This window comes from Polaribacter sejongensis (assembly GCF_038024065.1).
Lineage (GTDB): Bacteria > Bacteroidota > Bacteroidia > Flavobacteriales > Flavobacteriaceae > Polaribacter > Polaribacter sejongensis.
This window is the reverse complement of sequence record NZ_CP150667.1, coordinates 3922031-4037373: the sequence shown is the minus strand read 5'-3', so window position 1 is coordinate 4037373 and position 115343 is coordinate 3922031. Positions and strand designations below refer to the sequence as shown.

Sequence of the window (115343 nt, the reverse complement as noted above, 5' to 3'; positions counted from 1 at the left end):
TAAAAATATCGATAGTATAAAAAGTACTTTAATCTTCATTTTGTGTTTTTAAAATTATGTTTCAACAAATTTATAAAATTATTCTTCACCAAATTTGTAATTCTCAAAAATAATACTATATCTTTACGATATCATTTTAATATCACTTTAAATAAATCTATATGAAAGCAGAAAAAATTATTAAACCAGCAAACGGTTATTTAATGTTATTAATCGTACTACTATTATTTATTGGCGGAATTGTATTATCTGCATTGGAAGAAACAATTGTATATATGATTGTTAGTTTAATTGGCTTTATTGGTTTCTTCGGATTTATTCTTGTAAACCCAAATACTTCTAAAGTAATTTTATTGTTTGGTAAATATGTTGGTACTATTAAGGCGAATGGAATGTATTGGGCAAATCCGCTTTATAAGAAAAAAACAATTTCTTTAAGAGCTAGTAATTTTGATTCTGAACGTTTAAAAGTAAATGACAAATTAGGGAATCCAATTATGATTTCTACCATTTTGGTTTGGAGGGTTACAGATACGTATAAAGCTGCTTTTGATGTTGATAATTACGAAAACTTTGTACGTGTGCAAACAGATGCGGCCGTTAGAAAATTAGCAAGTATGTATCCGTATGATAATTTTGCAGATGAAGGTCATGATGAAGATATTACTTTACGTTCTAGTGTTAACGAGGTTTCTGAAGCTTTAGAAAAAGAAATTGATGAGCGTTTAACAATTGCAGGTATTGAAGTTTTAGAAGCAAGAATTGGGTATTTAGCCTATGCTAATGAAATTGCCTCAGCCATGTTAAAAAGACAACAAGCAACTGCAATTGTAGCAGCAAGACATAAAATTGTACAAGGTGCTGTAGAAATGGTAGAAATGGCTTTAAACGAATTAAGTAGAAAACAAATTGTTGAGTTAGATGATGAACGCAAAGCTGCAATGGTAAGTAATTTATTGGTTATTTTATGCGGAGATAAAGAAGCGTCTCCGGTTGTAAATGCAGGTACTTTGAGTCATTAAAATATCATATATCTAAATAGAATCTTAAAAAACTAAAATATGAAAGAGTACAAATTTTTAAAACAAAAAATAAGTTGGTCTAACAGCCAGAAAAATTTTGAAGATGAAATAAATGAACACGCTAAACAAGGTTGGCGCGTAATTAATGTATATGCAAATACCAATGGTGGCGTTTATGCCGTTTTAGAAAAAGATAAAAATCTTTAAATGAAAATTTTTAAAGAAGAACAAAATTTTAGACAAACCTGGTTAATTGTACTTTTACTTATAGCTTCCATTGTACCTGTTACAATGATGATTAAAAAATACTTAAAAGAAGATTCAACTTTATCTACACAAGAATTTGCAATCACAATTGGTGTTATTCTATTATCGATTTCATTAATTTTCTTCTTTAAACTAACAACCAAAATTGATGAAGTAGGAATTCATTACCAGTTTTTTCCTTTACATTTTAAAGTAAAAACAATTCCTTGGAATACAATTTCTAAAGCTTATGTAAGAAAGTATCAACCTATAAGTGAGTTTGGTGGTTGGGGATTAAGAGGTGGCTTCTTTTTTAATAAAGGAAAAGAAAAAGCCGTGAATGTTTCTGGTGATATTGGCATTCAATTAATACTTAAAAATGGAGAAAAGTTATTAATAGGAACTCTATTAAAAGAAGAAGCAAAAAGAGTGTTAGAAACTTATAATTCAAAAATAAATTAATATGATTCGTTTTATTACTTATATCATCATCACAATCTTTGGGACACTCGTTTCTTTAGCACAAGTAAAATCCGAAGAAATTTTAATAAAAAATGGAACAATAGAACTTCCAGGAACCTTAACTTTTACGGAAGAAAATTCGCCTTTAATTATTTGGGTTCATGGCTCTGGACCTGTAGACAGAGACGGAAATCAGCCTACACAAAATGTAAAAGCAAACTATATTAAACAATTTAGAGATTCCATCAACAAAGAAAATATTGCATTTTTTAGTTACGATAAAAGAACCGCTAACAAGAATAACAGCAAGTTACTAGCAAATACAAAAATATCCGATTTTACATTGGATGCAGAAAAAGTAATTGCACATTTTAAAAAGGACAACCGTTTTTCTAAAATTATTTTAGTCGGCCATAGTCAAGGTTCATTAATTGCAATGATGGCTTCTAAAGAGGTCGATAAATACATTTCTATTGCTGGTACAGGAGAACAAATTGATGAAACAATTATAAAACAAATCACAAAAAACAACGCTCCAATGGGTGTTGCAGCCAGAAAACAATTTGATACTTTAAGAGTAAAGGGGAAGATTGAAACTGTACATCCGTTTTTAATGAGCATATTTGGGAAACCTAATCAGGATTTTTTATACGATTGGATGCAGTTGAACCCTAAAACCGAAATTAAAAAATTAAAGATTCCTGTTTTAATTATTAATGGAGATAAAGATTTACAAGTAACCATTGAAGATGCTAAAATGTTGCATGCTGCAAATACAGATTCTAAATTGGTAATTATAGAAAACATGAATCATGTTTTAAAGGACATTCAAAAAGAAGAAGACAATATAAAATCTTACTATTCTTCGGAATATCAAATCTCAGATAAACTAATAGAAACCATTAGTTTATTTATAAAAAAATAACATGGCAAAGAAAAAAGCATTCGCGTTGCGAGTAAATGAAGACATGATAAAAGCTATTGAAAAATGGGCTGCAGATGAATTTCGTTCTACAAACGGACAGATAGAATGGATGCTTATGCAAGCACTTAAGGAAGCTAAAAGAGAACCTAAAAAGAAGGAAGAATAAATTAAGCTTATCCAAGCAATTAAAAACAACATAAATTTTAAAAATAAACGCTCAATTTTTATTGAGCGTTTAGTATTTTGTATATTGCCTACTTGATAAAAATCAATTAAAATCTATTTTCTTAGATCTAATTAATTTATGAAAAACAAAATACTAATTATCTGTTTAATACTTTACTGTTTTCAAGTAAATGCACAATCTTCCGCTGAAAGCAAATTAGGTACTTGGTATATGTACAATGGTTCTTATAAACTTTCTAAAAACATCAAACTTACCACCAATGCCCATTTTAGGTATTATGAACTAGCATCAGAATATCAACAAGAAATTTATAGGTTGGGAGTCAATTATGCTTTTAATAATAAAATGAACGTTACAGCTGGTAGTGTATATTCCATAACTGACACTTCTTACAAAAAAGATGCTGCAGATTTATATGAATATCGTTTTTATCAAGATTTAAACTATAAAGATAATTGGAATAAAATTAGAGTAAAACATCGTGTACGATTAGCACAAAGATTTAAAAGAAAAAACGCAACAAATGAGGTTGCCCACAGAATACGATATGGCTTATTTTTAAACTATCCAATTTCTAAAAATTGGGAAACTTACACTTTTAGCGAGCTTTTTATAAAATTTGCAACCAAAGCTTATAGTCAAAATAGAACGGGTGCAGGTATTCTTAAAAAAATCGATGATAATCTAAAACTAAAATTAGGTTACTTTTACACAAAATTTTCAAATAGTGATCTTCATAGGTTACAAGTAGGAATAATTTTAAAAACAGACTTTACAAAAAAAACAATTTAAATATGACAACACCCACTTTTACAAATGACGCAATCGTTTTTGGAATCTTAATGTTATCACTCGGTTTCGTTTTCTATACGGAAAATATAAAAAGTGGTTTCTGGCATAAATTCTACAAGATTGTACCAGGTTTATTTATGGCATATTTCATTCCTGCTATTTTTACTACTGCCGGCATCATATCCCCAGAATGGGAAACATTAAGTACGGCAGGAGAAGTTGTAAAAGGAAAATCGCAATTGTATTATATTTCTAGTCGATTTTTATTGCCTGCTGCCTTAGTTTTAATGACACTAAGTATCGATTTAAAAGCTATTTTCAACCTAGGTTCTAAAGCATTAATTATGTTTTTTACGGGAACTGTAGGTATTATTATTGGAGGACCAATAGCTATTTTATTAATTTCAATTTTCTCTCCAGAAACGGTTGGTGGCTCTGACTTTGATGCTGTTTGGCGTGGTTTATCTACACTTGCAGGAAGTTGGATTGGTGGTGGTGCAAACCAAACTGCCATGTTAGAAATTTACAAATACAACCCTGCAAAATATGGAGGAATGGTGTTTGTAGATATTGTAGTTGCTAATGTTTGGATGGCTATTCTATTAATAGGAATTGGTAAAAAAGACAAAATAGACAAATGGTTGGGTGCAGATACTTCTGCCATAGAAGATTTAAAAGATAAAGTTTCTTTATTTGCTAAGAAAGTAAAAAGGAATCCTTCTGTAACAGACTTTATGATAATTCTTGCCATTGCGTTCGGTACTGTTGGTTTAGGTCATTTTACTGCAGCATATTTAAGTTCTTTTTTTAGTGATTTAGTTGCAGGTATAGAGTCTGAAACATGGAGAAACATCTTTACTTTCTTAGGTTCTAGTTTCTTTTGGTTGATTAGCATTTCTACCGTTATTGCAGTAATCTTATCTTTTACAAAAGCAAAAAATTACGAAGGGGCGGGTGCAAGTAAAATTGGAAGTGTATTTATTTACATTTTGGTTGCTACCATTGGTATGAAAATGGATTTAGCAATGATTTTTGACAATGTAGGGTTAATTGCTATTGGTCTTGTTTGGATGTCTATTCATGCTGGATTATTAGTGTTCGTTGCCAAATTAATAAAAGCTCCTTATTTCTTTTTAGCACTTGGTAGTCAAGCAAATGTTGGTGGTGCTGCTTCTGCCCCAATTGTAGCGCAAGCATTTCATCCTTCTTTAGCTACTGTTGGTGTTTTATTAGCTGTTTTTGGGTATGCTATAGGAACAATTGGTGCTATTTTATGTACCATTTTAATGGAATTATCAGCAACACTTTAAATAAAAATGAGCATATTTGCAGACGAAAAATATAGATTTATGAAGAAAATTATTACGCTTTTAGTCCTTTCAATTTTAATTACAGCATGTTCTTCTAAAAAAGAAGGAAATATGACTGTGCAAGGACAAATTAAAGGTCTTAAGAAAGGGACTCTATACCTTCAAAAAATGAAAGATACATTATTAGTATCTGTAGATTCTGTAAAATTGTTAGGTAGCGATAAATTTACTTTAAAGGATAATGTAGAATCTCCTGTACTTTATTATTTAACGTTTGACGGAAATACAAGTGATAAAAGAATTCTCTTTTTTGGTGAAAAAGGAATTATTACCATTAATGATAATGTAGAAAAGTTTGGCTATACTCCAGAAATAACAGGATCTAAAAATCAAGAAATTTTAGATAAGTATAACAAAATCAAACATAAATTTCAGGACCAGCGATTAGAATTCATTAAGAAAGATTTTGATGCTAAAAAAGCAGACAATCAAGAATTAATTACGCAATTAGAAAAAGACTATCAAAATCTTTCTAGAAGAAGAGTTTTATTTACAACCAATTTTGCACTTACAAATGCAGACTATGAAGTTGCACCTTATATTGGCTTAACAGAAATGTATGATGCTAGTTTAAAAATGTTGGATACGGTGAATAATTCTTTATCAGATAATGTAAAAAACTCAGATTACGGAAAACGTTTTCAAGAATACTTAAATTCTATCAAAGAAAAATAGAGAAAATATTTTTCTCCTATAAACAATAAAAACGAGCAATTTGCTCGTTTTTTTGTTTTAATAAAGGCAAGAACACTAATTAAATTATTGTAGAAAAATTCCAGATCTGTTTTAACTATAAATAATTACATTTTAAGACACTATTATAAACAGCTGAAACATCTATATTTAATCTCTTATTAAAGGCAACGTAGAACATCTAAGCAACCCTTCTTGTTTTGCTATTTCTGAATATGCTACTTCCTCTACGGTAAAACCATTTTCTCTAAGCCAAGTGTTTAATCTTGTAAAGTTTTTTTCAGAAATAATAACTTCTTCAGAAATTGAAAAAACATTACTATTCATACTATACATTTCATCTTTAGTTATCTCAAAAATGTTTTCCTTTCCAAAGAAATTTACCAACCATTCATATTCTCTTTCAACTAAAAAACCGTTTTTATGAAGAATAGCCTTGTCTTTTCCTATTGGTTGAAAACAGCAGTCTAAATGCAACGCATTATCTTTAGCGTTGGTATTCGATTTTCTTAACTCAAAAGATTTTACTATTTTTTCAGGAAATAATTCTTGAAGCGCAATTATAGCATCCATATTTGTACGTGCTGTAATATAATCGGCATAATCACTTCCAGAATAGGTACCAACAAAAATATATTCATTCCACGGCATTACATCACCACCTTCTACATGACATTCTTTGGGTAAAACAACCACTTTAGAAGGATCTATTTGTGAGATAACTTTATCTATCGCTTTATATTCTTTTTCTCTGTCTGGTAGAATATTAGCTTCTATAAAAGTGTCTTCTATTACAAAAGCAATATCTCTAGCAAATATTTGATTGTAATTTTCAATTATATCTGGTCTAAATACTTCTACATCATACTTTTTTAAAACTTCCGCAACAGCTTCCATCTCTAAGTTCATTGCAGATTCTTTAGGATATGTACCCGCTAAAACGTGTTCTATACTCTTAGGATCATAACAGTCTTCAACTTTTGGTACTCCTCCATTACTTTTGGCAGTACCTAAAATTACAGCTCTTAATCTAGCTGTTTCGTTTTTTATATTTAGTTCTAACATAGATAATATGGATAAAAAAAAGCTCCATAAAATTATGAAGCTTTGATTTTGTAAATGTAATAAAATTTATCTTTTTTCTAAACCTACAAAAGGTCTTAAATTTTCTCCTGTATAAATTTGACGTGGTCTACCTATTGGTTCTTTTTTAAGACGCATTTCTTTCCATTGAGCAATCCAACCTGGTAAACGTCCTAAAGCAAACATTACCGTAAACATTTCTGTTGGAATTCCCATAGCTCTGTAAATAATACCTGAATAAAAATCTACATTCGGGTATAATTTTCTTTCTACAAAATAAGGATCATTTAAAGCTTCTTGCTCTAAACTTCTTGCGATATCTAAAATAGGATCTTCAACTCCTAAATCATTTAAAACATCATCTGCTGCAGCTTTAATAATTTTAGCTCTAGGATCGAAGTTTTTATAAACTCTATGTCCAAATCCCATTAAACGGAAAGGATCATTTTTATCTTTTGCTTTGGCCATGTACTTTTTAGTATCACCACCATCAGCTCTAATTCCTTCTAACATTTCTAATACCGCCTGGTTTGCTCCACCATGTAATGGCCCCCAAAGTGCAGAAATTCCTGCAGAAAGAGAAGCAAATAAACCAGCGTGAGAAGAACCTACAATTCTTACTGTAGAAGTAGAACAGTTTTGTTCATGATCTGCATGTAAAATCAATAATTTATCTAATGCATCTTTAACAATTGGGTTTATTACAAAATCTTCATTAGGTTGTTTAAACATCATAAACATAAGATTCTCTACATATCCTAAAGATTTTTGTCCATAATTTAAGTGCATTCCTTTTTGCTTACGCATAGTCCAAGCTACTAGAACTGGAAATTTAGCCATAATACGTACAATAGCATTATACATATCTTCACTAGACTCAATGTTTACAGAAGAAGGGTTAAATGCCGTTAATGCGCTTGTTAAAGAAGACAAAACTCCCATTGGGTGAGCTGTCTTTGGAAAAGCTTCTAAAATCTTTCTAACATCATCATCAACTAAAGAATGGTCTCTAATATCATTATGAAATTTATCTAATTCTGATTTTGTAGGTAAGTTACCAAATATTAAAGCATAAGAAACTTCTAAAAAGTCTGCTTTTTCAGCTAACTCTTCAATTGAATAACCTCTATAGCGTAAAATTCCTTTTTCTCCATCTAAAAAAGTAATTGCACTTTCACAAGAGCCTGTATTCTTATAACCAGGATCTATAGTTATAACTCCATTAGTTGCACCTCTTAAGGTTTTTATATCTATGGCTAGTTCATTCTCTGTTCCTTTTACGATCGGAAACTCATAAGATTTATCCCCAATTTGTAATTTAGCTGTATCTGACATTCAATGATGATTTTTAAGTATTGTTAAGTTTGACGAAGATACCAAATTTTAGAGAATTTTAAAAGGAGGTACTGATAGTTTTTAGATATTTTAAAATAAAGGTAATTTATATAAGAATTAAACAAAAAAAACCTCATAATTTCTTATGAGGTTGTATTATATATAAGAAAGTAATCCTTATAAGTTAAAAGCTTTTTCTCCTGGGAAATAAGCAGTTGCTCCTAATTCTTCTTCAATACGTAATAATTGGTTGTATTTTGCCATTCTATCTGAACGAGAAGCAGAACCCGTTTTAATTTGTCCACAGTTTAATGCTACTGCTAAATCTGCAATAGTATTATCTTCTGTTTCACCAGATCTATGAGACATTACTGAAGTATAACCTGCATTTTTAGCCATATTTACAGCTGCAATAGTTTCAGTTAAACTACCAATTTGGTTTACTTTAATTAAAATAGAATTTGCAATACCGTTTTCAATTCCTTTAGCCAAACGCTCTACATTTGTTACAAATAAATCATCACCTACTAATTGAACTTTATCACCAATTAATTCAGTAAGGTATTTTGTACCATCCCAGTCATTTTCATCCATTCCATCTTCAATAGAAATAATAGGATATTTAGCAGCTAATTCAGCTAAATAATCTGCTTGTTCTTTACTTGTTCTAATTTTTCCAGTTTCACCTTCAAATTTAGTATAGTCGTATTTTCCATCAACGTAAAACTCTGCAGAAGCACAGTCTAATGCAATTTTAATTTCTTCTCCAAAAACATAACCTGCATTTTTAACTGCTAAAGCAATAGTTTCTAAAGCATCTTCAGTACCACCTGCCAAATTAGGAGCAAATCCTCCTTCATCACCAACAGCTGTAGATAAACCTCTATCGTGTAAAACTTTCTTTAAGTTATGAAAAATTTCAGAACCCATTTTTAAAGCTTCAGTAAAAGTTTTAGCTTTAACTGGCATAATCATAAATTCTTGAAATGCAATCGGAGCATCTGAATGAGAACCACCATTAATGATATTCATCATTGGTAATGGTAAAGTATTAGCAGAAACACCACCTACATATCTGTATAAAGGCATCCCTAACTCATTAGCAGCAGCTTTAGCAGCAGCTAAAGAAACTCCTAAAATTGCATTTGCTCCTAATTTAGATTTATTTGGTGTACCATCTAAATCAATCATTAATTGATCAATTGCATTTTGTTCAAATACAGATGTACCTAATAATTCTGCAGCAATAATGTTATTTACATTAGATACTGCTTTTAAAACACCTTTACCCATGTAATCTTTACCACCATCACGTAATTCTACTGCTTCGTGCTCCCCGGTAGAAGCTCCAGAAGGAACTGCTGCTCTACCTAAAATTCCGTTTTCTGTAGTTACATCTACTTCTACTGTTGGATTACCTCTTGAATCAAAAATTTGACGTGCGTGAACGCTAATTATTATACTCATTATATTTATTATTTAATTAATTTATGTCTTTTATTTATACTGCTAATTTACAAAAAACCACTCATAAATGAGTGGTTTTAAATAGTTACTTACGAAAACGTTTTCAGATGAAATAAATTAACAAATGTTAACTTATCACTGCTTTTGCCTTCATAATATTTTCTATAAATTGATCAAATAAATACTCAGAATCATGAGGTCCTGGGCTTGCTTCTGGGTGATATTGTACAGAAAAAACATTCTTATCTTTCATACGAATTCCTGCAACTGTATGATCATTTAAATGAACATGTGTAATTTCTACATTCTCATTAGCTTCTGTTTCTTCTCTATTGATAGCAAAACCATGATTTTGTGAAGTAATTTCTCCTTTACCTGTCAATAAGTTTTTTACAGGATGATTAATTCCTCTATGACCATTGTGCATTTTATAAGTAGAAATTCCGTTAGCCAAAGCAATTACTTGATGTCCTAAACAAATACCAAATAAAGGTAAATTTCTTTCTATAATTTGTTTAGCAACTTCTTGTGCTTCAATTAATGGTTCTGGATCTCCAGGTCCATTAGAAATAAAATAACCATCAGGATTAAAAGCTGCTAAATCTTCAAATTTAGCATTATAAGGGAAAACTTTTATATAAGCTCCTCTTTTTACTAAATTTCTTAAAATATTCTTTTTAATTCCGATGTCTAAGGCAGATATTTTAAACTCAGCATTTTCATCACCCACAAAATATGGTTCTTTTGTAGATACTTTAGAGGCTAATTCTAAACCTTCCATGGTAGGCACAGCTGCAAGTTGCTTTTTTAAATCTTCAATATTATCTACATCTGTAGAAATAATAGCGTTCATAGCTCCATTATCTCTAATATATGCCACTAAAGCTCTAGTATCAACATCAGAAATAGCCACAAGATTGTGTTTTGTAAACCAGTCTTTTAAATTACCATTAGAATCTACTCTAGAATGTGTAAAACTAAAATTTCTACAAATTAAACCTGATATCTTTATTCCATCAGATTCAACTTCATTATCATTTACCCCATAATTACCAATATGTGCATTTGTTGCAACCATTAATTGACCAAAATAAGAGGGATCTGTAAAAATTTCTTGATACCCTGTCATACCTGTATTAAAACAGATTTCTCCAGTAGACGTTCCTTCTATTCCTACGGATTTACCATAAAAAATTGTTCCATCTGCTAATAAAACAAGCGCTTTTTTTCGTGTTTGATATTTCATTGATAGTTATTGATAGTTGTTGTGTTTCTTAATGCAAAAATATAAAAAAAAGGGATAAACGTAAACGCTTATCCCTTTTATATAAATTAAAAAATTTTCATTTTCTATTCTTCAGATTTTTCTTCTGTTGCTGTTCCTTCTACTTGTGGAGCATCTGCTTTTTTGCTTCTTCCTCTACGTGTAGTTTTCTTAGCTTTTTTACCATTAGGATTGTAAATTTCGTTGTAATCAACTAATTCTACCATTGCCATAGGAGCATTATCCCCTTGACGATTTCCTAACTTAATAATACGAAGATAACCTCCTGGTCTATCTGCTACTTTTACAGAGATTTCTTTAAATAATTCTGTAACTGCATATTTATCACGTAAGTGAGAAAATACAACACGTCTGTTGTGAGTAGTATCACTTTTAGACTTTGTTATTAATGGTTCTGCAAAAACTCTTAATGCTTTTGCTTTAGCCACTGTAGTGTTAATACGTTTATGTTCTATTAAAGAACATGTCATATTAGCTAACATTGCCTTTCTGTGTGAAGTAGTTCTTCCTAAATGATTATGCTTTTTTCCGTGTCTCATGACCTTTGTTTTATAATTTCATCTTGCATCAACTCACTATGAGGAGCAAATTATGAAAAATTAATCTCTATCTAATTTGTATTTTGTTAAATCCATACCGAAACTTAAACCTTTAACAATAACCAATTCTTCTAGTTCTGTTAATGATTTTTTACCAAAGTTTCTAAACTTCATTAAATCACTTTTGTTAAAAGAAACTAAATCTCCTAATGTATCTACTTCTGCAGCCTTTAAACAATTTAAAGCTCTAACAGATAAATCCATATCGATTAATCTAGTTTTTAATAACTGACGCATATGTAATGATTCCTCATCATATGTTTCTGTTTGTGCAATTTCATCTGCCTCTAAAGTGATACGCTCATCAGAGAATAACATAAAGTGGTGGATTAATATTTTTGCAGCTTCAGTTAATGCATCTTTAGGATTGATTGATCCATCAGTATCGATATCGAAAACTAATTTTTCATAATCCGTTTTTTGCTCTACACGAAAATTTTCGATTGCATACTTTACATTCTTAATTGGTGTGTAGATAGAATCAGTAAAGATTGTTCCTATTGGTGCTGAAGCTTTTTTATTCTCTTCTGCAGGTACAAATCCTCTACCTTTTTCTATAGTAATTTCTGCATTTAACTTTACAGATTTATCCATGTTACAGATTACTAAATCTGGATTCAATACTTGAAAACCAGAAATAAATTTCTGTAAGTCTCCTGCAGTAAACTGCTCTTGACCAGATAATGAAATAGATACAGTTTCTCTATCTGTTTCTTCTATTTGTTTCTTAAAACGAACTTGTTTTAAGTTTAAAATAATTTCTGTAACGTCTTCTACAACTCCAGATACAGTAGAAAATTCATGCTCTACACCATCAATTCTTAATGATGTAATTGCAAATCCTTCTAAAGAAGATAAAAGAACTCTTCTTAAAGCGTTTCCTATTGTTAAACCAAAACCTGGTTCTAAAGGTCTAAACTCAAATCTACCTGTAAAATCAGTAGATTCAATCATAATAACCTTATCTGGTTTTTGAAAATTTAAAATTGCCATTTTTCTTCGTTTTAATTGTTACTCGGTTGCGCGGTTTATAAACGTGAAGAGATGTTTATAAACCCTTTGGCCGAATTTCAATGTGTTTAATTTATTACTTAGAATATAATTCTACGATTAATTGTTCTTTGATGTTTTCTGGAATTTGTAATCTTTCTGGTGCTTTTACAAAAGTTCCAGATTTAGTATCAGTATTCCAAGTTAACCATTCAAAAACATTGCTGTTAGAAGCTAATGCATTTTCAATAGCACTTAAAGATTTAGACTTCTCTCTTACAGCTACAACATCTCCATCTTTTAAACTATAAGAAGGAATGTTAACTATTTCTCCATTAACAGTAATATGTCTGTGAGAAACTAATTGACGAGCTCCACTTCTAGAGTTAGAAACACCCATTCTGTAAACAACGTTATCTAAACGAGATTCACATAATTGTAATAAGATTTCACCTGTAATCCCAGAAGCAGCTTGTGCTTGTTTAAACAAGTTACTGAATTGACGCTCTAAAATACCATAAGTATATTTCGCTTTTTGCTTCTCCATTAATTGAGTAGCATATTCAGATTTTTTTCCTCTTCTTCTTGCATTACCATGCTGTCCTGGAGGGAAATTTCTTTTTTCGAAGTTTTTATCTTCTCCAAAAATTGCTTCACCAAACTTACGAGCAATTTTAGTTTTTGGTCCTGTATATCTTGCCATTTCTTTTTGTTGTTATAGATAGGGATTATGAATTAAGGCTTACTCCTTCGATAATCTAGATCCTATCAAATTAAAAAATTAAATTATACTCTTCTTCTCTTCGGTGGACGACATCCATTATGAGGAATAGGTGTAACATCAATAATTTCTGTTACTTCGATACCTGCATTATGAATAGATCTAATAGCAGATTCTCTACCATTACCCGGTCCTTTTACATACACTTTTACTTTACGTAAACCTGCTTCTTTTGCAACGTTTGCACAATCTTCTGCTGCTAATTGAGCTGCATATGGAGTATTCTTTTTAGAACCTCTAAAACCCATTTTACCCGCAGATGACCAAGAAATAACGTCACCTTTTTTATTTGTTAAAGAAATAATGATGTTGTTAAAAGATGCAGTTACGTGCGCCTCTCCAATAGCATCAATTATTACTTTACGCTTTTTTGAACTTGCTTTTGCCATAATTTTTCAGTTTTAGTAATTTAGTTTTCTAACTTTATAGTTTACACTATTATTAGATCTTTATTACTTTATCTAACTTATTTTTTCTTGTTAGCTACAGTTTTTCTCTTACCTTTTCTTGTACGAGAGTTATTCTTAGTTCTTTGTCCTCTTAAAGGAAGACCAAGTCTGTGACGAATACCTCTTTGACAACCGATATCCATCAAACGTTTGATGTTAATCTGTACCTCAGAACGTAGTTCACCTTCAATTGTGAAAGATCCTACTTGTTCTCTAATTGCTGCGATTTGATCATCTGTCCAGTCTTGAACTTTAATGCTCTCATCTACTTTTGCTTCTGCTAGAACTTTTTGAGCTCTGCTGCTTCCTATACCAAAGATGTAAGTTAATGCGATAACACCTCTTTTATTCTTTGGAATATCAATACCTGCTATTCTTGCCATTACCCTTGTCTTTGTTTAAATCTAGGATTTTGTTTATTAATCACGTATAATCTACCTTTCCTGCGAACTATTTTGCAGTCGGCACTTCTTTTTTTAACTGATGCTCTAACTTTCATCTGTTTTGTTTTTTTAGTATCTGTAAGTAATTCTTGCCTTTGATAAATCGTACGGACTCATTTCTAATTTCACCTTATCTCCAGGTAATAATTTGATATAATGCATACGCATTTTACCAGAAATGTGTGCCGTAACAATATGTCCATTTTCTAATTCTACACGAAACATTGCATTAGATAATGCTTCTGTAATTGTTCCGTCCTGTTGAATTGCTGATTGTTTAGCCATATTATTTATTCGATTTTCTGTTGCTATTCCCCGCTTTCATTAAACCATCATAATGACGATTTAATAAGTACGAATTAATTTGTTGCAACGTATCAATTGCAACTCCAACCATAATTATTAATGATGTACCACCATAAAACATGGCCCAACTCTGTTGTACTCCAAACTGAACTACAATTGCTGGTAAAATAGATAATGCTGCTAAAAATAACGATCCTGGGAACGTAATTCTAGATAATACAGAATCTAATCTATCTGCTGTGTCTTTTCCTGGTCTAATACCTGGTATAAAACCACCACTTCTTTTTAAATCATCTGCCATTTTATTCGTAGGAATAGTAATCGCAGTATAGAAATAACTAAAGATGACAATTAACAATGCAAAAATAACATTGTACCATAAACCATTCATATCTTGTAAGCTAGCAATTGCTGGAAATCTCTGAGCTAAAGCAACTGGTAAAAACATAATTGCTTGAGCAAAGATAATTGGCATAACACCTGCTGCATTCAACTTCAAAGGGATATAATCTCTTGAACCTGCAACATTTTGTACATTTCCTACAACCGTTCTTCTAGCATACTGCACTGCAATCTTTCGAACAGCAGTAACTAATAGCACAGTTAATAAAATTACTACAAACCAAACAATGATTTCTATTAAAACCATCATAATTCCACCTGCTCCAGCATTTGTTGTTTTAGCAACAAACTCTTGTAAAAAAGCAGCAGGGAAGTTAGCGATAATACCAACAGTAATTAATAATGATATACCATTACCAACACCTTTATCTGTAATACGCTCTCCTAACCACATTGCAAAAATTGTTCCTGCAGTTAAAATGATGATTGATGATATCCAAAAAGTAGCACCACTTACTAAAAACGCTTCTGGTCCTAAACCAAATTGTGTTTTAATAGCAGTAATATACGTAGGTGCTTGCACTAACGTAATACCAATTGTTAACCATCTTGTTATTTGTGTAATTTTTTTTCTTCCACTTTCTCCATCTTTTTGTAGTTTCTGTAAATAAGGAACCGCAATTCCCATTAACTGAACTACAATAGATGCAGAAATATAAGGCATAATACCAAGAGCCATTACTGACGCCCTAGCAAATGCTCCTCCTGTAAATGCATTCAATAAACCTAAAAGACCTCCAGAAGTACTCTCTTTTAAAGCTGAAAGTTGTAATGGATCTATTCCAGGTAATGGAACAGAAGCCATAAAACGATACACAGCAATTAAACCGATTGTAAGAAGAATTTTATTCTTCAACTCTTCAATACTGAAAATCTCTTTTAATCTATTAATAAAATTCATCATTTACGGGATGTTATAAAGTAACAGCTTCTCCTCCAGCTGCTTCGATAGCTGCTTTTGCTGTTGCTGTAAATTTATGTACAGTTATGTTTAATTTAGCCTTTAACTCTCCACTACCTAATATTTTAATTAAGTCGTTTTTTCTTGCCAATCTATTAGCAATTAAAGTCTCTAAAGTAACTGTATCTGTTATCTTTCCACTATCAACTAAAGATTGTAATTTATCGATATTGATACCTTGATATTCAACACGATTAATATTTGTGAAACCAAATTTTGGTACACGTCTCTGAAGTGGCATTTGCCCTCCTTCGAAACCAATCTTTTTAGAATAACCAGAACGAGATTTCTGTCCGTTGTGACCTCTTGTAGCGGTACCACCTTTTCCAGATCCTTCACCCCTTGCAATTCTTTTTCCTTTTTTAATGGAACCTACTGCTGGTGTTAAATTATGTAAACTCATTTTTTCTAAATATCTTATTTAATTTCTTCGAAAGAAACTAAGTGTTTAACTGTATTTACCATACCAACTATAGATGGAGTTGCCTCATGCTCTACAGTTTGGTTCATTTTACGTAAACCTAATGCCTCTAAAGTTCTTTTTTGACTTTGAAGACGTCCGATTTGACTTTTTACTTGTGTAACTTTTATTCTTGCCATCGTTCTTAGGTTTATCCGTTAAATACTTTCTCTAAAGAAATCCCTCTTTGCTTAGCAATACCTGCTGCACTACGTAATTGTAATAAAGCATTAAAAGTTGCTTTAACTACGTTATGAGGATTTGATGATCCTTGAGATTTTGATAATACATCATGAATACCAACTGACTCTAGTACGTGCCTTACAGCACCACCAGCAATAACTCCAGTACCATGAGATGCAGGCTTAAGAAAAACTTTCGCTCCACCAAATTTACCTTTTTGCTCATGAGGTAAAGTTGCATCTAAAATAGGAATTCTAACTAAATTTTTCTTTGCGTCTTCAATTGCTTTTGCAATTGCAGATGCAACATCTTTAGATTTACCTAAACCATGTCCAACAACACCATTACTATCTCCAACAACTACGATTGCAGAGAAACCAAATGCTCTACCACCTTTTGTTACTTTAGTAACACGTTGTACTCCTACTAATCTATCTACAAGATCTAACCCACTAGGTTTTACTCTTTCTACGTTTTTATATCCTTGCATAATTTCTTAAAATTTTAAACCCGCTTCTCTTGCAGCGTCTGCTAATACTTTAACTCTACCGTGATATAAATACCCGTTTCTATCGAAAGCAATAGTTTCAACTCCTGCTTTAGTAGCTTTTTCAGCGATTAATTTACCAACTGCTGTTGCTGCTTCGATTTTAGTACTTGCGTTTATTTCTTTATTTCTAGATGAAACTGAAGCTAATGTTACTCCATTTACATCGTCTACTAATTGAGCGTAGATTTCCTTGTTACTTCTATAAACCGATAATCTTGGTTTAGTAGCAGTACCAGAAACGATTTTTCTAATTCTACGCTTAATTCTAGCTCTTCTTTGTAGCTTTGATAATGCCATAATGCTATATATTATGCAGATTTACCTGCTTTTCTTCTTAATATTTCACCAACAAACTTCACACCTTTTCCTTTATAAGGCTCTGGAGCTCTGAAAGAACGAATCTTTGCAGCAATTTGACCAACTAATTGTTTGTCAAATGAAGATAATTTAATGATCGGGTTTTTCCCTTTCTCAGATATTGTCTCAATTTTAACCTCTGGAGCTAACTCTAAAACGATATTATGAGAGAAACCTAAAGCTAAATCTAGTTTTTGTCCTTGATTAGATGCTCTATAACCAACACCAACCAATTCTAAATCTTTTGTCCAACCTTTACTTACACCTTCAATCATATTATTGATTAAAGCTCTCATTAAACCATGTTGTGCTTTATGGTTTTTACTTTCTGATGTTCTATCTAAAGTGATAATACCATCTTCAATTTCTACTGTAATACCTTCAGAAATAGTTTGAGTTAACTCACCTAATTTTCCTTTTACGGTTACTACATTGTCTTTTACATTAACATCTACACCTTGTGAAATGCTAATAGGATTTTTTCCAATTCTACTCATTTCTATAGATTAATAAACGTAACATAAAACTTCTCCTCCAACATTCTCTTGACGTGCTTTTTTGTTTGTCATTACACCCTTAGATGTAGAAACAATAGCAATTCCAAGTCCGTTTAACACTCTTGGCATCTCTGTAGAGCCAACGTATTTACGTAAACCTGGTGTACTGATTCGTTGAATCTTTCTAATTACTGATTCTTTTGTTTCTCTTTCGTACTTTAAAGCTATCTTAATTGTTCCCTGAACTTTATCGTCATTGAACTGGTAGCTTAAAATATACCCTTGATCAAACAAAATTTTAGTCATTTCCTTCTTCAAGTTTGAAGCCGGAATTTCCACTACTCTGTGTCCTGCTGCGATTGCATTTCTTACTCTTGTAAGAAAATCCGCGATTGGATCTGTATACATATTTATTTAAAATTGCGATTACGGTTTTCAAATACCTCTATTTATGCTACAGATTTCTCTGTGATAAATGAACCTATAATCAGTTAAAATTCTTATACTCAAAAAAAATAGAGCGTGCAAATGTACACATTCTATTTTTATATTTGAGCTTTATTTAAAATTTTCTACCAAGATGCTTTTTTCACACCTGGTATCAACCCTTGATTGGCCATTTCTCTAAAAGTAACACGAGATAAACCAAATTGTCTCATATATCCTTTTGGACGACCAGTTAACTTACATCTGTTATGCATTCTAACTGGTGAAGCATTCTTAGGTAATTTTTGTAATGCATCATAGTCTCCAGCTTCTTTTAAAGCTTTTCTCTTTTCAGCATATTTAGCAACAGTTGCTGCTCTCTTACGCTCACGCGCTTTCATTGATTCTTTAGCCATTTCTTAATTTTTTTTGAATGGTAAACCTAATTCTCCTAATAATGATTTAGCTTCTTTATCAGTATCTGCAGATGTTACAAAAGTAATATCCATTCCACTAATTTTTTTAACTTGATCAATATTAATCTCTGGGTAGATGATTTGTTCAGTAATTCCTAAATTGTAATTACCTCTTCCATCAAAACCATTAGCTTTTATACCGTTAAAGTCTCTAACACGAGGTAGAGAAGCGGTAACTAATCTATCTAAGAACTCATACATTTTATCACCACGTAAAGTAACTTTAACACCAATTGGCATCCCTTTACGCAATTTAAAAGCTGCGATATCTTTCTTAGACAATGTAGAAACTGCTTTTTGACCTGTAATTTTAGTCAACTCTTCTAAAGCATAATCTATTAATTTCTTATCTGCAATTGCAGCACCAACACCTTTAGAAACAACTATTTTTTCTAATTTTGGTACTTGCATTACATTCTTATAACTGAATTCTTCAGTAAGAGCACTTATAACTCTTTCCTTGTATTCTGCTTTTAATCTTGGTACGTAACTCATGATTATTTTTATTTTTTAGTTTTTTTAGAGACTCTAGTCTTAGTATCTCCATCAACCTTATAACCTACTCTCACAGCTACACCATCTTCTACTAACATTAAGTTAGAGATGTGAAGTGAAGCTTCTTTCTTTACAATACCACCTTGAGGGTTTTGAGCGCTAGGTTTAGTGTGCTTAGAAACTAAGTTTACACCTTCTACTAAAACTCTATCCTTCTCTTTAATGATTTGTAAAACCTTTCCTTCAGATCCTTTATGATCTCCTGCAATTACTTTTACAGTATCTCCTGATTTTAATTTGAACTTCTTCATCTTGTATAATGATTTAAAGCACTTCAGGTGCTAATGATACTATTTTCATGAATTGTTTCTCACGAAGCTCACGTGCAACTGGTCCAAAAACACGAGTTCCTCTCATTTCCTCTGTAGGATTTAAAAGTACACAAGCGTTATCATCAAATCTAATGTATGATCCGTCTTTACGTCTTACTTCTTTTTTCGTTCTCACAACAACTGCTCTAGATACTTGACCTTTTTTTACAGTTCCGTTTGGAGTTGCAGATTTAACAGCTACTACAATCTTGTCTCCAATACTTGCGTAACGTTTTCTTGTTCCTCCTAAAACTCTAATCACTAAAACTTCTTTTGCTCCAGTGTTATCTGCGACTTTTAATCTTGATTCTGTCTGTAACATATTATTTAGCTCTTTCTAGGATTTCTACTAATCTCCAACGCTTAGATTTACTCATAGGTCTTGTTTCCATGATCCTAACAGTATCTCCTTCGTTGCAATCATTCTGTTCGTCGTGTGCAACATACTTCTTCGTCTTTAATACGAATTTACCGTACATTGGGTGCTTTACTCTCTTAGTTTCTGCAACAACAATAGATTTTTCCATTTTGTTACTAGAAACAACACCAATTCTCTCTTTTCTAAGATTTCTTTTTTCCATCTTTAAAACTGACTATAGAATTATTGTAATTCTCTTTTTGTTAATTCTGTTGCAATTCTTGCTACAGTTCTTCTTAAACCTCTCAACTGCAATGGGTTCTCCAATGGAGTTATTGCGTGAGCCATTTTAAGATCAGTATAATTCTTTTGCAACGCTCCAAGCTTTTCATTAAGATCAGCTATAGATAATTCTTTTACTTCAGATTGTTTCATTTTATTTAGAATTATGCGTTAATATCAAAATCTCTTGCTACTACAAACTTCGTTTTTACTGGAAGTTTCTGAGCTGCTAAACGTAAAGCTTCTTTTGCTACTTCAATCGATACTCCACCGATTTCAAACAAAATTCTACCTGGTTTAATAACTGCAACAAAATGATCTGGTGCTCCTTTACCCTTACCCATACGTACCTCTAAAGGTTTCTTAGTGATAGGCTTGTCTGGAAATACTTTAATCCATAACTGACCTTCTCTTTTCATATGACGAGTTGCCGCGATACGAGCTGCTTCTATTTGACGAGAAGTTAATAAATTCTGGTCTAGTGATTTGATACCAAACATCCCATTAGAAAGTTGATTTCCTCTACCAGAAATACCAGTCATATTTCCTTTCGACTTCTGTACCTTACGGTATTTTACTCTTTTTGGCTGTAACATTTTTAATTTCTAATTTTAAAAATTATTTTCTTCTACGAGGTTGTTGACGTTTAGATCTATCACCACCACCTTTATTACCACCTTGTTTTTTAGACAAGCCAACTAATGGAGATAATTCTCTTTTACCATAAACCTCACCCTTCATAATCCATACTTTAACACCTAGTCTTCCGTATTGAGTATGAGCTTCTACAAGTGCATAGTCAATATCAGCTCTAAAAGTAGAAAGTGGAATTCTTCCTTCTTTATAATGTTCAGAACGTGCCATTTCAGCTCCGTTTAAACGACCTGAAATTTGAATTTTAATTCCTTCAGCGTTCATACGCATAGTAGCCTGAATAGCCATTTTAGTAGCTCTCTTGTATGAAATTCTATTTTCAATTTGACGAGCAACACTAACTGCAACTAATTTTGCATCTAATTCTGGACGTTTAATTTCAAAAATATTAATTTGAACTTCTTTACCTGTAATTTTTTTAAGCTCCTCTTTTAACTTGTCTACCTCTTGACCTCCTTTACCAATAATGATACCTGGACGTGCCGTAGTGATAGTAACGGTTACAAGTTTTAAAGTACGCTCTATAATTACTCTAGAAACACTTGCTTTAAATAATCTAGCATTTACATACTGTCTTATTTTAAAATCTTCAGCTAATTTATCTCCGTAGTCATTACCACCGTACCAGTTAGATTCCCAACCTCTGATGATTCCTAAACGATTTCCTATTGGATTAGTTTTTTGTCCCATTTCTACTTTAATTAATTGCTTAAATTTTTACTACCTAACTCTAAAGTAACGTGATTAGAACGCTTACGAATTCTATGTGCACGACCTTGTGGAGCTGGTCTTAATCTCTTTAACATTCCTGCGCTATCAACACAAATTGTTTTTACAAATAACTTAGCGTCTTCTATAGATGCTTCTTCATTTTTAGCTTGCCAGTTTGCAATTGCAGACAACAACAATTTCTCTAAATTAATTGAAGCTTCTTTTGGGCTAAATTTTAAGATTTGTAAAGCTTTTTCAACTTCAACTCCTCTTATCTGATCTGCGACTAAACGCATTTTTCTCGGTGATGTAGGACAGTTAGTAAGCTTCGCGAAAGCACGTTGCTTTCTATCTGCTTTTAACTGATCTGCCATGTTTTTTTTACGAACTCCCATATCCTACTATTTTTTTCCTTTATTTTTTGCACCAGCATGTCCTCTAAAAGAACGAGTTGGTGAAAATTCGCCTAATTTATGCCCTACCATGTTTTCTGTAACAAAAACTGGTACAAACTGACGTCCATTATGAACAGCAATAGTTTGTCCTACAAAATCTGGAGTAATCATACTTGCTCTAGACCAAGTTTTAATTACAGTTTTGCTACCAGCCTCTACATTAGCTAACACTTTTTTCTCTAATTTATAGTGAACGTAAGGTCCTTTCTTTAATGATCTTGCCATAACTTATTATTTCTTTCTACGTTCTAAAATGTACTTATTACTAGCTTTAGTCTTAGATCTAGTTTTAAATCCTTTAGCAGGAATACCATTTCTAGATCTTGGATGACCTCCAGAAGCACGACCTTCACCACCACCCATTGGGTGATCGACAGGATTCATTCTTACTGCGTTAACTCTTGGTCTTCTACCTAACCATCTTCTTCTACCTGCTTTACCAGATACTAATAATTGATGATCTGAATTAGATACAACTCCAATAGTTGCCATACATGTTAACAAGATTAATCTTGTTTCACCAGAAGGTAACTTAACTGTTGCATACTTACCATCTCTTGCCATTAATTGAGCAAAAGAACCAGCAGAACGAGCCATAACAGCACCTTGACCAGGACGTAATTCTATACAAGAAATTGCAGTTCCTAAAGGAATTTCACTTAATGCCATTGCGTTTCCAATTTCTGGTGCAATAGCAGAACCTGCTACAATTGTTTGACCTACTGTTAAACCGTTTTGTGCAATCACATAACGCTTTTCTCCATCAGCATAACTAAGTAAAGCAATAAATGCAGTACGATTTGGATCGTACTCTATAGTTTTTACTGTTGCGGGAATACCTGCTTTATCTCTTTTAAAATCGATAATACGATATCTTTGTTTATGACCACCACCTATATTACGTGTTGTCATTCTACCCTGACTGTTTCGACCTCCAGATCGTTTTTTCGGAGCAAGTAAACTTTTCTCCGGCTTATCAGTTGTTATGGTGTCGAACCCATTTACAACTCTAAAACGCTGACCTGGTGTTATTGGTTTTAATTTTCTAACTGACATTTTTGTCTTTTCTTAAAGATTGTTATAAAAATCAATGCTTTCTCCTTCTGCTACTTGAACGATAGCCTTTTTGTATCCACTTTTAATACCAGTAACTAAACCTTTTTTAGTAAACTTAGTATTTCTTTGTATTGGATAGTTTAAAGTCTTAACGCTTAAAATAGAAACTCCGTAAGTTGCTTCTACAGCTCCTTTAATTTCTAATTTGTTAGCTTTTTTATCTACAATAAATGTAAAGCGATTATATACTTCGCTATCATTTGTTGCTTTTTCCGTGATAATAGGTTTTATTAAAATACTCATTATGAATCCCTATTTGGTTAAATTTGTATTAATTCCTTCTAAAGAACCTTCAGTAATAATAATCTTACTTGCGTTTAAAATACCATAAGTATTTAAATCTGCAGCGTTTATTACTGTAGTACCTTTTAAGTTTCTAGAAGATAAATACACATTAGTATTTAATCCGTTCAAAACAAATAAAGATCTTCTAGCATCTAAAGCTAATGCACCTAATAAGTTTGTGAAGTTTTTTGTTTTTGGACTATCAAATTCAAAATCTTCAATAACTACTAAGTTATTATCCGTTGCTTGAATACTTAAAGCAGACTTACGTGCTAAACGCTTTAAGTTTTTATTCAATTTAAAAGAATAACTTCTTGGTCTTGGACCGAACATACGACCTCCACCTCTAAAAACACCAGACTTGATAGAACCTGCTCTTGCAGTACCAGTTCCTTTTTGTTTTTTAATCTTTCTTGTAGAACCAGTAATTTCTGCTCTTTCTTTAGACTTGTGCGTTCCTTGACGTTGATTAGCCAAATATTGCTTTACATCTAAGTAAATTGCATGATCATTAGGTTCTATTCCAAATACATCTTTAGAAAGCTCAACCTTTCTACCTGTATCTTTTCCTGTAATATCTAAAACTGCTACTTCCATTATTTCTGAATAGTTACAAAAGCATTTTTGTGTCCAGGAATTGCTCCTTTAACAACAAGTAAGTTCTTTTCAGCAACTACTTTTAATACTCTTAAGTTTTGTACTTTCACTTTATCTCCACCCATACGGCCTCCCATTCGCATTCCTTTGAATACTCTTGCAGGATATGACGCAGCACCAATAGAACCTGGAGCTCTTAAACGGTTATGTTGTCCGTGAGTAGCTTGACCTACACCACCGAATCCATGACGCTTAACAACACCTTGAAAACCTTTACCTTTAGATACACCAGATACATCAACGAATTCGCCTTCTTCAAAGTGACCTACAGTAATAGAATCTCCTAATTTAAAACTCTCTTCAAATCCTTGAAATTCAACGACTTTTCTCTTAGCAGTGGTACCAGCTTTTTTAAAGTGGCCATCTAACGCTTTGTTAGAACTTTTTGCTTTTTTGTCATCGAAACCAAGTTGTAACGCACTATAGCCGTCAACCTCTTCGGTTCTGACCTGAGTGACAACGCAAGGACCTGCTTCGATTACAGTACAAGGAATATTCTTCCCGTTCTCATCGAATAAGCTGGTCATCCCAATCTTTCTTCCTATTAACCCAGACATTTAGTTAAAATTTTAGACGATAGATCTATTTATCCAGCGCGTCTATATTAATAATTTATTTTTCGAAACAATTGTTTCATTTTCGTCCTTTAAATTTCGACCAAAAAAAACAGCGCAAACAAATTCAACGCTGATTTTGTTTTTTCCGTTTTTCCTTCGCGAAACGCTCTGGACATGTTACTATTTCTTAATTTTACTCAAAAAATAGCGTCACCCTACTCTATTTCGGGTTGCAAAAGTATAAAAAACTTTCGGTTTAACAAAATTAAACCGAAAGTTAATATAAAATTACTTTTTTTTTAGAGATTCTTACTTTCGTAAGAACTACAATTAAAGTTTAATTAAACTTTAATTTCTACTTCAACACCACTTGGTAACTCAAGTTTCATTAAAGCATCAATAGTTTTCGAAGAAGAACTATAGATGTCTAATAATCTTTTGTAAGAAGCTAATTGAAATTGCTCTCTAGATTTTTTGTTTACGTGTGGAGAACGTAATACAGTAAAAATCTTTTTATGTGTTGGTAATGGTATTGGTCCGTTTACAACAGCTCCAGTACTCTTTACCGTCTTTACAATCTTTTCAGCAGATTTATCTACTAAATTGTAATCGTAAGACTTTAATTTAATTCTAATTTTTTGACTCATCTTATATTATTTAGAGATTAACCTTTAGATTTAGCGATAACTTCTTCAGATACATTAGAAGGAGTTTCTGCATAATGTGAAAATTCCATAGTAGAAGTTGCTCTACCAGAAGACATTGTTCTTAAAGTAGTAACGTAACCAAACATTTCTGATAACGGTACTAAAGCTTTAACAACTTTAGACCCATTACGATCGCTCATGTCATTTACTTGACCTCTTCTTCTATTTAAATCACCAACGATATCTCCCATGTTCTCCTCTGGAGTTAACACTTCTAATTTCATTAATGGTTCCATTATTTTTGCTTTTGCAGATTTTGCTGAAGCTTTATAACCCATTCTTGCAGCTAACTCAAAAGATAAAGCATCAGAATCCACAGCGTGGAAAGAACCATCTCTTAAAGTAACTTTCATTGAATCCATTTCGTATCCTGCTAATGGTCCGTTTTTCATAGCTTCTTTGAATCCTTTCTCTACAGAAGGAACAAATTCTCTAGGTACGTTTCCACCTTTAATTACAGACTCAAATTGTAAACCTTGAACACCTTCATCTGCAGGTCCAATAGTAAATACAATATCAGCAAATTTACCACGTCCACCAGATTGTTTCTTATAAATCTCTCTATGTTCTGCTTCTGCAGTAATAGCCTCTTTATATTCAACTTGAGGTTGACCTTGGTTAACTTCTACTTTAAACTCACGTTTTAAACGGTCTACAAGTACATCTAAATGCAACTCACCCATTCCAGAAATAATAGTCTGTCCTGAAGCTTCGTCTGAACGTACTGTAAAAGTAGGATCTTCTTCTGCTAACTTAGCAAGTCCAACACCTAATTTATCTACATCCGCTTTTGTTTTAGGCTCAATTGCGATACCAATTACTGGGTCTGGAAAATCCATAGACTCTAATACAAGAGGGAATTTTTCAGCAGTTAAAGTATCTCCTGTTTTAATAGATTTAAAACCTACAGCAGCACCAATATCTCCAGCTTCAATATAATCAATTGCATTTTGCTTATTCGCATGCATTTGATAGATACGAGAAATACGTTCTTTTTTACCTGAACGGTTATTTAAAACATAAGAACCTGCGTCTAAACGACCAGAGTATGCTCTAAAAAATGCTAAACGACCAACAAAAGGGTCTGTAGCAATTTTAAATGCTAAAGCAGCAAAAGGTTCCTTTACACTAGGCTTACGTAATTCTTTTTCTTCTGTATCTGGATTTACACCTACAATACCTTCCTTATCCATTGGAGAAGGTAAGTAACGACATACAGCATCTAAAAGAAACTGAACACCTTTATTTTTAAATGAAGAACCACAAACCATTGGAATGATTGCCATATCCATAACAGCAGCTCTTAATGCATTGTGCACTTCATCTTCTGTAATAGAATCTTCATCTTCCATGAATTTTTCTAGTAAGTTCTCATCATAACTAGCTACTTCTTCGATTAATAAAGCACGATACTTACGTACTTCATCTTTCATATCTTCTGGAATAGCAACAACATCGAATGTAGCTCCGAAGTTATCATCATGCCATACAATAGCTCTGTTCTTTACTAAATCTACAATACCTTTAAACTCATCCTCATCACCAATATTTAAAACAATTGGCACTGCGTTAGACTTTAACATATCTTTTACCTGTTGACAAACCTTTAAGAAGTCAGATCCTTGACGGTCCATCTTATTAACGAATCCAATTCTAGGCACTTTATAGTTATCAGCTAATCTCCAGTTAGTTTCAGATTGTGGCTCTACACCATCAACTGCTGAAAATAAGAATACTAATCCATCTAATACACGTAAAGATCTATTTACTTCAACAGTAAAATCTACGTGACCAGGAGTATCAATAATATTAAAATGGTATGCTTGAGTTTCTGGAGTAGGCTGAGCATTTTCTTTTGGAAAATCCCATTCACAAGTAGTTGCAGCAGAAGTAATTGTAATACCTCTTTCCTGCTCTTGCTCCATCCAGTCCATCGTAGCTGCCCCATCATGTACTTCTCCAATCTTGTGAGAAACACCTGTATAGAACAAGATACGTTCTGTTGTTGTGGTTTTACCAGCATCAATGTGAGCTGCAATACCAATATTTCTTGTTAATCTTAAATCTCTAGCCATTTCTATTAAAATCTGAAGTGAGAGAAAGCTTTATTAGCCTCTGCCATTTTGTGAGTATCAGTACGTTTTTTTACTGCTGCACCTTCTTCTTTAGCTGCTGCTAAAATCTCTGCTGCTAAACGCTGCGCCATGGTTTTCTCATTTCTCTTACGAGTATATAAAATCATCCATTTAATAGCCATAGAAACCTTACGGTCTGGTCTAATTTGCATTGGTATTTGGAATGTTGCACCACCAACACGACGAGATCTTACTTCTACGTGAGGCATAACATTAGATAAACCATCTTTCCAAATCTCTAAAGCCGATTTCTCTTCGTCTTCTCCTTTTCTTTCTTCTACTAGCTCTAAAGCGTCATAAAACACTTTAAACGCTACAGACTTCTTACCGCTCCACATTAAGTTATTCACAAAACGTGTTACTAACTGATCGTTAAATTTAGGATCCGGTAATAAGACTCTTTTTTTTGCTGCTCTTTTTCTCATGTCTTTTACATTAAAAAAGTTAATTAATTTGTTATTAGCTCTTCGCCATAAAACATTAAAAACAATAGTTAACACTCAAGAGAACTCTCAAACAACAACTACTACCCTAAAAATCTTACAACCCTTTACTGATAACTCTTACTTCTTTGGGCGTTTTGCACCATACTTCGAACGTCTCTGGGTTCTACCCTCAACTCCCGCTGTATCTAATGCACCACGTACTACGTGATATTTAACACCTGGTAAATCTTTTACCCTTCCACCTCTAACTAATACTATCGAGTGCTCTTGTAAGTTATGTCCTTCACCTGGGATGTATGCGTTTATCTCATTACCATTTGTCAATCTAACTCTGGCAACTTTACGCATTGCTGAATTAGGTTTCTTTGGTGTTGTAGTATAAACACGAGTACACACTCCACGTCTTTGAGGACAAGACGACAAAGCAGCCGATTTACTCTTCTTAGTTATTTTGGTTCTTCCTTTACGAACTAATTGTTGAATAGTTGGCATACTAAATTATTACTGTTTTTCGTTTATAATTAAACCTTTACTCTTTTTTAAGAGTCCGCAAATGTACAATTATTTTCTAATTATTCAAGTATCAGCAAGTTATTTTTTCTTAATGTTCATTTTTTTGTTAGTTATTGGGATTTTCTTTTACTTTTGATTCTTATATTTTATCCACTTTGAATAAAAAAACTACACCTTATATATATATCCTACTTGCACTGCTTTCTTATACAGAAACCTTTGCACAAGCATTTTCTTTAAAACTTACTTCCTTAAATAAAACAGAAGCAAACATTTTAAATAAAATTAATTATCAAAAAAAACACAAAGACACTATTCTTCTAAACTTGGAAATTAATATACTTTCTGAACACTTAAAAAATTTAGGTTATTTTACAAACTCTATAGATAGCATTAGAAATAAAGACAACGAATACGTTGCTTTTTTTAACCTAGGAAATAAAATAGACAATGCAATTATTAGAACAAGTAAGGAATCTGAAATTTATCTTGAAAAATTTAACACAACAGAAAACACATTTTCTATTCCAATTGAAAAATTACAAACTACACTATTAAAAATATCTACAAATTTAGATTCGGAAGGAAAGTCTTTTTCTAAAGTAAAACTAAAAAATGTTACAATTAAAAACAAAACTCTTTTTGCTGATTTAGTAATTAATCCTTCTAAAAAAAGAACTATAAATAAAGTAATTATTAAAGGATATGACAATTTCCCTAAATCATATCTAAAAAATTACTTCAACATAAAACCTACAGACATATTTAATCAAGAAAAAATTTTAGAAATATCAGATGCATCTAAAAATTTAGATTTTATTAAGGAAATTAAATCTCCTGAAATTTTATTTACTAAAGACTCTACATTATTATATATGTATTTAAAAAAACATAAGAATAATAGTTTTGACGGAATTATAGGTTTTGCTTCAAAAGAAAATGGAGACATACTGTTTAACGGAAATCTAGAAATACAATTAAATAATATTTTGAATACTGGTGAAAAATTTGGTTTATTCTGGAACAGTATAGGTGAAGAAAAGCAAGAATTAAAATTAACCACAACAATACCATACATCTTCAACTCGAGATTTAGCCCAGAATTAACTTTCTCTATCTACAAACAAGACTCTACTTTTCTAAACTCAAAGTTTGATTCTAGGATTGGATACCACATTAATTCTAAAATTAAACTAGCCCTCACCTACAATTCTGAAAAATCCGAAAATCTAAAAGAAAATTTATCCAACAATATTGAAACCTATAGTAATTATTTCTTAGGAGTTCAATTAAAATACAGTATTCCTAAAAATGATTTTTTTTTAGATAATAAATTCCACTTAGACATAAACCCAAGTTTTGGTAACAGAGAAACAACTAACGAAACAACAAACCAACTTAAACTAGAAGCATCAATTTCATATTTATGGGATTTAAATTTACGAAGTAGCATTTTTATCAAAAACAAAACAGGATACTTAAACTCTGACTCTTACATTAATAATGAACTCTTTAGAGTCGGAGGAACCAACTCAATAAGAGGTTTTAACGAACAAAGCATATTTACCAATAAGTACATGTTTTTAAATTTAGAATACAGATACCTGACTTCAGAAAAATCTTATCTATACACCATAACTGATTTAGGACAAATAGACTTGAACTCTAAAAATGAAAACCTAATCGGATTAGGCTTCGGTTATTTATTTAACACCAACAACTCACAAATAAATATGAGTCTTTCTACAGGAAAAACAAACCAACAAGAAACAGACCTTAAGAGCGTGAAACTAACGATAAACTGGAAAAACTACTTTTAAAAATCTAATTACTGGTAGTGCTAAAACGTATTACAATGCAGCTATTTCCGCTTCTATTATATATTGGGGAGGAACACAAGCAGAAGCTGATACATATTTAGCACAAACTACTGTTGCTTACACAACTTCTGGCTCTAGTTGGAAAGAAGTTATTGGTAATCAAAAATACATAGCTCTTTACGGTAGAGGATTTGAAGCTTGGACTTCTTGGAGATTATTAGACTATCCTAATACTCTTACCCGTCCTTCAATTTCTAACGAAGCTGTACCAAGAAGGTACTTGTACGGATACAACGATAAAGATCTTAACCCAGATAATTATGCTGCTGCAAGTAGTGCAATGGGAGGTGATGATAAATCTTCTCGCGTATTTTGGTATATTACAGGCGTAGGAAACTAAACAAAAAAAACATATTAAGAGAAAAAGGCTATCTGATAAGATAGTCTTTTTTTTTATATTATAACTATCCAGAATAAACTCTATAAAAAAACACTTTACCTCAAAGCAACATACATTTTCTTAGCAATAATAAAAAACTTAAAATTCTTATATTAAATTACCCCCTACCAACAGATATAAATTATTTAATAACAGTATCTCCCAAATTCATAAAGTTAAAGTATTTTTAATCTTATAAAACCATATTAAATAAGGTAGTTTTCTTTTGAAATCATATTAAAAAAAATACAATATTCAACATCACTTGACAACGAAAAAAACAAACCCGATTAATGTTAATATAACAATAAAAAACGTATCGTAAATATTACAGAAACAGACAAACCATGCAACAATCATCAAAACAAAATCATATTAAACAAAAAAAACAAATTACTTTAAAATGTTATATTTTAAACAAACTACAGCTATGAAGAATGCTTAATTGATTTTAAAAAAACAGAAACACCTAGCTTAGAAGTCATTAATTAAATAATATTTTAACAAAAGAAAGTAAAATGACCAAAAATCAGCTAAAATAGCTGCTGTTCCTACAATAAACAAAAAAACTATTTGTGTTAAAAAATTGTTTTATTAAGTTTAAATTAAGATTTTTGGGGTTAATTAATTCAAATAATTACACAATGAAGACAAAGTTTAATGGAATTTTAACGCTATTTTTAGCGTTAATCGTGCAAATTTCTTTTGCACAAGACAAAACTGTTTCTGGTACAGTTACAGAAAGTTCGGGACCTTTACCTGGAGTTAGTATATCAGTAAAAGGAACCAATAAAGGTACAGAAACTGATTTTGATGGAAAGTATTCTATTCTAGCAAAAAACGGAGATGTTTTAGTTTTTAGATACTTAGGTTTTACACCAATTGAAAAAACAATAGGCGCATCTAATACTGTTAATGCTAGTATGGTAGTTGATGAGAACAATGTTTTAGATGAGGTTATAGTTGTTGGTTACGGTACAAGTACAAAACAAGCCTTTACTGGTACTGCAACAGTAGTGAGTTCAGAAAACTTACAATCTAAATCAGTTTCTAATATTTCACAAGCATTAGCTGGTGAGGTTGCAGGTGTAACAGTAGTAAATTCATCTGGGCAACCTGGTAGTGCTGCACAAATTAGAATTAGAGGTTTTGGTACCATTAATGGTAACAGTAGCCCTCTATATATTGTAGACGGAGTACCTTATGGAGGTATTGTAGATGTAAACAATGCTGATGACTCTGATTTATCAATTTTAAGTAACATTAACCCAGCAGATATTGAATCTACTACTATATTAAAAGATGCTACTGCAACTTCTATTTACGGTTCAAGAGGTGCAAATGGTGTGATTGTAATTACAACTAAAAGAGGTAAAAAGGGTGCATCTAGCATAAATGTAGAGGTTAAGACTGGTGTAAACATGAGACTTTTACCTACTTACGATTTAATAAGCTCTCCGGATGAGTACATGGGCCTTTCATGGCAAGCATTAAGAAATACTGGAGAAAAATTAGGTGTTGCAGACGCAACTGCATATGCAAACAATGTATTATTCGATGATTCACAAGGTGGTATAAACCAAGATTATAATATGTATAATGCCACTAACGGTGCAGACATTATTGACCCTACAACGGGTACAGTTATACCAGGAATATCTAGAAGATATACTCCTGAAAACTGGTCTGATTTTGGGTTTCAATCATCTACTAGAACAGAAGCTAACGTGAGTATGAGTGGAGGTAACGATACAACAACATACTTTTCTTCTTTTGGTTATTTAAATGACAAAGGATATGTTATAAACTCTGATTACAAGCGTTATTCTACAAGATTAAATATTACTCATAAGCCTACCGAATGGTTAGAAGCAAATGCTAATATTGATTATTCTTTTGCAGAAACAACTTCTAACGGTCAATCAGAAGATTCTGGGTCTATTTTTTGGTTTACAGATAACATCCCTTCTATTTACCCTTTATTTTTACGTGATGCTACTGGAGCAGTAGTTGCTGATCCTTATTATGGAGGTAACCAATATGATTATGGAACCAATAGAGGTTTTGGAGGTTTAACAAATGCTATTGCAGATGCAAAATATGATTTAAATCAAGATATGCGTCATTCTATAAATGGTAACTTTTCTTTTAAAGTTAATTTTTCTGATGCTTTATCTTTTACTACCAAGTATGGTGCAAACTTCTATAGCTTAGTAGATAACAGTATAAACAACCCATTCTACGGATCTGCTGTAGGACAAGGTGGTAGTTTATTTAAGGAACAAAGACAAGCAATAACACAGAACTTTTTACAGATGTTTAACTACAATAAAAGCTTTGGAGATCATAATGTTTCTGCTTTAGTAGCACATGAAACAAATGAATGGCAAAGAGACCGTACTTTTATTAGTAAAAATAAAGTAGTGAATTTAGTTAACGGTTTAGACACCCCATCAAACTACGTTAATTTAGGAAGTAACCCTTCTGGCTATACTGAAGAATCAGCTATAGAGAGTTATTTTGCCCAAGTAAACTACAATTATTTAAGCAAATATTTTCTTTCTGGTACAGTAAGAAGAGATGGAAGCTCTAGATTCGCAACAGATAAATGGGGAACTTTTTGGTCTGCTGGTGCATCTTGGATTGTTAGTAAAGAAGACTTTTTTAGCAACGTAGATTTCGTAAACAACTTAAAAGTAAAAGCTAGTTATGGTATTCAAGGAGATCAAGGTGGTGTAGATTTTTATTCTGGTCAAAACGGATATGATATAGATAATTTAAATGGAGATACTTCATTAATTTTAAGAGCAAGAGAAAATGCAGGTTTAACTTGGGAGACAAGTAAAATGTATCAAGTAGGTACAGAATTTAGATTGTTTAACAATGTAATAGATGGTTCTGTAGATTATTATGTAAAAGATACAGATGGCCTTATTTTTAGTGTACGTTTACCAATTTCTACGGGTGATGCTCTTGACACTAAAAACGATGGTGAACTTGTAAATAAAGGTTTAGAATTTGACTTAACAGGGCATATTATTAATAAAGAAAAATTCAAATTAGACTTATCTATAAATGGAGAAATTTTAGACAATGAAATCACTAAGATGCCATTTGACGCTCCCGAAGGTAGAGATAAGATCATTGATATTCTTGGTAACTTTGGTAGAGCTGAAGGGCACAGTAGGTATGATTATTACATGCCTGTATGGGTAGGTGTTAATGCTGATAATGGAGACCCAGTTTGGGAAACCAATTATGTAGATACAAATGCAAGTGGTACTTTTGATTCTGGAGAACAAATTATAGATGTATATGAATATGCAATTAAAAACCCTAATACAGAAATTAAGCAATCAGTAACTAGTAATTATACAGAAGCTACAAACCAATTTGTAGGAAAATCTGCAATACCTAAAATTAGAGGGGCTTTTAGATTATCTGCTCAAATACACAATTTTGATATAAGCACACAATTTGCTTACAGCTTAGGAGGATATGGATATGATGGAAATTACGCAAATGTTTTAGGTAATGGTCAAGTTGGTTCTAATAACTATCATGTAGATATTAAAGATGCATGGCAAGCTCCAGGAGATATCACAGATATCCCTAGATTATACAGTAACCAAAATGTAAATGTAAACAGACAATCTACACGATTCTTAACAAAATCTGATTATTTAGCATTAAATAACGTAAGGTTAGGCTATAGTGTACCATCTAAATCTTTAGAAAACACAGGTATGTCTGGTTTAAGTTTCTGGGTAGCAGGAGACAATATGTTCTTATTAAGTGCTAGAAAAGGATTTAATCCAGCTTCATCTTTAGTAGGTGAATCTGAAAGATACCAATACAGCCCACTATCTACATTCACACTTGGTGTTAGAGTACAATTATAATTAATTTAAAAGCAAAAAATAATGAAATATAATATTTTAAAAACGGTATTTGCTCTTGCAGTAATTACAACATTTTTAAGTTGTGGTGAAGACTTTCTAGAGAAAAGCCCAACAGAATTTATAAGTGCAGAGGATGTTATAACTACAGGAGAGTTAGACCCTTCTATATCAGACGCAAACCTAAGAGGAATATACTCCATGATGATTAACACTGGAACAGGTGGATTTTCAACAGATCATGAAGATTTTGGACAGAAAGGATATGATATTTTTACAGACTTTCTTTCTGGTGATTTAGCACTAACAGCTAATAACTATAACAGATATGGAAATTTTGTAAACTTATTATCTACTGTAGATTATGCTGACAATGACAACTACATGCCTTGGAGATACTATTATAGAGTAATAAGATCTGCTAACCAAGTAATTAGCACATTAGGAGGTAATGAAGCCATTCCTGAATCGGATGCATCAAAACATGCATTAGGTCAAGCTAAAACCTTAAGAGCGTACGCTTACTTTTATTTATCTCAATTATTTCAAAAAGAGTATAATGCAACAGAAGCAATTTTGCCTTTATACACTACCCCTACTGATCCAGTATTTGCACAATCTCCAATGAGCGATGTGTATGATTTTATGATTGAAGATTTAACTTCTGCAGATTCACTTTTAATTGGTTTTGATAGAGCTAACAAAACAGGTGCAAACCAGGATGTTGCTAGGGCATTATTAGCGTATGTTTATGCAGCTAAAGGAGACAGTGCTTCAAATTTATTAGCAAAAGGACTAGCAGACCAAGTTATTGATGCTGGATACCCTTTAATGACAAGCACTGAAGTAGTAGGCGGATTTAACGACCTTAATACACCTGCTTGGATTTGGGGATTTGATATTACACTAGCTAATGGATTAGATTTAGCTTCGTGGTGGGGGCAAATAGATGTATTTACATACAGTTACCAATGGGCAGGAGATAGAAAAGGTATCGATAATGTTTTGTTTTCTAAAATAAAAGATAATGATATCAGAAAAACACAATTCGATACTATTAATTCATTACAACCTCGTAATAAATTTTATAATGCTGCTAGGGTAATTGGTGGTCAGAGAAACATTGAAGATGATTACATTTATATGAGAGTTGCAGAAATGTATTTATTATCTGCAGAAATGGCGGCTAAAGAAGGTCAAGATGCTGCAGCAAGAACAAGATTGAATGAATTATTATCTGAAAGATTTACGGAAGCTACAGATTACGCATACGTAAATGGATTATCTGGTGATGATCTATTAGATGAGGTAATTCTACAAACTAGAATAGAATTATGGGGAGAAGGTAAAAGTTATTTATCTATGAAGAGAAATAAACAAACCATGACAAGAGGTACAAACCACGTATTCCACTCTGGTTTATCTATTCCTTATACAGATGAAAGATTAACTTTTGAAATCCCTCAAGCAGAGATTCAAAATAATCCATTTATTAATTAAGTAATAGATCGGATTAAATATACTAATGCAACATTGATGATAAAACATCAATGTTGCATTTTTTTTGTTTACTATAAATTCAAAAAACATAATTTTATAAAAACGAACTTATTGATTTACCCATTCTTTGAGCAACAACCAATATTTCGGGTATTAGAGCAATAATTGAAGCCATAAAATGTGATTCTACAATTAATAAAATATACTTACAGAAAGGACTAAGAGGAGAATTGTTTTATGAACTAAATAAGTTAGTTAAAACATGGTACTGTAGTAAATTAGATAAAATATTAAAACCCAGGAATAATAGACAAAAAAAATACACTATAATTTCTGATTATTCCGCGAATAAGAAAAATGACAATCTAAAGCATTAATTGAATTTGGTATATTTACTTATATATTATTACAAAGTAATATTCAAAAGTTGACAATTATACAAGCACTCATAAGCACTTCTTAATCGTTTTCCGAAGTTTACAGTTCTTTCATTTAAGAAAATTTAGTACTTAATGAAACGTTGATTTAATTTATCTACAATAGACTCCTTCCCTGTTCTTTTCTTTATAGAAACAAGTTATTTTTAATTCAGTATATTCTAAAATCTTGGGTTCTTTTTGATATATCTATTAACAATAGCAACCTGGTGAAATAAACACTCTACTTCAATATGACTTACAAATTGGATTTGTTTACCACAATTGATTCATTTATACTTTTGCTTGCCATTTCAGAAATCAATCTTTTGAGAAATAGAGCTATTACAATTTAAATCTTTTTATTTCTCAAAAGATTTAATTTACTTAAAAGAAAATCAGAATAAATAAAACAAAGACTTTGCCACTCCTTTTGCCTATTATTACTTTTTTCATTAGAATAATGTATAGAATAATCAACATATCTGAAACACAAAAACAGAAGAAATCATTAGAGATAATTTAACGATAAACAGATATCAATAAAATTACATTACAAAAACATTAAAATCACTAAATTATCCTCAATTCTAAGGTGTTTTAGATAAAAAAATATTCTAATTTAAAATATTTTTTTTCATAAAAAAAATAAGGTTAAGTAGAGAGTGTAATTGCATTAAAAAATATAGAAACACCTAGAAAAGAACCCGTTAAAGAAATCATATGATAATAAAAAAACTTTAAACAAGCAAAAAATTAGCTAAAAAATGTGTTTTTTACTCTATATAAAAAAACTATTTATGTTAAAAAATTGTTTTATTAAGATTAATTTAAGACTTTTGAAACTAATTAATTCAAATAATTATACAATGAAGACAAAGTTTAATGGATTTTTAACGCTACTCTTAGCGTTAATCGTGCAAATATCGTTTGCACAAGAAAAAACTGTTTCCGGTACAGTATCTGACAGTTCAGGTAGTTTACCAGGGGTTAGTGTTTTAATAAAAGGAACCTCTAAGGGGGTTGAGACTGATTTTGATGGAAAATATACATTGAAAGCAAAATCTGGAGCAGTGTTAGTTTACAGATATCTTGGTTATAAGACTTCTGAGAAAACTATTGGAGCTTCAAGCATCATAAACGTTACCTTGGTAGAAGGTGGTGAAGTTTTAGATGAGATAGTTGTTACTTCTTTAGGTATAAAAAGAAATGCCAAAGAATTAACATATGCTGCTACAACTTTAAAAAGTGATGAAGTAACACAAACTAAATCATTTAATGTTGCAACTGCTATGGTTGGTAAAGTTGCAGGTTTGCAAATTAACACGACTAATAATGGTGTAAACCCTAGTACTAGGGTAGTATTAAGAGGTAACAGATCTTTATTAGGTAATAATGAAGCATTAATAGTAATTGATGGTTTTCCTTCTAGTAGAGATGCTCTAGATCGCATAAGCCCTAATGACATAACTAACATTAGTGTTTTAAAAGGTGCTGGAGCTGCAGCTCTATATGGTTCTGAAGCGACAAATGGGGTAGTATTAATTACCACGAAAGTAGGATCAGGAAAATTAAGTGTAGAATATGCAGGGTCTATAACTATTGAAAATGCAGCTTACCTTCCTGAAGTTCAAAATGAATTTGGTGTAGGTGGTTTTCCTGATGGAACTTTATATCCTTTAGAAAATGTTGCTTGGGGTCCACGTTATGATGGTAGACTAGTTGATGCAAGTGAAACTTTAGATGATGGATCAGTTTGGCAAGTGCCTTTTTCTCCTATTGAAGATAACCACAAGAACTTCTTTGAAACAGGTATAACTACAAGACATGGTGTTACAGTAAGTGGAGGTGATGACGCAGGTAGTATTCTTCTTTCGTTAGACCAAACAAATACGACAGGTATTGTACCAAAAGATAAATATAATAGAACAAACTTCAGATTAAAAGCAACAAGAAAATATGACAAATTAACTGTTGGTGGAAATCTATCTATGTTTAGATCTCATTCTAATGTTGTAGGTGAAGGTGGTCGTCAAGGTAGACCGTTATACTGGAATATTATAAATACTCCATTACATTTACCTATGGAAGAATTGAAAAATTGGCAAACAGGTGAGTTTACTAGAAATGAAACTTCTTATTTTGCTTTTTATGAAAACCCTTACTTTATTGTTGATACACAAAGAGAGAAATTAGATATTACTGAATTTAATATTCTTACAAATGTAGATTATAAATTTAATGACTGGTTAAAAGCATCATTAAATGTAGGTTTTACTTCTTCTGGACAAACGAATAAAAGAGAATTTGGAGCACTAGATTATAGTTTTGAATTAGCTAATACATATGCTAGAATGGATCCTTATGGAGCTAGTACTGCAGATGGTTCTTTTAATTCATCAAGATTTAATTCTGATTTTTTATTACAATTTGAAAAGCAAGTATCTCAAGACTTTAACCTTAAAGCTATTTTAGGACAAAACACAAGAATCACCAGCTCTAAAGGAATATCAATTTCAGGGGGTGATTTAATTATACCAGATTTCTATAATGTTTCTACGAGAACAGGTGATTTAGCAGGATCTGAAGCAACTACTAATTATAGAAGAGTAAGTTTTTATACAGAATTAACTTTAGGGTATAAAGATTATTTATTTTTAAATGCAACTGGTAGAAATGATCAATCTTCTACATTACCAAAAGATGATAATTCTTTCTTTTACTATGGTGCAGGGATGTCTTTTGTAGCATCAAGTGCTTTTCCTAGCATTGTTTCAGACAAAGGACTTAGCTTCTTAAAAGGAACCTTAAGTTATACCGAAACTGGTAATGATCCAGGACTATACCAAACACAAGGTATTTTCTTTGCGCCAGATAATTTTCCTTATGGTAGTACTGCTGGTTTGTCACAATCAAGTCAAGTACCTGCTCCAGGATTAAGACCTGAGATTACTAAATCTATTGATGCAGGTATAGAGTTTAGAATGTTTAACAACCGTTTTTCAGGAGAACTTGCTGGTTATAAAACAAATTCTATTGACCAAATAATCCCTGTAAATATTTCTAGTGCATCTGGTGCTACTAGTGCTAGAGTTAACGTTGGTGAAGTTGAAAACTTAGGTATAGAACTTAACTTAATGGGAACAATACTAAGAAGTGAAAATTTCTCTTGGGATATGGGAGTAAATTGGAGTGCTATGAAATCTGAAGTAATATCTTTAGATGATGGAGTTGATGAATTAGATCTTGGAGGTTTTGCTGATGCTCAAATTATTGCAAAAGTAGGAGAATCTTATCCACAAATAAGAACAACATCTTATTTAAAAGACGATCAAGGACGTATTGTAGTTGGTGCTGATGGAGATCCTATTCAAGATTCTCAAAATCAAATACAAGGAAAAACAACTCCAGATTATACTATTGGATTAAATACCACTATTAAGTATAAAAACTTTAGCTTATACGCAGTAGCAGATTACAGAACAGGTCATGTCTTTTACAACGGATTAGTAGATGCTCTAGAATTTACTGGATTATCTAAACATAGTGCTACTGCAGGAAGACAGCCTTTTGTATTCCCTAATTCTTCTTACGCTGATGGGTCTGGTGGCTATATAGCAAATACAGATAGATTAACATCAGGTGGTGGAAATGCTTTCTGGACTGCTTATAATGAAGTAAAAGAAAACTATGTTACAGACGCAACTACCTTAAAACTTAGAGAGGTTTCATTATCATATACCTTTGGAAAAGATGTTCTAGAGAAAGTTGGAGTAAGTAATTTAGTATTAAATTTTTATGGAAGAAATTTAATTACCTTAAGACCAAAAGACAACGTATACACTGATCCTGAATTTAACTTTACTACTGGTAATGCTGTAGGAGTTGGAACTCAAAGTCAGACTGCTCCTACAAGACAATTTGGAATGGGTATAAATGTAACATTCTAAAAAATAAAATATAAAAACATATAAAATGAAAAAATCAATATTAATAATGTTCGCTTTTGCTTTGGTTAGTGTAAGCTGTAGCGATTTTCTGGATGTCAACGACAACCCCAACAATCCACCTATTTCAACGCCACGTTTAACATTACCTGTTGCTCAACAAAGTTTTTCAACATTGAATGCAAGAACAATGACGTATTTAGGAAACTTTTTAGTAGTAAACTGGGCAACACCATCAAACTGGTCTTCAAATGAAATCTACTCTCGTTATAATTTTACTGCAACAGATTTTAGTAATATTTTTGAAACTTCTTATGCAGATATTTTTAAAAATTTAACGTATATTGAAACATATGAAGATCCAACAGGAGCAGTAGATTACACATATTATCAAGCAATTTCTAAAATTATAAAAGGATTTCAGTATCAAATGCTTGTAGATTTATATGGTGATGTACCTTATACTGAAGCAAACTTAAGAGGAGATAATACAACTCCAAAATATGATGATGCAGAAACAGTGTACAAAGCAGTTATAGAAGAATTAACAGCTGTAGTAGATTTAATAAATAATGCACCTACCAATGCTCAAAACCCAGAAACACAAGATATCATTTTTGGAGGAAACATGTCTCACTGGGTTGAATTTGCAAACACTATTAAATTAAGAATGCTAGTTAGATTAAGTAATACTGGTCAAGATTCTTACATTGCTAGTCAAATTGCAACAATTAATGCTAATGGAGCAGGCTACATAACTACAGATGTTACCTCTAATCCAGGTTATACAACTGCAGAATTTAAACAAAACCCTTTCTATGATTACTTTAGACAACCTGTAACTGGAGATGAACAAAATAGAGGTGATTATACAGTTGCTTCAGAACATGCCATTACATATTTAACAAATACAAGCGATCCAAGATTAGAGCGATTATATGCTCCTTCAGAAAATGCTGATGAGTTTAAAGGAACTGAACAAAAAACGATACTTCCAGGTACCGGTTTTACTTCTAAGGATTTAGCAAAAGTTGGTCCGGGACTAATAAAAAGTGCAGAAGGAGATCAAATAATTATGTCAATGGCTGAAGCTCTTTTTATTCAATCAGAAGCTACAACTAGAGGTTATATATCTGGTGGAGACGCTGCAGCTCAGGCTAATTATGAAGCAGCAATTGAGGCTTCATTTACTCAGTTAGAGGTTGCAGATCCTATAGCAAGTGCACAAACTTACTATGCACAAACTACACCAAATGTTAACTGGTCTAATTCATCTAATAAAATACAAGCAATTATAACTCAAAAATGGGTTGCGCTTAATGGAACTTCTTCTATAGAATCTTGGATAGATTTAACAAGAACAGGATATCCTGTAGGATTACCGATCCCAGAAGAGTCTAATGGTTCAAGACCTGTAAGATTACTATACCCTTCAACAGAGGTATCTAGAAACAGCGACAATGTACCTACACTAACAAGTGATGATGTATTTACAAAAAATCCATTTTGGAAATAAAAGCAATAATTTAAAACAAATAAAATGAAAAATATAAAAATATTAGTACTACTTTTCGTTAGTACTTTTGCATTTACATCTTGTGATGCATTATTGGATGATTATGAAACTGATTTTGGAAAAGGTCCAATAGTCACTCAATTTTCAAATAAAGAAGTTACGAACAACTTTTTACAAGATGGTACAGGTATCGTTTATGAATACGAAGTACCTATTGAGTATAGAGGTGGAAATGGTACTGCACTTAACGAAGATGTTACTGTAACTATTTCTGTAGATGCTGCTTCTTCTACTGCAACAGAAGGAAAAGAATTCTCTTTAGGAGAAACTAGTTTTACAATACCTGCAGGATCACAAGAAGCAACGGCTTCAATTATGGTTAATTCAGCTGAATTAGATTCTTCCAATCCATTAACTGCCGTTATTCAAATTGAAACATCTACACAAACAGTTTCAGATAGTAACAAAACAGTTATTACTTTGCAAGCAATTTGTCCTTCAAGTTTAGAAGGCGAATATGTTAATCAAGCGTATGGTGATCCAACAACAATTACATCTACTGGACCTGGAACTTATACAGTAAGCAGAGGTAATTATTTCACTACCGCATACTCTTTTAATATTTCAGATGTTTGTGATAACTTAACAATTACAGGAGGATATTTAGCAGATAATTTTGGAATTGCACAATCTGGTTCTGGTAGTGTAGATCCTGCTACAGGAACTATTACATTAACATACACCGCTGATGGCTATTTTGATGCAAGAACTTTAGTTTTAATAAAACAATAAACTTACCTATTTTTTTATTTTAAAAACCACCTCTTAACGAGGTGGTTTTCTATTTTTAAGTACATTTGCAAAATGGAGAATAACATTACAACACCAACTACCAATATTTTTGGTATTAGAGCTATTATAGAAGCTATAGAAAGTGGTTCATCAATAAACAAAATATACTTACAAAAAGGATTAAGAGGAGAATTGTTTTATGACCTAAACAAGTTAATTAAAACAAACAACCTTACTACTAGCATGGTGCCTGTAGAGAAGTTAGATAGGTTATCTAAAAACAGTAATCATCAAGGTGCTGTTGCTCAAATATCTCCAGTAGAGTTTTACGATTTAGAAGAATTGATAGAAAAAACAGTAGAGAGTGATAAAATACCTTTATTCTTATTGTTAGATCAAGTTTCTGATGTACGTAATTTTGGTGCTATCATTAGAACAGCAGAATGTTCTGGAGTTAACGGAATTATCATTCAGAAAAATGGAAGTGCTCCCGTTAATGCTGAAACTATAAAAACATCTGCGGGTGCAGCTTTTAAAATTCCTATCTGTAAAGTAGATCACATTAAAGATGCCTTATTTTTATTACAAGCATCAGACATTAAAACGGTAGCAGCTACAGAAAAGACAGAAGATTCTGTATATGATATCGATTTTAAGCAACCAATTGCTATAATTATGGGTTCTGAGCATAGAGGTGTAAACCCTTCTATATTAAAAATGGTAGATTACAAAGCCAAATTACCTTTGTTAGGTGAAATAGCTTCTTTAAACGTATCTGTTGCATGTGGTGTTTTACTATATGAAGCAGTAAGACAAAGAATTGTAGTAAGCAGCTAAAGAGATTAAAAAAATATATTTAAACAAAGCTGTATGTAAGAAATTATGTACAGCTTTTTCTATTACTACTTTATTTAGAAAAAGGTAAGTAGGACTAAAACTTCTCTTCTAGTTTTTCATCATCGAACTCCTCCTCTACTTTTGGCGGGGCAAAATTACCATGTTCATCAAACAAAGCATCAAACTCTGTTTCTATAAATTGATGTTCTTCTCTTACAATTCCTCTATTTCTAAAAATAACTGCAAAAATAAGACCTACTACAAAACCAGATAAATGACCTTCCCAAGAAATACCATCTTTTATAGGTAACACATACCATATCATACCTCCGTATAAAAAGATGATAATTAAAGACAATGCGACCAACCGAAAGTGTCTTTTTATAATTCCACTAAAAAAAACAAAACTAAAAAGCAAGTACACAATTCCGCTTGCACCTATGTGATAAGATTCTCTTGCAATACACCAAGTTATTAAACCTGTAAAAAAACCACCAAGAAGCAAAACTTTATAAGCAACATCTCTATAAAAATAAAAAAGACTGCTTAAAAGCACAAATAAAGGGATAGAATTATTAAAAAGGTGACTTACATTACTATGTATAAAATGAGTCAAGAAAACACCTCTAAAACCAACAAAAGTTCTTGGAAAAACACCATATTTATTAAAATTGAGATCAAATTGTATTTCAACCCAATAAATAAACCATATTGCAACAATGTATACAATTGGAATTAAGAAAATAGATTTTGATATTTGTAAGTGATTCTCCTCTTTCATCATTATAAAAATAACAAAAATAGAACCAATCCCGATTTTTACAATTTCTGTCAGAAATCTTTATTATTTTTACAGAATGAATGAACCTTTGGCAGAAAGAATTAGACCTAAAACTTTAGAAGACTATATCAGTCAGCAACATTTAGTGGGTAAAACGGGTGTTTTAACCAATTTAATCAAAAAAGGAATCATTCCTTCATTAATTTTATGGGGACCTCCAGGAATTGGAAAAACAACGCTTGCCAATATTATTGCAACAGAATCTAAACGTCCTTTCTACACATTGAGCGCTATTAGTTCTGGGGTAAAAGATGTACGAGAGGTTATAGAAAAAGCTAAAAAAAGTGGTGGGTTATTTACGGTTAAAAATCCTATTTTATTTATTGATGAAATTCATAGATTTAGTAAATCTCAGCAAGATTCACTTTTAGGAGCCGTAGAAAAAGGATGGGTAACATTAATTGGTGCAACTACAGAAAACCCTAGTTTCGAAGTTATTCCTGCCCTACTCTCTCGTTGCCAAGTCTATATTTTAAATTCTTTTGATAAAACTGATCTCGTGGCACTTTTACATAGAGCTATGGAGAAAGACGAACTTTTATCAACCAAAAAAATCACTTTAAAAGAAACCGATGCATTGTTACAAGTATCTGGAGGAGATGCTAGAAAGCTTTTAAATATTTTTGAATTATTAGTATCTGAAGAAGATGAAATTGAAATTACCAACGATTTAGTACTCGCTAAAATTCAGAAAAACACTGTTAGATATGATAAAACAGGGGAACAACATTATGACATTATATCTGCTTTTATAAAATCGATTAGAGGTAGTGATCCAAATGGAGCAGTTTATTGGTTGGCTAGAATGATTGAAGGAGGTGAAGACGTAAAGTTTATTGCCCGAAGGCTACTTATTTCTGCTTCCGAAGATATTGGAAACGCAAACCCTACAGCATTAATATTGGCCAACAACACGTTTCAAGCTGTTTCTGTTGTAGGGTACCCAGAATCTAGAATTATATTAAGTCAATGTGCTATTTATTTGGCTAACTCCGCCAAAAGTAATGCTTCATATATGGCTATTAATGATGCTCAGAATTTAGTACAGAAAACGGGAGACTTATCTATACCTATTCATTTAAGAAATGCACCAACTAAATTAATGAAAGATTTAGACTATGGTAAAAACTATAAATACTCGCACAATTACCCGAATAATTTTGTAGAACAAGAATTTTTACCTGATGAAATATCTGGAACAAAACTGTATGAACCAGGTAATAATGCAAGAGAAAATCAGTTTAGAGAAACCTTAAAAAATAGATGGAAAAACAACTATGATTATTAATTTATATCAATAACTTTTATCAAAAAAAAATGTCACTCAGAAATTATTTCCAAGTGACATTTTTTATTCAAAATAAAACTAAGAATACTAAGTTTTAATTTTTGACGGAAAATTAATTAAAATTTTATTTGATATTCTTCTTTTACTAATTGGTCATTTTTATAGTATTCTGCAATCCAACTTTCTCCATGTTTATAGAGCGTTCCGTCTTTTCCTTTAATTACATAAACATCTTTCTTGTTTGTATTTAAAATTATAAAAACAACTTCTGGTTTTAAATTTACCAATTGAAATCCATTATTTTTTTTCTGTGCATATAAAACATTAGTAGCATTAGATTCAGTGTTAATTTCATTTACACTTGTTTTAACGGTAACAGCAGGTTCTTTTACCTTTACTATTTCTGGTTTCACCTTTTCTTTAACAGCTATAGAAGTATTATAATTATACTCTAAATCTTCCATTGTTTCGTAAGCTCTTCTTATAGCCTCTTGATACCCTTTTTTATATTCCTTAAGTTTGCTCTTACCAACTTCTGAAGTGTATAAAACATTATTATTACAGTCTTGTAATTTAATTACACTTTTAATGGTAAACATACTAGAATCATCTACAACTACTGCTGTTAATGCTTTACACCTATTTAGCATTAAATCTTCTGGTAATTTTTCATTGCTTAGAAAAACTTCAAATCCTTTTTTTTCTAAAAGAAACTTAGTTAAAGAACTCGTTTGGTATTGATCTGAACTCTTTAAAAAATCGAATCGATCTGGTACAATTACATATTTGTAGTTATTAATATCTAGTTCTTGACTAAATGCTGATATTGTTATTAAAAACAAAAAACTAAATGCTATTTTTTTTATCATTTTAATTGAATATTTAATGAATTTCTAATTTTACAGTACTATTATTTTCTGATGCAATATCGCAAAATTGTGCGATACCATCTAAAATTCTAGATAAATTAACTTTTATTTATTTAAATATAAAACGCTCAATCAGTTATAAATATTGCTTTATTTCTAATAGAGAACTTACAGATACTAAATTACTTTTATGATGTGAAACATTGTCAAAATTACAATGAATAGCTTGCATACCAACGCTCAATGCTCCTTCTATATCTGCCTCAATATTATCACCAATCATAATAGAATTGTCTTTATTTGCTTTTGCGATATCTAAAGCGTACGTAAATACTTTAGGATTTGGCTTTTTAACACCAACAGATTCTGAGGTAATAATTTTATCAAAATAATGATAAATATTAGAACTCACCATTTTCTTGTTCTGTACTTCTTCAAAACCATTGGTAATAATGTGCAATTGATACCTCTCTTTTAAGTAATCTAAAATTTCAAAAGTACCATCAAACAGATAATTAAAATCTGGTAAAAATGTTAAATAATCTATAGACATTTTATCTATAACCTCATCTGAAACAGTATAATTTAAAGCGTCGAAACTATTTTTTAATCTACCGTATCTTAAAGCTTCTTTAGTTACCTTTTCTTCTCTAAACAATTTCCAAAACTCAAAATTTATAGGCTTATAAACTTCTAAGAAAGCGTTTAAATCAACTTTTAAATTATTCGCACTAAAAACCTTTTCGAAAGTTAAATCAGAATTTTTATCGAAATCCCATAAAGTGTGGTCTAAATCAAAAAAGACGTGTTGTATATTCATGTGTTAAAAGTATAAATAATTAATAATATAAAAGGCTGTAGTAGGTTATATTTGTAAATAGCAAAATATCTTTCTTGAGCAATAAACTAAAAGTTTAATTTTTATATGGCTAGTATCTTTCCAAGGTTTTTACCAACCAATCGAGATTTTACTCAAAGACCTGTAAAAGCTGTTTCTTTGAATTATAATGTAACCGTTATTCATATAATTTCTGATTAAAAAGATAAAAAAAACAGACACTAAACAAGTAAAGTTATTAATGCTGTATAGACACGTACATAGCATATCTTAAATACTCTAAAAAGCAAATTAAAAAACCATTTTTTTGTATAAAATCTATTAAAATTATATCAAAAAAACAAGATATAATTTCAGAACGTTTTATAGAATACAATTTCCCATAATATTAAAACCTTTCATGTTTACAAAAACAATCATCTACCATAACAAGAAATTAAAGTTTTGCATGTCCTGTTTTAAATGATTTAACAAACTCTCTATAAAATTAGCATTAAATAATCTTATTTTTATAGAGCGTTTGTTTTAAAATAATTAAACACAAAATAATTTCTAGTACTACACAAATAATAGTATAATAATATACGGTATCAATTTCATTTTTTTGAAGTACTAGATACCACAAAACAATACTTTTTATAAAAAAAGATATAAAAATAAACCAAAACAATTTTTTTAAAGTTTTCATAATATAAAATATATAAGCCATTGGAGAACTTACAAAGAGCAACAAGAACCAAAATGCTATCACCTCACTGAATTCTCCAGATAACTTCCATTTATCTCCCAAAACAAAAGTAAATAACTCTTTACCAAAAAAAATAAAAGGCAAATAAGAAATAAAACCTATTAAAAATAAAGTGCAAAATGTCTGAATAGTAATTTTTGAAAAACTTTCTTTTGATTTATGATAAAAAACAGATGCTTTTTGATAATACAATTCTCCAATATTTAGACTAATAATATTTTTAGGAATGTTTAAGACCTTTAGAGTCATATCATACACACCAACAATTCCAGTACCATAATATGCATTTAAAATAAAATTAGGTATATATTTACTCACTGTATTAAAAAATTCAAGACCAAGAGAACTTTTAATATACTTTTTATTATCTATAAAAACCCCTCTGATTTCTTTAAAAGAAGCATACCCAAAATTAAACTTTTTAATGCTCTTTTTATAATTAAAATTGAATAATAAAAAAGATGAAAACAAACCAATAATATATGCAATTATTAGCCCATAATCTTTCAAAAAAAAACCAAATAAAACTCCTACAACACCTACAAAAACAGCTTGAAAAACCTTATAAGTAGAAATCAGTTTATAATTTTTTATCTTATTATTCCAAGATAAAAAAATAGTAATATGTGATAAACTAAAAATAGAAATTGGAATTAACAACCATATAAAAGGAGGTTGACTAAAAAAAGGTATGGCAAAAAAATAAAGGATTAAGGTTAATAAAAAAGAAAGAAAAGAAAAAATTTTAATAATTTTTTTACATATTTCACTTAAATAGGCCGCTTCTATAATTGTTTTTTCAAGCACTATTAAATGTTCTATTCTAAATGTTGCCATTATTGACATTAAACTAACTACAGAAATAAAGATTGCATAGTCACCAAAATGTTCTTTATTATATATCCTTGAAAAAGACAAAAGGATTAAAACATTAATAAAAAGTGATATTAAACTACCAAAAGATAGTGTAAAAAAATGCTTAAAAGTTTTAAAATTTATTCTCATAACTAGGGAATAAAAGTACTACTTTTATTACTCTTATCTTTTTAATATTATTCAATTATGAAATCTTTAAAAAAAACATACCAGCAGACTATTCCTCAAAACATTAGAGCTAAAATGCATGTGTTTTTTTTTAAAATTAGAGCTGTATTTGTTATTGGAAATAAAGTTGAATGTAATTGTTGTAATAGCAACTTCTCTAGGTTTTTAGATTTTGGTGATTATAAAAAAAGGAAAAATGCTATTTGTCCTAATTGTTTATCTCTTGAAAGAACCAGAATGCTATGGCTATTTTTAAAAGATTCTAAATACCTTAAAGAAAAAACAATATTACAATTTGCTCCTTTTAAAGTAATTGAAAAAAAAATAAAACAGATTTCTTCGGTAAAATATATCAGTGGGGATATAGACCCAACATTAGCTATGAAAAAAATTGATATTACTGAGATAGATTATAATAAAAACTCTTTTGATGTCATTTTATGTAGCCATGTACTTTCTGTTGTAAAAAATGATAAGAAAGCAATAAAAGAACTTTATAGAGTATTAAAACCTAATGGAACTTTAATTTTGCAAACTTATATTTTTAAAAAATATGAAAAGACTTTTGAAGATTTTAATATAAAAACTAATGATGAAAGGTATAAGGCTTATGGTAAACACTATTTGCAACGTTGTTATGGTAAAGATTTTACAGAAAGGTTTTTAAAAGAAGGCTTTAGTGTTGATATTTATGATCCAAAAAAGTTTTTTACAGTCAATGAAATAAAAAAATATGGCATACAAAATAGTGGTGTAATATATTTATTTACAAAATAAATATTAATCTCTTTGAATTTTATGTTTATTTAATATTTTTTTTATAATATAAAAAATTAATTCACCCTTTATTATTGTTTCTGCTGAATATATTGAATTGTATTCCATAGGAATTCTTTGAAAATGGGAACTAATATCCTCATCCTTAAGACCTGCACTACCAAATGTTGTTATTTTTTTAGACTTAATTTTATTAAAAAAATCATTTTTTACACCATCATCTGAAAAAGGGAAAGAAAAAAATGAATCGTCTAAATTAAACTGTGTCTTTATTACTTCAACACTCTCTACGGTTTCAAGAAGTTGATCTTTTACACTTATTTGAGAATATCTTGGGTGATTCTTACTGTGAGCTCCAAAATCGAACCCTTTTTCTTTTAACTTTAAAACCTGAAGTCCAGACAAATAAGGCTTTTTATTTATTAAGAACTCTAAAAAAGAAATTTTTAATATTTTAGATAGTTTATCTAAAATATTACTTTCATTTATTGATACTTTTCTTAGAAGGGTACAAATATCTTCTTTATTAAAGAAATCTAAATCAAACAAGTCATTTATAGCTTCAATTTGATCTATCGATAAAGTATTTTCTCGAATATAATTAATAGATAAATTTACTTTATACCTATAAAATAATTGTTTATTATCAATAAAATTTGAATTTAAAAAATTGATACAAAATATTTTTTCTTTTAACAAAATAGGTGCAACAATCTTATAAAAGTTTGCCAAACCATCATCAAAAGAAAGAAAAAAACCAAAATTATCTAAATTGCTTTTTTCTTGTTTTAAATCTTTAACAGATAAAGAAGTGAAGTGTTTTTTTAAATATTGGATATCTTTTATAAATTGCTCTTTCGTTTTTGGTTTGTATAAATTATTAACTAAACTATTTTCACCATCATTAACAAAATGATAAAAAGGAAAAATGATGTTCTTTTTAGATAGTTTTAAAAGTAATTTTAAAGGAATAATATTATATATAATACTAAATTTAAATAAATCTTCTTTGAAATGCATTTGTTTTAAATTGATAATAATTTTCATTTACTGCTCCAAAACTTTTAAAAAAATTAGCAATTCCAATATTCATTGAACCTTCAAAATCAAGAATATAGTTTTTACCTTCAAAATCTTTTATTAATTCTGAAATTAAAAAAGTTATAGCATTTAATTTCTTTCCTTCTTTATTCATAACAGAAAATAAATAAGTAATTCTATAATTGTCTTTTAAAAAAAACACACCTCCTAATAATTTTTCATCTTTAAAAACCCCCAAAACAAATCCATGTTTATTATTTTTTAGTTTTTTTGATAATAGGTCTATTCTTTTATAATCTGAATCTTTATATGGCAAATAACTATAATTTTCTTTTGCTATTTTTAATAAACTATTAATCCCTGTTTCTTTTAAATATAAAGGAATTTTCTGTGTCATTTTTATAATTCTTTTCCTATTTTTATTAAATTTCTTATAATTTAATAAATAAGAACTATATATTTCTAGAACACAATTATTTTTTTTAAACATTTTTGAAACAAAATAATTTCCAGAATTAAAATTCAAAGAAACATTAAGAAATCTTCTTGGTATTTTTTTAATTAACTCTTCTTGAGTTTTAGTTGCTAATTTTTCTAACGCAAACACACCCAATTGCTGACAAAAAAAAGGTTGTGTAATATATTTTATAAAATATTTTTGTTTCCATGGCAGTGGCATCACAGCTTTATAATCACCTAAAACTAAAACATCCCAATTATCTGCAACAATATCTAAATACCAAGAAAAAGCATAGATTCTAGATTGAATAGAATTTTCTATACAAGCATCATATTTAAGAATATTTAAATCTTTTCTTTTAACATATTGAATCATTATGAAACAGCTATTTTAATCATAGATTCATACAGTCTTTTCCAGCCTTTCCAACGCAAATAATCACTTAAACTCTCGTTATGAAATAAGGTTATAAAAGTTCCGTTAACCGCTTTTACCTCATTTTTAATGTCTCTTATTCTCCCTAAAGATTGTTTAGGTGTTAGCTTCATATAATCGTTTAAAGTAGTGTCCATTAATGCAAATGGAAATACCTTTAACGGAGTTTGAATTTCGAAATCTAAATCGTAAAAATAAAAAGGCGTACACGTACTTGCTCTAAAACCTACGTTGCTTGCATAGCCCATAGAGTAATCTTCTTCTACTTCTAAATCTATTAAATGTTGATACGTTTCCGGCAAGCTAAATCGCAAATAATGTTGCCTAGACCTCTGAATTGGAGAATTAATAATATTCTCCAACCTCAGTTTTTCTTTTTTTAATAAAGCAGTATTGTGCATGGTAAAATAAGAAGGATGTAAACCCACTTTTGCATAATCTACCATTTCTTTAATAAGTAGTTTGTACTTACTTTTTGAAGCAGAAACATTGGTATCAAAAGTAGTATAATCGCCAATTAAAAAGAAAAAGATTGTTTTAATTTTATATTCCTTTTTAATCTCTAAAATTTTCTGAAAAGTATCAAAAGGATCTTTTTTTAGATTGAACGTAACTGCAAATCGATTCCAAACATCTAACACTCTAAAATGAAGTAAATCATTAATAAAACCACCTACACTTCTTATCAAGCTCTTATACTTATAAGCATACGCATTATCAATATCTACTGTAGAAATAAATTCATATTTACGATTTTTGTAATCATAATCTGGAAACTTTTCTTTTAAAGCATCTAATAATTTATAAGCCCAAATATCTACTACTGGTTTTTCTAAAAAACGTTTTTTATAAGCCAAACTCTGGTCTGCAGTATAACGACCATGAATATCTTTTACGTGTGGTAAATATTCTTCATATCTAGTAATAAGATAAAAACTTGCCGCAAAAACATCAAAAGGAATAGAAGATTTTGGTCCGGTTTTAAAGAAACAAGGAGTTTCATCCCATTTCTGCATAGAAATCTCCATATCATTCACACCTTGCTCAAACAATAAATTGTTACTTTTTACAAAAAACTCATTCCCTAAAGGTGTTTTTGTGTAGGTCATCTTAGGACCATTAAAAGCCACAAATTCTTCTACTTTAGAAGTAAAATCTACCGGAATTAATAAAGTTCTTGTAAGAATATGTTTAAAAATATAACGAACTCTTGGTGTAATTTTATGTGTATAAACTAGTATCATGTATTCAGTTTTCAGTCTCAATTTGCGGTCTCAGTAATCAGTTATAATTTCAAGTAACTTTTTTACTAATTACTATAACTGCAAACTAAAGCAATCCTTCATCTGCAAAGCTAAAATACGCTTTTTCGGTAATAATTAAATGATCTAGCAGCTTTATATCTAAAGTGTTTCCTGCTTCTTTAATTTTTTGAGTAAGTTGTTTGTCAGCATTACTAGGTTGTAATTTACCAGAAGGATGGTTATGGCAAACAATCATTGCTACAGATGCCAATTCTAAGGCTCTTTTAAACAGCAACCTAACATCTACAACTGTGGCCGTTAAGCCTCCTTTACTAATCTGACTTTTGGCCAAAACTTTGTTAGAATTATTTAAAAACAAGACCCAAAATTCTTCGTGCTCTAAATCTCCAATAACAGGTTGCATTAAATTAAAACCATCTTTACTACTGGTAATTTTAGGTTTTTCTAAAGCTATTTCTAATTGACGTCTTTTACCAATTTCTAAGGCGGTAATAATAGCAATTGCCTTTGCTTCTCCTATTCCCTTAAAAGTTGTTAATTTTTCTACGGATAATTTTGCAAGTTCATTAATGTTACCATCTACCTCCTGCAAAATTCTTTTAGATAATGCAACAGCGCTTTCTTGTCTATTGCCAGATCCAATAAGAATAGCAATTAATTCTGCATCAGAAAGTGCCATTTTTCCCTTTGCTAACAGCTTTTCTCTTGGCCTATCATCTAAAGCCCAAGATTTAATAGTTAACTTTTCCATTTTCTTTTTTTATAAAAATACAAAAATGAAAATTAACTATTTTAACCTACTTTTAATCAGTTAAACGAGAGCTATCATAAAGGTTATGAACTCAAAAGTTATTGCAATTGATTTAAAAAATTTCTATATTGTTGGTTGTTTGGATATAAATCGACCAATCTTTGTACAATATTTTTCGCTTTTGATTTTTGATCAGATTTAGAATATAGATAAGCCAATGCGTACAACAAGCCTTCATTTTGTGCATCAACTTTTAGACCAGCAACCAATGCTTTCTCACTATTTTTAAAGTCTTGTTTTTTATCATACAACAAACCTAAATTATAATAAACACGAATATTATCTGGCATTTTTACCATCGCTATTTTAAGTTGCTCAATTGCCTCATCTTCTCTATTTAATTCGGCATACATTAAAGCTAAAGAGTAATAAATAGGTCCATATTCTGGCTCTTGCTCAATTACTGTTTTAAAAGCTGCTTCAGCCTTTTCATATTCTTTAATATTATAATATAACGTTGCTAAATTTATTCGTATTTGATTGTTGATAACATCAATAGATTGTGCACTTTCAAAATTTTCTATTGCTTTTTCTATGTTCCCTTGTTTTAAAAAGTAATCTCCTTTTTTCATTCTTACCCCTACAAAATCTGAATTTGTATCGATATGTAACCAAAATTCTTTTTTTACTTTTTGATAACTTTCTTTATAAACTTCAGGTACATCTGTTTCAGCCAAACCTCCTAAACCATAGAAAGCCTTTACCCTAACACTTCTTTTTGGGTCTTCTAATAAAGGTAAAAAATAAGCATTATAATCCGTGGTATTTATACCACCTAAAACATCTACACTTGCTCCTCTAACCAAAGCAGAATCATCATTTAAAAGTGAAATATAATCTTCCACAAAATTCTGAGCATTGTAATTAGCCAACACTTTTGTTGCAGATGCTCTTACTATTTCTGGTTGATGCGTATCGTGCATCAAATCAATTAAACCTTCATGACCATTTGGTTGCATGGTTATTCCTGGTGCTAGTTTTTCTGAATAATGAATAGAATCTACCTCTCCAAATAATTTTGTAAAATTTTCAGCAGCCCAAACATCATCTTTATCTGTATGACAACCAGAACAAGCATTTGGATTTCCATATTTTACACTTAAATCTGGTCTTGGCACTCTAAAACTATGATCTCTTCTAAAGTCATTTCCCATATAAAATCTTCCGGTCATGTGGCAGTTAATACATTTTGCCCCATCGGTATTTTGTTCGTGAAAATGATGTGTAGGAGTATCATATTTTTCCGGAACATGACATTGAGCACACAATTTATTACCATCATATTTTAGTTTTAAGGAATGTGCATCATGGCAATCTGTACAAGTTACATCATTTTGATACATTTTACTCTGTGTAAACGAACCATACACATAATCTTCATCTAAAATTTGTCCGTCTGCCTGATATAAAGGGGCTTCTAATAATTGTGGATAATAGTGGTCTAACATTGTACCTTCAAAATTAAAGGCTCCAGAAAACTGCTCTCTTCTCATGTGGCAACGTGCACATTGATCTACCAATTCTTTGGGGCCAGTTTCCATAGTCATTTGAAAAGTTCCGCTATCCATATAATCTTCACCAAGTTTATCTACATCGGCAACGTGTTCTTTTCCTGGGCCATGACACGCTTCACAATTCACATTAATAATTGTAAACTCGGTATTATAACTATGTGTTTCTACATCGTAATTTTTACGAACATTTGTAGAGTGACAATCAGAACACATATTATTCCAATTTAAACCACCTCTAGACCAATGCAACCATTCAGAATGTACTACTTTAAAATCTGGATATAAATCGAACCATTTATTCTCTACAGAATCCCAAGCAGTTCTTAAACATTGGTAATGTCCGTCAGGAAATTGAACAATATATTGCTGTAAAGGAGTAATACCAAACGTGTATATTATTTTATAATCGTGATTTTCACCATCTGGTCCTTCCGTATTTACATAAAAATCATTGTCTTTTTTATAAAAATGAGAAGTCACACCCTGACTTGTAAATTTCTGATTGTTAAAATCACCTAAAATAGAAACACTATCGGCAATTTCCATCGCTTTATCATGATGAGAACCTTCCCAACTTTTAAATTGATCTTGATGACATTCTTTACACTTCTGATCTCCTAAAAAATGATCATCAGGAATAATTTTCCCCGAAAGAAAAACACTACTATCAGCTACCACAGCCTTATAATCTTGTTTTTTATCACAAGAAAAAAAAGACATCATAAACAAAGAAAAGATTAAAAATGAGTTTATTTTTAAAAAGACGGATGAGCGTAAGTTGGTTAATTTCACGAATACTATGATTTATAAATTGTAGCAGTAAATCTAAAATATCTATTTAATAGAAAATAAGATATTTATCATTTTTTATAGAAAAAATATATTTTTATTGAAACAAAAAAAGAATAGCAATTGTTTTTACTCTACGAAAAGCAATAAAATATTTCTGATTATTTTATTTATATGCTGATAATATTTTACACTGATTATCTAGATACCGGTTGTTAGCTTTACAAATACGCAAAATAACCAATACATACTTAAAATTGAAAAAATCTATTTATTTCACTTTCCCATGAAAACTCTTTATATCTTTGCCAACACATACTACTTTAAATTATGAAAATTATAATAGCTGGTGCTGGAGACGTTGGTTTTCACTTAGCTAAACTTCTTTCTTACGAATCTCAAGACACCTATATCATAGACTTTGATGGTGAAAAGTTAGAATATCTAAATAGCCATTTAGATGTAATTACTAAAAAAGGAGATGCTACATCCATAAAATTATTAAAAGAAATTGGAATTGAATCTGCAGATTTGTTAATTGCGGTTACAGATAGCCAGAATACCAACTTTACTATTTCTGTAATTGGAAAATCTTTAGGAGCTAAAAAAACAATTGCTAGAATAGACAATCCTGAGTTTCTAAATAATTGTGAAGTAGATTTTAAACAATTTGGTTTAGACTTTATGATTTCGCCTCAAGAATTAGCGGCTAATGAAATAAAAATGCTGTTAAATCAATCTTCATTTAATGATACTGTAGCCTTTGAAAGCGGTATTTTTAATGTGTTGGGTACGCCATTAACCTATAAATCTCCCATTGTAGATTTAACCGTTAAAGATGCAAAACAAAAGTTTGCTGATGTAGATTTTATTACAATTGCAATTAAAAGACAAGGTGAATCTCAAACCATTATTCCTAGAGGAGATGTTGTTTACGAAATAGGAGACCAAGTTTATTTTTGTGTTCCTAATTATAGTATGAATGATCTTTACCCTATTACAGGTAGAAAACGACTAAAGATTAAAAATGTAATGATTCTTGGTGGTGGTAGTATTGGAGAAAAAACGGCAAGAAAACTTTGTAAAGATAATTTTAGAGTAAAACTTATAGAAAAGAAAAAAGATAAAGCAGAGTTTCTTGCAGAAGAACTAAGCGACACTTTGGTTATTAATGGTGATGGTAGAGATTTAGAACTACTAGAAGAAGAAAACATTAGAGAAACAGACGCTTTTATTGCTGTTACAGGAAACTCTGAAACCAATATTATGTCTTGTTTAGTGGCAAAATCTAAAGGAGTTAAAAAAACGGTTGCCTTGGTTGAAAATATGGATTATATCGATATTTCTCAAACTATTGGAATTCAATCTTTAATTAATAAAAAACTACTTGCAGCAAGTAATATTTTCAGACACATAAGAAAAGGTGAAATTTTAGACCTCGCCAACTTACACAACGTAGATGCAGAAATTTTTGAATTTGAAGTTATGGAAGGTGCTAAAGTATCAGAATATCCTATTAAAGATATCCGCATTCCTAGAGAAGCTATTTTTGGAGGTATTATTAGAGATAAAAAAGCAATTATGCCTCATGGAAATGTGCAAATTAAAACGGGTGATAAAGTAATTGTTTTCTGTTTACCAGAAGCTATAAGTGCCGTAGAACGCCTATTTAAATAAATATGACGAGTACTTTAAACACCAAAATAATATTTCGCTTTTTAGGTATTACAGCAATCTTAAACGGGTTCTTTATGTTTATTGCATATCCGTTTAGCGTGTACCACAAAGAAGATGCTAAATGGGGAATTTTAAATGCAGGAATTGTAACTGTAATTACAGGGCTGTTACTTTACTTTCTAAACAAACCTAAAAGCACCAATATAAAGAAGAAAGACGGTTACTTAATTGTTACCTTAGGTTGGTTAATTCTCTCATTAACAGGAATGCTTCCATATTTGTTTTCTGGTACAATACCAAGCGTTGCAGATGCTTTTTTTGAAACTATATCTGGCTACTCTACCACAGGTTCATCCATATTAACCGACATAGAATCCATGCCAAAAGGAATTTTATTTTGGCGAAGCGCAACCCATTGGATTGGAGGAATGGGAATAATTGTTCTTACCATTGCTATTTTGCCTCTTTTAGGTATTGGAGGAATGCAACTTTTTATGGCAGAAGCCCCAGGACCATCTGCAGATAAATTACATCCTAGAATTACAGATACTGCAAAACGCTTGTATTTAATTTATATATCGCTAACGTTTGCTCAATTCTTTTTATTAAAAATAGCTGGTATGACTTGGTTTGATGCCATTAACCATGCTATGGCAACAATGAGTACAGGTGGTTTTTCTACAAAGAATAGTAGCGTCGCTTTTTATAACAACTTACCTCTTGTACAGTATATTATTATCTTTTTTATGTTTGTTGCAGGTACTAACTTTGTAATTACTTATTTTGCTTTAAAAGGGAAGATTCGTAAAATTTTTGAAAGCGAAGAGTTTAAATATTACTTTGTTGGAATTATAGGTGTTTCTGCATTAATTGCTATTTTAATCATCTTTTTTCAAGATCCTAATTTACAAACAACCATTCAGCACCCTATGCTTTACGGTGAAGTAGAAAGCGCTATTAGACATTCATTATTTATGGTGATTTCTGTGGTAACTACAACTGGTTTTGTAAGTGCAGATTTTACCATGTGGAATTTCTTTGCAACAGGTATTTTCTTTGCATTGTTTTTTACAGGAGGTTCCGCAGGTTCTACAAGTGGTGGAATTAAAATAGTTAGGCATATTGTAATGCTTAAAAATAGCTTTCTAGAATTTAAAAAAGCCCTACATCCAAACGCAATTATTCCTGTAAGATTAGACGGAAAATCGATACCTCCAACTATTGTATTTAATATACTATCATTTTTTATTATTTACATGCTTATCTTTATATTAGCTTCTGTAATACTAACGCTTTTAGGATTAGACTTTATGTCTGCTTTAGGTGCTGCTGCTTCCTCTTTAGGAAACATTGGACCCGCAATAGGTAGTGTTAGTCCGGTAGATAGTTATGCACATTTATCTGATGCAGCTAAATGGTTTTGCTCTTTTTTAATGCTAATTGGTCGTTTAGAACTTTTTACAGTACTTATTTTATTTACTCCATTTTTTTGGCGAAAAAATTAAATCTATCATTCATTATTAAATAGTACACGGCTCAAGTTTTAGTCGTTTTTTGTTTTGTATAAATAATAAAAAAGTTACTTTTATTCTTTATGAAAAAACAATCGAATTTCTTGTATAAAACTGTTGAAGACAAAACTATTGTTTGGTTTGAGAATAGTAATGAATATTTAGTTTTAGAAAATACTACCGCAGATATTTTAAAAAGGTTAAGCAAAGGTATTTCTGTAAAAGAAATTGCTGAAGCTTTATCTAAAAAGTTGGCAGTTCCTTTAGACAGAACGATAGATTTTATAATAGACTTAGAAAAAAAGTTTTACACGCATAAAAGCAATAAAGAATCTGAAATCATTAATGATTATAGAGATATTGAAAAACCAAAATCTTATGAGTTTATAAAGTACTACAAAGTTAACAATGTTGTTTTTAAAGTTTCATATTTAAGTGAAAAAGAACTGTCTCTAGTGCATCCAAAATTTGCACATTTAATGATAAGCGACACCACTAAATTTGACTATGAATTTGATGTTTTTATAAATAATAATTTTATTTTCCTTATTGTTGATAAGCAACTGATAGGCGCTTGGAGCCGTAACGATATTCATTATTTTCAAGGAAAGTTTTCGATGCAATTTATTCAGAAAATTCATCAGAAAGAAGAAAACGAATGGATGGGTGTTTTTCATGCATCCGCTGTAAGCGATGAAAAAAAATCAATCTTATTTTTAGGTGATTCCGGCAATGGAAAAAGTACTTCTTTAGCACTTTTACAAGCAAGTGGTTTTACTTGTTTAGCAGATGATTTTGTACCGATGGATGTAGAAAAAAGAGAAGTATATAGTTTTCCTGCATCTATATCGATTAAAAAAAACAGCTTAGAAACGTTGCTTCCTATTTATCCAGAATTAGAAACAACCGCAGAATATAATTTTACGAGATTAAATAAAATTGTACGCTATTTAAAGCCCAATAACACCAATTATTTCAATCATTTACCTTGTAATGATTTGGTTTTTATAAAGTATGAAAAAGATGCTGATTTAACTTGTGAGAAAATTTCTAAAGTAACTGCTTTCCAGCAATTAATACCAGATTCTTGGATATCACCAAAGAAAGAAAATGCAGAAATATTTTTAGATTGGTTTAGTACTTTAAACTGTTACCAACTAACCTACTCTAATAATGAAGAAATGATAGCAGCTGTTTCTAAAATATTTAATAATGACTTATAAAGAAACGCTTTTTTTTATTGCCAAGTGTTTAACAATTTCTTCGGAAGAAAAAAACAAACAAGAAATTGAAAATCAGTTAAAAACTACAGAAATAGATTGGGAAGCTGTTGTAAAAGTAAGCACAGGTCATTTTGTATTTCCTGCTTTGTATTGCAATCTTAAAAGAGCCAATTTCTTACATTACTTACCGGAAGAATTAGTAAATTATATGATTCACATTACTGATTTAAATAGAGATAGAAATCAGGATATTATTGACCAAGCTATAGAAATAAATACTCTTTTATTTGCTGATAATATTACTCCTATTTTCTTAAAAGGAACAGGTAATCTCCTTGAAGGTTTGTACGAAGATATCGGCGAAAGAATGGTGGGTGATATAGATATAATTGTTTCTAATACCGATTTTGAAAAAGCTATTCAGCTTTTAAAAGATCAAAAGTATTCCGCTAAAGATGAGGTTTACATGAACTTTCATTGGCATTATCCTAAAATGGTAAAAGAGAATCGTATTGCTGCTGTAGAAGTGCATAACAAAGTTTTAAAAAAGCCATACACTCAGTATTTAGATTACCAAACTTTAAAAAAAGATTCTTTTAGTGTAAATAAAATTACAGTTGCTTCTTTTGAAAATCAATCTTTAATTACCGTTTTACAAAAACAGATTAATGATAATCTCTATTTTTCTAAAACGATTACTTTAAGAAATGTCTATGACAGCTATTTATTAGCTAACAAAACAACCTCTAGAAAGAGAGTTTTAAATAATAAAAAAATAGAAAAATATCTTAATAATTATGCAATTGTTGCATCAGAAATTTTAAATCAACCAAAGAGTTTAACTTTTATCAAAAATGAAGAAGCTTCTAAATATTTAGAATCTTACCTTTTAATTTTAGAAAACTCCCAAGCGGAAATCAAAAAAATTAATCGAATTAATTCTTATATAAAATTAAAAGATAAGCTAAAAATTCTACAATATTCTTTTACTGATAAAGAGTATCGATCATACACATTTAGGCGTTTTAAAAGTGTTCCATTTTATTTAAAACAATTTGGTTTTATAAAAACTAAACCAAATTCTTAACCTCCTCAAAATCTAAACCTCCATAATTACCAGAACTCATTAAAACCACTGCTGATTTTTCTAAATTCTGACTGAATAAAAAGGCTTTAAATTCAGCTGGATTTGTATAAATAGTTAAATCGTCTCTTTCAAAAGCGTTAGCAATTTGTTCTGCATTAACTGCTGATAATTGTTTAATTTTTACAGCATGCGGAGAATAAAAAACAACCGCTTTATCCGCTGCATCTAATGCTCCTTTATATTCTGCTAAAAATTCTGCATTTAAACTAGAATAGGTATGCAACTCTAAACAAGCCAAAACAGTTCTATCAGAATATTGTTCTTTAACCGCTTTTGTGGTTGCAGCCACTTTACTTGGTGAATGTGCAAAGTCTTTAAAAATTACTGTTGATGGAGTTTCAATAATCTTTTCTAATCGTTTACTTGCACCTGCAAAACTAGCAACGGCCTCGTAGAAATCATCTTCATCAATTCCCATGTGTTGACAAATCCACTTTGCTCCCGCTAAATTCTGAAGATTGTGTTTTCCAAAAACCTCTAAAGGTAAGTTTCCTTCTGCTGTTTCTAAATAGGTAATTCCGTTTTCTATAAAGTGTTCTGGTGTTGTGTAAGGATATTTCTTAATATGATTTTCAGATGATTCTACAACGTCTTTTACAATGGTATCTTCTTCATTATACACCATACTTCCTCCATTTACCATAGAGTCTGTAAAGATTTTAAACTGCTCTACATACCCTTCAAATGTTGGAAAAACATTAATATGATCCCAAGCAATTCCGCTTAATAACGCAATATTTGGTTTATATAAATGAAACTTTGGTCTCATATCTATTGGCGAACTCAAATACTCATCACCTTCTAAAACAATAAAATCGTTCTCTTCAGTTAAATGTACCATGGTTTCAAAACCATCTAATTGTGCACCAACCATATAGTCTACTTCTTTTTCATGATAATTCAACACATGTAAAATCATAGAAGTTATTGTTGTTTTACCATGAGAACCACCAATTACAACTCGCGTTTTATCTTTAGATTGCTCATATAAAAACTCAGGATACGAATAAATTTTCACACCTAATTCTTGCGCTTTTAATAATTCTGGATTATCTTTTTTTGCATGCATTCCCAAAATAATCACATCTAATTCTGATGTTATTTTCTCTGGAAACCAGCCAAATACTTCTGGCAATAGCCCGTATTTTTCTAAACGAGATTTAGAAGGATTGTGAATTGTATCATCAGATCCAGAAACTTGGTATCCTTTTTGGTATAAAGCAATTGCAAGGTTGTGCATGGCACTTCCGCCAATAGCAATAAAATGAATTTTCATCGAACAAAATTTAAAAAAGTAAAAATACAAAAGCTTACTACAATATAAAGTATCTTTAGTCGTAAACTCTTATAAAATTTGATTTACAAGCTAATTTGTAGGTGCTTTAAAAGCATAAAATAAATTGATTATGAAAAAACTGACAACAACACTAATAATGATTATAGCTTTCTCTTCTTTTTCTAATGCTCAAGACGCTTTTAAAGACCTTTGGTTACAAGTAGATAGGTTTGAAAAAGACAATTTACCTAAATCTGCTTTAAAAATTGTAAAAGATATTTACGCTAAAGCGGATAAACAAAACAATGCTGCCCAATTGATAAAAACACTTTTTTATAAGAGTAAATATTCCTTAACATTAGAAGAAGATGCACAATTAAGCATCATTGATAATTTTAAAAAACACATTGCTAAAAGTGAATTTCCTACAAGAAACGTGTTAGAAAACATACTAGGGAATTTATATTGGCAATATTTTAATGAAAATAGATACAAGTTTTACAACCGTACAAAAACAGCCTCTTCGACAAGCTCTGAGTTAAAAAAAGGTGATTTTAGAACTTGGGATTTAGAAACGCTCTTCAAAGAAATTCATTGTCACTTTGAGGCTTCTTTAGAAAATAAAGAAGTATTACAGAAAACGGACATTTATGACTATTCAGATATTTTACAAATCTCCAAAGAGTCTAAAACATACAGACCAACTTTATATGATTTTTTAGCAAATAATGCTTTAAATTTCTATAAATCATCAGAAACTAGCATTACCAGACCTTCTTATAAATTTGTGTTAGATAATTCAGATTTCTTGTCTGATTACAAAATCTTTTCAGACTTAAAAATTGAAACTGAAGATCACTTATCATTACAGTTTAATGCGCTAAAAATTTATCAAAATTTAATTCAGTTTCATGCAAAAGAAAATAATTTAAATGCTTTAGTTGATGTTGATATTCATCGTTTAAACTTTATTAAAGAACATGCAACTTTTACGAATAAACAAGAAACTTATTTAAATACGTTAAAAGATACTCAAAAACATTTTAACACCAATAAAGTAAGTGGTTTATACGCTTTTGAAACTGCGAAACACCATAAAGAACAAGCCAATAATACACTTGCTTTTTCTATTTGTAATGAGGTAATTAATGAGTTTCCAAATAGCATGGGAGCACAAAAATGTGCGGTTCTTAAAAGTCAAATTTTAGAAAAATCGCTTTCTATTACTGCTGAACAATTTGTGCCAATTAACACCAATTCTAGAGCATTAATCAATTATAAAAATATTGACAACATCTATTTTACAGCGTATAAAATAACAAGTACAGAACTAGAAAAGTTCAATAAAACGTATAATAACGCTGATAAAATAAAATTTATAAACACTTTAGAGAAGCACAAAAATTGGAACAATAAACTAAGAAATGAGTACGATTATTTACAGCACAGTACAGAGGTAATACTTCCAAAATTTGACAACGGAAATTATTTAATTGTTTCTTCGGAAGATGAAATTATTGTTGAAAAGTCCATTTTTGGAACAGCCACAATTCAAGCAACCAATTTAACTTTAATTGAAAATAATTTTGATGACAAATACAATTATCAAATTGTAGATAGAAATACTGGTAAACCTGTAAAAAATGCAGAAGTATCTCTATCTAACAATAAACCTAGAAGAGGTGAGAGTATCAATAAAACATTAACGACAGATAAAAGCGGATTTGCTTCTTTTAAAAGTGACGATTATTATGCTGATGTAATTATTAAAGTAAAAACAAAAGATGATGTTGCTACTTTTGGAAATCATTATTTATATAAAACCAATAGAAGACAACAAAATGAAGTAAATGAAAGTTTACAGTCTTTTATTTTTACGGATAGAAGTATTTATAGACCAGGACAAACGGTTTATTTTAAATCGATCGTTATCAAAAAGCAAGGAGAACAATCGACTGTTTTTACGGATGACTTTATAGAAATTAATTTAAAGGATGTAAACAATCAAACAGTAAGTACGTTAGAGTTAAAACTGAATGAATTTGGTTCTGTTGCTGGCGAATTTATCTTACCAAACAATGGTTTAACTGGTCAATATGCTATTGAAATAAAACAAAGTGCAAAAAGTAAAAATTCGATTCGTTTATATTCTAATCGTTCTTATATTTCTGTTGAAGAATATAAAAGACCAAAATTTAAAACGGAATTTAAACCCATTACTGAAAGTTATAAAATTAACGACGCAATTACCGTAAACGGATTTGCAAAAGCTTTTTCTGGCGCAAATATTACCGATGCCCAAGTAGTGTATCGTGTACACCGAAAAGTGCAATTCCCTAGTTGGTATTATTGGAGAAGACCAAATCCGGTTTCTAGTTCGCAAGAAATTTTACACGGAGAAAGTATTACTGATGAAAATGGCGCATTTAAAATAGTCTTTAATGCCATTCCTGATGAAAGTGTCGATAAAGAAAGTTTGCCTATTTTTAATTATGAAATCACTGCAGACGTTACAGACATCAACGGAGAAACTCGCAGTGCAACTAGCATTGTAAATGTTGGATATCATGCTTTAGTTGCAACTATTTTATCAGAAAACAACATCGATAAAAATAGTAATAACACTACTTTAAATATTGATACAAAAAACTTAAATGGCGAGTTTGTTCCTGCAAAAGGAAATATCAAAATATATAAATTAGAAGCGCCCAAAAATCCGTTAAGAGACAGACCTTGGGCAGCGCCAGAATATCAAGATATTTCTGAAAACGAGTTTAGAAAACTATTTCCTAATGATGCCTATTCAGACAATGAAATGGATGCTACAAATTGGGAAAAAGGAACACTTGTTTTTAATGAAGAGTTTAATACAGATACGAGTAAAGAACTCCTTTTAAAAAACACCAAAAATTGGCTTTCTGGTAAATATAAAATAGTTTTAGAAAGTAAAGATAAATTCAATCAGAATGTAAAAGATGAAAAAATAGTTACATTTTTTGCTACTAAAGAAAAACAAGTTGCAGACAATAACTTGTTTGTAATTCATGCAGACAAAACTGCTTATCAGGTTGATGATGTGGTTGAAATACAAATAGGTTCTGCATCTAAAGATATTACCGTAATTGTACAGGTTGAAAAAAATCATACAATTATAGAAACACGTTTAATTAAATTGAATAACGATACCAAAACAATAAAAATACCAGTTAACAAAGAAGACATTGGTGGTTTTGTTGTAAAATATCACTTTGTAAATTATAATTATTTTAAAAGTGGAAACTTATTAATTAATGTAACTGAAGAAAGAGAAAGCATAGAGATTGAAACCAATATATTTAGAGATAAATTATTACCAGGACAAGATGAAACTTGGAGCTTTACTATTAAAAATGATAAAAACGACAAACTTGCTGCAGAAGTTTTAGCGTCTATGTATGATGCCTCTTTAGATGAATTTAAATCTCATCAATGGAATTTTAATCCGATAGCTTCTAAACCAAAATATTTTTCTTATTCACACAGTAGTGCTAATAAAAGTTTTGGCTATACCTATTTTAACATCGTTAATAATCAAAGAAATCAATCTGGTTTAATTGCAATTTCTTACGACACTTACAATTGGTTTGGATTTCGTTTTGGAACGAATAGAAATCTTCATTTAAGACGTAAAATATCAAAAATGAGTGCACCAAGCCCAGAAATGATTGTGGTTGTAGAAGATGAAGCAGAAGTATCGGAAACTATTATTGAATCTACAGAAACGGATGAAAGTGAAATGGTTGATGATGTTTCTTTTGTTAAAGAGGAAGAAGAAAAAATAGACTTAGAAGGAATACAAATTAGAAAAAACTTTAATGAAACTGCTTTCTTTTTACCTCAATTAAGAACCGATAAAAACGGACAAGTAAGTTTCTCTTTTACAATGCCAGAAGCATTGACCAAGTGGAAACTGCAATTATTAGCACATACAAAATCGTTAAAATCTGCAACCAAAACGTTGGAAACAGTTACTCAAAAAGAGTTAATGATTGTACCCAATGCACCAAGGTTTTTACGAGAAGGAGATGAAATTACACTTTCGGCAAAAGTAACCAACTTAACAAATAACCAGTTAAGTGGTTTTGCTAAACTAATTTTAACAGATGCTATTACAGGAGAAGAAATTAATACAGCATTAGAAAACCTCAATGCTAACAAAAACTTTACCGTAGATAAAGACGGAAACACCAATGTTTCTTGGAGCTTATCAATTCCGGAAACTGTGCAAGCTGTTCAATATAAAATTGTAGCAAAAGCAGGTGATTTCTCTGATGGTGAACAAAATGTTTTACCTGTTCTATCCAACAGAATGTTGGTTACAGAAACATTACCAATGTGGGTAAAATCTAACGAAACAAAAACTTTTACCCTAGATAAGTTAAAGAACACTTCGTCTACGCTCAATGTAGGCTCGTCATCAACTTTAAAAAACCATAAGTTGACTTTAGAGATGACATCAAACCCTGTTTGGTATGCAATTCAATCTTTGCCATATTTAATGGAATATCCGTATGAATGTGCAGAGCAAGTTTTCTCTAGATATTATGCAAATACTTTGGCCAGTTTTGTAGCAAATTCGAATCCGAGAATTCAAGAAGTATTTAATGCTTGGAAATCTTCGGATGCGCTTTTATCTAACTTAGAAAAAAATGAGGAATTAAAATCATTAATAATTCAAGAAACTCCTTGGCTAAGAGATGCGCAAACTGAAACCGAACAAAAAAAGAGAATTGCTTTATTATTCGACTTGAATAAGATGAAAAACGAACAAGAGAGATCTATTAATAAATTAAAAGATATACAGATGAATTCTGGTGGTTTTCCTTGGTTTAAAGGTAGCAGCTATGAAAATAGATTTATTACACAACACATTGCAACTGGTTTTGGACATCTTCAAAAATTGGGCGTTACTAATTTTGATAGTGCTACCAAAAATATGATGGAGAAAGCTGTACAATTTTTAGATGATGAATTAACAAATCAATATAAAGAATTGTTAGAGCGTGCAGAACAAATCAAGCAAAAAGCAAAAACAGTAAAGAAAGGGGAAAAAGCATACAATGATTATTTAGCTAAAAACAATCTGAATTATTTTACCATTCAGTATTTGTATATGCGTAGTTTTTACACAACGATTTCTATAGATAATAAACTGCAAAAAGCGGTTGATTATTATAGAGAACAAACGACTACGTATTGGAATTCTTACAATTTGTACGCAAAAGGACAAATTGCTTTATCACTTTTTAGAAGTAATGAAAAAACAAGCACAAATCAGATTTTAAAATCGTTAAAAGAAAATTCAATTACCTCCGATGAATTAGGAATGTATTGGAAAGAAAATGCTGCGGGTTACTATTATTATCAAGCTCCAATAGAAACGCAAGCTTTAATGATTGAAACGTTTTCTGAAATAGAGAACAATACAGAAACCATTGATAACCTAAAAATTTGGTTGCTAAAAAACAAGCAAACAAATAGTTGGAAAACCACCAAAGCAACCTCCGAAGCCGTGTATGCATTATTGTTAAATGGAACTAGTTGGATTGAAGCCAGTACTGAGCGAAGTCGAAGTGTAACCGAAATGGTAGATATAAAAGTTGGTGACAAAGAAATTAATCCAACAAAGTTGGAAGAAGTAAAAGTAGAAGCTGGAACTGGTTATTTTAAAACTTCTTGGGATGGAAATGAAATTACATCAAAAATGGCAGAAGTGACCATCAACAAGAAAGGAGAAGGAATTGCATGGGGAGGTTTGTATTGGCAATATTTTGAAGATTTAGACAAAATTACTTCCGCAGAAACACCTTTAAAATTGGATAAGAAATTATTCTTAAAAGTAAATTCAGACACAGGAAAAGAGTTACAAGAAATAACAAAAAACACACAGTTAAAGGTTGGCGATTTAATTACAGTTAGAATTGAGTTAAGAAGTGACAGAGATATGGAGTTTATCCATATGAAAGACATGAGAGCTTCTGGGGTAGAGCCAATAAATGTTTTATCTAGCTATAAATGGCAAGACAATTTAGGTTACTACGAAAGCACTAAAGATGCTGCAACAAACTTCTTTTTTGATCGATTACCAAAAGGAATCTATGTTTTTGAATATGATGTTCGTGTAAATAATGCTGGAAATTTCAGTAACGGAATTACTACCATTCAAAGCATGTATGCTCCAGAATTTAGCAGTCACTCTAAAGGCATAAGAATTAAAGTCTTATAAATTTAAGCATATTACCTAGCAAAATAATACCTCTTATATTTTGAAACAAGAGTTGAAAGGTTGTAATTTGGGGCAACCCCCAATTTGACATAAAATGCAGAAAATATTATTAGCCCTCAGTTTAATATTTGTAGTAAACTTAACAGTAAAAGCCCAAAATATATCAGACCATGCAATTGGTGTACGTATAGCCGGCGGAAATGGAACCGGAGGAGAAATCTCCTACCAAAAACATTTAGACAATAACAACCGTTTAGAAGTTGATTTAGGAATAGCCAGCGAAATTAACGACTTTAAATTAACAGGTACATACCAATGGCTATGGAGCATCGAAAAACAATTTAACTGGTATGCCGGAGTTGGTGGTGGAGTTGTTTCTGCCAGTAATTTTGGTGTTTATGGAGCCGGAGTTGTAGGACTTGAGTATAACTTTGACGCTCCAATAGTAGCTTCCTTAGATTATAGGCCAGAACTTGGTTTCTCTGGTTCTTTTGGTTTTATTTCCAATATAGGTATCGCTGTAAGGTATCAATTTTAAAAAAATCAACCTTTTAAAAGCCCCTTCTACTTAAAAACTAGAAGGTTTTTTTATGCCATTATTTTTGCATTAACATTTTGATGACAAAGTTCATTTAGATTAAATAATAAATATAACTTTGTCCTTTAATAAAAAACACAATTAATTATGAAAAAAACACTTTTAATTATCGGTCTATTAGTAGCAGGAGCTTTTTCTGTAAATGCACAAAGTATTTCTGAAAATGCAATAGGTCTAAGATTTAGTGGAGGAAATGGAGTTGGAGGAGAAATCTCTTATCAAAGAGGATTAGGAGATAACAACCGTTTAGAAGTAGATTTAGGTTTAGCAAACGAGTTTTCTGATTTTAAAGCAACAGGTTTATACCAATGGGTTTGGAATTTAGAAGATAGATTTAATTGGTATGCAGGTGTTGGTGGTGGTCTTGTTTCTGCAAGCGGAGCAAGTATCTTTGGAGCAGGTGTTGTAGGTATTGAATATGATTTTAATGCACCTATTTTACTTTCTTTAGATTACAGACCAGAAGTTGGTATTTCTGGTAATTTAAGTGGTGTAAATTCAGATATATCTTTAGCTGTTAGATATCAATTCTAAATAGAACACTTAACATAATAAAAGATCCTCTAAATTAATTTTTAGAGGATTTTATTTTTTACCCACTTTGTCTAGCGGATTAAAAGCTAATGCTCCAAATTAGAAATTACAAATTACAAATTTATTTTTAAATTACTCTAGTGGTTTGGTTTATGCTATAGATTTTAAAATTATTCTACTTTTTAAACCTTCTATTGTAACCAATAGATCCTTTTTTTGTGTGCTAAAATTTCTATCAAAAAAACCTTTTGAATCAATAATTCAATGGATAAAGACCATTTATACGCAGTAATACATCTAAATTTGAACTATAATAAAAAACACACTTAATTATGAAAAAAACACTTTTAATTATCGGTCTATTAATAGCAGGAGCATTTTCTGTAAATGCACAAAGTATTTCTGAAAACGCAATCGGTTTGCGTTTAGGAGATAATGATGGTTTTGGAGGAGAAATCTCTTACCAAAGAGCTTTAGGAGATAACAATAGATTAGAAATTGATTTAGGTATAAGAAACAACACAAACTACGACGGTTTTAAGGCTGCAGGTATTTACCAATGGGTCTGGAATATTGAAGGTGGTTTTAACTGGTACGCAGGTGTTGGTGGTGGTTTAGGAAACTATAGTGGAAAAAACAACAACGATGATTTTTCTGAAACATTTGCTTTTGCAGCTGGTGATATTGGAATTGAGTATAATTTTACAGACGCACCGATATTACTTTCTTTAGATTTAAGACCAGAATTTGGTTTTGGAAATACATATAATGATTTTGATAATGACATAGCATTCGGTATCAGATACCAATTCTAGATAATAAAAGATTATATAAAAAAATCCTCTAAATTAATTTTTAGAGGATTTTCTTTTTTTACTCGCTTTTGCTAGCGGATTAAAATCTAAAGCCAATTGCAACCAATAGTTTAGATCTTCTTCTAAATCTACCGCTTCTTCAGAGAGAAATACAAAACCTTTCATGGGTTTACCTGTAAAGTTCATTTTATTACAACCATCCTTTTCTAAAGATTCTTCATAGATAGCTGGGTTAATACGTGCCATAATTTCTTCTTTTATTACAGCAACATACATTTTATCATCTACCATAAATAATAAACCTCCCATCATTTTTTTAGTGATAAAGGAAACACTTTTCTCGTTTAAAAACTGAGAAACTCTATCTGCTAAATATTCACTATAAGCCATTATTATTTTTATTTAAGCGGATAACTTTGTAATATTTTATGGAAAACTTCTTTAAAATAAAGTATTCTTTTTTCTGGAGTTCTTTTCTCTTTTATGGTTGATGTTAAAACTCCTTCCCAAAAAAGTTCGTTGGTTTTAGCATCTACAAATTCTACTATTATTTCTTCATCGAGTTTTTTTCCGCCAATTGGTATTCCGCCAGAAACTCCAATTCCACCATTTCTACCTCCACTTCCTAAACCAATGGCAATAGTATTAGTAACTTTAGGCGCTGATGTTTTTGACTTAAAATTGATATAAAAATCTGGTTTTTCTACCTCATTGAATCCTAATTCTCCCAATTCTTCAAATAGCGCATCTGCTGCCCTATCTACATCAAATTCATTTAAACCTGCACCAATGTCATCAAAAAAAGCATAGGTTTTATATTCCTTAAAGTTGGTACTCTCATCATAATCTGTAATTACTTTAGATGTTGAGCAACTCATCAATAAAAGTAATATGAAGTATTGGACTTTTTTCATCAGAAATATTATTTATTTTCTTTAATTACAACTCTTGTTGGTGTATCTTTTCCACTAATAATACTCTCTGTACCTTTAGCAACCGCCTTAATTGTTTCTGTAATTACCGTCATATTTAAAGTTTCTGCTTCATCAGAAGCTTGATGGTAATCTTTATCTACATCAATAGGTGTTGTAGAAAACGTATGCGAAGGAACGCCTAATCTTGCCAATGAAGCATTGTCTGATCTAAAAAATAAATTAAACTTCTTATACGGATCTGGAAATAATTGATACCCAGAATTTATTAAATTTTTCTGAATAATTTTACCAAAATCAGATCTTTCAAAACCTGTTAACCAAGCTGTATTTGGTCCAAAACTTGGTACTTTACCAATCATTTCTAAATTAATACCAGCCACAAATTTATTGGCATCAATTCCTTTTCCAAAATGTGTAGAACCTATTAACCCCATTTCTTCTCCTGTAAAAGCAACAAAAAGAATAGTTCTCTCATTAGTTCCTTTTGTTTTAAAATATTCTGCCAAAGCTAAAATACCTGTAACTCCAGATGCATCATCATTTGCACCGTTATAAATACTATCTAATTGTCCTTCTTTTTTACTGATTCCTAAATGATCATAATGAGCAGAAATAACTACAATTTCATTTTTCTTAGACTTCCCCTCTAAAACACCAATAATATTACTTGTTGTAATTTCTTTTTTAGACCTTCTGTCTGTAAATGTAAACGTTTGTCTGTAGTCTTTTAACGTATCGTACGTAGTTAAGCCTATTCTTTTAAATTCGTTCTCTATATATTTAGCCGCTTTTTCAATTCCTGGTGTTCCAGGTTTTCTACCTTCCATATCATCAGAAGCCAATGTATAAAGGTGTTTTTTTACGGTAATAGAATCTATTGTTGCTGTCTTTTTTTTACTTTTAATAACTTTAGAGCTTTCTTTACAAGAAAAAATAATTGCAAATAAAAAGATATAAACTAAGTTCATTTTCTTCATTATAATTGATTTTTAAAAGGTTAAATATAGCTAATTTTATTTCGTATTTTTGCTGAAAATATATAAAATGGATTTATCTCTTATACCAAACATAAAACACTTAAACTCAAATAACTTTTTTTTACTTGCTGGCCCTTGTGCCATAGAAAGTGAAGACATGGCAATGAGAATTGCTGAAAAAGTAATCACAATTACAGACAAATTAGAAATTCCTTATATTTTTAAAGGAAGTTTTAAAAAAGCAAACAGAAGTAGAATTGATAGTTTTACAGGAATTGGAGATGAAAAAGCATTGAAAATTTTACGTAAAGTTTCAGAAACTTTTAATGTACCAACAGTTACAGATATTCATGAAGTTTCAGATGCTATTAAAGCCGCAGAATATGTAGATGTCTTACAGATTCCTGCTTTTTTAGTGCGCCAAACAGATTTAGTAGTCGCTGCTGCACAAACAGGTAAGGTTGTCAATTTAAAAAAGGGACAATTTATGAGTCCGGGTGCTATGAAACACGCAGTACAGAAAGTAAAGGATGCCGGTTCTGAAAAAGCGTGGATTACCGATAGAGGTACCATGTTTGGTTACCAAGACATGATTGTAGATTTTAGAGGAATTCCGGAAATGAGAAAATTTGCTCCTACAATTTTAGATGTTACGCATTCTTTACAACAACCAAATCAAGAAGCTGGTGTTACTGGTGGAAGACCAGATATGATTGAAACGATTGCGAGAGCTGGTATTGTAAATAACGTAGATGGTTTATTTATAGAAACTCATTTTGATCCTGCAAACGCTAAAAGTGATGGCGCAAACATGTTACATTTAGACAATTTAGAAGGTTTGTTAACCAACTTAGTTGCTATTAGAAAGACCATAAATAGTTTATAAAAAACTATTTCTATATAATTTAACCTCTTTAAAGTTTCTAAAATTTTAAAGAGGTTTTTCTTTTATAATAATTCTAAAAGTAGTTTTTGGTTGATAAAATTAAATATAAAGCAATCTAATTACTTCCCGAAAAAACCTTTAGTTGTTTGATTATATGCTTCTTGCAAAACAGATATTAAAACCTCTGCATTAACTTCTTTTACAGATTTGTAACGTAAAGACTTTACTACTTTTCTGTTATCAGAAATTACAAAATCATTAAATTTTTGCAATTCAGAATTTGTATAAAAACCAACATCTACATATCCTTTTTTCTTTGAAGGATTTAAATAACAAAATGGCTTTTCATCTAAATAATAAAAAGGCATTTTCCATTTAAACTGTAAATCTACTTCAGGAAAATTAGTTTCAATTACTATTTGTAAATCCAATAAAATAGATTTGAAGGGTTCAGGTTGCTTTAAAATGTATTCTTCTGCAGGTTTCATTGTTGTATATTCGCGAAAGTTAAAAAATAACAGTTACATGAACGATAATTATCAAATTAATTTCTCTTTAAAAGGATTTACAAGTATTTTAATTGGTGCTTACTTTTTTATTGCAGGCTTTTTTATAGAAACCATAGTAAAAAGTTCTCTAGCGGAAGAAACTTCTTTAGATTTATCTTCTAAAACTACAGAAATATTAATTATTACAGCTGTTCTACTCGTTTTTCTTTTTTCTACTTTGACTTTATTTTTTAATGGAAAAAGAAATGCTAAAAAATTACAACACCAACTTTGGAATGATAAAAGCAAAGTAGCTTTAAAAAAATATATACTTGCATTTGTAGTTATTTTTACCTCGTTAGTAATTTTAATAAATCTTGGTTTTATAACCTACCTTACTCCTACTTTCCTTATTTTATACGGACTTTTATTATTCATATTTAAAAATAAAGACCGTAAAAACCTATTAATATTATCTGGTTTAAGTTTGCTTTTGGCCGTTATGTGTTTTTTAATACCAAGCTATTGGGCCTCTTCTATTTCTATTTTAGGAATTGCACATGTTGCTTATGGCGTTGTGGTAAAAAACTAAAATTGTCGTCTAATTTTTCTAATTATATCTTCTAAACCATTTAATTGAAGCTCATAAACCAGTTCCATTTGTTTGCCTAATTTTCCTGCAGGAAACCCCTTGTTTTTATACCATACAATATAATGCTCAGGTAAATCTATAAGAAACTTGCCTTTGTATTTACCAAAAGGCATTTTCATGTGCGCTAAATCTATTAGAAATTGTCTGTCTTGTAACATTATTCTTTTCCGTCTATATAATCTTGTAAATATGAAAAACGTTCTGTCAACTTTCCGTTTTCTGTCATTTTTGCACGTTGTAAAACTCCGTCTTTATCATTGTTAAAAAAAGCAGGAATTACGTTTTGTAGAAACATTTTTCCAAACCCTTCACTTGCATCTTTTGGCAACTCACAAGGCAAGTTATCTACAGCCATTACCACAATAGCGTCTTTGTTTTTATAATCTACCTCAACTTCTGTTTGTGGATTATATCCATAAATTGGATCTGCAATGGTAGATGCTTTTAATGTTGATGCCACTGGCCCGTCAACATCACAAGAAATATCTGCAACAAACTTTATATTAAAATCTGCTGATTTTGCATCTTCTCGTGTAAATAAATACGGTGCTCCGTTACCATAGAAATGTCCTGCAATAAAGAAATCGGATACTTTTGCAAATCGCATAAAATCTGATTCGTACTTTTCTGGATGATCGTAAAAATCAAAATTATCTAGTGTTTGTCCGTCTTTGCGTTTGTTATAATCCAATACATCTGCTAAACAATATACTGGCTCGCTAAAAGAATTATTTAAATATTCATCTACAGAAACTTCTTTAATGCTCATAGCATCTAACATTTCTTTTGCTCCGTAGGCAACTTTTCCGTTTCCAGTTAAAAGGATTTTTATGTTTGGTAAACTGATTTTATTTAATTCTGCAATCAATTCTTGCTGACTGTCTAAACTTTCTGCTTTTGGTAAATTGTATGTTTCGTTTGTTAAACCAATTGCTCTAAAACCATTATAAGCACCAACAATACCTGCATAACGTCCAAAACCAATTAAACGCAGACCATTTTCTTTTACGATGGTTTCATGATCGTACAATTCTATATTTTTTTCTAAAATTGCCAATAACAGTTTTCTGTTATAAGGTTGTTTCTTGATAGTATGACTAAAGAAAAAATATTTTTTATTGTTGATTAAAGCATCAATTGGCACTTCTTTTACGCCAAACAAAACATCGCAATCTGACACATTTTCAGTAACTTCTAATCCGGTAGCTTTATAAGCTGCATCAGAGAATACTCTAATATCTGAAGACTCTACTTTAATAGCAGCTTCTGGATACTTTTCTTTGAATTCTTGCAGCTTTTCTGGAGAAAAAACAACTCTTCTATCTGGTGGATTTTTGCGTTCTTTGATAATGCCAAATTTCATAATATTAGTGTTTTTAGACCTACTAAAACTGGTTTAGCAGAATTGGTATAATATTTGCTCGAAGATATTAGAATTTATGGTGATAAGCAATAGTATTTTTTATACTTTTGCAAACTGCGTTAAGGATTAAAGTGACATCCTTTTTTAATTTTTTCAATTAAAAAAGATATAACGGAAAGCCTGACCACACTTTTTTGTGTGGTAACGCCCAAACTATTAAAACGGGGACGACTGGTTTTGACAGCGAGGACAGTGGATTTGTAAGCATACCGAGTTATGAAATAACACTCGTTAAACCTAATTTCAACTTTTTAAACGGCGAGAATAACTACGCTTTAGCTGCTTAATCCGAATCACAGTAGGATTGGCCTCGGCACACTAGGTGTGCAAGCTTTATGTCCACGGAAAGCCCTGATTTACGGCGTTTCACTTTTGGATATCGTAAAAGTAAATATAGAAAACTTGGTACTTCGACGGGTTTTTGAAACTAAAGAAGATAAGCTAAAAGCAGATTGTTCTTAATCAGCTTTTAGTCGAAAACTAAGAAAGAACTAAGTATGTAGAAAGCTTTTTGGCTGCTCGTTTGGACCCGAGTTCGATTCTCGGCGTCTCCACAAAATACCCTTATAAACCCAGTGTTTGTGAGGGTTTTTTATTTGCGTTGATAATAACGTTGAATTTTGTAGAATAATAAAATAATTAAAACACTTAAAAAATGAAGAAGTTAAGTAAAATCTTATGTGTAATTTTTGCCATAACATGTATAACCGGATGTAGTAGTAATGAAAATGACACTATAGATACACCAGTCAACACAACTATTAATGCTAAATGGACCGTTAGTAATTCTACCGAATATAAATCATTCGAATTTAATGATAGCGGTAATTATATTATAACAAAAAATGCTGCTGACGCAAAAACAAACACCGCTACTACTGAAACTAAAACCATCTTTTTTGGAACTTATATTTTTATTGATGATAATACTTTAGAGCTTTCAGATTTTGGAACACTAACCATAGATAATATGGATGAAAACGCTATATATTTTACACTAAAATTAAACAACAATACAAATACGGAAACTTTTATTGAAGCCGACAGAGAAGAAGAAATAACAAACTCTACAAATACTGAGTTACTATGTAGAACTTGGCAATTAATAAGTATTGACGGACAAAATGTACTTGGAACAGATGAAGAGCTTACTGTTTTATTTTCTAGAGCTGGTACATATTTTGTTACCAATAATAACCCTTTAGAAGAAGGTGGTTTAGCTGAATGGAATTGGACAGACAGCACACAAACATTTCTTGAATATTCTTGGAATAAAGGCCTAGGTAGTGATGGTATTGTAGAAGTTAGTAATTTAACTTCTACCTCTCTAACAATTACTGAAGATGGAGAAATATTTATTTTAGAACCTATTTCTAATAAGAAAACAAGTAAAACTGATACAAAAAAATATAATGGAGTTGTAAAATCTGGTATCTTTAAAAGATAAAAAATATAGGAAATAATACTTTAGCATAAACCTCAAAAAATTAATTTTTATTTTTTTGAGGTTTATTTTTAGCCAACTATTAGTCAACATCTTTTACAAAACATCAAAATTAGCCTTTTACTTTTTTAACAAAGTTCTCTTTAAAGCATTTCATTAATTCCTTCCAGAACCTCCTCTAGATCCTCCACCACCTCTGTTTTTTCCCTTAACATTCATTTTCTGGCCAGCAAAACTACCAAACTTATACACAAAGTTGAGCATAAAATATTGTTCTAGAATTTTATTTTCTACATCTTGAATATAGGTTTCTGTAACAGATCTTCTATACCCATTATTCTTACCAAGCATATCATAAGCCACCAAAGAAAGTGTTGCTTGGTTGTCCCAAAGCTCTACTCCTAAACCTGCATTCCAAAAAACGGCATCACCATCAAATTCATCTCCTACACTACTATTGTAACGATACGAAACTCTATTAGATAAAAACGCATTTTTAAGAAAGAACACATTAGAGTTTACATCTACATTCTGAACAAAATAATTAATATCATTAAACGCATCGGTATCATAAACGCTATTATTTTTAGAGTAACTATAGGTTGTAGTTACATCAATCTTACTATCATATGCGTAACTAACAGAAAATAAAGGTTTTAAAACAGTTGTTTTTGCAGTAAATTCAACAGCATTCTGTATAGACAAACTGTTCTTATAACTCGCATTAAAACGGGCATTTAAATTAATATTTGTTTTTCTATTAAAGTAAGATTTAGAAACCGCTACATTTCCACTATACGAGTAATCACCATCAATATTATCATAAGTAGTATATTTATTTAAATCTGCATCTGTAATTGTTGAATTGATTATTTTATCTTGAACAAATTGCGCTTTAAGGTTTCCAGAAATATTGATATTATTATACGCCAAATTGTTTTGATATTGAAAACGTGCATTATGACTAATTGCTGGTTTTAAAAGCGGATTCCCAACAACTATATGCGTAATATTACTTACATCCTCCAAAGGTTGTAGTTGCCCTACGGATGGTAAATCTACATTCTGATTATACTGCAAAGTAATATTCTTATACCCATTTTCATCTTTATAACGAATTCTACCCGAATAGGTTAAATATTCAAAATCTGCCTTAAAATCTCTTTCTGTTACCAATTTATCTTTATAATCTCTATAAGTATTTGTAAAAGCTCCTTCTACTTCAAAACGAAAGTCTTTATATTGATATCTTAATTTTAAGGCAGGTCTTAATGTTGTGGTAACATACTTACTCTCTGAACTAAGCAGCTCATTAAAATCACTATATTCTTCTGATCTTTCATCGAAATCATAGATATATTTTTCGCTGTTTTTAGTATTAACTGTAGCCATGTATCTTGGCATCAACCTGAAATTTGTAAATAATTCCTTACTCCAAAAGGCATTAAAATTAATATCACTACTATTACTACCTGTTGTATTAATTTGATCTTGAATTATTGTCTGACCTTTATTAACCAAAACGTTTTTAGAATATTTTTGACTATCGGAATCTGATTTATTAAAATCTGTCCCCAAACTTACATTTAAATAATCTGCTTTATTATTTAAAACAGGTGTAACCGAAAATTCATTTTTAAATTCACTGCTAGAAGAGCTAGACTCGCTATTAGAAGTATAATCACTTACTAAATCGCCATTATCATAATAAGACTTACTTTTTACTGTTCCACCAGATTCTTGACTAGAACTTTTAAAATCTGTTTTATTAGATAAACGGACTTTCTTATTGGAAGAATTATTTTTTGGTTTTAGAATAAATTTTAAATCTGCTCCGGCTGTATGACTGTCCGAATCTGAAAAACTATTACTTTTAGAGTCTGTAATATAATTTAAGTCGGGTAAAAAAGTTTCCTTATAACTTATTTTATCGTAGTCTCTATTCTGTGCACTATATCTATAATTTCCATTTATACTGGTTTCATTCCACTTCCCCTTTGTATAATTTGCTCCAACAAAATCAGACTTAATATCGCCATTACTAGTATCTGTATCTGGCAAAGAATTAAAACCTTTAGATAAATTTATATTATTAGTACCACCAATAATTCCTAATTGTTTGCCATCAATTAATTTAAAAACATTGGCATTTGCCTGATATTTTTCATCGGTACCATAACCGAGTTTAACATCTCCAAAAGTAGCTCTGTTTTTCCCTTTTTTAATTTTAAAATTGATTTCCTTTGTACCTGAATCAGATTCTTCACCTGTAAATTTTTGATTATCCGTTTTATAATCTGTCACCTGTACTTTACTAATAACGTTACTTGGCAGGTTTTTTAAGGCGATATCTCCTTTTTGCTCACCAAAAAAACGCATTCCATCTACATTTATCGCCTCTACTTCTATTCCGTTTACGGTAATAATACCATCTAAATCTATTTCTACTCCTGGTAGTTTTTTTAATAAATCTTCGGCTTTGTCATTCGGTAAGGTTTTAAAACTATCTGCATTGTATTCTACCGTATCTTTTTTAATTAAAACAGGTGGAGCACGAGCAATTATTGTGATAACATCTAATTCTTCTATTTCATTATTTAAAACTAAATACCCCATATTTAATGTACCGTTCTGTGGAACATTAACAATTTTTATATAAGGTTCATAACCTAAGGATGCTATATTAAAAATTACTTTAGAATCCTCTCCAGCATTTACTCGCAAAGAATATTCACCATTCTTATTTGTAATACCATAAGCTATCGGAACACTATCTTTTGCACTCTGCACATAAACTGTTGCTCCATTTAAAACAATAGAATCTTGATCTTTAAGCACACCTTCTAACGTAAATTTTTGTGAGAATAATGTAGAAGAAATAAGTAGCAAAAATAATAGTAGTGTTGTTTTCAATGTATGCAGATTTAGGTTCAAATCTTTGACACAGAAAAAGGTATAAGGTTTAAATAAGAAACAACAAAAAACATCCTACCTTAAATTACCATAGTAATAAAAATCAGCAGTTTTAACCTTATAAAGTAAAGCTCTCTCTAACTTTTAAAAGATAAAGTAATCAGTTTATACTTTGAAAATCTTCTTTTCATTTAAACCTTTTTAATACGATGGATTTATAAAAATAAGGAACTTTTAAAAATCTAGTTTTACAATTATGACAACTATAAAATTTTGAATTGGGAATTAATCTTAAAACCAAACTCCTAGCGAGTCTTTTTCTAAAACTAGAGTTACATGATGGGCATTTAGGCATTTGGGGGAAAGGATTAATGATAGTTAATTTACTGATAATCTACATAGTAGTTAAACAAAACTACATTTAATTTTCTAAAAAGGTAATTGATAAAAAAGGAATTGATATAACGGCTCGCATTTTTATGATTTTGATAATTAAAACCATATTTTTGCTTGATACTGCAAAAAAATTGAAAAAAATAATCGTTTCTGTCACAAATGATTTATCAACAGACCAACGTGTTGATAAGGTTTGCTATACATTACATAAAAACGGCTTTGAAGTTGTTTTAATAGGTAGAAGATTAGAAAACAGCGCTCAGTTAAACAGACCTTACACCACCAAAAGAATTCCTTTAATATGCAACAAAGGCTTTTTGTTTTATGCGGAATACAATTTGCGTTTATTTTTTATCTTACTTTTTTCTAAAAAAGATATTTTACTGTCTAATGATTTAGATACATTGTTGCCTAATTTTTTAGTGAGTTGGCTACAAGGGAAAAAAATAGTTTATGACAGTCATGAGTTGTTTCCAGAAATACCTGAATTGGTACACAAACCTTTTGTTAAAAAATGCTGGTCTCATTTAGAAGCTTGGATACTTCCTAAACTTAAAAACAACTACACAGTTTGTAAAAGTATTGCAGCGTATTATCATAAAAAATACCATACGGACTTTAAAACAATTATGAATTTACCTAGAGAAAAAGAAATTCAGTTAGGTACGTTTCCTTTTAATAATAAAGGCCAAAAAATCATTCTATACCAAGGTGCAGTAAATTTAGGAAGAGGCTTAGAATTAATTATAGACACCATGCCTTTTTTAGAAAATACACTTTTAGTAATTATTGGTTATGGTGATATTATTGACAACCTGAAACAGCAAGTAAATGAAAAACATTTAAATAACAACATTTATTTTTTAGGTAAAATCACTCCAGTAGAATTACACAAACTTACCCCTTTAGCCAATTTAGGAATAAGTGTAGAAGAAGATCTAGGATTAAATTACAGATATGCTTTACCAAACAAAATATTCGATTATATACAAGCCAAAGTCCCTATTTTAGTTTCTGATTTACCCGAAATGAAACAAATTGCACTAAATTATAAGGTAGGTGAAATCGTTAAAAATAGAACCCCAAAAGAACTTGCTGCACAAATAAAAAAAGTACTTGAAAAAGATTTTTCTACAGAGTTAAAGAAAGCAAAAAAAGAATTGATTTGGGAGCATCAAGAAGAAAAGCTATTATCAATCTTTAATCATTTAAAATAGCTATTTTTTGTATTGATGCGGGTTTTCTCTAATGCCTTTTTTAAATAATTTACGTACACTAGATCGCAAAGTATTATCTATTCTTAAAAAAACATCTTTTACTTTTTCTGAAGATCTTCCTCTAAATGTTGTTACATGAAAAGTATCTGAAACTAAAATAGGTGTGTTAGAAAAATAGTAATTAGACACACAACATCTAACCGCGTCCTTTTCTACTTTACTTACAGAATGCCATGAGTTTTGATGTGTTGTCATAACAACCAACCTGTTAAATTTACTTACTATAGTAGTTGCTTTTTTTTGTAATCCTTCTGGCCAAATTTCTAAATTACCTCCATTGTCTGCAGTCCAATCAGGACTTACATAATACAAAAGATTTAAAACGCGCCATCTATTTCTATCCTTATCATGAGAATTATCTAAGTGCGGGTTTAAAAAATTATCTTTTTCCATTAAAGACAGTCCGCCAGCATACAGGTTTTCATCGCTATACACTTCCTTTAATTCACAAATTTCTGAAACTAAACCCACTACTCTTTTGTCTTGAAATGCATAAATAACTTCTTCTAAAAGTGTGTTGTAATTATCCATTTGGTAGGCTGTAAATTTAAACTCTCTTAAGTTCTTTTTTCTAACAGCTTCCTTTGTTGTAGGAAATTTATTGTAAATTTCTGTAGCCAACTCTTTAGGCAAAAAATCATCTATAAAAAAATAACCAATCGTATCTTTCGATTCTAAAAACTGACTTTTTAAAGCTTCTTTATTTGAAGTTAATTTAGCGCAAATTAAACGGGCTATTTCAGTTCTATTCATGTTTTAATTTTAAGTGGCACATATAACTTACTTTCATACAATTTAAGAAAAAAACTGAAGATTTTTTGATAGCTAACTTTTCAAAGAAAAGATGAAATACACCAACTATTCTTGTCATTTTTAGGATTGATATTTTTCTCACCAATTCTAATAAAGGCATTTCTTTTGTATCAATTAAACTTTGTTTATCAATAAAAATAAGGTTTTCCATCGCTTTTTTTGTTTTAGAAACAAACAAATCATTTTTATCTAAACCTAAATGATAAACCTCATTACTTATATGTTCTATTATAAATCCTTTCTTTATCAACTCTAAAGAAAATAACAAATCTTCTCTACCGTACTGTGTTAATTTTTGCTCGAAAATCACATCATCAAAAATTGCTTTTTGAATTAAAAAATTAGAGGTAAAAAAAAACTTTTCAGGATTTTCTATACGTTTTTCTACAGAAATTTCTTCGTGCTTTTTTCCGAATTTATAACGTAGTAATCTGAAATTTTCTTTTTTATCTTCATATAACAAGCCTCCACAAAAAACAGTTTTATCTTTTTTGAAACAATGTATATAGTTTCTTATAAAATTAGATTTTACAGGAATAACATCAGCATCTAAAAACAACAACCAATTATATATTGCTTTTTTTGCTAGTAAGTTTCTAATGGCACTTCTACCAATATTATTTTCTAAGCTTTTAAAACTAGAGAAAGAAAGTTTATTTATCTCCTTATTTTTTTTATTTAAAGGTGACTTAGAGCCATCATCCAAACAAATAATTTCAAATTGTATGTCTTCTAAAATTAATTGTTGATGTATTTCTTTAACTAAAAAAAAAGTATTGTAATTATATGTTGGTATAAGAACAGATAGCATTAAGTAGTTGCTTTTTGGGCTACTTCAAACAACTCTCCTCCCTCACACTTTAATGTTTTTTGCTTAAATTTTACAATTAACTGATAATCGTGCGTTGCCATTAAAATGGTTTTTCCACTTTTATGAATTTCATTTAAAAGTTCCATCACTTCTAAAGAAGTTTTTGGATCTAGATTACCTGTTGGCTCATCTGCTAAAATTAATTCCGGATCATTTAACAACGCTCTTGCAATAGCAATTCTTTGTTGTTCTCCTCCAGAAAGCTCGTATGTTTTTTTGTAAGCTTGAGATTTCATCCCTACTTTATCTAAAACCTCGTCAATTTTTTCTTTAATTTTAACTTTATCTTTCCAACCAGTAGCTTTTAAAACAAACTCTAGATTACCAAAAATAGTTCTATCGCTTAATAATTTAAAATCTTGAAAAACAATTCCTATTTTTCGTCTTAAAAAAGGAATCTCTTTTTCTTTTATTTTCTTTAAATCGAAGTCAACAATACTCCCCGCGCCTTTTTGTAATTTTAAATCCCCGTATAGAGTTTTCATTAAACTACTTTTTCCACTTCCTGTTTTACCAATTAAATAATAAAACTCTCCTTTTTGTATTGATAAATTTACATTAGACAACACCAAATTTTCTCTTTGATAAATATCTGCGTTCTCTAAAAATAAGACTGGTTTTTCCATAAAAAACTTGTTTTTACAAACTTAAAAGTTTTGAACGATTTTATACCATGAATTATAAACAATTCTTATTTTTGAATTAAAATATTTTTTCATATTTTTTTCTTCTAACATCAAACAAAATTAAAATAAGTTCGTTATTCATTCTAGGTATCAAAATTAATTATATGAAGTTTGTTTTTATAAAAAAACGTTTTATTACTTGTTTCTTATTGCTAACTGTTTTTGTTGGCTATAGTCAGCAAACAATTGTAGAAACTAATATTTTCACAAAATACAACAATGCTATAAAATTGTTTAATAATAAAGCTTATGCTGCGGCACAAACAAGTTTTATGGCAATAAACGAGACGGCTACTCTTGGCTCTAATTTAAAAGCAGATGCTGCTTATTATGATGCCATGTGTGCTGTACGATTAAAACAGCCAGACGCAGATAAAAAAGTGCTTACTTTTATAGAAGAAAATCCTAATAGTAGTAAAAAAAATACTGCAGTTTTTACAGTTGCAAATTATTACTTTGCTAATAAAAAAGCAGCTTATGCACTTAAATGGTACCAAAAAGTAGATGCTACTTACCTTTCTAAGGAGGATAAAAAGGAACTCGATTTTAAAATGGGGTATTCTTATGTAATTAGCAACAATTTGCCTTTAGCCAAAGAAAAATTTCTTCCATTAATTAATGATGCTAAATACGGAAATGATGCTAGGTATTATTATGGTTACATTGCGTATAAATTAGAAGATTATGGCATTGCTGAATCTACGTTTAAAGAAATTGCAGACAACGAAACCTACCGTGTAGAAATTTCTTATTATTTATTAGACATTAGTTTTCAAGCTGGTAAATTTGAACGTTGTATTAAAGTTGGTAAAGAACTAATTAACACCTTTCCTAAAAAAGATAGATCGGAGATTTCTAAAATAATTGGAGAGAGCTATTTCAATTTAGAAAAATACAGTGAAGCAATTCCGTATTTAAAAGCATATACCGGTAAAAAAGGAAAATGGAACAACACCGATTTTTATCAATTAGGATATGCATATTACAAACAAAACGATTTTGAAAATGCGATTAGTAATTTTAATAAAATTATAGATGAGAAAAACTTTATTTCTCAAAACGCGTATTATCATTTAGGTGAATGTTACCTTAATTTAGAGAAAAAGACAGAGGCTTTAAATGCGTTTAAAACTGCTTCTGAAATGGATTTTGATAGAAAAATTAAAGAAGATGCTGCTTTAAATTACGCCAAATTGAGTTATGAAGCAGGAAACCCTTTTAAAAGTGTTGCAGAAGTTTTACAAGAGTATTTAAAAGAATATCCAAAATCTACAGCTTATGAAGAAATTAACGACTTAGTAGTTTCTTCTTTCTTACATCAACAAGATTTTAAAGGTGCTTTAGTCTTTCTGAACGAAAAGAAAACTGAAAAAAATAATTCATTAATTTCTGAAGTTTCATTGTACAGAGGTATTCAATTATTTAATGATCAAAAATTACAAGAAGCATTGCCTTTGTTTGTTACAGGTAAAAAAGCAACAGACGTATCTATTAGAGAAAAATCTAAATATTGGGAAGCAGAAACTTTGTACCAATTAGACAACCCAAAAGAAGCACTTTCCAAATTTACTGCTTTAAAAAAGGAGTTGAAATCAAAAGATGAAGATTTTAAACTAATTGATTACAATATAGGATACAGTAATTTTACACTAAAAAATTATGCAAATGCAGCCGTATCTTTCGAGAACTTCTTAAAAGATGGTTCTCTAGAAAAAGACATTAAAGACGATGCATACATTCGTTTAGGTGATAGTTACTTTGCCATTAGAAATTACAGAAGCGCCATTGATGCTTACACTACGGTTGTTAATACCTATGGTGCAGAAGCAGATTATGCGCAGTATCAAATTGGAATGAGTTATGGTTTTATAGAAGACAATCAAGCTAAAATTACAGCGCTTACCAATGTGGTAAATAAATACCAGATTTCTAACTTAAAAGATGATGCTTTATTTCAACTTGCAAATACATATACTGTAATAAAAGAGAATAACAATGCACATAATGCTTACAACAGATTGATAGAAAAACATCCAAATAGTATTTTTCTACCAAAAGCATTAGTACGTCAAGGTCTATTGTATTATAGTGAAAATGATAGTAAAAAAGCATTAGAAAAGTTTAAACAAACAACCAGACAGTTCCCAAATTCTCCAGATGCTTTTGAAGCAGTTGCGAATGCTAGAAATGTTTATATTGACAATGGCAATTTAAACGAGTATGTAGATTGGATATCTGGCTTAAAATTTATCAATGTTACAGATTCAGATTTAGACAATACAACCTTTGCTGTGGCGGAGAAAAAATACTTTGAAGCAAAAGATGGTAGTGAAATTATTAGAGCACTTTCTAAATACACCATTTCTTTTCCTGAAGGAATTCACAAGTTAAAGGCAAATTATTATTTGGCAGACATCCTTTTTAAAGAAAAAGAATTTAACAAGGCTATTGCCTATTATCAAAATGTTTTAGAAGAAGGACAAAATGAATATAGTGAAGATTCTCTAGCCAAATTAGCTCAAATATTTCTTGAAAGAGATGAATTTGAGAATGCAATACAAATATTAGATCGATTAGAACTAGAAGCTTATTCTACCGAGAATGTATTATTTGCACAGAGTAATCTAATGAAAGGTTATTATGAAACCGAAGCTTATGACCAAGCTATTACATACGCTAAAAAAATTCTTGCAAAAGAGAAGTTGAATAGCCAATTAGAAAATGATGCCAAAATAATTATTGCACGTGCTTCTTTTAAAACCGAAGATTTTTATACTGCTGAAGAATATTATACAGAAGTAGAACGTAAAGCTACCGGAGAATTAAAAGCAGAGGCCTTATTTTATAATGCTTTCTTTAAAAATCAACAAGAAGAATACTTAGACTCTAATAAAACGGTTCAGAATTTAATAGCAAATTACTCTTCTTATAAATATTGGGCTGTAAAAAGTTATATAATAATGGGTAAAAATTATTATGGTTTGCAAGATGTGTATCAGGCTACTTTTGTGTTAGAAAACATCATTAAAAACTTTACACAATTTGAAGACATTGTAGAAGAAGCTAAAAAAGAGCTAAAAACAATAAAAGAAAACGAAGCCAAAACTAATAACTCAGTAACTCCTATTAAAGAGGACAACACAATTAAAAACAATAAAAAATAATGAAAAAAGGTTTCACATTATTTCTAGTCTATTTTTCATTTTTAAGTTTAAACGCTCAAAAAAAGGATCAGGCTAAAGACACCGTAAAAACAGAAATTGTAAATATTGTAACAAAATACAATCCTAAAATTTCTGATGCCAAAAAAATTAATAAAAACCCTAAAATAGAATTGCTTAAAAACAGCGAAAAGAAAAAACTAGAATATACTATTTTTTCTGCTCCAGTTGCCTCTACTTTTATTCCTAAAAGTGGTGTTGTAAAAGGCATTGATGTAGGCGTTAAAGAAAGGGTCTACAAGAACTATTTAGCCGCAGGTATCGGGAATTATACAACTCCATATTTAGAAACGTATCTAACCCATAGTACTAATTACGAAAACGAGTTTGGTTTTAATGCAAAGTATTTAGCATCTCTAGACAATGTTAAAAACTCAGTACTTAACAGTAATTTTTCTAATTTTAATATTGGAGCATTTTACAAACAACAGGAACGTTATTTCGATTGGAAAGTAACTTTAAATTCTGAAAGAAATCTTTATAATTGGTACGGTTTACCAGATATTACTTTTACAGAGCCAACTATATCAGCAATAAATGAAGAGCAAGTATTTAATTATTTTGATTTAATTGGGGAATTCAATTTTGAAGATTCTTATATTCAATCAGGAAAAGTAAACTTTGCAAACTATACAGATGGCCATGAAAGTAGCGAAACCTTGGCTAAATTTGAAGCAAAATTAAACTTGCCTTTAGATTATTTACTGCCTAATTTAAATGATATCTCTGTAGCAACCAGTATCGAGTTTTTAAAAGGAGAATTTAAAAACGATTACAGCAATTCTAATCCTTTAAAATACGGTACCTCTACCATCAACATAAACCCTCAATATAAAATGGAGTATGAAGGTTTTTCTATAAAACCTGGACTTAAATTAATTGCCTCTTTTGATTCAGAAAACAGCGCTAACAACTTTTTTATACTGCCAGATGTTTTTGTTGAAGGACCAATTATAGAAGAATATTTAAATGTGTATGCAGGTATTACGGGTGACTTACATACCAATACTTACAAAAACTTTACAGAGGAAAATCCTTACGTATCGCCAACACTTTTTATAACGCAAACTTTAGAAAAATCGAACCTCTTTTTAGGTTTTAAAGGTCTGATTGTAGACGATTTAAGTTTTAATGTAAAAGCAAGTTTTAAGTCTGAAGAAGACAAACCAATGTTTATAAGAAACAATTCTAAGTCTGACGGAACCAATACTACTTATAATAGCATGGATTTGAAAGGGTATGAATATGGAAATTCTTTTGATGTTCGTTATGATGATGTAAAAACCAACACCTTCTTTACAGAACTAGAATATGAATATTCTAAAAACTTATCATTCGGATTGCAAGGAATATACAATAGTTACACATTAGAAAATGAAGTAGAAGCTTGGAACTTACCTTCTGTAGAAGGAAGTATTTCTGCGAAATACAAAACAAATAAATGGTTTGCAGGTGCTAATATTTTCTATGTTAGCGAAAGAAAAGATGCGCTTTACACAAGCCAATATCCAACTGCCCAAAATGGTTCAGAAAACGTAGCATCTTTTACCGATGTAAACTTAAACGGAGGGTATCATTTTAACGATAAGTTTTCGGCTTTTCTAAAGTTAAACAATGTTTTAAACACAGAGTACCAACGTTTTGCAAACTTTAATACGCAAGGAGCTCAAATACTTGGTGGTTTAACCTATAAGTTCGATTTTTAAAAACCTGTTTAAAAGCAACCTTTTTACCAAATTAATTTTATGTTATATTACTTAATTATTGGACTTCAAATTTATTGTGCATACCATGTCTATAAGAATAGAAACAATATGTATTGGTATTTTATCATATTCTTTATTCCGGTAATTGGTTGTATTATTTATCTTTTAACACAAGTAATAAACAAAACAGATGTTACACAGATAACAGAGGAAATTACAACTATAATTAATCCTACCAAGAAGATTAAAGAATTAGAGACAGCTCTAAAATTCTCTAACACATTTCAAAACAAGATTAATTTAGCCGATGCGTATGCACAAAACAAAGAGTATCAAAACGCAATTGAACACTATGAAAATGCGCTAGAAAGTAACTTTAAAGACGATCCACACACTATAAACAAACTTATTATTTGTTATTATAACATTCAAGGTTACGATAAGGTTATTGCATATGCTCCCAAAATAGACCTTCAAAAAAACTTTAAAGAAACACTCTTTTTTTACGGCTTAGCGTTAGAGCAGAAAGGAGAACTAGAGTTGGCAGAAATTCAATTGAGAAAAATTGATATCCGTTACTCTCATTACAATGAAAGACTTGAACTCTCTAAATTCTTAATTAGGAATAACAAAAAAGAGGCAGCTAAAGAGATTTTAACTGAAGTTATTACAGAAATAAACGCAATGACCAACGCAAATGCAAGAAAAAATAGAAACATACTTTCTGAGGCTCGTAAAATTCTAAATGAGAAGTAACTATTTTTTTAAAGGAATTCTACATGTATTAATTTTCATAATTCTAACTGTAGCAACTCAAATTGGAGGCATTTTATATGTAATTACATTTTTGTTGATTTCTAATAAAGTATCAAAATATAAAGTAAAGAGAACATTCTTTTTCATCTCTTTATATATATTAACAACCTTTTTAATTGTTCCAAAAGTTGCACCGTTGTTTGGACGTGTTAAAATTGAAAACAATAAAAACTTAGAAGCTCATAATTTTCTAACCAAACTCTTTAATAGAAATTATGTAACGCCTAAAATGCAAGCAGTATTAACAAGTATTTCTTTAAAAATGAATAAAGAATCGCCTTCATTAAAAGTGGTGTATTTAGATGCTAATTTTCCTTTTTTTGATGGATTTCCGCTACTTCCTCATTTAAGTCATAATGATGGTAAAAAGATTGACATATCATTTATATATCAAACCGAAAAAGGTGTAAATACAAATACGAAACCTTCTAATAGTGGTTACGGAGTCTTTGTTGCTCCAAAAAAAAGCGAAACCAACCAAACCAATATTTGTAAGAAAAAAGGGTTTTGGCAATATGACTTTACTAAGTATTTTACATTAGGTAGCTTTCACTCAGATTTAAAAATATCAGAAAAAGCAACCAAAAACCTTATTATACAAATCTTAAAAGAAGATGCGATTAGTAAAATTTTTATAGAACCTCATCTTAAAAACAGGTTAAACCTCCGTAATTCTAAAATTAGATTTCATGGTTGTGGTGCCGTTAGACATGATGATCATATTCATTTTCAAATTAAATAAATAGTCATTTCATTTTTGTAGCTTTATAGAATCAAATAAACTACCCAACATGAAAAAGTTATTACTCTTATTCTTATCATCAATCTTACTAATTTCTTGTAATCAAAAACAAGAAAAACCAATAGACAACAACCAATTTTCTGCAGAAGAAAAAATTGATTCCACTAAAATAAAAACACTATTCAACACTGCTTTAACAGAAGGTAAATCTTATGAATGGTTGCGAGTTTTAACTCAGAATATTGGTGGTCGCTTGTCAGGTTCTCCAGAAGCTGAAAAAGCCGTTATTTGGGGAGAAAAATTAATGAATGAAGTCGGTTTAGATTCTGTTTGGCTACAACCTGTTATGGTACCTCATTGGGTTCGTGGCGAAAAAGAAGTTGCTAATTATGCAATAAACGGCGTTCAAAAAAATGTACCCATTTGTGCTTTAGGCTTTTCTATTGCAACGTCTAAAGAAGGTGTTTTAGCAGAAGTTATAGAAGTAAAAAGTTTAGAAGAAGCAACTGCTTTAGGCGATAAAATGAAAGATAAAATCATTTTTTTTAATCGTCCGTTTGATAATACTTTAATAAAAACTTTTGAAGCATATGGAGGTTGCGTAGACCAACGAGTTAAAGGAGCTTCAGTTTGTGGAAACTTTGGTGCAAAAGGTGTAATTGTACGTTCTATGACCAATGCTGTTGATGATTATCCGCATACGGGAACCATGAGTTATGGAGATTTACCTAAAGAAAAACACATACCAACTGCTGCAATAAGCTCTAGAGCTGCAAATATTTTAAGTGATGATTTAAAAGCAAATCCTAATTTAAAATTCTACTTTAAACAAAGTTGTGAAACTTTACCAGACGCTCCTTCTTTTAATGTTGTTGGAGAAATTAAAGGTTCTGAAACTCCAGAAAATGTTTTTGTTGTTGGTGGGCATTTAGATTCTTGGGATTTAGCGGAAGGCGCACATGATGATGGTACAGGAATTGTACAATCTTTAGAAGTTGCTTACTTATTTAAAAAAAATAATATTAAGCCTAAAAACACCTTACGAGTTGTCTTTTTTATGAATGAAGAAAACGGAACAAAAGGTGCAAAAAAATATGCTGAACTGGCAAAACTAAACAAAGAAAACCATATTGGAGCTTTAGAATCTGATGGTGGCGGACATACACCTAGAGGTTTTTCTATTGATGCAAATACTGTTAATACAAAATTGTTACAAAGCTGGAAAAAACTATTGTCTCCTTATGGTTTACACGATTTAGACAAAGGTGGTTCTGGTGCAGATATTAGTCCGCTTAAGGCAGAAAACGTAACCTTGGTTGGTTACAGACCCGACTCTCAACGCTATTTTGATTATCACCATACAAGCACAGATACTTTTGACAAAGTAAACAAACGCGAGTTAGAGTTAGGAAGCGCCTCAATGGCAAGCATTATTTATCTAATGGATAAATATTTATATAACAATACTCCGGTAAAACCGTAATTCCATGGACATTTTCATGCTGATTTTAAAAATATTTTTTGGTATTTTATTCTGCTTCGCAGGAATTATGCACGTTATAAAACCCAATATTTTTAAACACTTTATACCCAATTTTTTACCGAAGCGATTGGTAAATTATGTTGCAGGGGTTATTGAGTTTATATTAGGCTTAGGGTTATTTTTTCCATCTACAGTAAAAAATGCTGCCATTGGTATTTTTATGCTGATGGTTCTTTTTCTACCCATTCATATTTGGGATGTTACCAAAGAAAGACCAGCCGTTGGCTCTAAAAAAATAGCCATTATTAGAATTCCGTTACAATTTTTATTGATGTATTTATTATATCTTATTTACTTAAATTCATAAAATTAAAATTACCTTAAATGAAAAAACTTATTTTCTTATTCACCATAATAAGTGTATTAACTTCTTATAATAAAAAACAAAAAGCAGATGTAATTGTCATCAATTCTAATACCTATACAGTAAATAATCAATTTGAAAAAGCAGAAGCTTTTGCTATAAAAGACGGAAAGTTTATTGCTGTAGGAACTTCGAAAGAAATTCAAGAAAAATATCAATCTGAAAATATAGTTGACGCAAAAAATCAAACAATTGTACCCGGTTTGATTGATGCTCATTGTCATTTTTTCAGAATGGGATTACAGCAACAAAAAGTATCTCTAGAAGGCACTAAAAGTTACGACGAAGTTTTAGATAAAATTGTTGCTTTTCAAAAAGAAAAAAACGTCACTTTTATTACGGGTCGTGGATGGGATCAGAATGATTGGGAAGTAAAAGAATTTCCTACTAAAGAAAAATTAGATCAATTATTTCCAACAACTCCTGTTGCTGTTGGTAGAGTTGATGGTCATGCTTTGTTGGTAAATCAAGCAGCAATTGATTTATCAGAAATAACAAAAGACACCAAAGTTTCTGGAGGAGAAATTATTTTGAAAGATGGGGAATTAACTGGAGTCTTAATTGATGCTGCCATGGATTTTATCAAGTTTCCAGAAACTACAAAAGAAGAAGCAATTCAAGGGTTATTAGATGCACAACAAATTTCTTTTTCTTACGGTTTAACCACGGTGGATGATGCAGGAATCAACAAAAAAACAATTGAATTAATTGATAGTTTACAACAAAAAGGAAATTTAAAAATGCGTATTTATGCAATGGTTTCTGGCGATAATCAACAAGAAATAGACTATTATATTAACAACGGCATTGTAAAAACCGACAGATTAAACGTGCGTTCTTTTAAAGTGTATGGAGATGGCGCTTTGGGTTCTAGAGGAGCTGCGATGCGCAAACCATATTCTGATAGAGACAACCATTTTGGAGCCTTAATTTATAGCCCAGAGAGATATCAAGAAATTGCAAGGCAAATTGCTGCATCCAATTTTCAAATGAATACGCACGCTATTGGAGATTCTGCAAATACGTGGCTTTTAAAAACCTATAAAGAAGTTTTAAAAAACGAAAAAGACAGACGTTGGAGAATAGAACATGCACAAATTATTGCTCCTGATGATTTTAAAAACTTTGATAATATATTACCTTCTGTGCAACCAACGCATGCAACTTCAGATATGTATTGGGCAGAAGAAAGAATTGGCAAAGAGCGAATGAAAGGTGCTTATGCTTTTAAAGACTTATTAAATACATATGGAAAAATTGCTTTGGGTACCGATTTTCCGGTAGAGCAAGTAAATCCGTTTTTAACGTTTTACGCAGCTACTATTAGAAAAGACCTTAACAATTATCCTAAAAATGGTTTTCAGATGGAAAATGCCTTAACCAGAGAAGAAACTTTAAAAGGAATGACCATTTGGGCAGCTTATTCTAATTTTGAAGAAGACGAAAAAGGTTCTATTGAAGTTGGTAAATTTGCAGATTTTGTAATTTTAAACCAAGATATTATGAAAGTTAAAGGCAATAATATACCGAAAACAAAAGCTGTTTCTACTTTCTTAAATGGTGAAAAAGTTTATTAAAAACACTTTCTAAATTGAATACAAGTTTGATAAAAAACTAAATTTTCTTAATGTTTTTTATCAAACTTTCAGACAAACTTAACAACCATCTAACTTGTTCAGAGACCATTTGTGTTTCATGTAATTGAGATCTCATTTCTTTTGTAATGGGCAATCCCTTTTCTATTTCTTTGTCTCTTTGGTTTGATAAACTTTGAAAATAATCATCATAGTTCTTGGCAGCAATACCTAACTCTTCTGTTTCCAAACAAATAGTAGATTCCGAATTGTTTAAGAGTTCCATTGCCTTTTCTAAATTCGATAAAATGTGCTTTATATAAACTTCAAATTGTTCTGGTACCTTACCTGTTTCATTCGTTCTAATATACATCCCTAAAGAAGAAAGAGAAGACAAATACGTATTAATAATCGTTATAAGCTCATAGAATACTGCAATATTTTCTTGTCTAGATTTTGGTTCTTGAGCCAATCTTTGATATGCTGCATTTAAGTTTCCTACTTGTAAAAAAGCTTCTTTTCTAGCCAAAGCATATACTGTAGGTACTTCTCCTTTCTCGTGATAAAAAACTGCTATTTGTTTTAAAAACTCAGAAAAACCTTCAATTGATTTAGATAAAACTTCTTTAATATTTTTAGCTTCCCAAGCAGGCCAAAAAAGATAATTTGCAACGTATGCTAACATAGAACCAATAAGAGTATCAATAACCCTAAACTGAATAACGGTTAAAATATTAGGGTGAATTAAAGCATACATAAAAATGACATATAGCGTAATAAAAGCTGCTGCATTTCTATAATTTTCCTTCACTAAAGAAAAACCTATTATTAAAGAAACGGCAGCAATTACAGCATAAATGACTGGATTTTGAGTTAAAAAAATAATTCCAACTCCTACAGCTGCTCCTATTAACGTACCTACTACCCTATTCTTTGTTCTTTCTTTGGTTAAACCATAACTCGGTCTCATTATAACGACTATCGTTAACAAAATCCAATAAGATTGTTGCATTTCTATAACAAAACCAATAGCAAAACCAATAAGCATGGTAAGTGTTAATCGTAAAGAATGTCTAAAGATAGGTGACTTAAAAGTGAAATTTGCTTTTAGCTTTTTAACATCATAATCTTGAGGCGTTAAAAACTGTTCTGCATCTTTAATAGCTCTAATTTTATCGTTTTTAGAATAGTTATCTAAAATTCTAACGATATCCATTAGGTTACTAATTTGCTTTTCTTGATACGCTTTATAATTTAATAGAAAAATGACTCCTTCTCTAGATTCTGGCAAGCCAATATCTACCTTATAAATTTGAATATGATTTTCTATTTTTTTAATTAAAACTTTAAAATTATTTTTATACGTAAGCTTTTCTTCCTTTAAAATAACTTTTGAAATATGATTTAGTTTATCTGAAACTTCAAAAATGAGAAGTTTAAATTCATCTACTTTCTCGTGGTGCTCTTTAAATAAAGTATCGAATTTTTCATAATCAATGGCATTTGAAATAGCAAGCTCATAGATTTCAATAATTTTAGAAAAAATTAATTGCTGACGTCTTGTTCTATTACTAAACCCGGAATTGAATCTTTTTTCTAAAACAACTTCCCGAATATTCTCTTGAAGTTCATTAATAGCTGTTTGCAATTTAAAGTTTTCCTCTAAAAGACTTGTTCTGTCATTTTCTTCCGCTAACAGTTTTCCTCTTATTTTTATAAATTCTGCTGTTTTCTCTAACAATTCAACAAACAAATAGTCTGCTTGAACTCTAGGTAATAATAGTTGTGTTGAAATTGCTAAAATTAAATACCAAACACCTCCTAAAACAATAAATAATGAATGTTCAAAAATACTAATCTCTGTACTCTGATGTCCAAAAGCCAAAACCAAGGCTATTAAACCGGATAAGGAAATTAAAGAAGCTCTAAAACCAAATACAGATATATAGGAAATTAAAAAGACTAAAATGATTAATAAAGGAACTAAAACAGGAAGGTAATTATTAAAATAACCAATTAAAAATGTGATAGAAAAGGCTAAAATTATAGAAGCTAGCATTCCATAAAACTTATGCTTTACACTACCTGAAACATCTGATGGTGCACATAAAATAGCGCCTAAAGCAACACTAAACCCTACATCAAAACTATCGAAAAAATATACGGAGACAATTACAGCAATTACCATTGCCAAAGCAACTAAAAATGCTTTAATAAAATAAATGCCCTTAAAATATCTAATTAAATTTTTAATCATAAATCAAATTAATAGTCAAATTTAAGAAGATTTTTAAGGAAGTCTATTAATTAATGGTAATTATACTTTAAAAAATAAAATATCTTTATTTGTGAGAACCATCACAAAAAGGCCCGCTTTTAGTTGCTTTACAAGCGCATAAATTTCTTGTTTCTGTTTTCTCTGCTGTAAAGACATTCGGGCTCATACCTGTTCCTCTATGTTTCCCATCGCATAAAGGTTGGTTTTCTGACAAACCACAAGTACACCATGCATAGTTTTTTCCTTCTTCTAATTCTATTGCTAGAGATCTATTTCCTGCTCTTTTTGGTAATTCCATATTTTTATTATTTTAAGTTAATAATATAACAAAATTTTAGGAATAGTTTATATAATTTAAATTTATAATCATTTGTAATTATTTTATATTAGCGCCAAATCTTAAAAATATAGAATGAAATCCTACTTAACACTTTTTTTATCAGTAATTCTTTTCACCTCTTGTATTAGCGATGATGAAGTTACTTGCACACCTCAAACAGACGAAGACATTATTGAATATATTGAGAGTAATGACTTAGTAACTACAAAAACAGCATCTGGCTTATATTATTCAGTAAACAATGAAGGTACAGGAGAAACTCCAACTGAAAATTCTATTGTAGATCTTAAATATAAAACCTATTTTTTAGATGGAACTAATACTAGCGAAACAGAATCTATTACACTTAACTTAAGCACCTTAATCCCAGGATTAAGTGAAGGAATTCAACTATTTAAAGAAGGTGGAAGTGGTACTTTAATTATTCCTTCCGAATTAGCTTTTGGAGAATCAGGAAACGCTACTGGATCTATTCCTTGTGGAACTGTTTTAGTTTTTGAAATAGAAGTTTTAGCTGTTTATGATAACTATGAAGAACAAAATGAAGCTGCAATTTTACAATATATTGAAGACAATAATTTAACTGCCACAAAAACTGAATCTGGTTTGTATTATGTCGTGAATAACGAAGGGACCGGAACACAACCAACAAGCAGCTCTAATGTTACTGTTGCTTACAAAGGAACTTTTTTAAATGGAACTATCTTTGATGAAAGTAGTGTTAGTGGTGTCGCATTTAATTTAAATGGAGTAATTGAAGGATGGACAGAAGGAATTCCTTACTTTAAAGAAGGTGGAGAAGGTATTCTTTTAGTTCCTTATACTTTAGGTTACGGAGAAAATGGATATAATACGATCCCTGGTTACACTCCTTTAGCTTTCGATATAAAATTAATTAGCGTTAATAACTAAACTAGTTTTTAAACTACAAAAAAAAAGCGAAACTTATTAAGTTTCGCTTTTTTTTTATGCTTATTATTAATTATTTAATTTAAATCTTGTAATAAAACCTCTACAGCTTTCTTTAACTGATCATCTTCTCCCCTTGCTTTCCATCCCGGTTTATTTTGTACTAAAATATCTGGTACTGCAGGTCCGTTTTCCATATTCATACCAGATTCTTTAACATACCAAGCTCTATAAGGCATTCTAATAGAACCATCTTGCAATCTTTGAGAACCTGTAGAAATTACAGCTCCAAAGGTTGGTTGCCCTACTACTTTACCTAACTTAAAACTTTTAAATGCGTGTGCAAAAATTTCTGCATTAGAATAACTGCTTTCATTTGTTAAAGCAACTAAAGGCTTTGTATTTACAGCCAATAAAGCTCTTTCGTTAAAAGGATAATTACCTGAGAAATTTTTGTTATCTCTTTGTAAATTATCAGTTGCGCCTCTTGGTACAGTATAAGAATGTTGTTGCACTGTTAAAACAGCCATTAAACGATCTGTAGTCCAACCACCACCATTATTTCTAACATCTATTACAATTCCTTTTTTACCATAACCACTTGCTTTTAACTCTCTTTCAAAACGCTCAAAACTTGGTAAATTCATTCCTTGTATATGAATATAACCTAGTTGTCCGTTAGAATACTCATCAACTAACTTTTTTCTAGAGTTTATCCATTCTTCATAACGTAAATCTCTTATAGTACCTGTAGATTCTGTTCTTACTACAACTTCTCTTTTATCTGATAAAGTTAATAAGATTTCGTTTTCAGAAGTGTTTTTTAATAAACTATAAAAGTTGGTATTTTCTTTAATCTCTTTTCCGTTTACATTTGTAATAACATCTCCTTTTTGCAAAGAAACTGTTGTTTTTGTTGCAGCAGAATTAGGTAAAATAAAGTTAATTTTAACTCCTTTTTTTACATTAGAAACATCTAAGCCTAATAGCCCAATATTATCATTAGAAACTTTTTCTGGCGTTTTACCTCTATATCCCATATGACTTGCATTTAATTGCCCTAACATATTGTTAAACATAAAAGAATAGTCATGTTTACTTTGGGCAGCCAAAACCATTGGTCGGTATCTTTCTACAATTTTATCCCAATTATATCCATGAAACTTAGGATCATAAAAACCTGCAGTAATTGCTCTAACACCTTCTTCAAAAACTTGTTCATTTAGTTTACTAAAGTTAGTTGTATAGGTAGCTGAATGAGAAAAAGATAAAACTTTATCAGATTTTAAGTTTAAAGATTTTAACTTTCCTGTTGCTGCATAATATAAGTTATCCTTATGTAAACTATAACCACGTAAACTACCAACCCCTTTAACTAATTTTGGTTTGCCTCCTTTTAAGTCTAATTTATACAAACCATTTTCACCTGTTGTTGCATCTAAAGCTGCAATATAAATACTCTTGCTATCTGCACTAAAAAATCTTCCGCTTTCATTACCTGCCCAATTTGTTAACTGTACAAGTCTGTCGTAAATTTTATCTTCATCAATTTTTACAGCAACTACTTTCTTTTCATCCTTGCTTTTAACATCTTCATTAGAACTGTAATAATCTCCTTCTTCAAAATCTGTTTTGGTTTTTTCCCAATCAGATTTTTGTAACCAAATCATCCAAGTATCATAATTAATACCACCTCTATCTCCTGCTCTATTAGAAACAAAAGAAAGTTTTTTTCCGTCTGGACTCCAAGCCGGAGAAGAATCTGATCTAGGATGCATAGAAACATTTATCTTTTTAGATGGATTTTCTATAGACTGAATATAAATTTCACTATCAAAATTTAAATCATCTTGAGAATATGCAATGTATTTACTATCTGGACTCCAAGAAACTCCTTCTGCTGCTGCCCAAGTATCAGAATAACTTTTAACGTTAACTATTTTACCCTCTTTTAAATCTGCAATTACCAATTGTCCTCTACCAATTCTATAAGAAATTTTCTTTCCGTTTGGCGAAACTAATGGTTCAAAAACATCAATTTTACTTTTTGTTAGTTTTGTAACTTTCGTTTTTAAACTTCTACTTAAATTTACTTTATCATCTGTAGAAACAACTTTATACAACTCATTTTGACCATTTCTATCTGATAAAAAACCTAATGTATTATCGTCTATCCAAAAAGGATTATCTTCTTTAAAAGGGTTATTACTAACATTATTTGTTTTCTTTTTATCCTTATTATTTTCTTTTACAAAAATTTCTCCGTTAATACTTAACGCTATTAATTTTCCGTTTGGCGAAACACATAGATCTTTAATGCCGTTAGAAACAGTTTCCGTTTCTTCTAACTCAAATCTATTATCTGTTGCTAAGTTTAGGTTTATTTTTGATGTTGATCCGTTTTCTATTTTAAAAACATCTAATCCGCTGTTATAAATAATAGTACCATTGTTACTTACAGAATAAGATAAAACACCATTAACTTTTAAATCTGTTAACTTATTTTCTGTACTACTTTTACTACCGTTTGTATTTAATACAGTTTTGTAAATATTATATCTACCGCTTTCTGCACCTATATAATACAAATTGCTTTGCGCATCCCAAAACGGAGAATGATCGTTTTTGTTACTTGTAGTAATTTGATGATATTCTTGGGTCTTTATATTATAAATCCAAATATCTCTTTGTGCAGGACCGTTATAATCTTCTCTAGAAATTCTACAAGTTCCTTTTACAAAAGCAACTAAATTACCGTTAGGCGATATAGAAGCCTGACTCCCTAAAGCAGTCATAAAACGATTAGGAGTTTCTCCGTTTTCGTTAATTTTATAAATTGATGTTTCTCTTTCTGTTCCTTTATAAATTCTATTACTAGAAAATATAATTTCTCCATCAGCATTCCACTGACTCGGTGTATCTGTTGTAGGGTAATAGGTTAATTGTTTAGGAATTCCTCCATTTAAACCTGTTTTAAAAATATTTGTATTTCCTCTTCTATTAGAAGTAAAAACTAACTGATTACTTTCTGAGTTCCATGTAGGATTGGTCTCATAAGCCTGATGAATTGTTAGCCTTTTAGGCTGATTTGTTTTTAAATCGAGTACCCAAATATCACCATCAAAACTAAATGCCATCTTAGAAGCGTCTGGGCTTATAGATGGCATTCTTATTAAGGTGCTTTGAGCAATTAAAACAGTTGTACTAAATAGAACTGCATAAAAAAATAAAGTCTTTTTAATCATTATTACTGAGGTTTTAATGACCAAATTAAACTTTATTAAGCTTATAACGTTTTTTTAAATACTCTTTAAGAAATATTTAAGAGTTTCTTAACTTATTATAGGTTTTATAAAATTATCAATTTTATCAATACCATTTTCTCCTAAGTTCTTTATAAATGCAGAACCAATAATTGTTCCGTTGGCGTATTTACAAGCAGTAGTAAAAGTTTCTTTATCAGAAATACCAAAACCAACAATTAAATTACTTTGCAAGTTCATGTTTTTAATTCTTTCAAAATATGCAATTTGTTGATTAGAGATATCGCCTTTTGCACCGGTAATAGAAGCGGAAGCAACTACATAAATAAACGCTTTAGAATACGCATCTATTTTTCTAATTCTTTCTTCGGATGTATGCGGAGTAATTAAAAACACGCTCGTAATTCCGTATTTCTCAAATAATGCTTTATAATGATTTTCAAACTCAACCATTGGTAAATCTGGAAGAATTACAGTTTCTATACCACAATCTACTACTTTCTGACAAAATTTATCCTCACCATATTTAATCATCTGATTCAAATATCCCATTAAAACTAAAGGTGTTTTATTGGTTTCTTTAATGGTCATTAACTGATCGAAAATAATGTCTAAATTAATTCCGTTTTCTAATGCTTTTTGGCTACTATCTTGTATCGTAGGTCCGTCTGCTAAAGGATCTGAATACGGCAAACCAACCTCTATAAAGTCTACTCCACTTTTTTCTAAAGCAGTAATTACTTTGGTAGTATCATCTAATTTAGGATAACCACAAGTAAAATAAATTGATAATAAATTTTTCTTTTCTTGAAAGATTGTTTCTAATTTTTTCATGCTAAAACTGGTTCGTTTTTACTTTTTAATTCTTCTTCAACAGCACTCCACAAATTGATTCTTACTTGTAAAGATTCTTTGGCAACCTCTAAAACTTCTTGCCATTTTTTATCATCATCTCCACATAATTCCTCAATCATTTGTAATGATAAAGGTCCGTGTTCATCTCCATCTAACTCAATATGTCTTTCTAAGTAATAAATAAAATTATCAAACTTTTTATTACTTTTTAAAGTCGTTTCACCAACAATTTTTAAAAACATATCAGGTATAATATCTTCTCTACCAAATGTAAAAGCTGAAGCTATTTTATGATCTTCATTTGTATCAATTATCTTAAAAGTATAAGAAACAAAATCCTTTATACTTTTATGAATTGATAATTTCTCAATCGATTTTACAACGTCTTCACCTTTAGAAATCTCATCTATAAAACCAGCTATTTTAGAGCAATCTGCATTCATTTCTTGCATTGCATCTAAATACATCTCGTAATGACTTTTTAAAACGCCGTCTTTATTAACATCGCTTTCTTCTGCCAACGTAATTTCGTTGATAAAACGAACTAAGTTAGTGTTCTTCTTCGGAATCCAAGGAATTGAAACCGTTGTTAAGTTGATTTGCAATGCCTTTAAAAGCGACATAAAATCCCAAACTGCAAAAACATGTGCTTCCATAAATGTTTTAATATCATCTACAGTGTTTAGTTTTTTGTACAATTCGTGATTCTTTAAATCATCTCTTAAAGACACCAACTCACTTTCTATATGTGCTATTTTAGAGTTCATTAGTCTTCTAAATGATTGATATACGTTTCTAAATCTTTATCTCCTCTACCCGATAAATTAACCACCACAACCTGGTCTTTTTTAAACTTAATTTTTGGTAAAACGGCCAAAGCATGTGCACTTTCTAAGGCAGGAATGATCCCTTCAATTCTAGTTAACTCGTAAGCTGCTGCCAACGCTTCACTATCTGTTGCATCCATAAACTTCGCTCTTTTACTTTCGTATAAAAATGCGTGTAAAGGACCAACTCCAGGATAATCTAAACCTGCAGAAATAGAATAAGGCTCAATAATCTGTCCGTATTCATCTTGCATTAAAATGGTTTTAGAACCATGAATAATTCCTACTTGTCCTAATTGAGAAGTGGCAGCACTTTCACCAGAATTAACTCCCAAACCAGAAGCTTCAACCGCTATTAATTCTACCTCTTCATCATCCATATAGTGATAAAAAGCACCTGCAGCATTAGAACCTCCACCAACACAAGCTATAATTGTATCCGGATTTTCTTTTCCTGTTTTTTCTTTTAGTTGCCATTTCATTTCTTCTGAAATAACTGCTTGTAAACGTGCAACCATATCTGGATACGGATGCGGACCAACTACAGAACCAATTAAATAAAACGTTTCTGGATGCTGAATCCAATACCGAATTGCTTCGTTAGTTGCGTCTTTTAAAGTTCTACTTCCGCTTAAAGCAGGCACCACTTTTGCACCTAACATTTTCATACGAGCAACATTTGGTGCTTGACGCTCAATGTCTTTCTCTCCCATAAAAACAGTACATTCTAAGTCCATTAAAGCACAAACTGTAGCGGTTGCAACTCCGTGTTGTCCTGCACCTGTTTCTGCGATTATCTTCGTTTTCCCTAATTTCTTAGCTACTAAAATCTGACCAATCGTATTGTTTACTTTATGTGCTCCTGTATGGTTTAAATCTTCTCGTTTTAAGTAAATAAAAGCATCATATTTTTCTGATAAACGTTTTGCCAAATACAACGGACTTGGGCGACCAACATAATCTTTTAACAACGACTTGTATTCTTCTTGAAACTCTTCCGATTCTAAAATTTGAAGGTAATTATCTTCTAATTCCTTTACATTCGGATATAACAATTCTGGGATAAATGCACCTCCAAATTGTCCGTAATAACCATTTTTGTCTGGGTGAAATTTTGATTTCATATCTTAAATTGTGTAATTGTTTATTTGTTTAATCGTGTAACTGTTGATGTGCTTTTTTACACAATTCAACGTTTACACAATTACACAGATATTTTATTTTTAAATTTTTCTAACTCTTCTATTTTCTTAACTCCTGGTTTACTTTCAAATTTACTATTTACGTCTAAAGCATAAATTGGTAAATTAGATTTCAATATTTTTTGTACTTCTTCTGCATCTTCTAAACCGATTCCTCCACTTAAAAAGAAAGGTTTTTCAAAAGGATATTTTTCTAAAACAGACCAATCAAACTTTGTTCCGTTTCCGCCTCTTTCTTTTCCTTTGGTATCAAACAAAAAGAAATCTACCACTTCTAAATACGGTTTTAAAACATCAAAATCGAATTCGTCTTTAATTCCGAATACTTTAATAACCTCAACTTCATTTTTAGAAATGTAGTGTTTGTTTTTTTGCTTTTTTATCGTCTTATTTTCTTCAATAAACAAAGCTCTGTTTTCTGCTAATTGCTTTTGTAAATTGATAACATACTCAACAGATTCATCTCCGTGTAACTGAATAGCTTCTAATCTATATTCTTCAACTAAAGAAATAACAATCTCTACATATTCATTTACAAAAACACCTGTTTTCTTTATCGAATTAGAAAATTCTGGAATAATTCCTTCAAAATTTCTTTTTGATTTTTCATAGAAGATAAAGCCCAAATAATCAGGTTGCAACGCTGCAACTTGTTGGATATTTTCTGTGAATTTCATTCCGCAAACTTTTAATTTCATACCGAATATTGCTTAATTGTTTATTCGTTTAACTGTGTAATTGTTTTCACTCAATCTCTTTAAACTGACTTTTACACAATTCAACAATTACACAGTTACACTTTTTTTTACCTTATTTGATTGATAAACTCTAAACAAGCTTCTCCCGGATTGTCTGTTTTCATAAAATTTTCTCCAATTAAAAAACCTTGAAATCCAAACTCTTTCAATCCAGTAATTATCTTAGGATCAGAAATTCCGCTTTCTGAAACCTTTAAACAAGTATCCGGAATTTGACCTGCCAACTTAATAGAATGTTCTAAATCTACTTCAAAAGTATTTAGATTTCTATTATTAATTCCGATAATCTTATTGTCTAAATCGTTGATTTTATCTAAATCTTCCTGTGTATGAATTTCATACAAAACCTCTAATCCTAAATCTGTCGCTAGGTTTCCGTAGTTTTTTAGTTCTGTCGCAGTTAAACAAGAAGCTATTAATAAAATTACATCTGCTCCAATAGCTTTTGCTTCAACAATCTGAAATCCATCAACAATAAAATCTTTTCTAAGAATAGGTTTTTGTTGATTGATGATTCTCGCCTCCATTAAATCAGCCATTGTTCCTCCAAAGAAAGAAGTATCTGTTAAAATAGATTGTGCAGCTACATTTGCATCTAAATACCCATTAGTAACATCTGCAATGGTTGCTTGGTCGTTAATGATTCCTTTTGATGGAGATTGACGTTTAAACTCTGCAATAATCCCTGTAGAACCAACTTCTAACAAAGATTTTTTTAATGAAAAAGTTTCTCTTCCAAAACTTGGACTTTTCACTAAATTTTGTACAGGAACTTCTGCTTTTATCTTAGCAATTTCCTTCTTTTTAAATGCGATTATTTTATCTAATATTGTCATATATAATTATGAATTCTAAATTAAGAATTACGAATTTGAATTTCTAATTGTTTTTTGAATACTTCCGATAATTTTTAAAATTTCTTCAATATCCGTTAATAATGATTTCGATTCTATCTCAGACAAGAAATCGGTATCTTTTAATAGACGAATCCAATAATGAGATTCTCTTGCTTCTTTATAAGCGATTGTTAATTTAGCAAAAAAGTCTTTTCGACTCTGCCCCAAATTACTTCTTCTACATTTGCTCCTATTGATGTTCCTGAACGTAATAACTGTTTACTTAATACAAACTCTTTCTTTTCTTGTGATAAATGCTTGTATAATTTTACAACTCTAACTGCGAAATTATAACTTTTGATTTGAATTATATTATCCTTTTTCATGAGCCGTAATTCGTAATTATTAATTCGTAATTAAAGAATGTAAACATTCTTTCGCTTTCAATCCAAATAACGAATCTTTAGCTTCTGCGAAAGCATTTTCGAAAGACTTGGTATCATCAACAATAGTTAATGCAAAAGCAGCATTTGTTAGCACTACATTATTCTGAGATTCTGTTCCATTTCCACCAATAATCGTTTTGAAAATTTCAGCAGCATCTGCAACTGAATTCCCTCCAAATATTTCTGATTGCTGAATTCTTTTCTGTCCTAAATCTTCTGGGTTTATAATTTGTTCTCCGTTTTTCGTAAAGAACTTAAATCCGCTTGTTAACGAAATTTCATCATAACCATCTAAGGCATGAATAATTCCGTAATTGATATCTTCTTCTTGTAAAATGTAATTGTACAAACGTGCAACTTCTAAATTAAAAGTTCCCAACATGTGGTTTTTAGGTGAACTTGGGTTTACCAAAGGCCCTAACATATTAAAGAACGTTTTTAATGCCAATGCTTTTCTTGTTCCACTTACAGCTTTCATTGCTGGATGAAACTTTGGAGCATGTAAAAAACAAATATTTGCCTTTTCTAAATGTTCTCTTAAAATGGTTTCATCATTCGTAAAATTGTATCCAAAACTCTCTAACATATCAGACGAACCTGATTGAGAAGACACTGAATAATTACCGTGTTTTGCTACTTTTTGTCCGGTTCCGGCAACTATAAAAGAAGTTAAGGTTGATATGTTAAACGTATCTTTTCCATCGCCTCCAGTTCCAACAATATCGATTGTATTATAATCTGATAAATCTACTTTTATTGCCAACTCCATTAACGCATCTCTAAAACCAGCAAGTTCATCTGCTGTTATCGGACGCATCATAAAAACAGTCATAAATGATGCTAAATGGGCATCATTGTATTTCTCTGCAGCAATATCTTTTAAGATTTGTTTTGCTTCAGATTTAGACAATCTTTCGTGATTATATAATTTGTTTAAAATTGCTTTCATAATTCTTACTTGTCATTGCGAGGTACGAAGCAATCTCATCATTAAAAGATTGCTTCGTGCCTCGCAATGACATTTATTTATTCGCATTAATAAAATTCGTTACCAACTGCTCACCAACATCTGTTAAAATAGATTCCGGGTGAAACTGCACAGCAGAAATTGGAAATATTTTATGCTCAATTGCCTGAATTAATCCATCTTCATCTCTAGCAGTAACTTGAATTTCTTCTGGAAAACCTTCGTCTGTTGCTGCCCAAGAATGGTAACGTGCCGCCATAAATGTTTCTGAAACATCTTTAAATATTATTGCGTTTTTGTCTGTAACTCTCATTTCTGTGGCTACTCCGTGAAAAACATCTTCTAAATTGATGATGGTTCCTCCAAAAACTTCTGTAATGGCTTGTAAGCCCAAACACACTCCGAATATTGGTTTTATGCCTGCGTAGGTTTTAATTACTTCTTTTAAGATTCCTGCCTCATCTGGAATTCCTGGTCCTGGCGATAACATAATCATATCGTAGTTTCCTACATCTGCAATACTGATTTCATCGTTTCTAAAAACTGCAGGAAATTCTCCTGTGATTTTCTCTACCAAATGAACCAAATTGTAGGTAAAAGAATCGTAATTATCTAAAATTAATATTTTCATTTTAAAAAGCTTTTGGCTTTTGGCTTTTGGCAATTAGCAAAAAGCTAACCGCTAACAGCTAAAAGCTATTTTTAAATATTTTCTGCTAAAATCAACGCTTTTTTTAACGCTGCTAACTTATTATTTACTTCTTGTAGTTCTTTGTCCTCGTCAGAATGAATAACGATTCCTGCTCCGGCCTGCGAATACAAAACGTTGTTTTTACTCACAAACGAACGAATGGCAATCGCTAAATTTACGGAACCGTCTAAGCCGATAATTCCGACTGCGCCACCATAAAAACCACGTGTTTGATTTTCGTATTTGTTAATCAACTCCATCGCCTTATATTTTGGTGCGCCACTTAGCGTTCCGGCAGGAAAAGTATCTCCAACAATTTCAATAGGGTTTCCTTTAATCTTCCCTCTAACGGTAGAAACTAAATGAATTACATGGCTAAAATATTGCACTTCCTTAAACACCTCAACCGTAACTTTATCGGCATGTTTGCTTAAGTCATTTCGTGCCAAATCTACCAACATTACGTGTTCAGCAGTTTCCTTTTTATCTTCGGATAATTTTTTACCCAATTTAATATCTTCTGCCATATCGCCTGTTCGTCTAAACGTACCTGCAATTGGATTGATGGTTGCTTTACCTGCAAAAATTTTAATTTGCGCTTCTGGTGAAGAGCCCATTAATTTGAAAGATCCGTAATCGAAATAAAACAAATATGGCGACGGGTTGATAGAACGCAATGCTCTATACACATTAAACTCGTCTCCTTTAAATTCTTGTTGAAATTGGCGTGATAATACGAGTTGAAAAACGTCTCCTCTTTTACAATGAGATTTTGCTTTTCTTACATATTCTTTAAATTCTTCGCCAGTTGTATTTGAAGTTTCTTCGCCTATAATTTCGAATTTTTGTGTATTGAATGCTTGTGCATCAATAATAGTTTCTACTTCATGTATGCGAGATACTGCGCCTTCTTCGATATTTTCTATCAGTGTCATTTCATCATTAAAATGATTGATAGCAATAATGAATCGATAAAAACTGTATTGCATTTCTGGGATTGCAGAAGGTGCTTTCTTGTTTGTAAATTTTATATTTTCGAAATACTGAACAGAATCGAATGTATTATATCCATACAAACCATTGAAATGTTTTAGTTCAGCAGGACAATCTAAATGGATAGATTCTTTAAACTTATCATACAACTCGTAGAAGTTTTTATTGATAGGTTGCTCATCTAATTGTGTTCCTTTGTGAGAAACTGAAAATTGAGAATCATCTACTTTCATAGTAACAATAGGCTCCACCGCTATAAAAGAAAAACTTTCTTCTTTACTGTGATAATCGGAACCTTCTAACAACAACGTGTTAGCGAATTTATCTCTAAAACGTAAGTACAGCCCTACGGGAGTAACTGTATCCGCCATTTTTGTTTTATGTATTGTCTTAAATTGTAATTTTTTCATTTTACTTTTTATCTGGTCGAGCGCAGTCGAGACTTTTTTTCGAACCTCTCGACTGCGCTCGAGGGAACATTTCTCTTTATCTTTTTTTACTTTGGATGCTTAAAAAATCATCATAAAAAAAAGGCTTATCGTGAGATAAGCCTTTTTTAATATATTTTATACATATAGGTTTCTTCTCACTTAATTATTAAGAGAGTTCCACCAACCTGTATTTATTGTATTATTTTTCATTGTGAAACAAAAGTAAGATAGATTTTTTAATTAAGCAATGTTTAGATTGTTTTTATTTAAAACAAAAACATTATTAGACTGAAAAAGAATTGTTTAATTTAATTGAAAATGCTAACTTTATGTGTTATAAACAAAATGTAATGCATCAATAATAATGATACACTTATGTTGGCAAACATAAAAAAATGAAATATAAAAATATAACTGTTGCAGGAAGTGGTGTTTTAGGCTATCAAATTGCTTTTCAAATTGCTTTTTATGGTTTTAACGTTAGTATTTATGATATTAATGATGAAATTTTAGAAAAAGCAAAATCAAAGTTTAAAATCATAGCTAAGGCTTTTAAAACAGATTTAAATGCAACTAAAGAACAATTAGACGTAACCTTTAAAAACTTAACTTATACTTCAAATTTAGCAGAATCTGTAAAAGATGCTGACTTAATGATTGAGGCAATTCCCGAAAACATAGCAATTAAAATAAGTTTTTATAAGAATTTAGCTAAAGTTGCTCCCCAAAAAACAATTTTTGCTACAAATTCATCTACACTTCTACCAAGTCAACTTGCTGATTCCACAGGAAGACCAAAGCAGTTTTTAGCATTACATTTTGCTAATAATATATGGAAACATAACACCGCTGAGATAATGGGACACCCTACAACAGATCCTAAAGTTTTTAAAGACTTAATCATGTTTGCTAAAGCAATAGGAATGTTACCATTACCACTTTATAAAGAGCAACCAGGTTATATATTAAACTCTTTATTAGTTCCTTTTTTAGGCGCAAGCTTAGACTTATTGGTTAATGAAGTATCAGATCCTCATACAATTGATAAAACTTGGATGAAAGCTACAGGAGCACCAATTGGTCCATTTGCAATATTAGATACTGTTGGTATAAACACGGTATATAATATTAACGTATCATCTGCAGAAGAAACACAAGAACCACTTGCCCTTAAAACGGTAAAATACTTAAAAGAAAATTTTATTGATAAAAATAAATTGGGCGTTTCTACAGGTGAAGGTTTTTACAAGTATCCAAATCCTAGTTTCTTAGATTCTGATTTCTTAAAAATAAAACCAGAATAACTTAACTCTACTTATTAATACTCATTTTTAAATTATAGAGAACATCATATTTAACCAAAACAAAAAAAATCTCGCTTTCGCGAGATTTTTATATTTACAAGAATTCTTTAAAAAATTACTTCCTCATAATTCTAACATTCATCTCTTCTACTTTTTTATCACTCAAAATAGAAGGTGCGTTGAATAATAAATCTTCTGATGAACCTGTTTTAGGAAAAGCCATTACTTCTCTAATAGAAGCTTTTTTCTCTAAAATCATCATTAAACGATCTACTCCCCAAGCAATTCCTCCGTGAGGTGGCGCTCCGTATTGGAAAGCTTTGTACATCGTTCCAACACTTTTCATCATTTCTTCTTTATTGTAACCCATATTTTTATAGGTTGCTTCTAAAATTTCTGATTTATGTGCACGAACAGAACCTCCACCAATCTCATAACCGTTTAAGATTAAATCGTATTGTTGAGCGATAATTGTACCAATCTCCTCTCCTTCTCCAGTCATGTGCTTTTCTAAATCATAGATTGCTGGCATAGAAAAAGGATTATGTGTAAATGTCCATCTTCCTTCGTCTGTTTTTTCAAACATTGGGAAATCTACTACCCAAGCTGGTCTTAATTCTTTCGGATTAATCAACTTAAAGATACGTCCCATTTCTTGACGAACAGCGTCTAACGCTTTGTTTGCTGTAGCATAATCTGACGCTGAGAAAAATACAATATCCCCAACTTGAGCATCTGTTGCTTTAATAATATTAGCAGCAATTTCTTCACCTAAAAACTTAATAATTGGCGATTGTAAATCGTTTTCATTTACAATAATATATGCCAATCCTCCTAAACCATTTTGTTGTGCAATAGCTGTTAAGTTCTCAATCTGACCTTTAGAAACTCTTTTTCCTCCTTGTTCTTCAGCCGAAACTTTAATACATTTTACAATTCCGCCGTCTTCAATTGGTTTGCTAAAAACCTGAAAAGTAGTATCTTTTACAATATCGGTAATGTCTTGCATTTGCAATCCATATCGTAAATCTGGTCTATCGCAACCATATTTGTCCATAGCATTTTTATAGGTAATTACTTCAAACGGACGTAAAATCCATTTTTTACCATAAATTTTCTTCACAATTTCATTAAACATTTTAGTGTTTAAATCGATGATTTGCTGCATACTTGCGTACGCCATTTCAATGTCCAATTGTGTAAATTCTGGTTGTCTGTCTCCACGAGAATCTTCATCTCTAAAACAACGTGCAATCTGGAAATATTTTTCAAAACCACCTACCATCAACATTTGTTTAAACTGCTGTGGCGCTTGAGGTAATGTATAAAAAGAACCTGCTTGCTTTCTAGTAGGAACAATAAATTCTCTTGCTCCTTCGTCTGTTCCGGCAGTTAAAATTGGAGTTTCAATTTCTAAAAACTCTTCTTCATCTAAAATATCACGAAGTAACTTAATTACTTTATGTCTATTTACAATTGCTTTACGAACCTCATCATTTCTATGATCTAAAAACTTGTATTGAAAACGAGTAGTTTCGTTCGTTTTCATGGCTCTTTTTATTTCAAAAGGAAGCGTTTTAGATAAATTTAAAATATCTAATGCTGCTGTTTCTAATTCTAATTTACCAGTTCTTAAACCAGCATTATAATCGTCTTCTTTACGCTGAACCACAACTCCTGTTACAGAAATTACAGATTCTGATTTTAACTTAACAAGTTCATCTAAATTAGGGAATGTTTCTCTACTTAAACGTACTTGAAAAACTTCATTACTTGAATCGCGTAAATCAATAAATATTAATTCACCATGATCTCTCACACTAGAAACCCAACCAGATAAAGTTACCTCTTCATTAATTGTACCTTCTGTTAGTTGAGAAATTTTATGCGTTCTGTATTCTTCTTTTATAATGATTGGAACTGTTTGTAGTTCTTCTTCAACTTTTATTTTTGATTTTGCTCCTACAACTTCATTTTTAGAACTTCCAGCATCCACAGAACCCTGAACTCCTGACTTTAAATTCTGAACTTGCTCAAGTATTTCCGTACGGATAACTTTCCCTGAAGCTCCTTTACCAATAATACCAATTACTTTACCAACAAGAATACCAGCTTTCCCTTGATTTCCTGCTTTAATATCGTTTGCAATGGCATCATTTTCTGCAATTACTTTTTTAACGGCATCTTTAATTTTATCTTCAGAAATAGTATTGTCTTCAAAATACTTGTTGTAATCGAAGTTTCTATCTTTTAAATATGATGTAATTCCGTTTTGTACTAAAACAGACGTAATTTTATCATCTTTAAATAATTGGAAAATTTCTGTTAATTGGGCTACATCATGAATATTTTCATACTCATCTGCACCAATATTATTCACCAATGTTTTGGCTACAAAAGAAGCATCCTTAATTTTATTATTGATAGCTACAAATACTGCAGAACGTAAAGAATCTGCTGTAAAAAATTTAGCATCTTGTGGTAAAACGCCACCATTTATCAAAATAGATTCTACTGCAAAAGGCAAAGAACTAATATCTACATCAATACTTTCTACTACTTTTTTAATGTTTACAAAAGGTAAATCTGGTTCAGAAATAAAACGATAATCTGCTTCAAATTCCTTTTTACGCATGGTTTTGGTCTGCTTTAAATCTGCATCCCATAAAACCGTAGTTTGGTCTGGTCTAAACGCCTTATTTTCTACGTAGTAATTTAATTGCTTTTCAATTTCTTCCTTTAAAGCATCTACCATAAACTTAAAAGAATTTAAGTTTTTGATTTCTGTTCTTGGGTTTAAATCATACGTATGTTTTTTTCTTAGTGATACAGAAACATCAGATTTAAACTCCCCTTTTTCAAGATTTGCTTCAGAGATTTTTAAATTCTGAACAATTCTTTGAATGTATTGTGCATACGTAGAAGCATCTTCTATATGACGAATACAAGGATCGGTTACAATCTCTATTAACGGAACACCTGCTTTGTTAAAATCGACCAAAGAAATTTTCTTTTCGTGCATCAATTTTGCAGCATCTTCCTCAATATGAACTTGCGTTAAACTCACTGTAAATTGCGAACCATCATTTCTATAACAAGAAACTTGTCCGTCTGGAATTACAGGATTGTGAAACTGTGTAATTTGAATGTTCTTTGGGTTATCTGGGTATTCGTAATGTTTACGATCCCAAGAAATAACTTCATTAGAAAAAGTAGATTTTACCGCTTTTCCAAAATAAATAGCTTTGGTAATTGCTTCTTTATTTATCGATGGTAAAACCCCCATTTGCCCAGTACAAACCGAACATATATTCTGATTTGGTTTTTCTATTTCTTGATTTGCACAAGAACAGAATAACTTCGTTTTTGTATTTAATCGAACGTGTGTTTCAATACCGATTACTAACTCTAAGTCGTGCTTTTTAATAAGCTCATTTAATTGTTCCAGTTCCATTATATCGTATCTTTTAAGAAGTTAGCAAACTTCAAAACAAGTTCGTCATTATTTTTTGCTGCCGTAATTTGTAATCCTGTTTCTGTTCCTTGTGGCACTGTTAACGTTGGTAATTGTCCTAAACTAAAACCAACTGTATACGCATCTGACAAATACATTGCCAACGGATCTTTTAAACTATCGCCTATTTTTGGTGGCGAATTTGGTGTAACTGGTGATAAAATAATGTCTACCTCCTTAAAATCTTTTTCAAAATTAGCTACAATCTGATCTCTAACGTTTAATCCTTTTAAATAGATTTCATCAGAAAAACCTTGCGATAACACCTGATTTCCACCAACAATTCTACGTTTAGATTCTTCAGAAAAGTTTTCTGATCGTGTAATAGAATACGTATCTTTTAAATTATCGCCTTCTATTCTGTTTCCGTAATTAGTACCATCTAATCTTGAAAGATTCGATGCTGTTTCTGCCATTGCTAATGTATAGTATGTAGAAACTAAGGTATCAGATTCAAAGAAATCTAATTCTTTTACTTCAATTCCTTTGGCTTTTATTTTTTCTATTGCTGATAAAAAATCTGCTTTTACTTGCGCATCAATAGCATCATTTTCGATGAAATTTTTAAAATACCCAACAGT

109 protein-coding genes, 1 other RNA gene and 2 pseudogenes (2 of these 112 running past the window's edge) are annotated in these 115343 nt (G+C 30.6%); 41 read left to right on the top strand and 71 right to left on the bottom strand.

Annotated elements, in window-relative coordinates:
* Nucleotides 1-39, bottom strand: partial view of a S1/P1 nuclease gene (locus WHD08_RS16685; protein WP_208889997.1) — the beginning only. 741 nt of this gene lie to the left of the window's left edge; 39 of the gene's 780 nt are visible here — the first part of the coding sequence; the start codon lies at nucleotides 37-39; its stop codon lies off the left edge, out of view.
* 122 nt (nucleotides 40-161) lie between these two features.
* Between WHD08_RS16685 and WHD08_RS16680 the strand changes: the two genes are divergently transcribed.
* The 8 genes from WHD08_RS16680 (at nucleotide 162) to WHD08_RS16645 (ending at nucleotide 5679) form a co-directional block, all read left to right on the top strand.
* The gene (locus WHD08_RS16680) at nucleotides 162-1022 is read left to right on the top strand and encodes an SPFH domain-containing protein (protein WP_208889998.1); all 861 of its coding nucleotides are present in this window, start codon (nucleotides 162-164) and stop codon (nucleotides 1020-1022) included.
* 39 nt (nucleotides 1023-1061) lie between these two features.
* Nucleotides 1062-1229 (top strand): DUF4177 domain-containing protein, encoded by a 168-nt coding sequence (locus WHD08_RS16675; RefSeq protein ID WP_208889999.1) that lies wholly within the window; start codon nucleotides 1062-1064, stop codon nucleotides 1227-1229.
* Nucleotides 1230-1730, top strand: coding sequence for a hypothetical protein (locus tag WHD08_RS16670; protein ID WP_208890000.1), 501 nt, complete (start codon nucleotides 1230-1232; stop codon nucleotides 1728-1730).
* 1 nt (nucleotide 1731) lies between these two features.
* Nucleotides 1732-2655: an alpha/beta hydrolase family protein gene (locus WHD08_RS16665; protein ID WP_208890001.1), complete on the top strand. Its 924-nt coding sequence runs from the start codon at nucleotides 1732-1734 to the stop codon at nucleotides 2653-2655.
* 1 nt (nucleotide 2656) lies between these two features.
* Nucleotides 2657-2821, top strand: coding sequence for an Arc family DNA binding domain-containing protein (locus WHD08_RS16660; RefSeq protein ID WP_068364181.1), 165 nt, complete (start codon nucleotides 2657-2659; stop codon nucleotides 2819-2821).
* A 138-nt stretch (nucleotides 2822-2959) separates the two neighbouring features.
* Nucleotides 2960-3634 carry a DUF2490 domain-containing protein gene (locus WHD08_RS16655; protein ID WP_208890002.1) on the top strand — a complete coding sequence of 225 codons (675 nt, stop codon included), beginning with the start codon at nucleotides 2960-2962 and terminating at the stop codon, nucleotides 3632-3634.
* 2 nt (nucleotides 3635-3636) lie between these two features.
* The gene (locus WHD08_RS16650) at nucleotides 3637-4944 is read left to right on the top strand and encodes a DUF819 domain-containing protein (protein WP_208890003.1); all 1308 of its coding nucleotides are present in this window, start codon (nucleotides 3637-3639) and stop codon (nucleotides 4942-4944) included.
* A gap of 6 nt (nucleotides 4945-4950) precedes the next feature.
* Entirely contained in the window at nucleotides 4951-5679 is a 729-nt protein-coding gene (locus WHD08_RS16645) for a DUF4369 domain-containing protein (RefSeq protein ID WP_340833002.1), read from the top strand.
* Nucleotides 5680-5847: 168 nt separating this feature from the next.
* On the opposite strand, the gene WHD08_RS16640 is transcribed toward WHD08_RS16645, so the two are convergent.
* From WHD08_RS16640 to rpsL, 36 genes are all read right to left on the bottom strand, one after another.
* A complete protein-coding gene (locus WHD08_RS16640) occupies nucleotides 5848-6762 on the bottom strand; it encodes a dimethylarginine dimethylaminohydrolase family protein (protein ID WP_208890005.1) in 915 nt (304 codons plus the stop codon).
* A gap of 66 nt (nucleotides 6763-6828) precedes the next feature.
* Nucleotides 6829-8115 (bottom strand): citrate synthase, encoded by a 1287-nt coding sequence (locus tag WHD08_RS16635; protein WP_208890006.1) that lies wholly within the window; start codon nucleotides 8113-8115, stop codon nucleotides 6829-6831.
* 177 nt (nucleotides 8116-8292) lie between these two features.
* Nucleotides 8293-9582, bottom strand: a complete 1290-nt coding sequence (eno, locus tag WHD08_RS16630) for a phosphopyruvate hydratase (RefSeq protein WP_208890007.1) — start codon at nucleotides 9580-9582, stop codon at nucleotides 8293-8295.
* Nucleotides 9583-9709: 127 nt separating this feature from the next.
* On the bottom strand, nucleotides 9710-10828 hold the full coding sequence (gene carA / locus WHD08_RS16625) for a glutamine-hydrolyzing carbamoyl-phosphate synthase small subunit (RefSeq protein WP_208890008.1): 1119 nt from the start codon (nucleotides 10826-10828) through the stop codon (nucleotides 9710-9712).
* Nucleotides 10829-10932: 104 nt separating this feature from the next.
* On the bottom strand, nucleotides 10933-11406 hold the full coding sequence (rplQ, locus tag WHD08_RS16620; RefSeq protein ID WP_068451564.1) for a 50S ribosomal protein L17: 474 nt from the start codon (nucleotides 11404-11406) through the stop codon (nucleotides 10933-10935).
* Between the two features lie 60 nt (nucleotides 11407-11466).
* Nucleotides 11467-12459 (bottom strand): DNA-directed RNA polymerase subunit alpha, encoded by a 993-nt coding sequence (locus WHD08_RS16615; protein WP_165732609.1) that lies wholly within the window; start codon nucleotides 12457-12459, stop codon nucleotides 11467-11469.
* Between the two features lie 94 nt (nucleotides 12460-12553).
* A complete protein-coding gene (rpsD, locus tag WHD08_RS16610; protein ID WP_208890009.1) occupies nucleotides 12554-13159 on the bottom strand; it encodes a 30S ribosomal protein S4 in 606 nt (201 codons plus the stop codon).
* 83 nt (nucleotides 13160-13242) lie between these two features.
* Nucleotides 13243-13626 carry a 30S ribosomal protein S11 gene (rpsK, locus tag WHD08_RS16605; RefSeq protein WP_036825729.1) on the bottom strand — a complete coding sequence of 128 codons (384 nt, stop codon included), beginning with the start codon at nucleotides 13624-13626 and terminating at the stop codon, nucleotides 13243-13245.
* Nucleotides 13627-13703: 77 nt separating this feature from the next.
* On the bottom strand, nucleotides 13704-14069 hold the full coding sequence (gene rpsM / locus WHD08_RS16600; protein WP_165732607.1) for a 30S ribosomal protein S13: 366 nt from the start codon (nucleotides 14067-14069) through the stop codon (nucleotides 13704-13706).
* Nucleotides 14069-14185 (bottom strand): type B 50S ribosomal protein L36, encoded by a 117-nt coding sequence (gene ykgO, locus WHD08_RS16595; protein ID WP_004568720.1) that lies wholly within the window; start codon nucleotides 14183-14185, stop codon nucleotides 14069-14071. Before ykgO ends, rpsM begins: the two co-directional genes overlap by 1 nt.
* Before the next feature lie 13 nt (nucleotides 14186-14198).
* On the bottom strand, nucleotides 14199-14414 hold the full coding sequence (gene infA, locus WHD08_RS16590) for a translation initiation factor IF-1 (protein ID WP_004568721.1): 216 nt from the start codon (nucleotides 14412-14414) through the stop codon (nucleotides 14199-14201).
* A gap of 1 nt (nucleotide 14415) precedes the next feature.
* Nucleotides 14416-15738, bottom strand: coding sequence for a preprotein translocase subunit SecY (gene secY / locus WHD08_RS16585; RefSeq protein WP_165732728.1), 1323 nt, complete (start codon nucleotides 15736-15738; stop codon nucleotides 14416-14418).
* A gap of 13 nt (nucleotides 15739-15751) precedes the next feature.
* The gene (gene rplO, locus WHD08_RS16580) at nucleotides 15752-16201 is read right to left on the bottom strand and encodes a 50S ribosomal protein L15 (protein ID WP_165732606.1); all 450 of its coding nucleotides are present in this window, start codon (nucleotides 16199-16201) and stop codon (nucleotides 15752-15754) included.
* 14 nt (nucleotides 16202-16215) lie between these two features.
* Nucleotides 16216-16398, bottom strand: a complete 183-nt coding sequence (rpmD, locus tag WHD08_RS16575) for a 50S ribosomal protein L30 (RefSeq protein WP_036783629.1) — start codon at nucleotides 16396-16398, stop codon at nucleotides 16216-16218.
* A gap of 11 nt (nucleotides 16399-16409) precedes the next feature.
* Nucleotides 16410-16934, bottom strand: a complete 525-nt coding sequence (gene rpsE / locus WHD08_RS16570) for a 30S ribosomal protein S5 (protein WP_165732727.1) — start codon at nucleotides 16932-16934, stop codon at nucleotides 16410-16412.
* A 3-nt stretch (nucleotides 16935-16937) separates the two neighbouring features.
* The gene (gene rplR, locus WHD08_RS16565) at nucleotides 16938-17288 is read right to left on the bottom strand and encodes a 50S ribosomal protein L18 (protein ID WP_165732605.1); all 351 of its coding nucleotides are present in this window, start codon (nucleotides 17286-17288) and stop codon (nucleotides 16938-16940) included.
* Nucleotides 17289-17299: 11 nt separating this feature from the next.
* Nucleotides 17300-17845, bottom strand: coding sequence for a 50S ribosomal protein L6 (rplF, locus tag WHD08_RS16560; RefSeq protein ID WP_165732604.1), 546 nt, complete (start codon nucleotides 17843-17845; stop codon nucleotides 17300-17302).
* A gap of 9 nt (nucleotides 17846-17854) precedes the next feature.
* A complete protein-coding gene (rpsH, locus tag WHD08_RS16555) occupies nucleotides 17855-18253 on the bottom strand; it encodes a 30S ribosomal protein S8 (protein ID WP_068451535.1) in 399 nt (132 codons plus the stop codon).
* Nucleotides 18254-18417: 164 nt separating this feature from the next.
* Nucleotides 18418-18687 (bottom strand): 30S ribosomal protein S14, encoded by a 270-nt coding sequence (gene rpsN / locus WHD08_RS16550; protein WP_165732603.1) that lies wholly within the window; start codon nucleotides 18685-18687, stop codon nucleotides 18418-18420.
* 3 nt (nucleotides 18688-18690) lie between these two features.
* Nucleotides 18691-19242 carry a 50S ribosomal protein L5 gene (gene rplE, locus WHD08_RS16545; protein WP_208890010.1) on the bottom strand — a complete coding sequence of 184 codons (552 nt, stop codon included), beginning with the start codon at nucleotides 19240-19242 and terminating at the stop codon, nucleotides 18691-18693.
* An 8-nt stretch (nucleotides 19243-19250) separates the two neighbouring features.
* On the bottom strand, nucleotides 19251-19553 hold the full coding sequence (gene rplX / locus WHD08_RS16540; RefSeq protein ID WP_068451526.1) for a 50S ribosomal protein L24: 303 nt from the start codon (nucleotides 19551-19553) through the stop codon (nucleotides 19251-19253).
* A 13-nt stretch (nucleotides 19554-19566) separates the two neighbouring features.
* Nucleotides 19567-19935 (bottom strand): 50S ribosomal protein L14, encoded by a 369-nt coding sequence (rplN, locus tag WHD08_RS16535; RefSeq protein ID WP_068451523.1) that lies wholly within the window; start codon nucleotides 19933-19935, stop codon nucleotides 19567-19569.
* A 1-nt stretch (nucleotide 19936) separates the two neighbouring features.
* On the bottom strand, nucleotides 19937-20194 hold the full coding sequence (gene rpsQ / locus WHD08_RS16530; protein WP_065320234.1) for a 30S ribosomal protein S17: 258 nt from the start codon (nucleotides 20192-20194) through the stop codon (nucleotides 19937-19939).
* Nucleotides 20195-20214: 20 nt separating this feature from the next.
* A complete protein-coding gene (gene rpmC, locus WHD08_RS16525) occupies nucleotides 20215-20406 on the bottom strand; it encodes a 50S ribosomal protein L29 (protein WP_100947456.1) in 192 nt (63 codons plus the stop codon).
* A gap of 11 nt (nucleotides 20407-20417) precedes the next feature.
* Nucleotides 20418-20849, bottom strand: coding sequence for a 50S ribosomal protein L16 (gene rplP / locus WHD08_RS16520; RefSeq protein WP_165732601.1), 432 nt, complete (start codon nucleotides 20847-20849; stop codon nucleotides 20418-20420).
* Between the two features lie 22 nt (nucleotides 20850-20871).
* Nucleotides 20872-21597 carry a 30S ribosomal protein S3 gene (gene rpsC, locus WHD08_RS16515; RefSeq protein WP_158841427.1) on the bottom strand — a complete coding sequence of 242 codons (726 nt, stop codon included), beginning with the start codon at nucleotides 21595-21597 and terminating at the stop codon, nucleotides 20872-20874.
* Between the two features lie 11 nt (nucleotides 21598-21608).
* On the bottom strand, nucleotides 21609-22013 hold the full coding sequence (gene rplV / locus WHD08_RS16510; protein ID WP_068451511.1) for a 50S ribosomal protein L22: 405 nt from the start codon (nucleotides 22011-22013) through the stop codon (nucleotides 21609-21611).
* 6 nt (nucleotides 22014-22019) lie between these two features.
* The gene (rpsS, locus tag WHD08_RS16505) at nucleotides 22020-22298 is read right to left on the bottom strand and encodes a 30S ribosomal protein S19 (protein WP_068451508.1); all 279 of its coding nucleotides are present in this window, start codon (nucleotides 22296-22298) and stop codon (nucleotides 22020-22022) included.
* Between the two features lie 6 nt (nucleotides 22299-22304).
* Nucleotides 22305-23129: a 50S ribosomal protein L2 gene (gene rplB / locus WHD08_RS16500; protein ID WP_165732600.1), complete on the bottom strand. Its 825-nt coding sequence runs from the start codon at nucleotides 23127-23129 to the stop codon at nucleotides 22305-22307.
* A gap of 12 nt (nucleotides 23130-23141) precedes the next feature.
* Nucleotides 23142-23432 carry a 50S ribosomal protein L23 gene (gene rplW / locus WHD08_RS16495; protein WP_165732599.1) on the bottom strand — a complete coding sequence of 97 codons (291 nt, stop codon included), beginning with the start codon at nucleotides 23430-23432 and terminating at the stop codon, nucleotides 23142-23144.
* A 9-nt stretch (nucleotides 23433-23441) separates the two neighbouring features.
* Nucleotides 23442-24071 (bottom strand): 50S ribosomal protein L4, encoded by a 630-nt coding sequence (gene rplD, locus WHD08_RS16490; RefSeq protein WP_165732598.1) that lies wholly within the window; start codon nucleotides 24069-24071, stop codon nucleotides 23442-23444.
* A complete protein-coding gene (gene rplC / locus WHD08_RS16485) occupies nucleotides 24071-24688 on the bottom strand; it encodes a 50S ribosomal protein L3 (protein ID WP_165732597.1) in 618 nt (205 codons plus the stop codon). The genes rplD and rplC overlap by 1 nt, the downstream gene beginning before the upstream one ends.
* Before the next feature lie 341 nt (nucleotides 24689-25029).
* Nucleotides 25030-25335 carry a 30S ribosomal protein S10 gene (gene rpsJ, locus WHD08_RS16480; protein ID WP_004568745.1) on the bottom strand — a complete coding sequence of 102 codons (306 nt, stop codon included), beginning with the start codon at nucleotides 25333-25335 and terminating at the stop codon, nucleotides 25030-25032.
* 17 nt (nucleotides 25336-25352) lie between these two features.
* The gene (gene fusA, locus WHD08_RS16475) at nucleotides 25353-27470 is read right to left on the bottom strand and encodes an elongation factor G (protein ID WP_208890011.1); all 2118 of its coding nucleotides are present in this window, start codon (nucleotides 27468-27470) and stop codon (nucleotides 25353-25355) included.
* Nucleotides 27471-27475: 5 nt separating this feature from the next.
* The gene (rpsG, locus tag WHD08_RS16470) at nucleotides 27476-27955 is read right to left on the bottom strand and encodes a 30S ribosomal protein S7 (RefSeq protein ID WP_087522435.1); all 480 of its coding nucleotides are present in this window, start codon (nucleotides 27953-27955) and stop codon (nucleotides 27476-27478) included.
* Between the two features lie 138 nt (nucleotides 27956-28093).
* Nucleotides 28094-28468 (bottom strand): 30S ribosomal protein S12, encoded by a 375-nt coding sequence (gene rpsL, locus WHD08_RS16465; RefSeq protein ID WP_018943587.1) that lies wholly within the window; start codon nucleotides 28466-28468, stop codon nucleotides 28094-28096.
* A gap of 176 nt (nucleotides 28469-28644) precedes the next feature.
* On the opposite strand from rpsL, the gene WHD08_RS16460 reads away from it, so the two are divergent.
* From WHD08_RS16460 to rlmB, 9 genes are all read left to right on the top strand, one after another.
* Nucleotides 28645-30309, top strand: coding sequence for a POTRA domain-containing protein (locus WHD08_RS16460; RefSeq protein WP_208890012.1), 1665 nt, complete (start codon nucleotides 28645-28647; stop codon nucleotides 30307-30309).
* 7 nt (nucleotides 30310-30316) lie between these two features.
* The gene (locus WHD08_RS16455; protein WP_208891155.1) at nucleotides 30317-30709 is read left to right on the top strand and encodes a SusD/RagB family nutrient-binding outer membrane lipoprotein; all 393 of its coding nucleotides are present in this window, start codon (nucleotides 30317-30319) and stop codon (nucleotides 30707-30709) included.
* A 683-nt stretch (nucleotides 30710-31392) separates the two neighbouring features.
* Complete coding sequence (locus WHD08_RS16450; protein WP_208890013.1) at nucleotides 31393-34650, top strand: SusC/RagA family TonB-linked outer membrane protein; 3258 nt, start codon at nucleotides 31393-31395, stop codon at nucleotides 34648-34650.
* Between the two features lie 21 nt (nucleotides 34651-34671).
* Nucleotides 34672-36147 (top strand): RagB/SusD family nutrient uptake outer membrane protein, encoded by a 1476-nt coding sequence (locus tag WHD08_RS16445; protein ID WP_208890014.1) that lies wholly within the window; start codon nucleotides 34672-34674, stop codon nucleotides 36145-36147.
* Between the two features lie 143 nt (nucleotides 36148-36290).
* A complete protein-coding gene (locus WHD08_RS16440; protein ID WP_340833861.1) occupies nucleotides 36291-36524 on the top strand; it encodes an RNA methyltransferase substrate-binding domain-containing protein in 234 nt (77 codons plus the stop codon).
* Nucleotides 36525-37432: 908 nt separating this feature from the next.
* A complete protein-coding gene (locus tag WHD08_RS16435; RefSeq protein WP_208890015.1) occupies nucleotides 37433-40513 on the top strand; it encodes a SusC/RagA family TonB-linked outer membrane protein in 3081 nt (1026 codons plus the stop codon).
* A gap of 25 nt (nucleotides 40514-40538) precedes the next feature.
* Nucleotides 40539-42026, top strand: coding sequence for a SusD/RagB family nutrient-binding outer membrane lipoprotein (locus tag WHD08_RS16430; RefSeq protein WP_208890016.1), 1488 nt, complete (start codon nucleotides 40539-40541; stop codon nucleotides 42024-42026).
* A gap of 24 nt (nucleotides 42027-42050) precedes the next feature.
* A complete protein-coding gene (locus WHD08_RS16425) occupies nucleotides 42051-42818 on the top strand; it encodes a hypothetical protein (RefSeq protein WP_208890017.1) in 768 nt (255 codons plus the stop codon).
* A gap of 72 nt (nucleotides 42819-42890) precedes the next feature.
* Complete coding sequence (gene rlmB, locus WHD08_RS16420; protein WP_208890018.1) at nucleotides 42891-43655, top strand: 23S rRNA (guanosine(2251)-2'-O)-methyltransferase RlmB; 765 nt, start codon at nucleotides 42891-42893, stop codon at nucleotides 43653-43655.
* Between the two features lie 94 nt (nucleotides 43656-43749).
* Here rlmB and WHD08_RS16415 read toward each other — a convergent pair whose 3' ends face one another.
* Nucleotides 43750-44439: a rhomboid family intramembrane serine protease gene (locus WHD08_RS16415; RefSeq protein WP_340832987.1), complete on the bottom strand. Its 690-nt coding sequence runs from the start codon at nucleotides 44437-44439 to the stop codon at nucleotides 43750-43752.
* Nucleotides 44440-44512: 73 nt separating this feature from the next.
* Between WHD08_RS16415 and WHD08_RS16410 the strand changes: the two genes are divergently transcribed.
* Nucleotides 44513-45784 (top strand): replication-associated recombination protein A, encoded by a 1272-nt coding sequence (locus tag WHD08_RS16410; RefSeq protein ID WP_208890020.1) that lies wholly within the window; start codon nucleotides 44513-44515, stop codon nucleotides 45782-45784.
* A 116-nt stretch (nucleotides 45785-45900) separates the two neighbouring features.
* On the opposite strand, the gene WHD08_RS16405 is transcribed toward WHD08_RS16410, so the two are convergent.
* The 3 genes from WHD08_RS16405 to WHD08_RS16395 form a co-directional block, all read right to left on the bottom strand.
* Nucleotides 45901-46653 carry a hypothetical protein gene (locus tag WHD08_RS16405; protein ID WP_208890021.1) on the bottom strand — a complete coding sequence of 251 codons (753 nt, stop codon included), beginning with the start codon at nucleotides 46651-46653 and terminating at the stop codon, nucleotides 45901-45903.
* Between the two features lie 136 nt (nucleotides 46654-46789).
* On the bottom strand, nucleotides 46790-47473 hold the full coding sequence (locus WHD08_RS16400; protein WP_208890022.1) for a YjjG family noncanonical pyrimidine nucleotidase: 684 nt from the start codon (nucleotides 47471-47473) through the stop codon (nucleotides 46790-46792).
* Nucleotides 47474-47984: 511 nt separating this feature from the next.
* Nucleotides 47985-49076, bottom strand: a complete 1092-nt coding sequence (locus WHD08_RS16395) for a hypothetical protein (RefSeq protein ID WP_244183290.1) — start codon at nucleotides 49074-49076, stop codon at nucleotides 47985-47987.
* 225 nt (nucleotides 49077-49301) lie between these two features.
* Between WHD08_RS16395 and WHD08_RS16390 the strand changes: the two genes are divergently transcribed.
* Nucleotides 49302-50060: a class I SAM-dependent methyltransferase gene (locus tag WHD08_RS16390; RefSeq protein ID WP_261972686.1), complete on the top strand. Its 759-nt coding sequence runs from the start codon at nucleotides 49302-49304 to the stop codon at nucleotides 50058-50060.
* Nucleotides 50061-50063: 3 nt separating this feature from the next.
* Here the strand turns inward: WHD08_RS16390 and WHD08_RS16385 are convergent, their stop codons facing one another.
* From WHD08_RS16385 to WHD08_RS16365, 5 genes are all read right to left on the bottom strand, one after another.
* Nucleotides 50064-51080 (bottom strand): polysaccharide deacetylase family protein, encoded by a 1017-nt coding sequence (locus tag WHD08_RS16385; protein WP_340832979.1) that lies wholly within the window; start codon nucleotides 51078-51080, stop codon nucleotides 50064-50066.
* Complete coding sequence (locus WHD08_RS16380) at nucleotides 51055-51936, bottom strand: hypothetical protein (protein ID WP_261972684.1); 882 nt, start codon at nucleotides 51934-51936, stop codon at nucleotides 51055-51057. The genes WHD08_RS16385 and WHD08_RS16380 overlap by 26 nt, the downstream gene beginning before the upstream one ends.
* The gene (locus WHD08_RS16375) at nucleotides 51936-53240 is read right to left on the bottom strand and encodes a polysaccharide deacetylase family protein (protein WP_208890027.1); all 1305 of its coding nucleotides are present in this window, start codon (nucleotides 53238-53240) and stop codon (nucleotides 51936-51938) included. Before WHD08_RS16375 ends, WHD08_RS16380 begins: the two co-directional genes overlap by 1 nt.
* A gap of 85 nt (nucleotides 53241-53325) precedes the next feature.
* Nucleotides 53326-54012 carry a RadC family protein gene (gene radC, locus WHD08_RS16370; RefSeq protein ID WP_208890028.1) on the bottom strand — a complete coding sequence of 229 codons (687 nt, stop codon included), beginning with the start codon at nucleotides 54010-54012 and terminating at the stop codon, nucleotides 53326-53328.
* A 98-nt stretch (nucleotides 54013-54110) separates the two neighbouring features.
* A complete protein-coding gene (locus WHD08_RS16365; RefSeq protein WP_208890029.1) occupies nucleotides 54111-56309 on the bottom strand; it encodes a tetratricopeptide repeat protein in 2199 nt (732 codons plus the stop codon).
* A gap of 396 nt (nucleotides 56310-56705) precedes the next feature.
* On the opposite strand from WHD08_RS16365, the gene trkA reads away from it, so the two are divergent.
* The 4 genes from trkA (at nucleotide 56706) to WHD08_RS16345 (ending at nucleotide 61873) form a co-directional block, all read left to right on the top strand.
* A complete protein-coding gene (gene trkA / locus WHD08_RS16360; RefSeq protein WP_208890030.1) occupies nucleotides 56706-58052 on the top strand; it encodes a Trk system potassium transporter TrkA in 1347 nt (448 codons plus the stop codon).
* A 2-nt stretch (nucleotides 58053-58054) separates the two neighbouring features.
* Nucleotides 58055-59557 (top strand): TrkH family potassium uptake protein, encoded by a 1503-nt coding sequence (locus tag WHD08_RS16355; RefSeq protein WP_208890031.1) that lies wholly within the window; start codon nucleotides 58055-58057, stop codon nucleotides 59555-59557.
* An 89-nt stretch (nucleotides 59558-59646) separates the two neighbouring features.
* On the top strand, nucleotides 59647-60786 hold the full coding sequence (locus WHD08_RS16350) for a hypothetical protein (RefSeq protein ID WP_340832976.1): 1140 nt from the start codon (nucleotides 59647-59649) through the stop codon (nucleotides 60784-60786).
* Nucleotides 60776-61873, top strand: coding sequence for a nucleotidyltransferase family protein (locus WHD08_RS16345; RefSeq protein WP_208890033.1), 1098 nt, complete (start codon nucleotides 60776-60778; stop codon nucleotides 61871-61873). Before WHD08_RS16350 ends, WHD08_RS16345 begins: the two co-directional genes overlap by 11 nt.
* Here WHD08_RS16345 and WHD08_RS16340 read toward each other — a convergent pair.
* Nucleotides 61857-63209: a UDP-N-acetylmuramate--L-alanine ligase gene (locus WHD08_RS16340; protein WP_208890034.1), complete on the bottom strand. Its 1353-nt coding sequence runs from the start codon at nucleotides 63207-63209 to the stop codon at nucleotides 61857-61859. The genes WHD08_RS16345 and WHD08_RS16340 overlap by 17 nt on opposite strands.
* Before the next feature lie 130 nt (nucleotides 63210-63339).
* On the opposite strand from WHD08_RS16340, the gene WHD08_RS16335 reads away from it, so the two are divergent.
* From WHD08_RS16335 to WHD08_RS16320, 4 genes are all read left to right on the top strand, one after another.
* Entirely contained in the window at nucleotides 63340-69474 is a 6135-nt protein-coding gene (locus WHD08_RS16335; protein WP_208890035.1) for an alpha-2-macroglobulin family protein, read from the top strand.
* A 94-nt stretch (nucleotides 69475-69568) separates the two neighbouring features.
* Nucleotides 69569-70012 carry a hypothetical protein gene (locus tag WHD08_RS16330; protein WP_208890036.1) on the top strand — a complete coding sequence of 148 codons (444 nt, stop codon included), beginning with the start codon at nucleotides 69569-69571 and terminating at the stop codon, nucleotides 70010-70012.
* A gap of 147 nt (nucleotides 70013-70159) precedes the next feature.
* A complete protein-coding gene (locus WHD08_RS16325; protein ID WP_208890037.1) occupies nucleotides 70160-70606 on the top strand; it encodes a hypothetical protein in 447 nt (148 codons plus the stop codon).
* Between the two features lie 332 nt (nucleotides 70607-70938).
* On the top strand, nucleotides 70939-71421 hold the full coding sequence (locus WHD08_RS16320) for a hypothetical protein (RefSeq protein WP_208890038.1): 483 nt from the start codon (nucleotides 70939-70941) through the stop codon (nucleotides 71419-71421).
* A gap of 33 nt (nucleotides 71422-71454) precedes the next feature.
* On the opposite strand, the gene WHD08_RS16315 is transcribed toward WHD08_RS16320, so the two are convergent.
* Genes WHD08_RS16315 through WHD08_RS16305 form a run of 3 tightly spaced genes read right to left on the bottom strand, consistent with a single transcriptional unit; the run spans nucleotide 71455 to nucleotide 73333 of the window.
* The gene (locus tag WHD08_RS16315; RefSeq protein ID WP_208890039.1) at nucleotides 71455-71811 is read right to left on the bottom strand and encodes a TfoX/Sxy family protein; all 357 of its coding nucleotides are present in this window, start codon (nucleotides 71809-71811) and stop codon (nucleotides 71455-71457) included.
* Between the two features lie 8 nt (nucleotides 71812-71819).
* Nucleotides 71820-72335 carry a DUF4136 domain-containing protein gene (locus WHD08_RS16310; protein WP_208890040.1) on the bottom strand — a complete coding sequence of 172 codons (516 nt, stop codon included), beginning with the start codon at nucleotides 72333-72335 and terminating at the stop codon, nucleotides 71820-71822.
* Between the two features lie 8 nt (nucleotides 72336-72343).
* The gene (locus WHD08_RS16305; RefSeq protein ID WP_208890041.1) at nucleotides 72344-73333 is read right to left on the bottom strand and encodes a M28 family peptidase; all 990 of its coding nucleotides are present in this window, start codon (nucleotides 73331-73333) and stop codon (nucleotides 72344-72346) included.
* 67 nt (nucleotides 73334-73400) lie between these two features.
* Here WHD08_RS16305 and kdsA point away from each other — a divergent pair, with 67 nt between their 5' ends.
* A complete protein-coding gene (kdsA, locus tag WHD08_RS16300) occupies nucleotides 73401-74219 on the top strand; it encodes a 3-deoxy-8-phosphooctulonate synthase (RefSeq protein ID WP_208890042.1) in 819 nt (272 codons plus the stop codon).
* 119 nt (nucleotides 74220-74338) lie between these two features.
* Here the strand turns inward: kdsA and WHD08_RS16295 are convergent, their stop codons facing one another.
* The gene (locus WHD08_RS16295) at nucleotides 74339-74707 is read right to left on the bottom strand and encodes a DUF1801 domain-containing protein (protein ID WP_208890043.1); all 369 of its coding nucleotides are present in this window, start codon (nucleotides 74705-74707) and stop codon (nucleotides 74339-74341) included.
* A gap of 37 nt (nucleotides 74708-74744) precedes the next feature.
* On the opposite strand from WHD08_RS16295, the gene WHD08_RS16290 reads away from it, so the two are divergent.
* Complete coding sequence (locus WHD08_RS16290) at nucleotides 74745-75299, top strand: hypothetical protein (protein WP_208890044.1); 555 nt, start codon at nucleotides 74745-74747, stop codon at nucleotides 75297-75299.
* Here WHD08_RS16290 and WHD08_RS16285 read toward each other — a convergent pair.
* On the bottom strand, nucleotides 75296-75517 hold the full coding sequence (locus WHD08_RS16285; RefSeq protein ID WP_165732561.1) for a DUF3820 family protein: 222 nt from the start codon (nucleotides 75515-75517) through the stop codon (nucleotides 75296-75298). The genes WHD08_RS16290 and WHD08_RS16285 overlap by 4 nt on opposite strands.
* On the bottom strand, nucleotides 75517-76722 hold the full coding sequence (locus tag WHD08_RS16280) for an NAD(P)-dependent oxidoreductase (protein WP_208890045.1): 1206 nt from the start codon (nucleotides 76720-76722) through the stop codon (nucleotides 75517-75519). The genes WHD08_RS16285 and WHD08_RS16280 overlap by 1 nt, the downstream gene beginning before the upstream one ends.
* A gap of 223 nt (nucleotides 76723-76945) precedes the next feature.
* Here WHD08_RS16280 and ssrA point away from each other — a divergent pair.
* Nucleotides 76946-77339, top strand: a transfer-messenger RNA (tmRNA) gene (gene ssrA, locus WHD08_RS16275).
* A gap of 98 nt (nucleotides 77340-77437) precedes the next feature.
* On the top strand, nucleotides 77438-78229 hold the full coding sequence (locus WHD08_RS16270; RefSeq protein WP_165732559.1) for a hypothetical protein: 792 nt from the start codon (nucleotides 77438-77440) through the stop codon (nucleotides 78227-78229).
* Between the two features lie 153 nt (nucleotides 78230-78382).
* Here WHD08_RS16270 and WHD08_RS16265 read toward each other — a convergent pair whose 3' ends face one another.
* The gene (locus WHD08_RS16265) at nucleotides 78383-81139 is read right to left on the bottom strand and encodes an outer membrane beta-barrel protein (protein ID WP_165732558.1); all 2757 of its coding nucleotides are present in this window, start codon (nucleotides 81137-81139) and stop codon (nucleotides 78383-78385) included.
* 527 nt (nucleotides 81140-81666) lie between these two features.
* On the opposite strand from WHD08_RS16265, the gene WHD08_RS16260 reads away from it, so the two are divergent.
* Nucleotides 81667-82752 carry a glycosyltransferase gene (locus tag WHD08_RS16260; protein WP_208890046.1) on the top strand — a complete coding sequence of 362 codons (1086 nt, stop codon included), beginning with the start codon at nucleotides 81667-81669 and terminating at the stop codon, nucleotides 82750-82752.
* Here WHD08_RS16260 and WHD08_RS16255 read toward each other — a convergent pair whose 3' ends face one another.
* The 3 genes from WHD08_RS16255 to WHD08_RS16245 are packed head-to-tail and all read right to left on the bottom strand — an operon-like array spanning nucleotide 82753 to nucleotide 85122.
* The gene (locus tag WHD08_RS16255; protein WP_165732556.1) at nucleotides 82753-83565 is read right to left on the bottom strand and encodes a 2OG-Fe(II) oxygenase; all 813 of its coding nucleotides are present in this window, start codon (nucleotides 83563-83565) and stop codon (nucleotides 82753-82755) included. It lies immediately after the preceding gene.
* Nucleotides 83558-84436, bottom strand: coding sequence for a glycosyltransferase family 2 protein (locus WHD08_RS16250; protein WP_165732555.1), 879 nt, complete (start codon nucleotides 84434-84436; stop codon nucleotides 83558-83560). Before WHD08_RS16250 ends, WHD08_RS16255 begins: the two co-directional genes overlap by 8 nt.
* A complete protein-coding gene (locus WHD08_RS16245) occupies nucleotides 84436-85122 on the bottom strand; it encodes a cell division ATP-binding protein FtsE (RefSeq protein WP_165732554.1) in 687 nt (228 codons plus the stop codon). Before WHD08_RS16245 ends, WHD08_RS16250 begins: the two co-directional genes overlap by 1 nt.
* Nucleotides 85123-85286: 164 nt before the next feature.
* Between WHD08_RS16245 and WHD08_RS16240 the strand changes: the two genes are divergently transcribed.
* From WHD08_RS16240 to WHD08_RS16210, 7 genes are read left to right on the top strand one after another with little or no spacing between them, the layout of a single operon-like run.
* Nucleotides 85287-88346, top strand: a complete 3060-nt coding sequence (locus WHD08_RS16240) for a tetratricopeptide repeat protein (RefSeq protein WP_165732553.1) — start codon at nucleotides 85287-85289, stop codon at nucleotides 88344-88346.
* Nucleotides 88346-90109, top strand: coding sequence for a hypothetical protein (locus tag WHD08_RS16235; RefSeq protein WP_165732552.1), 1764 nt, complete (start codon nucleotides 88346-88348; stop codon nucleotides 90107-90109). The genes WHD08_RS16240 and WHD08_RS16235 overlap by 1 nt, the downstream gene beginning before the upstream one ends.
* 39 nt (nucleotides 90110-90148) lie before the next feature.
* The gene (locus tag WHD08_RS16230; protein ID WP_208890047.1) at nucleotides 90149-90865 is read left to right on the top strand and encodes a hypothetical protein; all 717 of its coding nucleotides are present in this window, start codon (nucleotides 90149-90151) and stop codon (nucleotides 90863-90865) included.
* Nucleotides 90855-91667, top strand: coding sequence for a hypothetical protein (locus tag WHD08_RS16225; RefSeq protein WP_165732550.1), 813 nt, complete (start codon nucleotides 90855-90857; stop codon nucleotides 91665-91667). The genes WHD08_RS16230 and WHD08_RS16225 overlap by 11 nt, the downstream gene beginning before the upstream one ends.
* A gap of 49 nt (nucleotides 91668-91716) precedes the next feature.
* The gene (locus tag WHD08_RS16220) at nucleotides 91717-93150 is read left to right on the top strand and encodes a M20/M25/M40 family metallo-hydrolase (RefSeq protein ID WP_208890048.1); all 1434 of its coding nucleotides are present in this window, start codon (nucleotides 91717-91719) and stop codon (nucleotides 93148-93150) included.
* Between the two features lie 4 nt (nucleotides 93151-93154).
* Nucleotides 93155-93517: a DoxX family protein gene (locus tag WHD08_RS16215; protein ID WP_165732548.1), complete on the top strand. Its 363-nt coding sequence runs from the start codon at nucleotides 93155-93157 to the stop codon at nucleotides 93515-93517.
* A 17-nt stretch (nucleotides 93518-93534) separates the two neighbouring features.
* Nucleotides 93535-95151 carry an amidohydrolase gene (locus WHD08_RS16210; RefSeq protein ID WP_165732547.1) on the top strand — a complete coding sequence of 539 codons (1617 nt, stop codon included), beginning with the start codon at nucleotides 93535-93537 and terminating at the stop codon, nucleotides 95149-95151.
* A gap of 37 nt (nucleotides 95152-95188) precedes the next feature.
* Here WHD08_RS16210 and WHD08_RS16205 read toward each other — a convergent pair whose 3' ends face one another.
* A complete protein-coding gene (locus tag WHD08_RS16205) occupies nucleotides 95189-97405 on the bottom strand; it encodes an FUSC family protein (protein ID WP_165732546.1) in 2217 nt (738 codons plus the stop codon).
* Between the two features lie 85 nt (nucleotides 97406-97490).
* Entirely contained in the window at nucleotides 97491-97724 is a 234-nt protein-coding gene (locus tag WHD08_RS16200; RefSeq protein ID WP_165732545.1) for a CDGSH iron-sulfur domain-containing protein, read from the bottom strand.
* A gap of 114 nt (nucleotides 97725-97838) precedes the next feature.
* Here WHD08_RS16200 and WHD08_RS16195 point away from each other — a divergent pair, with 114 nt between their 5' ends.
* Entirely contained in the window at nucleotides 97839-98678 is an 840-nt protein-coding gene (locus tag WHD08_RS16195) for an FKBP-type peptidyl-prolyl cis-trans isomerase (protein WP_306771850.1), read from the top strand.
* A gap of 74 nt (nucleotides 98679-98752) precedes the next feature.
* On the opposite strand, the gene WHD08_RS16190 is transcribed toward WHD08_RS16195, so the two are convergent.
* The 10 genes and pseudogenes from WHD08_RS16190 to WHD08_RS16145 form a co-directional block, all read right to left on the bottom strand.
* Complete coding sequence (locus WHD08_RS16190; RefSeq protein WP_165732544.1) at nucleotides 98753-101920, bottom strand: S41 family peptidase; 3168 nt, start codon at nucleotides 101918-101920, stop codon at nucleotides 98753-98755.
* Nucleotides 101921-102007: 87 nt separating this feature from the next.
* Entirely contained in the window at nucleotides 102008-102772 is a 765-nt protein-coding gene (gene trpA / locus WHD08_RS16185; RefSeq protein WP_165732543.1) for a tryptophan synthase subunit alpha, read from the bottom strand.
* Entirely contained in the window at nucleotides 102769-103560 is a 792-nt protein-coding gene (locus WHD08_RS16180; RefSeq protein WP_165732542.1) for a DUF3050 domain-containing protein, read from the bottom strand. The genes trpA and WHD08_RS16180 overlap by 4 nt, the downstream gene beginning before the upstream one ends.
* Entirely contained in the window at nucleotides 103560-104744 is a 1185-nt protein-coding gene (trpB, locus tag WHD08_RS16175) for a tryptophan synthase subunit beta (RefSeq protein ID WP_165732541.1), read from the bottom strand. The genes WHD08_RS16180 and trpB overlap by 1 nt, the downstream gene beginning before the upstream one ends.
* 80 nt (nucleotides 104745-104824) lie before the next feature.
* Nucleotides 104825-105499 carry a phosphoribosylanthranilate isomerase gene (locus tag WHD08_RS16170; RefSeq protein ID WP_244183291.1) on the bottom strand — a complete coding sequence of 225 codons (675 nt, stop codon included), beginning with the start codon at nucleotides 105497-105499 and terminating at the stop codon, nucleotides 104825-104827.
* Between the two features lie 128 nt (nucleotides 105500-105627).
* Complete coding sequence (trpC, locus tag WHD08_RS16165) at nucleotides 105628-106416, bottom strand: indole-3-glycerol phosphate synthase TrpC (RefSeq protein WP_208890050.1); 789 nt, start codon at nucleotides 106414-106416, stop codon at nucleotides 105628-105630.
* A 27-nt stretch (nucleotides 106417-106443) separates the two neighbouring features.
* Nucleotides 106444-106802, bottom strand: a pseudogene (locus WHD08_RS16160) (four helix bundle protein).
* 19 nt (nucleotides 106803-106821) lie between these two features.
* The gene (gene trpD / locus WHD08_RS16155) at nucleotides 106822-107811 is read right to left on the bottom strand and encodes an anthranilate phosphoribosyltransferase (protein ID WP_208890051.1); all 990 of its coding nucleotides are present in this window, start codon (nucleotides 107809-107811) and stop codon (nucleotides 106822-106824) included.
* A 73-nt stretch (nucleotides 107812-107884) separates the two neighbouring features.
* A complete protein-coding gene (locus WHD08_RS16150; RefSeq protein WP_203391974.1) occupies nucleotides 107885-108460 on the bottom strand; it encodes an anthranilate synthase component II in 576 nt (191 codons plus the stop codon).
* Nucleotides 108461-108531: 71 nt separating this feature from the next.
* Nucleotides 108532-109923 carry an anthranilate synthase component I family protein gene (locus WHD08_RS16145; RefSeq protein ID WP_165732535.1) on the bottom strand — a complete coding sequence of 464 codons (1392 nt, stop codon included), beginning with the start codon at nucleotides 109921-109923 and terminating at the stop codon, nucleotides 108532-108534.
* Between the two features lie 407 nt (nucleotides 109924-110330).
* On the opposite strand from WHD08_RS16145, the pseudogene WHD08_RS16140 reads away from it, so the two are divergent.
* A pseudogene (locus WHD08_RS16140) lies at nucleotides 110331-111248 on the top strand (3-hydroxyacyl-CoA dehydrogenase); the annotation flags it as partial.
* 115 nt (nucleotides 111249-111363) lie between these two features.
* On the opposite strand, the gene gatB/aspS reads toward WHD08_RS16140, so the two are convergent.
* On the bottom strand, nucleotides 111364-114702 hold the full coding sequence (gene gatB/aspS, locus WHD08_RS16135; RefSeq protein ID WP_208890052.1) for a bifunctional amidotransferase subunit GatB/aspartate--tRNA ligase AspS: 3339 nt from the start codon (nucleotides 114700-114702) through the stop codon (nucleotides 111364-111366).
* Nucleotides 114702-115343, bottom strand: partial view of an amidase family protein gene (locus WHD08_RS16130; protein WP_208890053.1) — the final stretch only. Its footprint extends 759 nt past the window's final position; only the last 642 of its 1401 coding nucleotides appear in the window; the start codon falls outside the window, past its right edge; its stop codon occupies nucleotides 114702-114704. The genes gatB/aspS and WHD08_RS16130 overlap by 1 nt, the downstream gene beginning before the upstream one ends.

Bases quoted from the DNA above. Each gene is read 5' to 3' on its own strand.
- WHD08_RS16680 (WP_208889998.1), top strand. From the start codon at position 162: ATGAAAGCAGAAAAAATTATTAAACCAGCAAACGGTTATTTAATGTTA.
- WHD08_RS16675 (WP_208889999.1), top strand. From the start codon at position 1,062: ATGAAAGAGTACAAATTTTTAAAACAAAAAATAAGTTGGTCTAACAGC.
- WHD08_RS16670 (WP_208890000.1), top strand. From the start codon at position 1,230: ATGAAAATTTTTAAAGAAGAACAAAATTTTAGACAAACCTGGTTAATT.
- WHD08_RS16665 (WP_208890001.1), top strand. From the start codon at position 1,732: ATGATTCGTTTTATTACTTATATCATCATCACAATCTTTGGGACACTC.
- WHD08_RS16660 (WP_068364181.1), top strand. From the start codon at position 2,657: ATGGCAAAGAAAAAAGCATTCGCGTTGCGAGTAAATGAAGACATGATA.
- WHD08_RS16655 (WP_208890002.1), top strand. From the start codon at position 2,960: ATGAAAAACAAAATACTAATTATCTGTTTAATACTTTACTGTTTTCAA.
- WHD08_RS16650 (WP_208890003.1), top strand. From the start codon at position 3,637: ATGACAACACCCACTTTTACAAATGACGCAATCGTTTTTGGAATCTTA.
- WHD08_RS16645 (WP_340833002.1), top strand. From the start codon at position 4,951: ATGAGCATATTTGCAGACGAAAAATATAGATTTATGAAGAAAATTATT.
- WHD08_RS16640 (WP_208890005.1), bottom strand. From the start codon at position 6,762: ATGTTAGAACTAAATATAAAAAACGAAACAGCTAGATTAAGAGCTGTA.
- WHD08_RS16635 (WP_208890006.1), bottom strand. From the start codon at position 8,115: ATGTCAGATACAGCTAAATTACAAATTGGGGATAAATCTTATGAGTTT.
- eno (WP_208890007.1), bottom strand. From the start codon at position 9,582: ATGAGTATAATAATTAGCGTTCACGCACGTCAAATTTTTGATTCAAGA.
- carA (WP_208890008.1), bottom strand. From the start codon at position 10,828: ATGAAATATCAAACACGAAAAAAAGCGCTTGTTTTATTAGCAGATGGA.
- rplQ (WP_068451564.1), bottom strand. From the start codon at position 11,406: ATGAGACACGGAAAAAAGCATAATCATTTAGGAAGAACTACTTCACAC.
- WHD08_RS16615 (WP_165732609.1), bottom strand. From the start codon at position 12,459: ATGGCAATTTTAAATTTTCAAAAACCAGATAAGGTTATTATGATTGAA.
- rpsD (WP_208890009.1), bottom strand. From the start codon at position 13,159: ATGGCAAGATATACAGGACCAAAAACTAAAATTGCTCGTAAGTTTGGT.
- rpsK (WP_036825729.1), bottom strand. From the start codon at position 13,626: ATGGCAAAAGCAAGTTCAAAAAAGCGTAAAGTAATAATTGATGCTATT.
- rpsM (WP_165732607.1), bottom strand. From the start codon at position 14,069: ATGGCAAGAATAGCAGGTATTGATATTCCAAAGAATAAAAGAGGTGTT.
- ykgO (WP_004568720.1), bottom strand. From the start codon at position 14,185: ATGAAAGTTAGAGCATCAGTTAAAAAAAGAAGTGCCGACTGCAAAATA.
- infA (WP_004568721.1), bottom strand. From the start codon at position 14,414: ATGGCTAAACAATCAGCAATTCAACAGGACGGAACAATTACAGAAGCA.
- secY (WP_165732728.1), bottom strand. From the start codon at position 15,738: ATGAATTTTATTAATAGATTAAAAGAGATTTTCAGTATTGAAGAGTTG.
- rplO (WP_165732606.1), bottom strand. From the start codon at position 16,201: ATGAGTTTACATAATTTAACACCAGCAGTAGGTTCCATTAAAAAAGGA.
- rpmD (WP_036783629.1), bottom strand. From the start codon at position 16,398: ATGGCAAGAATAAAAGTTACACAAGTAAAAAGTCAAATCGGACGTCTT.
- rplR (WP_165732605.1), bottom strand. From the start codon at position 17,288: ATGGCATTATCAAAGCTACAAAGAAGAGCTAGAATTAAGCGTAGAATT.
- rplF (WP_165732604.1), bottom strand. From the start codon at position 17,845: ATGAGTAGAATTGGAAAAAATCCTATTAGCATTTCACAAGGTGTAGAT.
- rpsH (WP_068451535.1), bottom strand. From the start codon at position 18,253: ATGTATACAGATCCAATCGCGGATTTTCTTACAAGAGTAAGAAATGCA.
- rpsN (WP_165732603.1), bottom strand. From the start codon at position 18,687: ATGGCTAAAGAATCAATGAAAGCGCGTGAGCGTAAGAGAGCAGCAACT.
- rplE (WP_208890010.1), bottom strand. From the start codon at position 19,242: ATGAGTTACGTACCAAGATTAAAAGCAGAATACAAGGAAAGAGTTATA.
- rplX (WP_068451526.1), bottom strand. From the start codon at position 19,553: ATGAAGAAGTTCAAATTAAAATCAGGAGATACTGTAAAAGTAATTGCA.
- rplN (WP_068451523.1), bottom strand. From the start codon at position 19,935: ATGTTACAGACAGAATCAAGATTAAAAGTCGCAGATAACACTGGAGCA.
- rpsQ (WP_065320234.1), bottom strand. From the start codon at position 20,194: ATGGAAAAAAGAAATCTTAGAAAAGAGAGAATTGGTGTTGTTTCTAGT.
- rpmC (WP_100947456.1), bottom strand. From the start codon at position 20,406: ATGAAACAATCTGAAGTAAAAGAATTATCTATAGCTGATCTTAATGAA.
- rplP (WP_165732601.1), bottom strand. From the start codon at position 20,849: ATGTTACAGCCAAAAAGAGTAAAATACCGTAAGGTACAGAAGTCGAAA.
- rpsC (WP_158841427.1), bottom strand. From the start codon at position 21,597: ATGGGACAAAAAACTAATCCAATAGGAAATCGTTTAGGAATCATCAGA.
- rplV (WP_068451511.1), bottom strand. From the start codon at position 22,013: ATGGGAGTTCGTAAAAAAAACATGGCAGATCAGTTAAAAGCAGATAGA.
- rpsS (WP_068451508.1), bottom strand. From the start codon at position 22,298: ATGGCAAGATCATTAAAGAAAGGACCTTACGTTCACTATAAATTAGAG.
- rplB (WP_165732600.1), bottom strand. From the start codon at position 23,129: ATGTCAGTTAGAAAATTAAAACCAATAACACCAGGTCAGCGTTTTAGA.
- rplW (WP_165732599.1), bottom strand. From the start codon at position 23,432: ATGAGTATTTTAATAAAACCTATTATCACGGAAAAAGCAACAAATGAT.
- rplD (WP_165732598.1), bottom strand. From the start codon at position 24,071: ATGGAAGTAGCAGTTTTAGATATTACAGGAAAAGATACAGGTAGAAAG.
- rplC (WP_165732597.1), bottom strand. From the start codon at position 24,688: ATGTCTGGGTTAATAGGAAGAAAGATTGGGATGACCAGCTTATTCGAT.
- rpsJ (WP_004568745.1), bottom strand. From the start codon at position 25,335: ATGAGTCAAAAAATTAGAATTAAATTAAAGTCTTACGATTACAATTTA.
- fusA (WP_208890011.1), bottom strand. From the start codon at position 27,470: ATGGCTAGAGATTTAAGATTAACAAGAAATATTGGTATTGCAGCTCAC.
- rpsG (WP_087522435.1), bottom strand. From the start codon at position 27,955: ATGAGAAAAAGAGCAGCAAAAAAAAGAGTCTTATTACCGGATCCTAAA.
- rpsL (WP_018943587.1), bottom strand. From the start codon at position 28,468: ATGCCAACTATTCAACAATTAGTTCGTAAAGGAAGAACCAAAATAACT.
- WHD08_RS16450 (WP_208890013.1), top strand. From the start codon at position 31,393: ATGAAGACAAAGTTTAATGGAATTTTAACGCTATTTTTAGCGTTAATC.
- WHD08_RS16445 (WP_208890014.1), top strand. From the start codon at position 34,672: ATGAAATATAATATTTTAAAAACGGTATTTGCTCTTGCAGTAATTACA.
- WHD08_RS16435 (WP_208890015.1), top strand. From the start codon at position 37,433: ATGAAGACAAAGTTTAATGGATTTTTAACGCTACTCTTAGCGTTAATC.
- WHD08_RS16430 (WP_208890016.1), top strand. From the start codon at position 40,539: ATGAAAAAATCAATATTAATAATGTTCGCTTTTGCTTTGGTTAGTGTA.
- WHD08_RS16425 (WP_208890017.1), top strand. From the start codon at position 42,051: ATGAAAAATATAAAAATATTAGTACTACTTTTCGTTAGTACTTTTGCA.
- rlmB (WP_208890018.1), top strand. From the start codon at position 42,891: ATGGAGAATAACATTACAACACCAACTACCAATATTTTTGGTATTAGA.
- WHD08_RS16415 (WP_340832987.1), bottom strand. From the start codon at position 44,439: ATGATGAAAGAGGAGAATCACTTACAAATATCAAAATCTATTTTCTTA.
- WHD08_RS16410 (WP_208890020.1), top strand. From the start codon at position 44,513: ATGAATGAACCTTTGGCAGAAAGAATTAGACCTAAAACTTTAGAAGAC.
- WHD08_RS16405 (WP_208890021.1), bottom strand. From the start codon at position 46,653: ATGATAAAAAAAATAGCATTTAGTTTTTTGTTTTTAATAACAATATCA.
- WHD08_RS16400 (WP_208890022.1), bottom strand. From the start codon at position 47,473: ATGAATATACAACACGTCTTTTTTGATTTAGACCACACTTTATGGGAT.
- WHD08_RS16395 (WP_244183290.1), bottom strand. From the start codon at position 49,076: ATGGCAACATTTAGAATAGAACATTTAATAGTGCTTGAAAAAACAATT.
- WHD08_RS16390 (WP_261972686.1), top strand. From the start codon at position 49,302: ATGAAATCTTTAAAAAAAACATACCAGCAGACTATTCCTCAAAACATT.
- WHD08_RS16385 (WP_340832979.1), bottom strand. From the start codon at position 51,080: ATGCATTTCAAAGAAGATTTATTTAAATTTAGTATTATATATAATATT.
- WHD08_RS16380 (WP_261972684.1), bottom strand. From the start codon at position 51,936: ATGATTCAATATGTTAAAAGAAAAGATTTAAATATTCTTAAATATGAT.
- WHD08_RS16375 (WP_208890027.1), bottom strand. From the start codon at position 53,240: ATGATACTAGTTTATACACATAAAATTACACCAAGAGTTCGTTATATT.
- radC (WP_208890028.1), bottom strand. From the start codon at position 54,012: ATGGAAAAGTTAACTATTAAATCTTGGGCTTTAGATGATAGGCCAAGA.
- WHD08_RS16365 (WP_208890029.1), bottom strand. From the start codon at position 56,309: ATGATGTCTTTTTTTTCTTGTGATAAAAAACAAGATTATAAGGCTGTG.
- trkA (WP_208890030.1), top strand. From the start codon at position 56,706: ATGAAAATTATAATAGCTGGTGCTGGAGACGTTGGTTTTCACTTAGCT.
- WHD08_RS16355 (WP_208890031.1), top strand. From the start codon at position 58,055: ATGACGAGTACTTTAAACACCAAAATAATATTTCGCTTTTTAGGTATT.
- WHD08_RS16350 (WP_340832976.1), top strand. From the start codon at position 59,647: ATGAAAAAACAATCGAATTTCTTGTATAAAACTGTTGAAGACAAAACT.
- WHD08_RS16345 (WP_208890033.1), top strand. From the start codon at position 60,776: ATGACTTATAAAGAAACGCTTTTTTTTATTGCCAAGTGTTTAACAATT.
- WHD08_RS16340 (WP_208890034.1), bottom strand. From the start codon at position 63,209: ATGAAAATTCATTTTATTGCTATTGGCGGAAGTGCCATGCACAACCTT.
- WHD08_RS16335 (WP_208890035.1), top strand. From the start codon at position 63,340: ATGAAAAAACTGACAACAACACTAATAATGATTATAGCTTTCTCTTCT.
- WHD08_RS16330 (WP_208890036.1), top strand. From the start codon at position 69,569: ATGCAGAAAATATTATTAGCCCTCAGTTTAATATTTGTAGTAAACTTA.
- WHD08_RS16325 (WP_208890037.1), top strand. From the start codon at position 70,160: ATGAAAAAAACACTTTTAATTATCGGTCTATTAGTAGCAGGAGCTTTT.
- WHD08_RS16320 (WP_208890038.1), top strand. From the start codon at position 70,939: ATGAAAAAAACACTTTTAATTATCGGTCTATTAATAGCAGGAGCATTT.
- WHD08_RS16315 (WP_208890039.1), bottom strand. From the start codon at position 71,811: ATGGCTTATAGTGAATATTTAGCAGATAGAGTTTCTCAGTTTTTAAAC.
- WHD08_RS16310 (WP_208890040.1), bottom strand. From the start codon at position 72,335: ATGAAAAAAGTCCAATACTTCATATTACTTTTATTGATGAGTTGCTCA.
- WHD08_RS16305 (WP_208890041.1), bottom strand. From the start codon at position 73,333: ATGAAGAAAATGAACTTAGTTTATATCTTTTTATTTGCAATTATTTTT.
- kdsA (WP_208890042.1), top strand. From the start codon at position 73,401: ATGGATTTATCTCTTATACCAAACATAAAACACTTAAACTCAAATAAC.
- WHD08_RS16295 (WP_208890043.1), bottom strand. From the start codon at position 74,707: ATGAAACCTGCAGAAGAATACATTTTAAAGCAACCTGAACCCTTCAAA.
- WHD08_RS16290 (WP_208890044.1), top strand. From the start codon at position 74,745: ATGAACGATAATTATCAAATTAATTTCTCTTTAAAAGGATTTACAAGT.
- WHD08_RS16285 (WP_165732561.1), bottom strand. From the start codon at position 75,517: ATGTTACAAGACAGACAATTTCTAATAGATTTAGCGCACATGAAAATG.
- WHD08_RS16280 (WP_208890045.1), bottom strand. From the start codon at position 76,722: ATGAAATTTGGCATTATCAAAGAACGCAAAAATCCACCAGATAGAAGA.
- WHD08_RS16270 (WP_165732559.1), top strand. From the start codon at position 77,438: ATGAAGAAGTTAAGTAAAATCTTATGTGTAATTTTTGCCATAACATGT.
- WHD08_RS16255 (WP_165732556.1), bottom strand. From the start codon at position 83,565: ATGAATAGAACTGAAATAGCCCGTTTAATTTGCGCTAAATTAACTTCA.
- WHD08_RS16250 (WP_165732555.1), bottom strand. From the start codon at position 84,436: ATGCTATCTGTTCTTATACCAACATATAATTACAATACTTTTTTTTTA.
- WHD08_RS16245 (WP_165732554.1), bottom strand. From the start codon at position 85,122: ATGGAAAAACCAGTCTTATTTTTAGAGAACGCAGATATTTATCAAAGA.
- WHD08_RS16240 (WP_165732553.1), top strand. From the start codon at position 85,287: ATGAAGTTTGTTTTTATAAAAAAACGTTTTATTACTTGTTTCTTATTG.
- WHD08_RS16235 (WP_165732552.1), top strand. From the start codon at position 88,346: ATGAAAAAAGGTTTCACATTATTTCTAGTCTATTTTTCATTTTTAAGT.
- WHD08_RS16230 (WP_208890047.1), top strand. From the start codon at position 90,149: ATGTTATATTACTTAATTATTGGACTTCAAATTTATTGTGCATACCAT.
- WHD08_RS16225 (WP_165732550.1), top strand. From the start codon at position 90,855: ATGAGAAGTAACTATTTTTTTAAAGGAATTCTACATGTATTAATTTTC.
- WHD08_RS16220 (WP_208890048.1), top strand. From the start codon at position 91,717: ATGAAAAAGTTATTACTCTTATTCTTATCATCAATCTTACTAATTTCT.
- WHD08_RS16215 (WP_165732548.1), top strand. From the start codon at position 93,155: ATGGACATTTTCATGCTGATTTTAAAAATATTTTTTGGTATTTTATTC.
- WHD08_RS16210 (WP_165732547.1), top strand. From the start codon at position 93,535: ATGAAAAAACTTATTTTCTTATTCACCATAATAAGTGTATTAACTTCT.
- WHD08_RS16205 (WP_165732546.1), bottom strand. From the start codon at position 97,405: ATGATTAAAAATTTAATTAGATATTTTAAGGGCATTTATTTTATTAAA.
- WHD08_RS16200 (WP_165732545.1), bottom strand. From the start codon at position 97,724: ATGGAATTACCAAAAAGAGCAGGAAATAGATCTCTAGCAATAGAATTA.
- WHD08_RS16195 (WP_306771850.1), top strand. From the start codon at position 97,839: ATGAAATCCTACTTAACACTTTTTTTATCAGTAATTCTTTTCACCTCT.
- WHD08_RS16190 (WP_165732544.1), bottom strand. From the start codon at position 101,920: ATGATTAAAAAGACTTTATTTTTTTATGCAGTTCTATTTAGTACAACT.
- trpA (WP_165732543.1), bottom strand. From the start codon at position 102,772: ATGAAAAAATTAGAAACAATCTTTCAAGAAAAGAAAAATTTATTATCA.
- WHD08_RS16180 (WP_165732542.1), bottom strand. From the start codon at position 103,560: ATGAACTCTAAAATAGCACATATAGAAAGTGAGTTGGTGTCTTTAAGA.
- trpB (WP_165732541.1), bottom strand. From the start codon at position 104,744: ATGAAATCAAAATTTCACCCAGACAAAAATGGTTATTACGGACAATTT.
- WHD08_RS16170 (WP_244183291.1), bottom strand. From the start codon at position 105,499: ATGAAATTCACAGAAAATATCCAACAAGTTGCAGCGTTGCAACCTGAT.
- trpC (WP_208890050.1), bottom strand. From the start codon at position 106,416: ATGACAATATTAGATAAAATAATCGCATTTAAAAAGAAGGAAATTGCT.
- trpD (WP_208890051.1), bottom strand. From the start codon at position 107,811: ATGAAAGCAATTTTAAACAAATTATATAATCACGAAAGATTGTCTAAA.
- WHD08_RS16150 (WP_203391974.1), bottom strand. From the start codon at position 108,460: ATGAAAATATTAATTTTAGATAATTACGATTCTTTTACCTACAATTTG.
- WHD08_RS16145 (WP_165732535.1), bottom strand. From the start codon at position 109,923: ATGAAAAAATTACAATTTAAGACAATACATAAAACAAAAATGGCGGAT.
- gatB/aspS (WP_208890052.1), bottom strand. From the start codon at position 114,702: ATGGAACTGGAACAATTAAATGAGCTTATTAAAAAGCACGACTTAGAG.